Raw genomic sequence first — 115,343 nt, 5'->3', positions numbered from 1 at the left:
TCTTCCACGGCGAGGGCTACCCCACGCCGACGGACGACCGCTACTGCATCAACTCGATCTCGCTCCGGCTCGAACCCAAGGCGTGATCGGGTAACGACGGGGCGTATCGATCGCCCGCGAGGGGTACGAGCACCGCGTGCGCTTTGTCCATCTTCGCCACCGGTGGGTGACGATTGAGACCATCGGGCGGGTGGTCACACAGCGATGCGAGGTGTGCTCGAAGACACGGGTCCGGGTCCGCTGACCCGGGCCCGCGGCTGCCGCCGGTCATCGGGGGTCTGGATATGTGACGCGGCAGCTCCGATCCGAGGGGCCGATGATGTTGGCGAGCACCGGGTTGCCGTTCTGGCCGAACTCCGAGTGCACGAACACCACGGGGTTCTCGACGCCGCGCTCGTGGAGGTAGGCGAGCCCGCGCTCGCACAAGGTGATGGCGGTACGGGAGTTGTCCGCGCTCTCCGGTAGGTCCGTATAAATGCGGAGATATCCGCCCACGGTGCGGATGTCCCTGAGACGCTTCACGGCCTTGTCGTTCGGCCCCCAGTTCGCGCGGAAGTACTCGGCCGCCTGATGATCCGTATGCCGCGAGGGGCCGTCGGCCTTGTAGTCCTTGCCGTCGCCCCCGGTCGGCTCGCTCGCACCGCTCGGCTCGGCGCCGCGCGTGGCCGGGCCTGCGGCCGGCAGGTCGTTCGGGTCGGTCGTGCCGGGCACCAGGCCGGAGTTCGTGCTCGGGGCCGGTTTCGACGGCTCGGGCGGCTCCGGCTTGCGCGCCCCCTTGCTGGTGGCCTGCGCGTTCGCGCCTTTGCCGCCGTCCGCCTCTTTGCCCTCTTTGCCGTCGGTGCCTCCGCCTGCGCCGCTGTCGGCGCTTCTGCCTGCGCTCGCTCCACCCGGCGACGCCGCCGCGGCGGCCGCGGGCCCGCCCCTGGCCCGCCGTCCGTCGCTCGCGTGGTGTTCGGCCGCCTGGCTCGCCGGGGGCGCGACGACCGTGCCGAGCAGCCCGTACGTGACCGGGGTGCCGAACATCCCCTGCATCGCGAGCGCCACGACCGCGCCGCCCACGGTCACCCCAGCGGCGACGGCCACCCGCCCGCGCGCCGCCCGTCCCGCCCGTCGCAGCAGCCCTCGGCGCCGTCTGGCCCTCCCGCCGGAGCCGCCCCGCCGGGACCGCCGAGCCTCCCCCGAAGACCGCCGGACGTCCTCCGAAGACCGCCGGACGTCCTCCGCAGACCGCCCGGCGCGCCCGATCCGCTCCGACCGCCGGACCTCCGCCGGAGACCGCCCGGCGGGTCCGGGACCGTCTCCTTCGGACCGCGCCGATCGGCGTCCTGCCGCGTGCCGCCCCCGACGGCCCCGCCTTCCGGACCTCTCCACCAGCCCTCCAAGCCCGCACACCTGGAACGTGCCACCCCGCTCACACCCTGCGAGGCAGAGATTTCCCCGATTGTGACAAAGCGGATAGAGCGCTGCAGCGAGATCGCCGATTTGGGTCTGGCTCGCGACCGATTCGCCGGGCTGATGCGTCCGGCCGCCCAGGCCGGTGCATCCAGCCGAGAGGGCGGGGCCTGGCCGGGAGAACTACGGCAGGGCGGCGATGAGCTCAGGCAGCGGCTTGCGCGCGCCGGTGTAGAAGGGGATCTCGACGCGGGTGTGCCGGCGTGCCTGGGCGCCCCGCAGCGTACGCATGAGGTCGACGATCCGGTGCAGCTCGTTCGCCTCGAACGCGAGCATCCACTCGTAGTCGTTGAGCGAGAAGCACGCCACCGTGTTGGCCCGCACGTCGGGGTAGTCGCGCGCCATCCTGCCGTGCTCGGCCAGCATCGCCCGACGCTCGGACTCGTCGAGCAGGTACCACTCGTAGGAGCGCACGAACGGGTAGACGCTGACGTAGGCGCGCGGCTCCTCCTCGGCCAGGAAGGCCGGGATGTGCGACTTGTTGAACTCGGCGGGCCGGTGCAGCGCCATCGCCGACCAGACGGGCCTGCTGTGGCGGCCCAGGCGGGTGCGGCGGAACCTGGCGTAGACGTCCTGGAGGTCCTCGGGCGTGGGAGCGTGCCACCAGAACATGAAGTCGGCGTCGGCCCTGAACCCGGCGACGTCGTAGACCCCCCTGGTCACGACGCCCTTGCCGGCCGCCTGGTCGAGCAGCTCCTGCACCTCGGCCGCCAGGCCGTCGCGGTCGCCTGGGCACGGCTCGGTCGCCTGGAAGACCGACCACATCGTGTAACGGATCACCTGATTGAGATCGCGGGCTTTGAGCCGCGGTGCGCCCTCTGTCATGCTGCCTATTCTGCTCTCAGGGAGAGGTGGTCCAGAATCCGGGCGGCGGCCGTGCGGGCGGTGGCGATGCAGGCGGGGATGCCGATGCCGTCGTAGGCGGCCCCGCAGACGGCCAGGCCGGGCTGCACGGCCACCGCCGCGCGCACCCTGGCCACCCGGTCGAGGTGGCCCACGTTGTACTGCGGAAGCCCGCCGCCCCAGCGGGTCACCCGGCTGTCGATGGGCAGGCCGCGCACGCCCATCACGTCGGCCATCTCGGCGGTGGCCAGCGCGACCAGCTCCACGTCGTCGCGCTGCAGCAGGTGCTCCTCGCCGACGCGGCCGATGGAGCAGCGCAGGATCACCAGGTCCTTCGACAGGTGGGGCCACTTCACCGAGCTGAACGTCACCGCCTTGACCGGCCGTCCCTCCACCGGCGGCACCAGGTAGCCGCTGGTGCCGGGCGGCTCGGGGAAGGCGTCGACCGGGTAGGCGAGCGTGACGACGGCCATGCTGGCGTACTGGATGCGGGCCAGCTCGTCGGCCGCCTTGGGGGCCTCGGTCTTGAGCAGGCGGCTCGTCGCCGGGCCCGGCGTGGCCAGGATCACCGCGTCCGCCTCGACGACCTCGGGGCGCGGCACCGGGCCGGTGACCAGCCGCCAGCCGGTCTCAGTGCGGTGCAGCTCGCGGGCGGTGACGCCGGTCCTGATGTCGGCCTCGGACGCCTTCGCGACCGCCTCAGGCAGGCCGCCGAGGCCGCTGCGCAGGGTGGTGAAGACCGGGCCCTGGTTCTTCGGTGTCTCCTCGACCAGGTGGCGGGCGGCGTTGAGCAGTGAACGCTCGGATCGCGCGATCGCGGCCACCCGCGGCATCGTCGCCTCCAGCGACAGCATGTCGGCGCGGCCCGCGTAGACGCCGCCGAGCAGCGGCTCGACCAGCCGGTCCACGACCTCGACGCCCATCCTGGCGCGGATGTAGGCGGCGACGGACACGTCGGTGCGCACGAGCGTCGCGGGCAGCACCTGGTCGAGCGGCACGCGCAGCAGCCCGCCCGGCGAGATGATGCCTGACTTGGCCAGCTCGGCGAGGTCCGCGGGCACGCCCATGACCTGGCCCTTGGGCAGGTAGCGGACGGCGCCGCGGCTGTAGACGGCGGAGCGGGTGGTGCCGGGGAAGACCAGGTCGTCACCGAGCCCGACCGCCTTGGCCAGCTCCTTGCCCTCGGGACGGCGGGCCAGCATCGCCTCGGCGCCCGCGTCGACGCTCACCCCGGCGACCTCCGAGGCATAGAGCTTGCCGCCGATGCGGGGCGAGCCCTCCAGGACCGTCACCTTCACGCGCTCACGCGCGCCCTGGCGGAGATACCACGCCGCGGCGAGTCCGGAGATACCCGCGCCGACGACGACCACGTGCGCCCGATTCCCTTCCACGCCTCCGAACGCTACCGCCTCTCATACGCGCCCATCCCCGCGGGGCAGACCTCCCACAACACACCCCGCCACCGCAGAGCGGCACAAATCGACGCCCCGAACACCACGCCCTACGCACGACGCCCCCGAACACCACGCCCCGCACACCGCGGAAAGGCCACCCAGCCCTATCGGCGGCGGCTCGAACGTCACGCGCCGCGCACCCCTGGACACTGCCCCGGAGACCACCCCAGCCCCGTCGGAGGGCCGGAACGCCACACGCCGCGCACCCTGCGCACTGCTTCGGGGACCCCCCTCAGCGGCGGGCCACCACCGGACGGCGGGCGACCGATGCGTGAACTACGGCGAGCGCAGCGGGTCTCCGACACGCATAACGGCGCCCAGCCCGAGGGGTTTTCCCAAAGAACGCCGAGCACCGAAACGGCGGGAGAGGAGCGAACCGGCGGCCGGCGCGCGCTCGGCGGAGGCCGGCGGCGTGGTCGCGCGCCCGCGCCCCAGAGCGGCGGAAAACGGCCGACCGGCCGCGCACGCACACGAGCACTCGCGCACGGCACGGCGAGGCCGCGTTGGAGCGGCCGGACCGCCCGCGCCCGCACACCGACCCCCCGAGCACGAACCCTCGCGCACGAACAACGGCGAGACCGAGCGGAGGGCCCGGGCCTGAGCGGAGGCACGAGACGCGGAGAAATGAACCCTCGTTCAGCCGAACAACGGCGACGCCAAGCAGAGGGCCAGGTCCGGACCGGAGGCGCGCTCGGATGCGGCGAAAGAGAACCCGTCAGCGGGTGTGCTCGTGGACGAGGTCGGTGAGGCGCTTGAGCTGGTCGGGGTCGGTGTTGGGGAGCACGCCGTGGCCGAGGTTGAACACATGGCCTTCGGCGGCCTCGCCGCGCCGCAGCACCTCGCGGGCCTTGCGCTCGACGACCTCCCAGGGGGCGAGGAGGATGGCGGGGTCGAGGTTGCCCTGGAGCGCCTTGCCGGGGCCGATGCGGCGGGCGGCCTCGTCGAGAGGGACGCGCCAGTCGACGCCGACGACGTCGGCTCCGGCCTCGCCGAGCACGCCGAGCAGTTCGCCGGTGCCGACGCCGAAGTGGATGCGGGGCACGCCGGCGACGCCTTCGAAGATGCGCCGGGTGTGGGGCAGGATGAACTCGCGGTAGTCGTCGGGCGCGACGGCGCCGACCCACGAGTCGAAGAGCTGCACGGCGGAGGCCCCTGCGGCGATCTGGATGCGCAGGTGCTGCAGCACGATGTCGGACAGCTTCTCCATGAGCGCGTGCCACAGCTCGGGCGCGCCGTACATCATGGCCTTGGTGCGGTCGTGGTTCTTCGACGGGCCGCCTTCGATGAGGTAGGAGCCGAGGGTGAAGGGCGCGCCGGCGAAGCCGATGAGCGGGGTGTCGCCGAGCTCGGCGGTGAGCGCCTTGACGGCCTCGGTGATGTAGGGGACGTCGCCGGGCTCGAGGGGACGCAGCGCGTCGAGGCCCTTGGCGTCGCGGATGGGCTCGGCGACGACGGGGCCGACGCCGGGCTTGATGTCGAGGTCGACGCCGATGGCCTTGAGCGGTACGACGATGTCGCTGAAGAAGATGGCCGCGTCGACGCCGTAGCGGCGGACGGGCTGCATGGTGATCTCGACGATGAGGTCGGGCGTCGAGCAGGCGGTCAGCATGGGCACGCCCTCGCGGACCTTCAGGTATTCCGGCAGCGAACGGCCGGCCTGGCGCATGTACCAGACGGGGGTGTGCGGGACGGGCTGGCGGCGGCAGGCGCGCAGGAAGGCTGAGTCGGCGAGGTTCACCTCACCAGGGTGCCATGGGCGGGGCGCGGTCAGGACACGGGTGCGAGGTGTCGGAAAAACATGCATTGGACACCCCAAATCATGATCAGATAGCCAGATGAAGGTTTACCGGTCTGCTCGGCATCGGCGTCCCGCACGGGTCCAACACACCCCATGCCCGCCCAGAGAGCCGGTCTCGACTGGGCCAAAAGTTCCCCAAGCCACCGCGCGGCACCGATTCATCGACCACTTTCGGGACACGCCGAGCGCGTTGCGGGGAATTGTCAGCGGCTCGTGCCAACGTCGGAGCCACGACCCGAAGAAAGGCCCCGGTTCGATGACTCGTGCGATGACCGCGTTGTGGAGTTCCCCAGAGCGCCGCAGTGTGCGCTGCCCGTCCTGCGACGGTGAGCGGCCGTTCGAGCAGCCGCCGTGCGCCGACGGGCACGAGCCGGGCCTGTGCCCCGAGTGGGCCTGTGTCGACTGCGGTCACGCCCTGATGTCCGGCGCCGCCGAGGCCACCCGTCCGGTTCGCCAGCTGGTTACGGCAGCGGCTTGATCACGAAGGATGAGCACCCCCGTGGTCCCCTTTCGTCCGACTTCGGCCTACGCTTCGGCTATGACGCTCGGTGACCAGCCGCCGCCTCCCGCCGCGTTCACGCGGGCCGCGGAGAGCATGCGGCTGACCGAGGTACGGCAGGAGATCGAGCTTGAGGACCTGCCCGCCCCCCAGCGGCTGGCCCCCTACTCGGCCGCCATCGGCGCGTCGGTCTACCGCGGCGACGACGAGCTGGCGGTGGGCCGGCTGATCCTGCTCTATGATCCCGACGGCCAGCGCGGCTGGGAGGGCCCGTTCCGGCTGGTTGCCTACGTCAGGGCCGACATGGAGCCGGAGATCACCTCCGATCCGCTCCTCGGCCCCGTGGCCTGGAGCTGGCTGACCGAGGCCCTCGACGCCCACCAAGCCGACTACTCCGCCGCCGGCGGTACCGTGACAAGAGCCGTGTCGGAGGGGTTCGGCAACAAGGTCGACGATCCGGTCACGACCGAGCTGGAGTTGCGGGCCTCCTGGTCCCCCGCTCAGGAGGATCTGTCCGGCCATGTCGCCGCTTGGTGTGATCTGATGTGCCTGGCCGCGGGCATTCCGCCCCTTCCGCCCGACGTGGCCGCCCTGCCCCGTCGACGTGATGATCCGGAGAGTGACCGAACGAAGTGAGGGCACCAGTCAAGACAGCACCTGCGTCATGAGGTCGGTGAACTCATGACAGAAGAACGCACCGTGGAGCCGCTGCTGGAGCCACGCGAAGGCATCCCTCCCGTCGTCGCCGACGCGGCCGGGCTGGCCGAGGTCGTGGCGAGGTTCGCGGCGGGCAGCGGCCCCGTCGCCGTCGACGCCGAGCGCGCCTCGGGCTACCGCTACGGCAACCGCGCCTACCTCGTGCAGTTGCGCAGGGCGGGCGCGGGCACCGCGCTGATCGACCCGATCGGCTGCCCCGACCTGTCCTCGCTCGACGAGGCCCTGGCCGAGGCCGAGATCGTGCTGCACGCCGCGTCCCAGGACCTGCCGTGCCTGATGGAGATCGGGTTCAAGCCGCGGCAGATGTTCGACACCGAGCTGGCCGGCCGGCTGCTCGGCTACGAGCGGGTGGGCCTGGGCACGATGGTGGAGACCGTGCTCGGCCTGCGCCTGGAGAAAGGTCATTCGGCGGCCGACTGGTCCACCAGGCCGCTGCCGCTGGACTGGCTGCGCTACGCCGCGCTCGACGTGGAGGTCCTGGTCGAGCTGCGCGACGCGCTGTATCAGGAGCTCGCCGATGCCGGGAAGCTGGAGTGGGCGCGCGAGGAGTTCGAGGCCGTGCTCAACACCCCGCCGCCGGCGCCGCGTCCCGACCCGTGGCGGCGCACGTCCGGCATCCACAAGGTACGGAACGTGCGCGCGCTGGCGATCGTGCGGGAGCTGTGGAACATGCGCGACCGCATCGCCCGCGAGGCTGACCTGGCGCCCGGCCGGGTGCTGCCCGACGCGGCGATCGTGACGGCGGCGCTGGAAGGGCCGCGCACCAAGAAGGCATTGACCGAAATTTCGGCATTCACCGGGCGAAGCGCCCGTCGTCACATCAACGACTGGCTCGCCGCCGTCGCCCGCGCCCGCGAGCTGCCCGACAGCCAGCTTCCCCAACCCAGCACCCCCGGCGACGGCCCGCCGCCGCCCAACCGCTGGGCTGACCGCGACCCGGCCGCCGCCAAGCGGCTCGCCGCCGCCAGGGCCGTGGTCGCCGCGCTGGCCGACGAGCACCACATGCCGGCGGAGAACCTGCTGCAGCCCGACGCCGTGCGCAGGCTCACCTGGGAGCCACCCGAGGAGATCACGGACGAGACCGTGACCGCCCGGCTGCGCAAGCTCGGCGCCCGCGAGTGGCAGCTCGCCCTCGCCGCCCACCCCATCGCCAAGGCACTGGCCCGCCTGGAGACACAGGGCGAGTCGTAATGCGGCGGTTCCCGGGTGGCCGTCCACCCGGGAACCGCCCACCCGCCGCCGCCTTGAAGCCGGCTGACCAAGCGAACGCGCAGGCCGGCCGCAACACCCACGGCCCCGCCCCTGACGCCACGGTCCCCGTCCGTGCCCGTGAGCGGGCGACGCCCCGCCACAGTCAGGCGAGCAGCGGGCGGACGTCGAGCCAAAGAACGAGCCCGCCACGACCCGGCCCGTGCGCGAAGCGGGCGATGCCGCTCGTGACGTGAGCCCGCCGTGGCCGCCGTCCGCGCCCTGACTGGATGGCGCTGAGCGCCCGGTCAGGGGCCATTCGCCGCAGGGCGGCCGGAGCCTGGCGGGTGGGACTGAGTGCCGGGTCAGGGGCGCTCGCCGCAGGCCGCGGGCGGGTGGGGCTCTTGACGCCCTTGGCAGGCGGGCCTTACCGTTCGGGAAAGCGCTTTCCACTGGTTGTGCCTGAAGGGATCCTCATGAGCGTGCGCACGATCGGCGTCGTGATGAACGGCGTCACCGGACGGATGGGTTACCGCCAGCACTTGGTCCGTTCCGTTCTGGCCATCAACGAGCAGGGCGGCGTCGCGCTCTCGGACGGCTCCAGGGTGACTCTCAAGCCCGTCCTGGTCGGCCGTAACGCCGACAAGCTTGCAGATATCGCTAAGAAGCACGAAATTTCGGCTTTCACCACCGATCTCGACGCCGCCCTCTCCGACGACGCCAACCTCATCTACTTCGACGCCCAGGTCACCAGCGCCCGGGTCAAGGCCGTGCTGAAGGCCATCGAGGCCGGCAAGCACATCTACGCCGAGAAGCCCACCGCCGAGTCGACCCAGGAGGCGATCGCGCTGGCCGAGGCCGCGGCGGCCAAGGGCGTCAAGAACGGCGTCGTGCAGGACAAGCTGTTCCTGCCGGGCCTGCTCAAGCTGAAGCGGCTGATCGACGGCGGCTTCTTCGGCCGCATCCTGTCGGTGCGGGGCGAGTTCGGCTACTGGGTGTTCGAGGGTGACTGGCAGGAGGCGCAGCGCCCGTCGTGGAACTACCGCGCCGAGGATAGCGGCGGCATCGTGCTCGACATGTTCCCGCACTGGCACTACGTGATGGAGAACCTGTTCGGCCGGGTGCAGTCGGTCTACGCCAAGGCCGTCACGCACATCCCGTCGCGGGTGGACGAGCAGGGCAACACCTACCAGGCGACCGCCGACGACGCCGCGTACGGGATCTTCGAGCTCGAAGGCGGCATCATCGCGCAGATCAACTCCTCCTGGGCGGTCAGGGTGAACCGCGACGAGCTGGTGGAGTTCCAGGTGGACGGCACGCACGGCAGCGCGGTCGCGGGCCTGCGCAAGTGCCGCGTCCAGCACCGTTCGGTGACGCCGAAGCCGGTCTGGAACCCCGACCTGCCCGCCACCGCGCGCTTCCGCGACGACTGGCAGGAGGTGCCGGACAACGCCGAGTTCGACAACGGCTTCAAGGTGCAGTGGGAGAACTTCATCCGGCACGTGCTGGAGGACGCGCCGTTCCCGAACGACTTCGCCTCGGGCGCCAGGGGCGTGCAGCTCGCCGAGCTGGGGCTGCGTTCGAACGCCGAGGGCCGCAGGATCGAGGTGCCGGAGCTGTGAGGATCGAACTGCCCGGATTCGGGTCGTATCCGCTGCGGGAGCCTGCGAGCTGGCCGGTGGAGGCCACGCCGGCGAGCGGGCGCATCGCGTACGCCGCCGCGCACGTCGTCGCCGACCCGCTCGGCGACAACACGCCGGGCTCCCCCGCCGCCGTCGACTGGGACGCGACGCTGCGCTTCCGCCGCCACCTGTGGTCGCACGGGCTGCGGGTGGCCGACGCCATGGACACCGCGCAGCGCAACATGGGCCTCGACTGGGCGGCGACCCAGCAGCTCATCACGCGCAGCGCCGCCGAGGCCCGCGCGTTCGGCGACCCGGCCACGCTGGTCTCCTGCGGTGCGGGCACCGACCACGCGCCGCAGGCCGCCGACCTGGACGCGATCACCGCCGCGTACGCCGAGCAGATCGAGACCGTGCAGTCGGCGGGCGCGGGCGTGATCATCATGGCCTCGCGCCAGCTCGCCGCGGTCGCCACGGGCCCGCAGGACTACCACCGGGTGTACGGGAAGCTGTTCGGCCTGGCCGACCGCCCGGTGATCCTGCACTGGCTGGGCGAGATGTTCGACCCGAACCTGGCGGGCTACTGGGGTTCGCGCGACATCGACGCGGCCACGGAGTCGTTCCTCGAGCTGATCCACGCGCACGCCGCGCAGGTGGACGGCGTGAAGGTGTCGCTGCTTGACGAGGAGCACGAGGTGCGGCTGCGCGCCGCGCTGCCCGAGGGCGTCAAGCTCTACACCGGCGACGACTTCAACTACCCGTCGCTGATCAAGAGCGGCTCCCACGCGCTGCTCGGCATCTTCGACGCGATCGCCCCGGCCGCCGCGGCGGCGCTGCGGGTGCTGGACGCCGCAGAGTCGGCCACCGACGAGGCGGAGCGGGAGCGGCTGCTCACCCGGTACGACGAGATCCTCGCCCCGACGGTCACCCTGTCGCGCAAGATCTTCGAAGCGCCGACGTATCACTACAAGACCGGCATCGTCTTCCTGGCCTGGCTGAACGGCCATCAGGACGCGTTCGCGATGGTGAACGGCGCGCAGTCGGCGCGTTCGCTGCTGCACCTGTCGGAGGTGTTCCGGCTGGCCGACCAGGCCGGTCTGCTCGCGGACCAGGAGCTCGCCGTGCGCAGGATGCAGGCGCTGCTGGCGGTGAACGGTCTGTGAGCGGGGACGGAGGCCGCATGAGCCTGTCGCTGAACCAGTGGACGACCCGGCGCTGGTCGGTGGCCGAGGCGGTGGACGGCTGCGTCCGCCACGGCCTTGAGGCCATCGGGCTGTGGCGGGAGAAGGTCGCCGAGCAGGGCCTCGCGGAGAGCGTCAAGCTGGTGCGCGCGGCCGGGCTGCGCGTGTCGTCGCTGTGCCGGGGCGGTTTCCTGACCGAGGGCGGGCTGCCGGGCGAGGAGGGCCGCAAGGCGTTCGCCCGCGCGCTCGACGACAACCGGCGGGCCATCGACGAGGCCGCCGAGCTGGAGGCGGCCTGCCTGGTGATGGTGGTGGGCGGCCTGCCCGGCGTCAAGCCCGGCGAGGCGCTGCCGGACGACGGCTTCACCCGCGATCTCGCGGGCGCGCGCGAACGCGTGGCCGAGGCGCTGGCCGAGCTGGCCCCGTACGCCGGCGAGCGCGGCGTCAAGCTGGCGCTGGAGCCGCTGCACCCGATCTACTGCCCCGACCGGGCGGTGCTGTCCACGCTCGGCCAGGCGCTGGAGCTGAGCCTGCCCTACCCCGAGGAGCAGGTCGGTGTGGTCGTGGACACCTTCCACGTGTGGTGGGACCCGCGCCTGGCGGAGGACATCGCGCGGGCGGGCAGCAGGATCGCGAGCTACCAGGTGTGCGACTACCTGCACCCGCTGCCCGAGGACGTGCTGCTCGGGCGGGGCATGATGGGCGACGGCGTGATCGACTTCCCGCCGATCACGCGCGCCGTCCAGGCCGCCGGGTACGCGGGCGACGTCGAGGTCGAGATCTTCAACGCCGACATCTGGGCCGCCGATCCCGACGAGGTGGTGGCCACCATGAAGGCCCGCTTCGAGCAGGTCGTGCCGGCCTGAGGGTGAGATCCCCTCGCCTGGCGGCGGTCAGGCGGGGGTGATCGTGCCGGCGGCGCCGTTCACGGTGATCCGCTCGCCGGTGCCGATGCGCTGGGTGGCCTCGGGGACGCCGACGACGGCGGGGATGCCGTACTCCCTGGCCACCACCGCGCCGTGCGACATCGCGCCGCCCATCTCCATCACCAGCCCGCCCGCCGTGAGGAACAGCGGTGTCCAGCCTGGGTCGGTGGACGGGCAGACGAGGATCTCGCCCGGCTCCAGGTGCGCGCCGTGCGGGTCGAGCACGACGCGGGCGACGCCTGTGATCGTGCCGGGCGAGGCGGGCGTGCCGGTGAGCGCGGCCCCGTCCGCGGCTCCTTCGGTGGCTTCCGCCTCGAATGCCGCCTCGGGTTCCGTGCCGTCGGACAGCAGCAGCCTGGGCACGTGCCTGCGGCGCCGCTCCCGCTCGTACGTCGCCCGCCGCCCGGCCACCAGCGCGCGCAGGTCGCCGCCGCGCAGCGCGGCCCTGGCCTCGCGCAGGTCGAGGAAGAAGACGTCGCCGGCGCGGTCGATCACGCCCTGCTCCACAAGGTGCTCCCCCACCACCAGCAGGCTGCGGCGGACCGCCGCGAGCGTCTTGACCAGGTAGAACTTGGGCAGCTCGCGCAGCCCCGCGTACTGCCGGGTGCGTCCCAGCGCCCACCGCACGACGGGGGCCCGCCACCGCGCGCGCCGCCCGGCCCGCGCGGCGAGCTCGCCGATCGTCTTCCCTGCCTGCCGCGCGCTCTTCTCGAACAGCTCGGCCGGAGTGGGCCCGCCGTCCATGCGCAGGTAGTTGGCCAGCACGCCGAGGATGTGGCCGGGCTCCTCCGACCAGCGCGGCACTCCGGCGTCGATCTCGGCCACCCCGCGGTGTCCGTATCTGGCGAGGAACGCGGTGATCTCGCGCTGGGCGACCGGCGGCAGCTCTCCGGCCTGGTAGCGGGCGACCAGCTCGGAGACCGGCAGCTCGCGGAACGGCTCGGGCTCGACGCGGGTGGCGAGGTGCCACAGCTCGATGTCCATCTCGGTGGTCGGGTTGTGCGGGACGCTGCGCAGGACGTCGCTCATCTCGTCGATCGGCACGCCCGACAGCTTCGAGGACAGCGCGTAGAGGGCGTAGCCGGTGATCGCGGTCGGCATGATCCGGATGATCAGCGGGAACGTCCCGGCGAGCACGCGTTCGGCGTGGTCGAGCCGCTGGGCGGGGGTGGCGGACTCGGGCACGCGCAGCCGCCGGTCCAGCTCGGCCCCGAGCCGGACGGTGTGCGCGAGCGCCCTGCGCGGGCTGGTGAGCGCCACGAGCACGCGCTCGGGCACCCGCACGTTGCGGGCGAAGCGCAGCGCGCCGCGCAGGAACGGGCGCAGCGAGCGGGACGCGGGGGCGAGCCGCGGGTCCTCGAACAGGCCGCGTACGAGGGGCACGGCCCTGGCCTCGCCCAACGTCAGCACGCGCGGCAGGAGGGCGCGGCCGGCGCGGTTGCGCACGGCGGCGGTGATGTCGAGCCAGATCCGGTGCCCCGACTCGGCCAGGAACCCCGCGCCGTCGTACGGGTCTGCGGGCGCGTGCCCGGCGAGCCCGGCCCCGCCCGCGCTGATCATCCGGAACGCGGCCACGCCCATGGGCGTCAGCGGCCCCATGACGCCCTGCGCGACGTTGACCGAGAAGTACACCCGCAGACCCGGCCGGGTGGTCTCGGGCAGCGGATAGAGCGTCGTGATGGGCCGTGCCTGGGTGAGCCAGAGCGTTCCGGCGGCGTCGATGGCCCATTCGGTGTCCTGGGGCGCGCCGTAGTGCTCCTCGACGCGGGCGCCGAGGCCGGCCAGGCGGCGTACCTCGTCGTCGGTCAGGCAGAGCCCGTCGTGCGGCTGCTCGACGCGCTCGGTGCCGCCGCCGGGCAGCGGCCTGATCGCCAGCGGCTTGTCCCCGGCGCGGCGCTCGATGACCCGGCCGTCGCGGAAGCGGAACCGGTCGGGGTTGACGGCACCGGAGACCACCGACTCGCCCAGGCCGGGGCTCGCGTCGATGACGATCTCGCGCCGCCTGCCGGTGACGGGGTTGGCGGTGAACATCACGCCCGCCGTGCGGGCGTCCACCATCTCCTGCACGACCACGGCGAGGCGTACGGCGGCGTGGCCGATGCCGTTGGACTCGCGGTAGGCGACCGCGCGATCGGTCCACAGCGAGGCCCAGCAGCGGCGTACGGCCGTTAACACGGCCTCCTCCCCCACCACGTTGAGGAACGTGTCCTGCTGGCCCGCGAAGCTGGCGAACGGCAGGTCCTCGGCGGTGGCCGACGAGCGCACCGCGACCGGCACCCCGTCGCCGAGCCCCCGGTACGCCTCCACGATCGCCTCGCGCACCTCGTCCGGCATCGGCGCGTCGAGCAGGTGCTTCCTGGCCCGCTCCGCCACCTGCGGGCCGCTCGTGTCGAGCCCCGCCGCGACCTGGCGGTACGCCTCCGTGGTGAGCACCCACCCGGGCGGCACCGGCAGGCCCGCCCTGGTCAGCTCACCGAGGTTGGCCGCCTTGCCGCCCACCTCGGCGAGCATCCCCGCATCGATCTCGGCGAAGCTCAGGATGGTCTTCATCGCGTGTTTCCCCTGCCGTTCGGCGTCTCGCCCTCAGTGTGGCGCTTCCCCGGCAAGAATTCAACACACGATGAATCAGATCTCCAGCGGCACCCCGTCCAGGTTCCAGGCCGGGTCCACGGCCACGCCGAGCGCGGCCAGCGCCGTGGGGGCGACGTCCACCAGCCGGGGCGCCTCCAGGGAGCGCCCGCCCAGGTCGTCGCCCAGGCGGTTGAGGATCACGAAGACCGTGCGCTCCTCGTCGGAGACGCCGCCGTGGCCGCCCGCGTCCACGTGGCCGTGGTCGGTGGTGACCAGCACCGTCCAGCTCTCCCGGGAGAAGGAGGGGCGGGCGCGTACGGCGTCGAGCAGGCGGCCGAGCTGGGCGTCCTGGGTGCGCAGCGCGGCGGCGTACTCGGGGCGGTGAGGGCCGAGCGCGTGGGCCACCTCGTCGGTGTCGCCCAGGTAGACGAAGACGGCGTCAGGGCTGTTGCCGGTCACGTAGCTCTCGGCCGCCGCCGTGACCTGGGCGTCGGCGTTCGCCCAGCCGATGGCGTAGCCGTCGAGCACGAAGCGGTGGCCGATGGCGGGGCCGAACGCGCCGTGCTCGGCGAGCGCGGCCCAGGAGAAGAAGGCGGCGGTGTCCAGGCCGGGGTCGGCGGTCGCGGCCCGCGTCAAGAAGTCCGGATATTTCAGGAAACGCGGGTCGGTGAACGCGTTGTCCACGACGCCGTGCTTGTCCGGCCAGACGCCGGTGGCGATCGACGACCAGCCCGGACCCGAGTCCGTACGCGACCTGATCACCCGGTCGCAGTCTCCGGGCTCGGGGCTCTTGGGGACGACCTCGCCGGGCGACCCCGTACGCGGTGTGCCGGCCTCGCCGTACGGCAGCTTGCTGGTGCCGTACGCGCCGGTGGACATCAGGCCGGCCAGGACGGGGGCGTCCAGCGCGACCAGCCGATCGAAGCGGAGCCCGTCCATGCCGACGACGAGCACCTTGTTCTGGGAAGGGGACATGCCCCCAACTCAACACCACCGCCCCGCCGGAGAAATCAGCGGATGTCGGTGAACGCCCTCGCCCGCGCAAGCACACCAGAGAGTCACACAAGACGCGCGAATGAGCCCCGCCCCGAACAGGCCGGCGTCCGGACGGGCCCACACCTCGGACAGGCCGGGCACCCCGGACGAGCCGACACCCCGGACAGGCCGGGCACCCCGGACAGGCCGGCACCCCGAACGGGCCGACACCCCGAACGGGCCGACACCCCGGACAGGCCGGGCACCCCGGACAGGTCGACACTCGGACGATCGGCGCCTCGGCAGGGCAGCGCCCGAACAGGCAAGGCGCACGAACCGGCGGACTACACGGGCGGGCATGACACGCGCGGCCCGCACGAGCGTCCAGCGCACGCGACTCGTCACGCCCCTCGAAGCCGGCAGGCGACACGCGCGACCCGCACGAGCGGCCGGGGCAGGCCCGGCACGCGAGCACGCTCAGCGCGGAAGGAACGCGGAGGGCACCAGACGGCGGCAAAGGCAGCGCCAGGCGGCAGCGCGAGGAGGCCGGCGAGCATCGGACGGCAACGCGAGAAGACCGACGAGCGACGGACGGCAACGCGAGAAGACCGACGAGCATCGGACGGCAACGCCAAGAGACGCGCGAATGCCAGCAGGGCGCGAAGGGACCGCAGACGCCAGAGGGCGGAAGGAGACGTGCCGGGTCAGGCGGAGAGACGTCCGAGGTCAGACGGAGAGGTGCGGGGTCAGGCGGAGAGACGTCCGAGGTCAGACGGAGAGGTGCGGGGTCAGGCGGAGAAGCGGCGGACCCAGCCGGCTGCGCCCGGGAGGATCTCCTCGACCGGCGGCACCTGCGGGTACCAGGTGCGCTCCCACTCCAGCGACACCCACCCGTCGTAGCCGGCCGCGCGCAGCAGTTCGCCCGACTCCTCCAGCGGCACCGTGCCGCTGCCCATGGGCACGGGGGTGGTGTCCTGCGCGGAGACCGCGTCCTTGACCTGAACGTAGCCGAGGTACGGCCGCAGCTCGGCGAGCGTGCGGGCGGGCGGCTCGCCGTGCCGCCACGGGTGCAGCAGGTCCCAGATCGCGCCGGTCGTGCCGGGGCAGTCGGCCTCGGCGAGCAGTGCGGCCACGGCGGCGCCGGTCGCCATCTCGTCGTGCGTCTCGACCAGCACGCGGCGGCCGAGGTCGGCGGCCGTACCGGAGACCGCCTTGAGCCGGCGCGCGCCCACGGACGGGTCGCCGCCGCGCGGGAAGACGCGGACGCCGGGCGCGCCGAGGTCGGCGGCGAGGCGCAGGTCGGCGATGAGCGCCTCGATCACCGGCTCGTCGGGCCCCGGCTCGCAGATGCCGACATATCCGGCAAGGGCGGAGATCTCCAGCCCGGCCGCCTCGATCCGCTCCCGTACAGAGGCCCGCTCCCGCTCGTCCAGCCCGGCGTGCACCCCGGTGTCCGGATGCAGCCGCAGTTCGAGCCCCTGGCACCCGTGACCGGTCGCGATCTCGATCGCCCGGTCCAGGTCCTCGCCGGGCATGCCCAGCGTGCTGACCGCCAGCCTCACGCGATCCTCCTGACGCTCTCGCGGAGCACGACCTCGCCCGCGACCTCCTCGACCACCACCTGGTCGGTCTCGTTCAGCGCGAGCTCGAGCGCGCGCGCTCCCATGTCCTGCAGCGGCAGCCGTACGGTGGTCAGCGCGGGCACGTGATCGCGCAGGGTGACGATGTCGTCGAACCCGGCCACCGACACGTCGTCGGGCACCCGCACACCGCGCTCCCTGTAGGCGGCGAGCGCGCCCACCGCCATCACGTCGTTGACCGCGAACACGCAGGTGGCGTCGCGGACCTGCTGGGCCGCCGCGTATCCGCCGTCGCGGTCGAAGGGCCCGTGGATGATCTGCGGCTCCGGCAGGCCCAGCTCGGCGAGCGCCGCGGCGAAACCGGCGCTGCGGTCGGCGGCGGTCACCAGATGCGGCGGCCCCGCCAGCACCGCGAACCTGGTGTGGCCGAGCTCCGCGAGCGCCTTGGCCAGCGCGGCGGCGCCGCGACGGTTGGCGGGCGCGACGGTGTCGACGCCCAGGAGGTCCTGGCCGACACACGCCGCCCGGCCGCCGCCCGCCTGGTAGCGGGCCAGCTCATCGCGGAGCCTGCCGGTGACGGCGGGGTCGGCGACCCGGGAGCCGACCAGCAGCACCGCGCGCACCCGCTGGGCATTGAGCGTGGAGACGTAGGCGATCTCCTGCTCGGGGTCGCGGTGCGTGGTGCCGACCATGACCAGCAGTCCGTGGGTGGCCGCCGCCCGCATAGCGCCGTCGGCCAGGGCGGCGAAGTAGGGGTCGGTCAGGTCGTGTACGACGATGCCGATGACGTTGCTCGCCCCCCTGGCGAGCGTCTGGGCGGCGATGTTGGCCCGGTAGCCGAGCTCGTCCGCGGCCCGCTCGACGCGTGCCCGGAGTGTCGCGCCCACCTGGCGGGTGCTGCCGTTGAGCACCCGCGAGGCGGTCGCGAGCGAGACGCCCGCCTGCCTGGCGACGTCCTCAAGCGTGACCACGAGACCTCCCGGAAAGCGGTTTCCACAGCTGCCGCCGACGCCTGGACCCGCATCCTGCCATGTCCACGCCCGGCGGCAACAGAATGCCCTACCGGGAACACGATCTACCACACCGGGAGGCCGACCGGCCCCGGCCCCGCGACCGCCGGGAGCCCGCGCCGGTCAGAGCCAGGGGAAGCCGGTCAGAGCCAGGGGAACAGGATGTCGAGGAAGCCGCCGCCCCTGTCCTCCTGGACCGGGGCCTCGGAGGCCGACTCCGCCGGGTTACCGGTGTCCGTCTCCTGCGTGCTCTCCTGCGAGCCGGTGTCGTTCCTGTTCGTGTTGGAGTCGTCGACGTCCTTCGGCTGGTCGTTGTTCGCCTGACGCTCGGTCTCCTGGTCGGAGCGCTCGCTCCGCTCCGGGGTGTTCTGCTCCTGGCGCTGCGGCTGCCGGGTCGACGGCTCGGCCGAGGGCTCGCGGGTCGACCGCTGGCGCGGCTGCTGCTGCACGGGCTCGGCCGGGGTGGTCGCGGTGGGCCGGTTCGGCCGGTTGCCGGTGGTGTCGGTGTTGTTGGTGTTGGTGGTGGCGGTCGAGTCGTCGGCCGTGTCGTCGGTGGCCTCGTCCGCAGGCTCGGCCTCCTCGTCCTCGACCGGCGCCTCCTCCTCTTCCTCGGGAACGGCCTCGTCGGACGGGGAGGACACCTCGCCGGCGCTCGCACACTGGGCGCCCGCGCAGGGGTCGTCGGAGGACGTGCCGGTGAGCATCCAGCCGACACCGACGCCGACCAGCACCACGGCGGCCGCCGCCACGAGCAGCATCCTGGTACGGCGGCGCACCTCGCCCTCGCCGTCGCCGCCGCGCCCGTCGTAGTCGCGCGAGCCGCGGGAGCCGCGGTCGTCACGGTCGTCGTCGCTGTCGTCGGTCCAGCCGGAGCCGAGGAAGCCGCGCTTGGGCCGGTCGTCGTCCAGGTCGTCGTCACGGCTCGGGTCGTAGCCGCGGTCGAGCGGCAGGTACGCGTTGTCGTCCTCGATCGGGTGCGGCCCGCTGTAGTCATCCGTGCGATGCGGCCCGCTGTAGTCATCGATCCGGTGCGGCCCGCTGTAGTCGTCCACCCGATGCGGCCCGCTGTAGTCGTCGAGCGCGTGGGGCCCGCTGTAGTCGTCGGCGGGCAGGTCGTGCGGCCCGTTCGATCCGCCGTACTCGCGCGCGCCGAGCACGTCGTCCACGCCGCGACCGCTCAGGTCGCGCGCGCCGTACTCGCGCGCGTCCTGGTCGTAGCCATGGTCATAGCCCTGGTCGTAGCCGCCCAGCACGTCATGGGACGCGGAGGGCTCGCGCCCGCCGAGCACGTCGTGCGGGTCGTCGAGCACGTCGTGCGGCCGCACGGGGTCGTCGAGCACATCGCGCGGCGGCGCGGGGTCGTCGAGCACGTCACGCCCGCCCCTGTCCGGCATGATGTAGGTCTCGTTGCCGCTGACCTGGATCGCGGGCTGCTCGTCGGTGTCTTCGGTGCTCCACCGCGGAGACAGCACGTCACCCGTCATCAGCTCCGGGTTCAACGACCTACCTTGCCCGTCGTCGTATGGCCTGTCGTTATCGTCGCGCGCCACGGTGGAACCTCTCTAGTGCGTATACGGACCGCGCCCCTTCCTACCACTACTTGTCCGGAAATTTCACTTGTTTCACTGAAACTACCCCCCGTAACTTTCGCCCCAAAGGTGTTTCAGCGTCACACCGCCCGGGTACGACCACCTGATCTCCAGATGCATCCAGCGCCGCTGACCTGGTCAAAGACAGGGATTGGTGCTGGTGTCGACCACCTTGTCCTTGAGCGAGTCGGGGATCGCCGACAGGACCCGCACGCCCGGCCAGTCCTTGCCGATGACGAGCTGGATGATCGGGCCCTTGGGCATCTGGGCGGGCGGGCTCTTCAGCGTGTACGGCTGCGAGACCAGCGCCTTGACCTTGCCCTCGACGGGAGTGCGCTTCTCCTTCGACAGCCGGGCGGCCACCGCGTCGCCGTAGGCGGGGCCGTCCTTGGCGTCCTTCTTGGCGTACCGGATGGTCGTGACGTCGGCGGGGGCGGCGTTGCCGACCTGCGTCACCACGAACCCCTGGGCGGCGAGCGCGTCGGCCACCTGCACGGCCCTGCCCTCCTCGCCGGAGGCGTTGAGCACCTGCAGCCGCACCTGCTCGCGCTTGACCGCGGGCGCGGTGGACTTGCCGGGCGTGGGCGACTTGGTGACCTCGACGTCGTTGCGCACGTTCTCGAAGAAGTCGCGGGCGGCCGGCTGGGCGAACTGCACGCGGTTCTTGTCCGGCGGGTACGGCTCCACCGGCACCGTGATGCCCTTGAGCTCCTTGGCCGTCATGCCGCGCACGCTGTTGGCGATCTCCAGCATGCGTTCGAGCGTGAGCCCCTCGTCCACGGTCACCGACTGGGTGGCGGCGCGCAGGAAGGCGTTGAGCTTGCCGGGGTTGGTCAGCAGGCCGCCGTCGGTGACCTTCTTCATGACCTGGGTGAGGAAGACCTGCTGCCGCTGGATGCGGCCCAGGTCGCTGCCGTCGCCGAGCGCGTAGCGGGTCCGTACGTACCCCAGCGCCTGCTCACCCTTCACCACGTGCTTGCCGGCGCTGAGCACCAGCTTGGCCTTGGGGTCGTTGACCGGCTTGGGAAGGCAGATCTCGATGCCGCCGAGGGCGTCGACGATGCCCTTGAAGCCGGTGAAGTCCACCTTCACGAAGTGGTTGATCTTGATGTTGGTGAGGGACTCGAGCGTCTTGGCCGTGCACTCGATGCCGCCGTCGTTGAAGGCGGAGTTGATCTGCCGGAGCCCTGCGGGCACCACCTGGCCGTTGCGGCCCGTGCACTCCGGGATCGACACCATCGAGTCGCGCGGGAAACTGATCATGGTGGCGTTGTCCCGGTTCGGGGAGATGTGCAGCAGCATGATCGTGTCGGTGCGCTCGCCGAGGTGCTGCGACTTCGGGCCGTACTTCTTGTTGTCGCCCGCCCGCGAGTCGGAGCCCACCAGCAGCACGTTGAGCGCGCCGGTCTCGGGCGGACGGCTCGCGCCCACGTTGAACGGCTGGCGATCGATGCCGCTGTCGAGATAGCGGTAGTAGGCGTAACCGCCGAGCGTGACGCCCACCAGCACGACCGTCAGCCCCACGCTGATCCAGCCGCCCAGCGTGAGGCGGCTCCTGCCGGACCGCGACCCGCCCCTGCCACCGGACCGCGGATGCGGATCGTCACGCGGCTCCTCCCGCGGCCTCTCGCGCGGCCGCTGCGGGGGCGACGGCTCGCGAGACGGTGACCGTGGAGCGACGCGCCGGCCCAGAACCGCTTCGTCGTGCCGTTCCCTCATGCGGTTCACCCCTCGCGCCATGATCGCGAAGCATAGTCATAAACGACGCTCTACGAGGATGACTCCTGTCATCACGTCAAGGTTCGTAAGGAAGCACCGGCCGGAGGGTGCCCTCAGGGGCACTCCTGCCTTACCCGAGCGTGGGCTCCATCCAAAGCGCGCGAACACCGGGCGTGACCACACAGGGTGACGCCATCATGACGTCATGCTTCTGACCGAGATGGCTCCTCCTCCCGGCGCCCAGGAGCTGGCCGGGCTGCGCGCCCAGGCCAGGTCCGCAAGGCGCGGCGCCCTCGTGGCGCTCACCGCCTCGATCGCGCTGCTGACCACCGCGCAGTTGCTCGCCGACAGGGCCGCGACGAGGGAGCAGACGCTCCCGCTCGCGGTGCTGTCGCTGGCGGTCTTCACCGCCGCCCTGCCCGCCATGGCGATCACCCAGTACGTCTGGGGCGCCCGCGCCCGCCGCGTCCGCGACCGTGAGCGCGAGCTGTACGCCACCGCATTCTCCGGCCGCACCCGGGCCCTGGCCAGGCTCGCGGTCGCCGGCTGCTGGGCGGTGACGCTGTTACTCGGCTGGACCGTTCCGCGACTGTTCGGCCAGGCCGCCCAGTACGGCGTGGCCGACACCCTGAACGCCGTCATCGAGGCGACCGCACCGATCGCCGTCGCCGCCGGCGTGCTGTTCCTGCTGTGGTGGGGCCGCGACGTCGCGGTGACCGTGACCCGCGCCCTGCGCTCCGGCGGCGGCGCGCCGGGCGACCCCTGGGACCCCGGCCGCGGGATGCGCAGGCGCGAAAGCGCGCTGCTGTGGACCGGCGCGGCCGTGGCCATCGCCGCCCTGCTCGGCGCCCGCGCCCACCTATGGGAGCCGGCGACCGGCATCGTCTACGGCCTGCTCACCGCCGCCCTCGTCTGCGGAGTAGTTACTGACGAGTAGCATTGGGCACGGAACCTCAGCTGACTACGAGGAGCGAATCCGTGCCTTCCTCTCGTGACGTCGTGTTCGTCGACGGCGTGCGCACACCTTTCGGCAAGTCCGGGCCGAAAGGGCTGTACGCGGAGACCCGCGCGGACGACCTGGTCGTCCGCGTCATCCGCGAACTCATGCGCCGCAACCCCGCCCTGCCGCCCGAGCGCGTCGACGAGGTCGCCATCGCCGCGACCACCCAGACCGGCGACCAGGGCCTGACCATCGGCCGCGCCGCCGCCGTGCTGGCCGGGCTGCCCAAGAGCGTGCCCGGCTACGCGATCGACCGCATGTGCGCGGGCGCGATGACCGCCGTGACCACGGTCGCCGGCGGCATCGCGTTCGGCGCGTACGACGTGGCGATCGCCGGCGGCGTCGAGCACATGGGCCGCCACCCGATGGGCGAGGGCGTCGACCCCAACCCGCGCTTCCTGTCGGAGCGGCTGGTCGACCCGAGCGCGCTGGTCATGGGCATGACCGCGGAGAACCTGCACGACCGCTACCCCTCCATCACCAAGGAGCGCGCCGACGCCTTCGCGGTGCTGTCGCAGGAGCGGGCGGCCAAGGCGTACGCCGACGGCAAGATCCAGCCCGACCTCGTGCCGATGGCGATCAGGACCGCCGAGAAGGGCTGGGGCCTGGCCGTCGAGGACGAGGCGCCCAGGCCGGGCACGACCATGGAGGGCCTGAGCGGGCTCAAGACGCCGTTCAGGCCGCACGGCCGCGTCACGGCGGGCAACTCCTCGGGCATCAACGACGGCGCCACCGGGTGCGTGGTGGCCGCCCGCGAGGTCGCGGAGGAGCTGGGCCTGACCGCGAAGATGCGGCTGGTGTCGTACGCGTTCGCGGGCGTGGACCCCGAGGTCATGGGCGTGGGGCCGATTCCGTCCACGGAGCGGGCGCTGCGCCTGGCCGGGCTCGACATCTCCGACATCGGGCTGTTCGAGATCAACGAGGCGTTCGCCGTGCAGGTGCTGGCCTTCCTGGAGCACTTCGGCATCGCCGACGACGACCCCCGCGTCAACCCGTACGGCGGCGCGATCGCCTACGGACACCCGCTCGCCTCCTCGGGCGTGCGGCTGATGACGCAGCTCGCCCGGCAGTTCGGCGAGCGTCCCGACGTGCGTTACGGCATCACCACCATGTGCGTCGGCATGGGCATGGGCGGCACCGTGATCTGGGAGAACCTGGCATGAGCGAGTTCGAGACCTGGCGGTCGCTGCTGAGCGAGCGCAACACCGACGAAGTGGTCACCAAGGCGCTGGTACGCGACGTGCAGCTGCCGTACGGCGCGGGCACGATGGCGCTCATCACCCTGGACAACGGCTTCGACCACACCAAGCCCAACACCTTCGGCCCGCACGGCCTGTTCGCGCTCAACGGCGCCCTGTCGGAGATCGCCCAGCGCACCGACCTCGCGGCCGTCGGCGTGACCGGCAAGCCGTTCATCTTCGCCGTCGGCGCCGACCTCAAGGGCGCGGCCGCGCTGGCCACCCGCGAGGAGGCGCAGGCCATCGGCGCGCTCGGCCACTACGTGTTCCGCCGGCTCGGCGAGCTGGGCATCCCGTCGTTCGCGTTCGTCAACGGCGCGGCCATGGGCGGCGGCCTGGAGATCGCGCTGCACTGCACGTACCGGACGATCTCCTCCGGGGTGACCGCGGTGGCGCTGCCGGAGTGCTTCCTCGGGCTGGTGCCGGGCTGGGGCGGCACGCAGCTCCTGCCGCGCCTCATCGGGCCGGAGAAGGCGGTCAAGCTCATCATCGAGAACCCGCTCTCCAACAACCGCATGATCAAGGGCAAGGAGGCGTACGAGCTGGGCGTCGCCGACGCCATGTTCGAGCCCGCCGACTTCCTGGAGGAGTCGCTGCGCTGGGCCGCCAGGGTCGTCAAGGGCGAGGTGACGGTGGAGCGGCCGGCCCACGAGGGCTGGGAGAAGGCCGTGGCCGACGCGCGCTTCCTGGTGGACATGAAGCTGCGGGGCGCCTCGCCCGCGCCGTACCGGGCGCTCGACCTGATCGCGCTGGCCGAGACCGCCTCCAGGGACGAAGGCTTCGCCGCCGAGGACGAGGCGCTGGCCGACCTGCTCATGAGCGACGAGCTGCGGGCCGGGCTCTACTCCTTCGACCTGGTGCAGCGCCGCGCCAAGCGGCCCGCGGGCGCGCCCGACCCGTCGCTGGCCCGCAAGGTCACCAAGGTCGGCGTGGTGGGCGCGGGCCTGATGGCCTCGCAGATGGCGCTGCTGTTCGCCCGCCGCCTGGAGGTTCCGGTCGTGCTGACCGACCTCGACCAGGCCCGCCTCGACAAGGGCGTGGGGTACGTGCACGACGAGGTGGACAAGCTGCTCGCCAAGGGCCGTCTCTCGCCCGACCAGGCCAACCGCATCAAGTCGCTGGTCACCGGCTCGCTGACGAAGGACGCCTTCGCCGACGCCGACTTCGTCATCGAGGCCGTCTTCGAGGATCTGGCGGTCAAGAAGCAGGTGTTCGCCGAGGTCGAGGAGGTCGTCTCGGCCGAGTGCGTGCTGGCCACCAACACCTCGTCGCTGTCGCTGACCGCCATGGGCGCCGACCTGAAGCACCCGGAGCGGCTGGTCGGCTTCCACTTCTTCAACCCGGTCGCCGTCATGCCGCTGCTGGAGATCATCAGGGGCGCGGCCACCGACGACGCCACGCTGGCCACCGCGTTCTCCGTGGGCAAGACGCTGAAGAAGTCGTCGGTGCTGGTCAAGGACGCGCCCGCGTTCGTGGTCAACCGGCTGCTCACCCGCTTCATGGGCGAGGTCGTCGCGGCCGTGGACGAGGGCACGCCGCTGGAGACGGCCGAGCACGCGCTCGACGGCCTGGGGCTGCCGATGACGCCGTTCGCGCTGCTGCAGCTCGTCGGCCCCGCCGTGGGCCTGCACGTGGCCGAGACGCTGCACGAGGCGTTCCCCGGCCGCTTCGGCGTCTCGGAGAACCTCGCCAAGCTCGTCGAGTCCGGCAAGCCCGGTGTCTACCGGCCGGACCTCACGCTCGACCCCGAGGCGGTCGCGCTGTTCTCCGGCGGCACCTCGCCCTCCACGGCCGAGCAGGTGCGCGAGCGGGTGCTGAAGGCGCTGGCCGAGGAGATCCGCATCATGCTGGACGAAGGCGTGGTCGCCGCACCGCAGGACATCGACCTGTGCATGATCCTCGGCGCGGGCTGGCCGTTCCACCTCGGCGGGATCACGCCGTACCTCGACAGGACCGGCTTCGCCACGCCGCGCTTCCTGCCGCCCGGCGTGGCCTCCGTGCCGAAACCTCGGCAAGCCTGAGTTTTAACCGTCCTTGAGGAGGTCCGTACGCGGACCTCCTCTCCTCTTCACCCTTTCCGTCGTAGCGTTTGGTGCCGTCCTACGAACGGAGAGTAACCATGATGAGAGCAGCAGGCACCCTCATGCTCTGCGCCGCCCTCCTGGCCACGTCGTCCTCCCCGGTGCTGGCCGCGGCAGCCCCCAAGGCTCGTCTCAAGGTCGTCTACGGGGTCAAGGGCGGCAGCGCCAAGTCGGCCTACCTCAACTGCGCGCCCACCGGCGGCACCCACCCCAACGCTCGGGCCGCCTGCCGCCTGCTCCAGAAGGCCGGCGGCGACCCGAACAAGCTGAACGTCAAGCCCAACCCCACCTGCACGCACGAGGTCCAGCCGCACGCGGCCGTGATCGTCGGCAAGTGGTACGGCAAGGACGTCCGCTGGGGCAAGGTCTTCGTCAACGGCTGCTACATGCGCGCCACCGCCGGAGCGGTCCTCGCGCTCTGACCACTCCCCCGGCCCCCTGGCGGAACCCTCACTCCTCTGACGCCCGCCAGGGGGCCGCGGTCCTGCTGTGCCGGTAGCCGTAGGCGAAGTAGAGCACGATGCCGATGAGCATCCAGACCACGAAGCGCAGCCAGGTCTGCACCGGCAGGTTGAGCATCAGGTAGACGCAGGCCAGCACCGACAGGATCGGCAGCACCGGCACCAGCGGCGTGCGGAAGCCGCGCGGCAGGTCGGGCCGTGTGCGCCGCAGGATGATCACCCCCAGCGACACCACCACGAACGCGAACAGCGTGCCGATGTTCACCAGCTCGGCCAGCTCCCCGAACGAGACGAACCCGGCGAGCGCCATCGTGACCACGCCGATGAGGACGGTCAGCCGCGCCGGGGTGCCGAACGTCGGGTGCACCACGGCCAGCTGGCGCGGCAGCAGCCCGTCGCGGCACATCGCGAACAGCACCCTGGCCTGGCCGAGCAGCAGCACCAGCACCACGGTCGTCAGGCCCGCGATCGCGCCCACGCTGATGATCGTGGCCAGCCACGCCTGGCCGACCGAGATGAACGCGTCCGACAGCGGCGCCGCCTCGCTGAGGCTGCTGTACTTCTGCATGCCGACCACGACGAGCGAGACCGCGACGTACAGCAGCGTGCAGATGGCCAGCGAGCCGATGATGCCGCGCGGCACGTCGCGCTGCGGCTCGATGGTCTCCTCCGCGGCGGTCGCCACGATGTCGAAGCCGATGAAGGCGAAGAACACGATGGCGGCGGCGGAGAAGATGCCGATCACGCCGAAGGCCACCGGCTGGATGCCGAACAGCACCTGCACGAGCGGCGCCTGAAGGCCCTCCACGCGGGGTGTGGAGATGGGGTCGGGGATGAACGGCGTGTAGTTGGCGCCGTTGATGAAGAACAGGCCGGCGAAGATGACCAGCAGCACCACCGCGACCTTGGTGATCACCAGGATGAGGTTGACCCGGGAGGACAGCTTGATCCCGGCCACCAGGACCGCCGTGAGCACGGCCACGATCACCACGGCGGGCACGTTCACCACCGGGTCCTCACCCGCGATCGAGGCGGGCAGCTCAAGGCCGAGCGAGGCCAGCAGCGAGGCGAAGTAGCCCGACCAGCCGACCGACACCACGGCCGCCGCCAGCGCCAGCTCCAGGATCAGGTCCCAGCCGATCACCCAGGCGGGGAACTCACCCAGGGTCGCGAAGGAGAAGGTGTAGGCGGACCCGGCGACCGGAATGGTGGAGGCGAACTCGGCGTAGCACAGCGCGGCGAGCCCGCACACGACGCCGGCGACGATGAACGAGACCGCCACCGCCGGCCCCGCCACGTCCCTGGCGACCTGTCCCGTCAGCACGAAGATCCCGGTGCCGACGATCACGCCGATGCCGAAGACGGTGAGGTCGACGGCGGTCAGGCGCTTACGCAGCTGGTGCTCGGGGGCTTCGGTGTCGCGGATCGACTGTTCCACGCTCTTCGTGCGAAAGATGTCCACTGGGTGATCCTTCCCACACCCACAGTGATCATTCTCTCGTGCGGCGGACCCGTTGGAGCACCTGGTTCGCGGCGGTGATCAGGCATGATCACCGCCGCGAACGGGACGCCAGGCGGGGCTTGTGCAGGGTCAGCGGCGGGCGGGCTCGACCGAGGAGGTGCGCCGCGCGACGGCCTCGGTGATCTGGCGGGCGAGGTCCTGCCCGGTCAGGCCGATCCGGCCGAGGATGGCGGCCCGCTTGGCGTGGTCGAGGAACTGCTGCGGGATGCCGTAGGTGCGGACGGGGACGTCCACGTCGGAGTCGCGCAGCAGCCGCGCCACGGCGTCGCCCACCGCGCCCACGCGGCCGTTGTCCTCCACGACCGCCACCAGCTTGTGCGCGGCCGCGGCCGTGACGAGCGCCTCGTCGAGCGGCTTGACCCAGCGCGGATCGACCACGGTGGTGGCGATGCCCTGCGCGTCGAGCAGCTTCGCGGCGTCGAGACAGACCTGCGCCATCGGGCCCACGCCCACCAGCAGCACGTCGGGCTCGCTCTCGGGGGTGCGCAGCAGGTCCATCTCGCCGAGCTTGCCGACCGCCTCGACGGGCTCGGCCACCGGGCCCTTGGGGAAGCGCAGCACGGTGGGGCCGTCGGAGACCTCCACGGCCTCGCGCAGCAGCTCGGTCAGCCGGTCGCCGTCACGCGGCACCGCGATCTTGAGCCCGGGGACGACCTGGAGGATCGACAGGTCCCACATGCCGTTGTGGCTGGCGCCGTCGTCGCCCGTGACGCCCGCGCGGTCGAGCACCACCGTGACCGGCAGGCGGTGCAGGGCGACGTCCATGAGGAGCTGGTCGAAGGCGCGGTTGAGGAACGTGGCGTAAACGGCGACCACCGGGTGCAGGCCGCCGAGCGCGAGCCCCGCCGCGCTGGTGAGCGCGTGCTGCTCGGCGATGCCGACGTCGTAGATGCGGTCGGGGAACGCCTCGGCGAAGGCGTTGAGCCCCGTCGGGTGGAGCATGGCGGCGGTGATCGCGACCAGATCGTCGCGCTCCTTGCCGAGCCTGACCAGCTCCTCGCTGAAGACGTTGGTCCAGATGCGGCCCTTGGGCTTCTCCGCGCCGGTGGCGCGGTCGAAGGCACCCGGGGAGTGGAACTGGTCCTCGTCGTGGTTCTCCGCCGGGCTGTAGCCGCGGCCCTTCTGCGTGACGGCGTGCACGATGACCGGGCCGCGGAAGTCGCGGGCCTTGCGCAGCGCCGCCTCCATGGCCTGCTCGTCGTGGCCGTCGATGGGGCCGACGTATTTGAGCCCGAGGTCCTCGAACATCACCTGCGGCGCGAGGACGTCCTTCACGCCCTTCTTGAAGCCGTGCAGGGCGTCGTAGAGGACCGGGACGTGGCCCAGCTTGTCCTTGACGTACTCCAGCATGTCCTCGTAGCGGCGGTTGACGCGCAGCGAGGACAGGTGGGAGGCCAGGCCGCCGATCGTCGGCGAGTACGAGCGGCCGTTGTCGTTGACCACGATGACGATCGGCAGGTCCTTGTTGGCCGCGATGTTGTTGAGCGCCTCCCAGGCCATGCCGCCGGTCAGCGCGCCGTCGCCGATGACCGCGACCACCGTGCGGTCGTGGGCGCCGCGCAGCTTGAACGCCTTGGCCATGCCGTCGGCGTACGACAGCGCGGTGGAGGCGTGGGAGTTCTCCACGAAGTCGTGCTCGGACTCGGCCTGGCTCGGGTAGCCCGACAGGCCGCCCTCCTGCTTGAGCGCCTCGAAGCCGGCCGCGCGGCCGGTGAGCAGCTTGTGCACGTACGCCTGGTGGCCGGTGTCCCAGATGATGGGGTCGTGGGGCGAGTCGAAGACGCGGTGGACGGCGATGGTCAGCTCGACCACGCCGAGGTTGGGGCCGAGGTGACCGCCGAACCTGGCGCACGCGTCGACCAGCAGATCACGGATCTCTCCCGCGAGCCCTGACAGCTCCTCGACGGCAAGCCTTTTGACGTCCTGCGGTCCCTTGATCGAGCCCAGCAACCCGCTCACGGAGGCGACTCCCCTCTGCTTTTTTGCGTCGATCCCCCGAGTCTAGTTCGCGAAGCCCTCACTGACTCCATCAAGTCAAATCCACCCACATATGTCCCCTCTTGACCTAGTCTTGCGGTCCATATGAACTCCCTCCCCGCAAGCAGGATCGTCGCGCTCGTCGCGGCAGGCGTGGCGCTCGCCCTGGCCGCGGCCGCGCTGACCGTCGTGCTCGCGGACGTGGCGACGACCTCGGCCGCGCCCGCACACGGGGGGCGGCAGGTCGTCGCGCCGCCGGCCAGCGCGGGCCAGGGTCACAACGGCGGCGCCACGATCGCCGGGCGGGCGACGGCCACCGCCAACCCGCTGTACAAGACCGGCCGGCTCACCGACGTGAAGTGCCGTCCGGGGACGCTGCCCGCGGGCAGCATCTCGGCGTACCGGCGCTTCCTGACCCGCGTGACGGCCTGCCTGAACAAGGCGTGGGCGGCGCAGTTCCGCAAGGCCGGGATGCCGTTCAGCAAGCCGCGGCTGCGCATCATCACCCGCAAGGTCAAGACGCCGTGCGGCACCTGGAACACCGGCGCCGACGGCGTCTACTGCTCGACCGACCGCACGATGTACCTGATGATCGGCAAGGACCAGCTGCGCAACCCTTTCCCGCTGGGCATCACCCGGCTGATCGCCCACGAGTACGGTCACCACGTACAGCAGGTCTCCGGCATCTGGGACTACTACTGGGCGGCGCGCACGGTCGCGGGCAAGGCCAGGAGGCTGCAGCTGTCGCGCAGGTCCGAGCTGCAGGCCGAGTGCTTCTCGGCGGCGTTCATGAGCACGATGAAGGGCACGTCGCTGGTCACCGACGCCGACTGGGCGTACACGGTGGGCTGGTTCAGGAAGAACGGCGCCAAGGGCTGGCCGCAGAACGACCACGGCAAGGGCCCGACGCAGGCCGCGTGGATGACGCGGGGCTTCAACCGCGGCACCCCCGGTGCCTGCAACACCTGGGCGGCCAGCGCCCGGAGCGTCACCTGACGGCGTATTCCTTCGCTACCGGCCCGGATTTTCACTAGGGTGCCGTGCCATGCGTATCCCCCTCTTAGCGCTCATGGCGGGCGCACTGGCCGGCGTGCTGTTCGCCGGCACCGCGCACGCGGCCTCCTCCACTTACCCGTCCGTTCTGACGAAGAACGCGCTCTACAAGGCGGGCAAGCCCGGCGTGCGGACCTGCGAGGAGCCCGAGGTGAGCACCGGCTCCCTGGAGGAGGCGGAGCTGTACTTCGAGACCGTCAAGGACTGCCTCGACCGCGCCTGGGCCCCGGTCGTGCGCAAGGCCGGGCACCGCTTCACCAAGCCCGCTTTCAAGATCATAACGAAGCCGGGCGCGAAGAACACGTGCGGGCGCTTCCCCGGGGGCGCGCAGGCCGTCTACTGCCCGCTCGACCGCTCCATCACCTTCCTGCTCAGCCCGGACATCGTCGAGGAGCCGACCGACCTGGCGCTGATGCAGGTGCTCGCCCACGAGTACGGGCACCACGTCCAGCAGCTCACCGGCATCATGAAGGCCGCCGACCGGATCATCCTCAAGAAGGGGAGTGAGGACCGCTCGCTCGCCGCGCTGCGCCGCCTGGAGCTGCAGGCGCAGTGCATGTCCGGCGTGTTCGTCGGCCGCGTCTGGGACTCGCTGGGACGGCCCGACTCGGACTGGACCATCCTGACCAAGGGCACGCACAACGCCGTCGCGCTCGACGCCATCGGCGTGCGCAGCGGCTCCGACCAGACGCACGGCAGCGACAAGAGCAACGCCTTCTGGCTGCAGCGCGGCTTCACGTCCCAGTCGGCCGGATCCTGCAACACCTGGACGAGCCCGGCGTCCAAGGTGCGGTAGATCCCCCTATGAAGGCTTATGATCCGCGATCATGCGCCTTTCCCTCTTAGCGCCGGCGGCCTTCGCGTTGACGGCGTGCCTGGTCGCGGGGCTCATCACACCGCCGCCCGCGAGCGCCGCCGCCCGGGTCCCGCAGTCCGGGCTGCTCAGCGTGATGGGCGGGGACGTGGTCCGGCAGTCCTGCTCGATCCCGCGCATCAAGCTGGGCAGCGTGGCCTCGCTCACGTCCTTCCACCGGGCGATGGCCGCCTGCGCCGACCGCTTCTGGGCGTCCAGGTTCGCCGCCGCCGGCCTTGCGTACACGCCGCCCGCCGTCACGGTCACCACCGGGCGGGACTCCGTGTGCGGGACGATCACCAGCAGCGGGGCGCAGTACTGCCCCGACCAGAGCACGATCGCGATCCGCATCAGCAAGGCCGACCTGCGCGACCCGTTCAGGATGAACATCGCGCACTCGGTCGCCCACGAGTGGGGGCACCACGTGCAGCACCTCATCGGCGTGCTCGACGCCCACGCCGCCCTGCACGCCCCCGCCTCCGCCAAGGCCCGGCGGCTGCTCAGCCACCGGCTGGAGATGCAGGCCGAATGCTTCGCCGGGGTCTTCTACAGCGCCACGCTCAAGAGCATCAAGCCCGGGATCTCGTGGCGTGACTGGGTGGCGGCCGTACGGATGGCCGACGAGAGCGACATCCACGGCAAGCCACGGAACCTGGCGTGGTGGCAGGATCGCGGGTACCGGGGCGGCGCGACCGGCTTCTGCAACACCTGGACCGCCGCCACCGACCGCGTCACCTGAGCGTCTGGCGACCGCCGCTCTTCCGTCCTTCTCACCCCTCTCCCGGCCGCCTGCCTTCCGTTCTTTCGGCGAAAGAGGGCCGCAGGAGCCGACCCGCCGCCCACCGCTTCCCCGCCGCCGGACTGCCGTCCACCGGGAGGAGAGTGCGCCTCCGGGTTTCTGTCCCCTGAGGGGAGGTGGGGTGGCGAAGGGCCTTCCCGCCGCCGGGCTGCTGTCCCTCGGAGAGGGAGAAGCGCCGCCGGGGCCGCTGTCCTTCCCCAGAGAGGGGCCGGCGGGTCAGCCGTTGGCGCGGGCGAGGACTTCCAAAGGGTCGGACAGGACGTGGGCGAAGGCGAGCTCGGCGGCGCCGACGAGCGGGGCCGAGTCGCCGAGCGCGGACGTGCGCAGGCGGACCCGTTCGCGCTGGTGCGCCATGGCGTGCAAGGCGAGCTGCGAGCGTACCTGCGCGGCCGAGCCGAGGTAGATCTCCCGCAGGATCCCCCCGAAGATCACCAGCTCGGGGTTGAAGATGTTCACCAGGTTCGCGACGCCGAGCCCGAGCCAGTCACCGACCCGGCTGAGCGCCTCCTGGGCCACGATGTCCCCCCGGTCGGCCGCCTCGACGACCTCGCGTACGGCGTCGCGCCCCCGGCGTCCGTCCGCGACCCGCCCGGCCGACTCCAGCAGGGTCCGCTCCCCCACCTCGGCCTCCAGGCAGCCGTGCGAGCCGCAGCCGCAGGCCCGGCCTCCGGGGTTGACCACCATGTGGCCGATCTCGCCGCCGTAGCCGTCGTGCCCGCCGATCAAGTGGCCGCCGGAGATGATGCCGCCGCCGATGCCGACGTCGCCGTGCAGGTAGATGAGGTCGCGTACGGCGACGCCGACCCCGCGGCTGTGCTCGGCGAGCGCGGCCAGGTTGGCGTCGTTGCCCACGCTGACGGGCAGACCGAGGCCGAGCCGCCGCGCCAGCTCCTCCCCGAACGGCACCTCCTCTGCCTGGAGGTTGGGCCCGAAGCTGACGACGCCGTCGGCCTTGCGCACGCCGCCCGACACCGCGGCGGCGGCCCCGACGCAGACGGTGTCGTTCCTGGTCTTGCGGCGCATCTGGCGGGCGAACCCGGCCAGCGTGCCGGTCAGCTCGTCCAGGTCGAAGCGGTCGCGGTCGCGTGCGGCCTCGCGCCGGTCGAGTATCACCCCGCCCAGACCGACGCGGGCCGCGGCGATCCGGTCAGGGCCCACGTCGAAGGCGAAGACGTAGACCCGAGACGACTCCGGCCGCACCACGAGCGAGGGCCGGCCGGCCCGGCCGGTCTCGCGCGGCAGCTCCTCGCGCACCAGCCCAGCGGCGGTGAGGTCGGAGGTCAGCGCCATGATCGTGCTGCGGTTGAGCCCCATCTTCGAGGTCAGCTCGGCCCGCGAGATCGGCCCGCCCAGGTGGACATGGCGCAGCAGGGCGCCGAGGTTGTGGCGCCTGATGTCCTCTTGTGACGGGCCGGCACGCATGGTCTGGGGTTCCTTCAGGGGCTGCGGATCGCTGATCACCTTAAACCAGCGGCCGACGCCCGCTTGCGCGCCAGAGCGTCGACACCCGCCGCGAGCAGCAGGACCGACCCCGTGACCAGGTACTTCACGCTGGAACCGTACCCCATGAGTCCCATGCCGTTTTCGATCACCGCGACCACCGCGCCGCCGAGCACGGCGTCGAGCACCCGGCCCTTGCCGCCGAAGAGGCTGGTGCCGCCGATGACGGCGGCGCCGACCGCGTACAGCAGGACGGAGCTGCCGCCCGTGTTGGGGTCGACGGAGCTGGCGCGCGAGGCGGCCACGATGCCGCCGATGGCGGCCATGGACGAGCAGATCACGAACGCACTGATCTTGATCCGGTCGACGGGGATACCGGCCCTGCGGGCGGCCTCGGCGTTGCCGCCGACCGCGTACAGGTGACGGCCGAACGAGGTGCGGCGCAGCACCACCGTCCAGAAGACCAGCAGCGCGAGGATGATCGGCACCACGATCGGCACGCCGGTGAGCGAGACGAGCGCGGGGTTGCGGCTGCGCTCCAGGTTGAGCGCGGCGACCGCGAGGCCGGCGAACAGCGCCAGCATGCCGACGCGGAAGGCGATCAGCGACAGCGGGTCGGCGGTCAGGCCACGCTTGGTGCGGGTCCTGGCCCTGCGCAGCTGAACGACCGCGAAGACGGCCACGCAGACCGCGTACAGCACCCAGCCGAGCCACGGCGGCAGGTTCTTGTTGGCGATGGCGACGACCACGCTGTCGCGGATGGAGATGTTGGTGCCCTCGTCGACCAGCACCAGGACCAGGCCCTGGAAGGCGAGGAAGGCCGCGAGCGTGACCACGAACGACGGGATGCCGACCTTGGCGACCAGGGTGCCGAGCACGGTGCCGATGACGACGCCGGTGAGGATGGCCGCCAGCATGCAGACGTACCACGGCAGGCCGAGCTCGGTCAGCGTGACGGCGAGCACGGCCGCGCACACGCCGCTCGCGAACCCGGCCGACAGGTCGATCTCGCCGAGCAGCAGCACGAACACCAGGCCCATCGCGATGAGCGTGATGGCCGCTCCCTGGGTGAACAGGTTGGCGAAGTTGATCGCCGTGACGAAGGACGGCCGCGCCACGGCGAAGACCGCGCAGAGCACGACCAGGCCGAGCACGGCGGGCAGCGCGCCCATGTCACCGCCGCGCACCCGCTGCATGTAGGCGAGGAAGCTGTTCTTGATGGACGGAGTCTGCGCCGCCTCGACGATGGCCTCGCCGGGTAGTTCTTTGACCTTGTTCATGAGGTGACCCCGTTCTTGAGGCCCAGATCGCCGCTGCGGCCTGATGTGATCAGTTCGACGACCTGCGCGTGCGTCACGTCGGCGGTCTTGACCTGGGCGGCCATCCTGCCGAGGTAGAGCGCCGCGATCCGGTCGGAGACGGCGAACACGTCGTTCATGTTGTGGGAGATGAGCACGACGGCCAGGCCGGTGTCGGCGAGCCTGCGCACCAGCTCGAGCACCTGCGCCGTCTGGGCCACGCCCAGCGCCGCCGTCGGCTCGTCGAGGATGACGACCTTGCTGTTCCACAGCACGGCCTTGGCGATGGCCACGGTCTGCCGCTGCCCGCCGGACAGGCTGGAGACCTGCTGCCTGATGGACTTGACGGTACGGACGGACAGGTCGCTGAGCGTCCGCTCGGCCAGCTCCTCCATGGTGTCCTCGTCCAGGAGGATGCCGTTCTTGCGCTCGCGGCCGAGGAACATGTTCTGGACGATGTCCAGGTTGTCGCACAGGGCGAGGTCCTGGTAGACGATCTCGATGCCCAGCTCGGCCGCGTCGCGCGGGCTGTTGATCTGCACCTCTTTGCCGTCGAAGAGCATCTGGCCGGCGTCGATGGGGTGGATGCCGCCGATGCACTTGACCAGGGTGGACTTGCCTGCGCCGTTGTCGCCGACGAGGGCTGTGACCTGGCCGGCGTACGCGGCGAACTCGACCTCGTGCAGGACCTTCACCGGGCCGAAGCTCTTGTCGATCCCGCGCACTTCAAGGAGGGGGGTCATGGATCTCCCTAAACGGGGGTACGGCCGGGCCGGTGACGCCGGCCGCACCCCGCCGCGTCATTGAATGCCAGCTTCAGTGCACTTCTCGGCGAACTCGCCGGTGCACAGTTCCTCCTTGGTGACGTAGCCGTCGGCCACCACGTCCTTGACGTTGTCGAAGTAGATGGCCTGCGGCTCCATCAGCTCGGATGGCACGTCCTGGCCCGTCTCCGGGTCCTTGACGCTGCCGCTCGTCGTGGGCTTCTCACCCTTGGCCAGCGCGACCGCGAGCTTGGCGGCGGCGTCGGCCTCCTTCTTGACGGCCTTGTACACGGTCATGCACTGGTCGCCCGCGAGGATGTTCTGCAGGCCCTGGACGGTGGCGTCCTGGCCGGTCACCGGCACCTTGCCGTTGAGGTTGTTCTTCTTCAGCACGGTGATGGCGGCGTTGCCGAGGCCGTCGTTGGCGGCCAGCACGCCGGCGATCTTCGGCTCCTGGGTCAGCATCTGCTCGAAGATCGTCCCGGCCTGGCTGTTGTCCCAGTCGGGCACCGACTGGTCGGGGCCCTTGACGTACTCGCCGGAGTCGAACTTCGGCTTGAGCACGCTGTCGTAGCCCTCCTTGAACAGCGTCGCGTTGTTGTCGGTCGGCGAGCCGTTCAGGTAGGCGACGATGGGCTTGTCCGCCTTCTTGTCGGTCAGGCACTTGACCAGGCCTTCGCCCTGGAGCTTGCCGACCTTGGTGTTGTCGAAGCTGACGTAGTACGCCGCGCCGCCGCCCAGCGTCAGCCGGTCGTAGTCGATCGTGGCCACGCCCTGGGACTTGGCCTTCTCGATGACGGTCTTACCGGTGCCGCTGTCCAGGTTGACGATCATCAAAACGGTGGCGCCGTTCGTGATCATCTGGTCGGCGATGGTCTGGAACTGCGTCTTGTCGTTCTGCGCGTTCTGGATGTCGTACTCGACACCCGCGGCCTTGAACGCCTCTTCGAGGTACTTGCGGTCCGCCGTCTCCCAACGGGCGGAGGACTTGCTGTCCGGCAGGATCACGCCGATCTTGCCCACCGCACCCGAGGCCGAGGCCGATGCCGAGTCCGTTGTCGTGGTCGTGGTCTGACCGCTGTCGCCCCCGCAGGCGGTGAGACCGAGGGCGAGCGCTGCTGCCGAGGCGGTCAGGCTGAGGATCCCCTTGCGCATGGTGCAGGGTCCTTTCTTCCGGAAGGGGCCCGGATGAATGTTGTTTGCGGCAACGTATTCCGGGACGAACCAGTTGTGAAGGGGATTGAAGGCCCGAATTTGTTGTTTCGGGTAACAATCCAGAAACGTCGCCTCAACCTTCCGGACGCCTGCCGGCCGCCCGCTGTGAGGATCGCCTCGGGAGGCGACCACGGAGTGCCGGGTCGGTGGGAGCGCGGTTGTTGGTAGGTTTGGGCCACTTTGTGACGCTTTACGGAAGGTGCGAGAAGGTGCAGCGGTTCGGACGCGTGGCCGGTGGCGTGCTCGCCGGATGCCTGGTGGCGGGCTGCTCCGGCCTGCCGGGACTCGACCCCACGGCGGCGTGGAAGGCGGCGGAGTCCGCGACCGCGTCGCCCAAGGCGTCCGGGACGTCGCAGACACCCAAGCCGTCGCCGTCCGCGACCGAGCAGCCGCTGACGGCCCAGGCGGTGATCGCCGACTACATCGAGCGCAACAACAAGGCCAACAAGACGCTCGACGACAAGCTGCTGGCCACGTACGAGGGCGGCTCCAGCCTCGCCATCGACAAGGCCGGCTACCTGTCGGCGCGCAGGCTGGGCACCAAGGCGGGCGACTACAAGCCGTTCGAGTACGTCAAGGCCACGTTCGTCGCGCCGGCCTCCAAGCGGTGGTTCCTGGCGACGGCGTACTGGAAGCGGGCCAAGGAGACCGCGAAGGACCCCACGTACCTGCTCTTCGCACACCAGGACGGCGCGTGGAAGCAGGTCTATGCCCCCGACATCTCCGAGGCGCTCGACGCCGGCGACCTGCCGAAGATCCAGAAGGACGCCTCCGGCGCGGCTGCCGAGGTGGACCAGGCCGACGGGACCGGCCTGCTCATGTCGCCCGCCCAGTTCGCCAGGAACTACTCGGTGCACCTGACGGGCAAGGGCTCGAACGCCGCCAAGAGCCGCTTCGCCTCCGACGAGCTCACCACCGACGCCGCCAGCAGCCGCGCCAACATGCGGCAGTTCGCCAAGGTGACCGAGCACGTCGCGCCGGCCAAGGAGTATCCGTCGTACGCGCTGCGCACGGCCGACGGGGGCGCGCTCGTCTTCACCACATTCGCGCGCACCCAGGTGTACGACGTGCACCAGGGCCCGCAGCGCTACTACGTCTACCGGAAGAACAGCGGCCTGCTGCGGGGCAAGTACTACAAGTACATAAAGGTGGGCGAGCTGCTGCAGGTGGCGGCGCACATCCCGCCCAAGAGCGCCTCCCCCGCCCAGGTCAAGGTGATCGGCGCCTACACCGGGATGGTCGCCGGCCGCGGCGAGTGACGGCACGCGGGAGCCCGCGGCGCTGAGCGGGCGCCTTCGGGGCTTGCGCCTTGGGGCCCGTGCGGTTTGATACCTGCGCCCCTTGAGGCCCGCGCGTTGAGGGCCCGTGCGTTGAGGGCCTGCGCCCCTTGAGGGCCCGTGCGTTGAGGCTGCGCCCGTTCCGGTCCGCGTCTGGGGCCGGGGCGGGCGCAGAGGGCTCCGCGAAGCTCAGGGCGGAGCTCAGGGCGGAGCTCAGGGCGGAGCTCAGGCGAGGGCCTGGCCGAGCACGTTCTGCACGATCAGGCCGACCGCCGAGGCCGCCGCCACGATGAGGACGGCCGTACGCACCTTGCCGCCGTCGAGGTAACGCCGCAGCGGCCCGGACACGAGGAACCCGAGCAGCATCGGCACGATCAGCGCCCCGCCCACCAGCAGCGCCCCGGACGGCAGCTCGTCCACGATCGCGAGGATGACCAGCGACTGGACGGCGCTCAGGAAGAAGAACATCGCCAGCGTGGCCCGGATCTGCGGCCCCTTGGCGTTCTGGTAGACGAGCGCGATGGGCGGGCCGCCGATGCCGGTCGCGGTGCCGGTGACCCCTGACACGAACCCGGCCGAGGTGACGGTGAGCGCGTTGCGCGGCACGCTCATGGCCCGCGCCGTCAGCGCCACGGCGACGAGCACCATGACCGCGACGAAGATGCTCCGGGCGTGTACGGAAACGTAGACGACGATGATCGCGCCGAGCGCACTGCCCGGCAGTCTCCCGAGCACCGCGAACCCGAGCCCTCGCCAGTCCACCCGCCGCCACTCCACGGCCAGCGTGAACAGCGGCAACGTCATGTTGACGACCTGCACGGCACCGGGCATGAGGTCGGGGGCGAGCAACGTGAGCAGCGGCGCGGCGACCAGTCCGAGCCCGAACCCCACGGCCCCTTGGACGATCGCCCCCACGAAAACCGCCACACTACCGACTATCAGCACCAATGCCAGATTCGCCATGCAGGCGAGTCAACCACTGCTCCTCTCCGTTGCTTTCACCACCACGAGAGAGACCGCACGGTCGCCGCGCTCCTCGCGACCACCGCCCCGCAGCCCGGCTTGCCCGCGGCACGCGAACCCTCTCCCCACCGCCTGCGACACGTGGCCGGCTCCAGCCCGCGAGGTGTCCTGACTCCTCCTGACGACGCGACCGGCCGGACACAGGTGGCACGGCACGCCGGGCGCGGAGAACACAAGAGCCGCCCAGCGGGGATTGTCCCGCAGGGCGGCTCTTGATGTGTTCGGGTGGTTCCCCCGAGACGGGCGCGTGAGGATCGCGCCCAACCCCCGGCACGCCGGCCAAGGGCTCCCGTCCCCCCGCCCAGGCTCATGACCGGAACAGGAACACGGGAAGCTGTCCGTCTCACCGGACGTGCGGTGAGCCCGGCTCGCACAACGCCACGTACGCGCCGCCGCATTCCGCCGGCATCCGTGTCCTTCGTCACGCGCTCCCAAGAACGTCACGGACTCCCACGAAGGAGTGCCACGCGTGCGCGGCCGACGCCAAGGCACGCGTGCCCGGACACGTGGCCCTGACGAAGGCACGCCCGCGAGAGGCCGTGAGCCCCACGGGCGGACACCCCCGCGAGGGCAGCGGCCCGACAAGAGCGGCAGGCGCGTGAGTGCGGCCCGCGGACGCCGGTGGTCACCCGCGACCGCGGCGCTGCGGGCCGCACTCCTACGGCGTCACTTGGCGAGCAGCGAGCGCAGCACGTACTGCATGATGCCGCCGTGCCGGTAGTAGTCGGCCTCACCCGGCGTGTCGATGCGGACGATCGCGTCGAACTCGACGTCGCCGGCCTTGACGTGGACGGTGCGCGGGATGCCGCCCTTGTTGAGCTCCTCGACGCCGGTGATGTCGAAGGTCTCCTCGCCGGTCAGGCCGAGCGACGCGGCCGAGGCGCCCTCCGGGAACTGCAGCGGCAGCACGCCCATGCCGATGAGGTTGGAGCGGTGGATGCGCTCGTACGACTCGGCGATGACGGCGCGGACGCCGAGCAGCGCGGTGCCCTTGGCGGCCCAGTCGCGGGAGGAGCCGGAGCCGTACTCCTTGCCGGCCAGGACGACCAGCGGGATGCCGGCGGCGGCGTAGTTGACCGAGGCGTCGTAGATGAACGTCACGGGCCCGTCGGGCTGGGTGAAGTCGCGGGTGTAGCCGCCTTCGGTGCCGGGCGCGATCTGGTTGCGCAGGCGGATGTTGGCGAACGTGCCGCGGATCATCACCTCGTGGTTGCCACGCCGCGAGCCGTAGGAGTTGAAGTCCTTCACCTCGACGCCATTGGCCTGGAGGTACTGGGCGGCGGGGGTGCCGACCTTGATGGAGCCGGCGGGCGAGATGTGGTCGGTGGTGACGGAGTCGCCGACCTTGACGAGCACGCGGGCGCCGTGGATGTCGCGCACGGGCTCCGGCTTCTCCGGCATGCCGTCGAAGTACGGGGCCTTGCGGACGTAGGTGGAGTCGGGGTCCCACTCGAAGGTGTCGCCGGTCGGGACCGGCAGCGAGCGCCAGTGCTCGTCGCCCTTGAACACGTCGGCGTAGTCACGCTCGAACATGTCGCGGCCGATCGAGGAGTTGACCACGGCGGCGACCTCTTCCGGCGACGGCCAGATGTCGCGCAGGTAGACCGGCTCGCCGTCGTTGCCGATGCCGAGCGGCTCGTTGTTGAGGTCGATGTCCATGGTGCCGGCCAGCGCGTACGCCACGACGAGCGGCGGCGAGGCCAGGTAGTTCATCTTGACGTCGGGGTTGATGCGGCCTTCGAAGTTCCGGTTGCCCGACAGCACGGCGGTGACGGCCAGGTCGTTGGCCTGGATGGCCTCGCTGATCTCGGGGAGCAGCGGCCCGGAGTTGCCGATGCAGGTGGTGCAGCCGTAGCCGACGAGGTTGAAGCCGATCTTGTCGAGGTACGGCTGGAGCCCGGAACGCTCGAAGTAGCCGGTGACGACCTGCGAACCGGGGGCCAGGGAGGTCTTGACCCACGGCTTGCGGGTGAGGCCCTTCTCCACGGCGTTGCGGGCCAGCAGGGCCGCGCCGAGCATGACGTACGGGTTGGAGGTGTTGGTGCAGGAGGTGATCGCGGCGATCGAGACGATGCCGTGGTCGATCTCGCACGACGTGCCGTCGGCGAGCGTCACGGTGACCGGCTTGTGGGGCCGGCCGTTGGCGCTGGCGTTGGAGGCGGGCGAGTCGGAGGCGGGGAAGCTCTCCTCGGAGGCCTCGTCCACATCGTCGGTGACGTAGTTGTGAACGTCGCGGCGCCAGGTCTCCTTGGCGTCCGACAGCTGGATGCGGTCCTGCGGGCGCTTGGGGCCGGCGATGGACGGCACGACGGTGCTCAGGTCGAGCTCGATGTACTCGGAGAAGACCGGCTCGGGCGCCGACGGGTCGAGCCACAGGCCCTGGGCCTTGGCGTACGCCTCGACGAGGGCGATCTGCTCCTCGGAGCGGCCGGTCAGGCGCAGGTAGTCGATGGTCTGGCCGTCGATGGGGAAGATGGCGCAGGTGGAGCCGAACTCGGGGCTCATGTTGCCGATGGTGGCGCGGTCGGCCAGCGGCACCGAGGAGACGCCCTCGCCGTAGAACTCGACGAACTTGCCGACGACGCCGTGCTTGCGCAGGATCTCGGTGATCGTCAGCACGAGGTCGGTGGCGGTGGCGCCGGCGGGCAGCTTGCCGCTGAGCTTGAAGCCGACGACGCGCGGGATGAGCATGGAGATCGGCTGGCCGAGCATGGCGGCCTCGGCCTCGATGCCGCCGACGCCCCAGCCGAGCACGCCGATGCCGTTCTCCATCGTGGTGTGGGAGTCGGTGCCGACGCAGGTGTCGGGGTAGGCCTTGCCGTCGCGGGTCATGACGACGCGCGCGAGGTGCTCGATGTTGACCTGGTGGACGATGCCGGTGCCGGGCGGCACGACCTTGAACTCGTCGAAGGCGGTCTGGCCCCAGCGCAGGAACTGGTAGCGCTCGCGGTTGCGCTCGTACTCGCGCTCGACGTTGCGCTGGAAGGCGTCGGGGTGGCCGAAGTAGTCGACGATGACGGAGTGGTCGATGACCATCTCGGCGGGCGCCAGCGGGTTGATGCGCGACGGGTCGCCGCCGAGGTCGCGCACGGCCTCGCGCATGGTGGCCAGGTCGACGACGCAGGGCACGCCGGTGAAGTCCTGCATGATGACGCGGGCGGGCGTGAACTGGATCTCCACGCTCGGGGTCGCGTGGGGGTCCCAGTTGCTCAGCGCCCGGATGTGGTCGGCGGTGATGTTGGCGCCGTCCTCGGTGCGGAGGAGGTTCTCCAGCAGGATCTTCAGGCTGTACGGGAGACGTGCGGCGCCCTCGACGGCATCCAGCCGGAAGATCTCATATGACGCGTCGCCGACGCGGAGCGTGTCACGGCTGCCGAAGCTGTTCGCGGACACGATGATTCGCCTCCTCCATAGACAGGTGTTCAGACAGAATCCTGCCGCACTGCGGAAGCGGACAGCACGTTAGGTGCGCCTAACTCGCAGGCCGCGGCGGATGTCTCGACATCAAGATATCTACAGAATATCTCGACATCAAGTTAAACGGGCGCAAGCCGCCAGAAGAGCAGGCCGACGATGACGACCGACAGGATCGGCGCGAGGATCTTCTGCTCGAACTTCCTGCCGGTCTTGATGCCGATCTTCCACGGCAGCACGAACTTCACCCCCAGCGGCCAGAGCACCGGGCAGCCCCGTTCGGTCATGCAGTCGCCCACGACGTGGATGAAGCAGCCGACGCCGACGGCCAGGCCGAGCCAGGCGTATCCGACGTTGAGCGAGAGGAAGACCGCGTACAGGCCGGCGGTGAGGCCGATGTTGATCATCGCGGAGCCGAGCTTGTTGCCCGGGATGCCGACGCCGATGGCCCGCAGGGAGAGCCCGATGAGCAGGACGACCATGATGTCGCGCCCGAGCGGATAGGTGTTGGCCAGCCAGTGCGCCCCCAGTCCGAGCCCGACCGCGAACAGCAGGGAGTGGGTGGCCCCTCGGTGCCCGCCGCTGAGCCAGGAGACGAGCTTGCTCAGCGCCCACGTGATCGGCCCGAACGTCTGCGCGATGGTGGCGCTGGGATGGTCGAGGTCGGGCAGCATGGCCGCCCCCGCGCAGATGATGGCGCCGGCGATCAGCTCGGCAGGGGTGAGCGCGGTGGCCATGATGCCGGTCTCGACCCACCGGGTGGACTCGTTCAGCAGCGGGAGCGCGGCGAGCGGCGGCGCCAGCCCCAGCCATGCGATGGCCCCGGTCATCGCGTGAGTGTGCCCCATCATGATCCGGGACTGTACGGCAAAGCGGCTCTTTACGCGCCCGCCGGCGCCGGGCGGGAAGTGGAGTGTGGCGCGCACGCGCACGCTCGAAAACCCTGGAAACCCCTGAAAACGCAGACGAGGTCGTCTCCGCGGCGACAGCACCCCCCAGCCCTGCCGACGCGGAACGACCTCGTCTGCTGGGTTCAACGGTGACTTCCCGGATCCTGTTCCCCGGATTCCGCAACTTTTTCGTGATCTGGCTCACACCCGTCCGTGACTTGTCTGTCGACATGTTCTCGATATATCTTTGACGCATCGAGACTGAGTCACGATATAGGAGGAGATATGACTCACCACATGGCGGCGGGCGGAGCCTGGTTCGGCGCGCACGACTACAAGCGCGCGGCCCGCGAGGCGTTCCAGGCGATGGCCGACGCTTTCGAGCAGATCGGCGGGCGCAGGGGCGGCCCGCACCGCGGTCCCCACCACGGCCCGCACCATGGCGGCCCGCACGAGCACCGGCATCGCGGCAGAGGCGGCCCGTTCCCGTTCGACTTCGGGCGCGGCCCCTGGGGGCCCGGCCCGTGGGGCGGGCGCGGCTGGGGCGGCGGCCGCGGCCGCAAGGCCAAGCGGGGCGACGTGCGCGCCGCGATCCTGGCCCTGCTCGCCGAGGAGCCGCGCAACGGCTACCAGATCATCCAGGAGATCGCCGAGCGCAGCGAGGGCGGCTGGAAGCCCAGCCCCGGCGCCGTCTACCCGGCGCTCCAGCAGCTCACCGACGAGGGCCTGGTGATCTCGGAGGAGAACGAGGGCCGCAAGACCTTCCGGCTCACCCAGGAAGGGCGCGACTACATCGAGGCGCACGCCGACGAGGTCCGCGCGCCGTGGGACGAGATGCGTCCCGACATCGACGACAACACCGCCGATCTCTGGCACATCACCCGGCAGTCGGCATTCGCCATGATGCAGATTCTCCAGACCGGAAACGACGCACAAATCCGCGAAGCGCGTAAGACTCTGGTTGAGACCCGGCGCAAGCTCTACCAGATCCTGGCGGACGACGACCCGGGCGAGGAGTGAGAACGATGGCCGGCGCCGCGCTGGACAGCCGGTACGGAGAGAGCGAGGTAACCGTCATGGACGCCAGAGATCTCCGCATCGGCGACGCCGAACGCGAGCAGACCATGGCCGCTCTGCGCGAGCACTTCGCGCAGGGCCGGCTCACCCACGAGGAGCTCGACGAGCGCCTCGACCGCACGTTGGCCGCCAAGACCGCTCGCGAGCTCGCCGAGGTGACGGCCGACCTGCCGGGCGGGCGGCCGTCACCCCACGGGCCCGCCTACCAGGAGCCGGCGAGCCCGTACGTGATGAGCGACTGGCACGCCGCCATGCACGCGCACCGCCGGCAGATGGAGGCCATGCGCCACGCCCACCGGGACATGCGCCACCACATGCGGGGCTGGCACGGGCACATGCGCCGCCACCGGCGCGGGCCGCACCCGCTGGTGCCGATGCTGACCATGCTGCTGTTCCTCAGCCTGATCTTCGGCGGCTTCGGCGTCTTCAAGGCGCTGCTCGTGCTCTGGCTGGGCGCGCTGGTCTTCAGCCTGGCGCACCGGCGCTTCCACCGCCGCGGCTGACGCGGCCCGCTCAGACCTCGCCGGAGGGGCAGGACGGCAGGGCGGCGCAGGCCACGAAGTGCCCCGGCGCGGCCTCAAGCAGGCCGCCCGTGCCGCCCCGCTCGTGATAGAGGCAGGAGTCGACCGGCACCGCGTCGTCCCACGACTCGTGCAGGCGCGGCACCGCCGACAGCAGCTCGCGCGTGTACGGGTGCAGCGGGTCGCCGAACACCTCGTCGGTCGGCCCCATCTCGGCCACCTTGCCCCTGCGCAGCACCACGGTCCGCTCGGCCAGGTACGTGCCGAGCGACAGGTCGTGGGTGATGTAGAGCACGCCGAGGCCCCTGGTCTTGAGCTCGGCCAGCAGGTTGAGCACGTCGATGCGGGTGGAGGCGTCGAGCATGCTGGTGATCTCGTCGGCGACCAGCAGCTTGATGTCGAGCAGCAGCGCGCGGGCGATGAGCAGCCGCTGCAGCTGCCCGCCGCTGAGCTGGTGCGGGTACTTCCCCAGCACCTGGGCGGGGTTGAGCCGCACGTCGCGCAGCGACGTCTCGACCCGCTCGGCCCACTCGGCGGCGGGCACGCCCGGATAGTACGCCTCCTTGATCATCGCGAACACCCGGTCCGCCTTGAACACCGGGTTGAACGAGCTGAACGGGTCCTGGAAGATCCCCTGCACGTGCCGGTAGTACTCCTTGCCCGCCCGCACCGGCCGCCCGTCGAAGGTGATCGTGCCGCTGGTGACGGGGTGGAGCCCGAGGATCATCCGGCCGATCGTGCTCTTGCCGCTGCCGCTCTCCCCGATCAGGGAGACGACCTCGCCGGGCACGACGTCGAAGCTCACGCCCTTGACGGCCGCGACGGTCTTACCGCCGAACGCGCCGATCTTGTATTCCTTGGTGACCTCGCGCAGTGTCAGCATCAGGCCTTCCAGCAGGCTACGTGGTGGTCGGGGGCGAGCTCGGCCACCGGCGGATCCTCGGCGCACTCCTCGCCCGCGATCGGGCACCGGTCGCGGAACCGGCAGCCGGCGGGCGGGTTGAGCAGCGACGGCGGGGCGCCGGCGATGCCTTCGAGCCGCCGGTCGGCGTAGCGCACGCCGACCTCGGGCAGGGATTCCAGCAGCAGCTTCGTGTACGGGTGCCGCGGCGACTTGATGATCACGTCGGACGGCGCCTTCTCGGCGAGGCGGCCGGCGTACATGACCATGATCGTGTCGGCGAGGTGGTGGGTGAGCGCGAGGTCGTGCGTGACGAAGATCATGCTTTTGACGTAGCCGCTGTCCCTGAAGCCGAGCAGGGCGCGCGTGACGGCTTTCTGCGTGGAGACGTCGAGCGCGGAGGTGACCTCGTCGGCGATCAGCAGGGACGGGTCGAGCAGCGTCGAGATGACCATCACCATGCGCTGCTTCATGCCGCCCGACAGCTCGATCGGATAGCGGTCGAGCACCTCGCGGGGCAGCCCCACCTGGTCCATGCGGCGTTCCAGCTCGGCCAGGTCGAGGGTGGCGCCGCGCGAGGCGAGCAGCTCGGTGACCATCTTGCGGATCTTGCGGGTGGGGTTGAGCGCGCTCATGGCGTACTGCGGGATGAGCGAGACCTCGTGGAAGCGGAACTCGTTCATCTTGCGGTCGTCGTCGATGGGCAGCTCGCGGCCGTCGAGCACGACCGTGCCGCCGACGCGGCGCATGCGGCCGTCCATGCGGATGAGCGACTTGCCGAGCGTGCTCTTGCCGCAGCCGGACTCGCCGACCAGGCCGAGGATCTCGCCGTCGCGCAGTTCGAAGGTCATGCCGTCGAGTGCGCGTACGTCGCCCCTGAGCGTCCTGTAGTACACCTTCAGCTCGCTGACCTGCAGGCTCATGTCTCCCTCAGCTTCGGGTTGAAGACCTCGTCGAGGCCGACGTTGGCCACGTACAGGGCGCCCACGATGGCGGTGATGGCCGCTCCCGGCGGCACGAACCACCACCACATGCCGAGTTGCAGCGCGCTCCATTGATGGGCGTTCTGCAACATCAGCCCGAGCGAGACGCCCTCCGTGGGTCCGAGCCCGATGAAGTCGAGCGAGGAACCGATCAGCACCGAGCCGCCGAACAGCAGGATGAACGTCATGAACAGGTAGGAGCTCATGTTCGGCGCGATCTCCCTGACGATGATCCGCCAGGTGCCCGCGCCGCTCATCCTGGCCAGGTCCACGAACTCCCTGGTACGCAGCGAGAACGTCTGCGCCCTGATCGCCCGCGCCGCCCACGGCCACTGCGTGAGCCCGATGAACAGGCCCTGCACGGCCACGCTGCGGATGCCCAGGTAGGCGTTGATGATGAGCAGCACGGCGAGGGTGGGGATGACCAGCACGACGTTGGTCAGCATGTTGAGGACCTCGTCGATGATGCCGCCGCGGTAGCCGGCCACGAACCCGATGGCCATGCCGATGACCGCGGCGATCCCGCCGCCGATCACCCCCACCACGAAGGTGGCCCGCAGACCGTGCACGAACTGCAGGAACACGTCCTGCCCGAACGTGGTGGTGCCGAGCCAGTGCTCGCCGCTCGGCGGGCTCATCGGCTGCGGGCCGTAGTCGTTGGGATTGCCGCTCACCAGCAGCGGCCCCAGCAGGCCGAGCAGCAGCAGCGCGGCCACGATGCCGAAGCCGGCCATGAGCTTGGCGTTGCGCACCGCGAAGTGCAGCGCCTCGCGCCGCACGCCGGCCGGCTCGTGCGGCGCGACGTCCTGGATCACGCTCATGCCTGGGCACCCGCCATTCCCGCCCTGGTCCGCGGATCGACCACGACGTAGACGATGTCGATGATGAAGTTGGCGATCAGCACGCCGAGCACGATGAACAGGAACGTGCCCTGCAGCAGGAAGAAGTCCTTGTTCTGGATCGCCTTGAGAATGAGGCTGCCGAGCCCCGGATACGCGAAGACGATCTCGGTGACCAGCGCGCCCGCCACCAGCGTGCCGAGCTGCAGGGCCAGGCCGGTGACCTGGGGCAGCACCGCGTTGCGGAAGGCGTAGCGGCGGATGAGCCTGCTGGGCGCGCCGAGCGCCGCCAGGTAGTTGGAGTAGTCGGATTCGAGCTCGTAAATGATCATGTTGCGCATGCCGATGGCCCAGCCGCCCAGCGCCACCAGGAACAGCGACAGGAAGGGCAGCGCCCAGTGGTGCAGCAGGTCGAGCAGGAACGTCCACGACCAGGTGGGCCGCATCGAGAAGCTGTAGCCGCCGGCCACCGGGAACCAGCCGAGCAGCACACCGAGCCCCCAGGCCAGCAGCACCGCCAGCCACATGTAGGGCATGGCGGTCAGCACGTACCCGACGGGGAGCACGGTGTTGTCGAGCAGCTTGCGGCGGGCGGCGTACGCGCCGAACTGGTTGCCCACCACCCAGCTGAGCAGCACCGACGGGACGATCAGCCCCAGCGTGTACGGCACCGCCTGCATGATCACGTCGGCGACCGGGGTGGGGAACAGCCAGATGCTCACCCCGAAGTCGCCGCGCAGCAGCGTGCCCCAGAAGTTGAGGTACTGCTGCCAGAGCGGCTGGTCGAGGCCGAAGAGATTCGTGTAGTAGGCCCGCATGGCCTCGACGGCCTCGGGCTTGGTGACGTTGGCCCGTGCGACCATGCTGGCGACCGGGTCGCCCGGCATGAAGCGCGGGATCATCCAGTTGACCGTGACGGCGACGAAGAAGGTCAGTCCGTAGATGAGCAGTTTCCTGCCGAAGTAACGACGCACAGGTATGTGTCTCCAAAGCGGCCCCTCCGCCTCCTATGAGAGGGGGCGGAGGCGGAGGAGCAGGGGAGGTTCTCTCGGTCAGCTCGTCACGAGCCGGCGGGCTGGAGCTGGGTGAGCGTCTCGAAACCGCCGAGCTCCAGCCAGTTGCGCCAGAGCACGGCGCCGGTCTTGGGCGCGCCCTCGGCCGACGACGGCCAGTTCTTCCACACGGCGTTGCTGTGCTGCGCCCACAGGCCGTTGTACCAGAGCGGGATCACCGGCATGTCGTCCAGATGGATCTGCTGGAGCTGGGAAATGATCTTCTGCATGCCGGGGATGTCGTCGGTCTTCACCTGGTCGAGCTGCTGGACGAGCTCCCAGGCCTTCTTGTTCTCGTACCGGGCGAAGTTGACCGTGTTCTGCTGCTTCCTGATGGGAAGCTGGAAGATGTACTCGTAGTAGGTGTACGGGCTGTTGGACAACCCCCGCTCGTTGTTGATGAGCAGGTCGAAGTCGCCCTTGGCGCGCTGCTCGACCAGCGCGTTGAAGTCGGGGAACTCCGGCGTGATCTGGATGCCCGCGCTCTTGGCGCTGGCGGAGATCGACCGGGCCGCCTCCATCCAGTCGGTCCAGCCGGACGGCACGATGATGGTCAGGTCGATCTTGGAGCCGTCCTTGTTCTCCACGAAGCCGTCGCCGTCGGTGTCCTTGTAACCGGCGTCGGCGAGGAGCTGCTTGGCCTTGCCGGTGTCGAACGTGAAGCCCGACTTCGCCACCACGTCCTTGTCGATGAACTTGTCCCACTGCGGCAGCAGGCCGGTGGGGCTGGCGGCATTGACGAGGTTGCCGTAGACGCTCTCGACGATCTTGCCGACGTCGATGGAGGTGGCCAGCGCCTTGCGGAAGGCGGGATCGTCCATCGGCTTCTTAGTGGTGTTGGGCACCAGCCAGGCGGTGTTGGCCGACAGCATGTACGGCGGCTCGTTGTAGTACGTCGTCAGCCCGAAGTTGCCCTTGACCAGGTTGGCCACGCCGGGCAGGAAGTTGTTGCTGAGGTCGAGGCCCTTCTGCAGCAGCATGCCCATCGCGACCTCGTTGCTGGGGGTGGCGATGTCGACGATGTAGCGCGGCTTGGGCTCCATGTTGAGCGCCGTCTTGCCCCACCAGTCGTCACGCCGCTGCAGCACCACGCGGTCCTGGTCCTTGCTCAGGAACGTGTACGCGCCCGTCGCCACCGGGTTGTCGTTGGTGCCGTCGAGCACCTCCGACTCCGAGCGGTCCTTCCAGATGTGCTCGGGGACCATGGACCGGCTGTAGAGCATGTAGTCCCACTGCTGGTAGTTGGCCTTGGAGAAGGTGAACTTCACGGTCTGGTCGTCCACCGCCTCGGCCGACTTCAGCCAGTCCCAGAGCTGGTGGTAGGGGATCGTCTCCATCTTGCCGAGCTCGAAGGAGAAGACGACGTCCTTGGCGGTGAACGGCTGGCCGTCGGACCACTTGACGCCCTGGCGGACCTTGAGCTCGTACGTGGTGTCGTCGGTCCACGAGCCGCTCTCGGCCAGCCACGGGACGAGCTTGGCGGCGTTGATGTCGTAGTGGAAGAGCGTCTCGTAGACCAGGCCCTTGGTGCCGACCGCGGAGTCCCACTCCCTGATGGGGTTGTAGTTGGCCGGCGGCCCCCACTGCGTGCCCGTGGTGTAGAGGGTCTCGTTGCGCGGGAGCTGGTCGGGGTTGGCGCTGGCCACCGCCCCCTGGCTCTGTGCCTGGGGGGCGGAGGGGGCGGGCGTGCCTCCGCCTCCGGTGCAGGCCGCGGCGAGCAGTCCCGCCGCGACGAGCGGGATCATCATCCGAGCCCGGTTACGCATCGTCTCTCTCCTTACTCCGCGCGGCGGCGCGAAGGTATGCACGTCCTGTCAGAGACCCCGAGTCGCCCGTCAGGAAACGCTGTCTGGGAGCGCTCCCATCCGGGTGCGAAGATCGCTCCCGTCGAACAGCCCGGGAGCGATGCACTCTTCAGTAGAAGCGGCCCCAAAGGGGCTGCTGAACCGGATAAGTACCGCGAACGTAAAATCCGCGTGTCCGCTCCGTCAATAGTCGTGACGCTTTCGAGATGTGCGTCCGGAAACGCGCTCAGGGCCGGGGATGCCGTCCGATCAGGTGGGACAGGGCCGCTTCCGGTTGACCGGTTCAACGGGGTCCGTCCGACCGGTTCCAACGCGCGTGCCAACCACCCGCGCCGCTCCGCCGTCCTCTCTCTGTCGCTTCATCCTGATCAATGACGAGAGGACCTATTGGTGAGAGTCGCCCCCGCTGTCGCCGCGCTCGTCTCCGCCGTCACGCTGGCCGCCGGCACCGCCCTGCCGGCCGCCGCGCGGACCGCTCCGCATCCCGTACGGATCGTGAAGATCTACTACGACTCCCCCGGCGGCGACCGGCGCACCAACGACTCGCTGAACGCCGAGTACATCACGCTGCTCAACACCTCAAGGCGAGCCGTCAACCTCAAGGGGTGGAAGGTGCGCGACAAGAGCGGCTACACCTACAAGTTCGGCAAGGTCGTCTTACGCGCCAAGAAGCGCGTCACCCTGCGCACCGGACAGGGCGACGACGGCGTCGCCGTCGTCTACTGGAACCGCAAGCAGTACGTGTGGAACAACGACGAGGACACCGCCTACCTGCTCGACCGGAAGGGCAGGCAGGTCGACTCCTGCTCGTACAAGGCGAGCAGCAGGTCCGCCTACGTCGACTGCTGAGCCCGCGGCGGCCGCGCCGGGCCTCCCCTCCGGCGCGGCCGGTGTCCTCCGGCAAGCCGTCCCGACGTCCTGTGCGGGAGGCGTTCCGATGTCCTGTGCCGCAGGCGTCAGAGCCAGCCCATGCGCTGGGCGGTGCGGATGGCCTCCAGCCGGTTCTGAGCGTTCAGCTTCGTCATCGCGCTCGACAGGTAGTTGCGCACGGTGCCCTCGGTGAGGTGCAGCTCGGCGGCGATGCGCGCGATCGTGGCGCCGTCGGCCGCCAGCCGCAGCGCGTCGCGCTCCCGCTCGGTCAGCGGGCTGTCGCCGGCGGCCATCGCGGCGGCGGCCAGCTCGGCGTCCAGGTAGCGGCCGCCCGACTGCACCTTGCGGATGGCCATCGCCAGCTCCTCCGCCGAAGCGTCCTTGCCCAGGAAGCCGCTCACCCCTGCGGCCATCGCCCGGCGCAGGTAGCCGGGCCTGCCCAAGCTGGTCAGAATGACGATCTTGCATTGGGAGCTGATCTGCTCGGCCGCGCTGAGTCCGTCCATGCCGGGCATCTCGATGTCGAGCACCGCCACGTCGGGGCGGTGCTCCTCGACCGCCGCCAGCACCTCGTCGCCCCGGCCGACCTGCGCCACCACCTCGATGCCGTCCTCCAGGTCGAGCAGGGCCGCGATGGCGCCGCGGATCAGGTGCTCGTCGTCGGCGAGCAGCACGCGCGTGGTCATGCCGGCACCGCCGCCCGCAGCAGGTAGCGCCCGGACTGGTCGGGCTCGGCCTCCAGGGTGCCGCCCGCCGCGCGCAGCCGCTGCGCCAGCCCGGCCAGGCCGTTCGGCGCATGCTCGCCGATCGGCCCCGTCACCCCGTCGTTGGACATCTCCAGCACCCCATCTTCGATCGTGATCGTGCAACGTTCGGCTTTGCTGTGCTTAAGCACGTTCGTGGCGCCCTCGCGGACGACGGTGGCGAGCAGCGTACGGGCCTCGGGGCTCAGGCTCGCGGTGTCCGCGCGCACGGTGCAGCGCACGTCGGCCGCCTCCAGCACCGCGCGCACGCTGGCCAGCACCTCGTCGAGGTCGACGGCCCGGTAGTTCTGCACGACCGTGCGCACCTCGCGCAGCGAGCGCCTGGCCAGGTCGCGCACCTCGAACATCTCGGCCGCCGCCGCCTCCTTGTCCGTCAGCAGCGTCCGCTGGGCGTGCTCGGTCCTGTGGGCCACGTCGGTGAGGCTCTGCCCGAGCAGGTCGTGAAGGTCGCGGGCGAAGCGCAGCCGCTCCTCCGAGACCGCCAGCCTGGCCATCGCCTCCTGCCCTTCGTAGGCCTCCTGGGTGAGCCGCCACAGCCACAGGTTCGCCCACACCGCGCCCACCGAGATCAACGTGAAGACGCCCAGGACCAGGAGCGCCGGCAGCACGGAGTAGTCGTCGAGCAGCCAGGTCCACCCGGGGACCGCCACCAGCGACGCCCCGACCAGGATGAACAGCGTGCGCCTGCGGACGAACGGCGTCATCAGCGCCAGCCACGTGGGCACCGTCCAGAACTGCGCGAAGCCCAGCACAAGCCCGATCGTGATCACCCCGGTCACCGCCAGGATGACGGTGGGCCGCGGTCCGCCCCTGACGGCGATCCTGAACGGCCGCGGGCTGAGCACGACGAAGACCGTCAGCGCCACGGCGCCGAGCGCGATCGGCGGCCACCCCATTCCTGCCTGCAGGAGCAGGAAGAAAGCGAAGTAGCCGAAGAACGGGAAGATCAGGATGAGGTCGGTGCAGTAGACGATGAGCCAGCGGACCTTGGTCAGCCGGTTCGCGTTCCTGATGCGGTCGATGACGTTCACGCCGGCACCACCGCCCGCAGCACGAACTCACCGTCAGGGGTGGGCCGGGCGGAGAACGAGCCGCCCGCCGCGACCAGCCGCTCCGACAGGCCGCGCAGGCCGCTGCCCGCCTCCGCCGGAGAGGCCGTCACTCCGTCGTTCACCATCTCTAGGACGCCCGCGTCGATCTTGATCGCGCAGCGCGTGGCCGAGCTGTGCTTGAGAATGTTCGTGCCGCCCTCGCGCACGGCCCAGGCCAGCAGCGTCCGCGCGGCCGGCGACAGGCCGTCGGTCTTGGCCTCGATCACGCAGGTGGCGCCGGCCGCCTCCAGCGCCGCCCGTACGCCCGCCAGTTCCTCGTCCAGGTCGAGCGCCTGGTAGCCGTGCACGGCCTGCTGCACCTCGAACAGCGACTCGCCGGCGAGCGCGCGCACCTCCGCCATCTCGGACGCGGCCCTGCCGGGGTCCTTGGTGGCGAGCTTGGCGGCCAGCTCGCTCTTCAGCGTGATGACCGACAGGCTGTGTCCGAGCAGGTCGTGCAGGTCGCGGGCGAAGCGCAGCCGCTCCTCGGCCACCGCGAGCCTGGCCCTGGCCTCCCTGCCCCGGTGGGCGTCTCTGATCACCCACCACAGCCACCGCCACAACAGCATGGTCACGATCACCGCCGCGGCCGACAACGTCGTGCCGAGCAGCACGCCGGGCCACGCCTGGCCGGTGACCAGCACCACGTACACGGTGATCGCCGCGACCACCGCCGCGGCGAGCCAGAACGTGGCGCGCGGCCGCAGATAGAGCGCCGCCAGCGACAGCCAGAGCGTCGCGGTGTCCACCCACATGCCGGCGGACACGCCCGCGTGGGGGATGAGCATGAGCAGCGCGACGCCCAGCAGCCCTGTCACCATCAGCTTGACCGTGGGCTTGCTGGGTCCGTCGTAGCCGTCGCGCAGGACGATGGTGAAGAGCACGAAGTACGGGACCAGCAGCACCAGGCTCGCCACCCCGCGAACGGCGTCGAGCGAGCCGCTCACCATGCCGGCCACCGAGAAGCCCGCGAGAAGCAGGCACATCAGCCCGACGCTGCCGTCCATCCAGTACAGCAGGATCTTCTTCGCGGTCTCGGGACGTGCACCCATCACGCCCCTCCCCTGCTGACCGAAAGTCCCCCGGGAACCTCCCAGGCCAGCGAAATCTTATCTATTGGGCGGGTTATGCCAAAGAATGCGTGCCACGCCCGGTCTTGGGGTGGTTCCGCGCAACGACAGCCAGGCCAGGCGGTGGCGGTTGGCGTACGCGACCAGCCTCCATGCGTCCTGGACGGTGAGATCGTCCGCGCTCGACGGCATCAGCGTGAGCGCGAGCCGCCGGTACGCCGCGTCCGCGCTCGGCAGGTCGTGGATCTGGGCGAGCTGGCCCGCCGCCTTGCGCACACCCACCGCCACCAGGTCCAGCCGGCCGCCCGCCGACGTGGCGCGCGGCTCGATGGGGGTCAGCAGGTTGACCGTGCTCACCTGCGCGCCCGCCTTGCGGGTGGCCCGCAGCATGGCGACGTCCTGCGCCGACAGGCCGTCGCGGCCGAGCGGAAGCGTGAAGCCGACCCGCAGCGGCCGTTCGCGCTGTATGGCCGCGATGGCTCGGGCCCTGCGCAGCACGGCGGCGCGGTCGGCGCTGTCGCGGATCTCGAAGTCGGCGGCGGTCGCGTCGAACGCCCGCACGACACGGCGGTAGGCGGCGGCGAGCGCGCCCGGCCTCGCGCAGGCGGCGGCCAGGTCCTGGCCGCGCGGGCCGCCGAACACCGGCATCGCGTCCCCGCCTGCCGCCCGCAGCCTCCGCACGCGTTCCGTCACGCCGCCCTTCGCCCGCCCCTTGCCTCTACGCCCGTTGCGGCCGTCATTCGGCACGCCGGGCCGGTCGGTCGGAGTCGCCGCCGAGCCGCCGGAGGTCGCACCCGGCTCACCCGTCGGAGTCGCCGCCGAGCCGCCGATGGCCACGCGTGACTCGCCGCTGGAAGCGGGAGCCCAGGTGGGGACGCAGGCACCGGTCGCCGCCACCACGTGGCCGAGCGCGTAAGAGCGGACGCCGGTGCGGCGCGAGTCGGCCGCCAGGTCGAGCGCGGGCGAGCGGGCGGCGTCGGCGAAGGCCACGAACCCGCTGAACGCCTCCCCCTGGGGCTGCTGCTCGACCTGCGTGGCGACCGGCGTGGCGGCCGGCGGGCGGGCGGGACGCGGCTCCGCATCCGCCGGGAGCATGCGGATCGCCGCGGCGGTGCCGGCGGCCAGGGCGATCGCCCCGAGAACGGCGAGCGGGCGCGGGAGCGTGCCCGGCTCCCTCCTGTGCCGAGACATGGGCAACCCCGTGTGGTCGATCGGCTACGATTCGTCGCTGCCGCTGAACGTTAGCAAGCACGTACGGCGTGGCGCGGCCCTTTTCCGGTTCACGTCCGTTGTGTGCGGATAATGTGGTCATGAAGCTGCGGATCTTCACCGAGCCCCAGCAGGGCGCCACCTATGACGACCTGCTCTCCGTGGCCCAGACCAGCGAGCGGCTGGGCTTCGACGCGTTCTTCCGGTCCGACCACTACCAGCGCATCGGTCCCGGCGACCCGGGTCCCGGCTCGACCGACGCCTGGATCACCCTTGCCGGCCTGGCCCGCGAGACCTCCACGATCCGGCTGGGCACGCTGGTCTCGCCGGCCACGTTCCGGCTGCCGGGCCCGCTTGCCATCAGCGTGGCGCAGGTCGACCAGATGAGCGGCGGCCGGGTCGAGCTGGGCTTCGGCACCGGCTGGTACGACCAGGAGCACTCGGCGTACGGCATCCCGTTCCCGCCCGTCAACGAGCGGTTCGGCCGCTTCGAGGAGCAGCTGGAGATCATCACCGGTCTGTGGACGGCGGAGAAGACGTACTCCTTCGAGGGGAGCTACTACCGCCTCGCCGACTCTCCCGCGCTGCCCAAGCCGGCCCAGCGGCCGCGCCCGCCGGTGATCATCGGCGGCACCGGGGCCAAGCGCACGCCGCGGCTGGTGGCCGCGTACGCCGACGAGTACAACGTGCCGTTCCGCCTGCCGGCCGAGACCGGTGAGGCGTTCGACCGCGTACGGAAGGCGTGCGAGGCGACCGGGCGCAACGTGCGGTTGTCCGCGGCGCAGACCACCGTCGTCGGCGCCGACGAGGCCGAGTACGAGCGCCGGTGCGCGGCCATCGGGCAGAACCCCGACGCGCTGCGCGAGAACGGCCTCGGCGGCACCCCCGCCGAGGTGCTGGAGAAGATCGGCAAGTTCGCCGAGCTGGGTGCCGAGCGGCTCTACCTGCAGATTCTCGACCTGCAGGACATGGAGCACCTGGAGCTGATCGCCGCCGAGGTGCTCCCGCACGTCTCGTAACGGCTGACGGCCGTTTTCGCTGGCCGGCGGTCTTCGGCTCCTCACGTGCCCGGCGATCGGCGCCGCTGTAGACGGCGGTCTCCGGGCGTCCGTGAGCGCGCCGCCGGCGCTCGTCATGGTGTGGCGTTCCTCCCGCGCACGTCCCCCAGCGGGTGCGGGAGCCCGCGCGTACCGACCGGGCTGGATCTCGGCGGTCCGAGGTTCGTGGCGGACGCCGGGCGCGGGATGGATGTGAGCGATTCGCTTGCCCCGCGCCCGGCGCCGCTCCTGAAACGCTGCCCGTTTCCCCGCCACCTACGCCCTGCCCGCCACGCCTGCCCTGCGTCCTTCCGCTCTCAGGGCACGCCCGCTCCCGCTTCCACGCGACCGCCCTCCACGCACGCGCGCCCCTGCGCATGTTCGCTCCTGCGGCCCTGCGCGCTCGACGTCGTAGGCCCGTGACGGTCGCGCTTCGAATACGTGGGTGATCAGAGGGTAGTTCGGGACCATTCAGGGGGAAGGACCTGCATGGCTACTCGATACACCCATCATGAGCATTTGGGTCACGTGGTCTTCATCACCGCGGCCGCGGCCATCGGTGGGTTCCTCTTCGGTTACGACAGTTCTGTCATCAACGGCGCTGTGGTCGGCATCCAGCGCCACTTCCAGGTGGGTCCGGTCGAGATCGGCTTCGTGGTGGCCATCGCGCTGCTGGGGTCGGCCGTGGGCGCGTGGGCGGGCGGCGGGCTGGCCGACAGGTGGGGGCGTACGCGCTCCATGCAGGTCGCGGCGGCGCTGTTCGCGGTCAGCTCGATCGGGCAGATGCTGCCGTTCGCGGTGTACGACCTGGCGTTCTGGCGGGTGGTGGCGGGCTTCGCGATCGGCATGGCGTCGGTGCTGGGACCCGCGTACATCGCGGAGGTGGCCCCGCCCGCCTACCGGGGCAGGCTGGGCTCGTTCCAGCAGCTCGCCATCGTGCTCGGCATCGCGGTCTCGCAGCTCGTCAACTACGTGTTCGCGCGGGTGGCGGGCGGCGATGTGAACAACCGCATCTGGCTGCTGGAGGCGTGGCAGTGGATGCTGGGCGCCTGCCTGGTGCCGGCGCTGCTGTTCCTGCTGTTCGCCTCGACCATTCCCGAGTCGCCGCGTTATCTCGTCATGTCGGGACGTACGAGCCGGGCCCGCCAGGTGCTGGCCGAGATCGAGAGCGAGGACACCGACCTCGACGAGCGCATCGCGGAGATCCAGCACGTGCTGCGCACGGAACGCATTCCGGGGCTGAGAGACCTGCGCGGCAAGGCGCTGGGCCTGCTGCCGATCGTCTGGATCGGCATCGTGCTCTCCACCTTCCAGCAGTTCGTCGGCATCAACGTGATCTTCTACTACTCGTCCGTGCTGTGGCAGTCGGTCGGCATCAACCAGAGCGACTCGCTGCTGATCAGCTTCTCCAGCTCGATCATCAACATCATCGGCACGTTCATCGCGATCTCGCTGGTGGACAGGATCGGGCGCAAGCCGCTGCTGCTGATCGGCTCGGCCGGTATGGCGATCTCGCTGGCCACGGCCGCGTGGGCGTTCAGCTTCGCGCAGGGCGAGGGCGAGGCGGTCTCGCTGCCGGATCCGCAGGGCGCGATCGCGCTCATCGCGGCCAACTTCTTCGTGCTGTTCTTCGCGCTGTCGTGGGGTGTCGTGGTCTGGGTGCTGCTCGGCGAGATGTTCCCCAACCGCATCCGCGCCGCCGCCCTGGGCGTCGCCGCCGCGGCCCAGTGGCTCGCCAACTGGGCGATCACGGTGTCGTTCCCGGCGCTGGCCGACTGGAACCTGCCGCTCACGTACGCCATGTACGCGCTGTTCGCGGCCTTGTCGTTCCTCTTCGTCAGCAAGTGGGTCAAAGAGACCAAGGGGCGCAAGCTCGAAGAGATGGGCTGAACCACAGCCTCCGAAGGACGGGCTGCCCGTCACATCGGGCGGGGCTTCGCGTCGCGACGGGCGAGAGTTTCGCGTCGCGACGGGCGAGAGTTTCGCGTCGCGACGGGCGAGAGTTTCGCCTAGTGGCGGGCGAGGGCTCCGCCTCGCGCCGGGCGAGAGCTTCGCGTCTCAACGGACGGGGGCTTCGCGTCGTGGCGGGGAAGGGTACAGGCGCGGCCCCCTTCCCCGCCACGAGCGCCGCCGGCCCTCCTGGCGAGGCCGTGGTCCGGGGGATCAGCGGGCGGCGAAGTCCTGCGTCCAGTAGATCTGGCCCTTGGAGTTCTTGGCCGCGCCGACGCCGATGAGCGTGTACCGGCAGTTCATGATGTTGGCGCGGTGCCCGGAGCTGTTCATCCAGGACTTCATCACCTCGGCGGGCGTGCGCTGGCCCATGGCGATGTTCTCCGCCCAGGCGTTGCCGCCGGTGAAGCCGGCCGCCCTGATGCGGTCCATGAACGAGCGGCCGTCCTTGGAGGTGTGGTCGAAGTAGTTCTTCGCGGCCATGTCGGCGGAGTGGCCGTACGCGGCGGCGTGGAGCTGTGCGTCGTGCTTGAGCGGCTTGCAGCCGCCCTTGGCCCGCTCGGCGTTGACCAGCCGGACGACCTCGTTCTCCTCGGCGGTGCCGACGGTGCCGCTGCCGTTGGCGGGCGGCGGCGTGCTGGGCTTGCTCGTCGGCGGGGTGCCGGGCTTGGTGGGGGCGGGCGTCGGGATGCCGCTACCGGGGGTGCAGGTGAGCTTGACGGCCTTGGACTTCGCGGTGTGCCCGCGGTAGTCGGTGGCGACCGCGTAGTACGTACCCGCCTTGCAGGGCAGCGCGAGCGTGATGCGGCCGTCCCTGGTGGCCCCGCTCTTGACGACCGGGTCGGTGCCGGGAACGGCCCGCTTGATGCGGATGCGCAGGAGCGCGTCGTCGAAGCAGCCCCGGCGGACTGCCCAGGACTGGATCTTCAGTGCGTCGCTGACACGCGGCTTGGCCACGCTCACACGGCACCGAGCCGCCTCCGTGGCCGCGGAAGCCTGCGCCGCGCTGAGTGGCGTGGCGATCGCTGCCAGGCTGACGGCTGCGGCGAGTACCCCAAGGGGTCTACGCATAGGGGGTTTCCTCCAGTTGCGGTAGACGCTGGATGGCACCGCATTCTGTCGGGACCGATACCGATTTGTCATCCGAACGGAGACATTGGGCAGCAAAACCGGTAAACCACCGTGATGGGTGATGCGCCTGTGCAACCCCGTCCGGTCGTACCGAAACCCCTATGGGCACGGACGAATCGACCCCCGCACCCGAAGGCGCGAGGGCCGAAAATCGTGCATTGAGATCTGCGTCACATTGGCGCGGTGAAGATCAGCCTTGCCGCACGAGCAGCGCCACGCATTCCACGTGGTGGGTCATCGGGAACGCGTCGAAGGCCCGCAGGTCGGACAGGGGGTAGCCGTGGTCGCGGAACCAGGCCAGGTCGCGGGCGAGCGTGGCGGGATCGCAGGAGACGTACACGATGCGCGAGGGCTCCAGCGCACTGACCCGCTCGACCACCTCGCGGCCGAGCCCGGCGCGCGGCGGGTCCACCACGACGACGTCGGCCCGCTCGATCTGGAAACGGTCGAGCGCCTCCTCGACCCGCCCGCGCTCCACGCGCGCCTGCGGCAGGTCGCGCAGGTTGGCGCGGGCGTCGCGGACGGCGGCCGCCTCCGACTCCAGCCCGAACACCGCGCCCTCGGGGCCCACGGCCTCGGCCAGCCCGGCGGCGAACAGCCCGACCCCGCAGTAGAGGTCGAGCGCCCACTCCCCCGGCTCCGGCGCGGCGTAGGCGAGCACCGCGTCGAGCAGCGTCTCGGCCGCCCCCGGGTGCACCTGCCAGAAGCCGCTGCCCGCCACCCGGAACTCGCGGTCGCCCACCTGCTCGTGCAGCACCCCCGAGCCGCGTCGCGCGACCGTGCGGCCCCTGCCCTGGTCGAGCAGGATCGAGGCGGGCGCGTCGAGCTCGGGCACGGGCACGCTGCGGCGCGGCCTGGGCGCGACCACGACGGCGCGCTCGCCCCCGGATGAGGCGATGACCTCGACCACGGCGGCGCCGGGCCACCGGTGGTCCTGAGCGCCCACCGCCTCCACCTCGGGGTGGGCGATCAGGCAGGCGTCGATCACCTGGATGTCGTGTGAGCGGTGCTTGCGGAAGCCCAGCTCGCCGGATGGGGTGGCGGCGAACTGCACGCGCGTGCGCCAGCCGAGCCCGTCCTTGGCACCTGGGACCTCCTCGACGACGACCTCGCGCTCGATGCCCGCGAGCCGGCGCAGCTGCTCGGCCACGACCTGGGCCTTGAGCCTGCGCTGCGCATCGAGGGTGGCGTGCTGCCAGTCGCAGCCGCCGCACCGCCCGGGTCCGGCGTAGGGGCAGGGCGGCACCACGCGGTCGGGTGAGGCTTCGAGGATCTCGATCGCGTCGGCCCGCAGGAAGCGGGAGGTCTCCTCGGTGACGGCGGCTATCACCCGCTCGCCCGGCAGCGCGTGCCGTACGAACACGACGCGCCCTTCGTGGCGCGCCACACACCAGCCGCCGTGGGCGACCGGACCTACCGTCAGCTCGAGAGTTGCCTGTTCCACAGCAGACAGCCTATGCCCAGGCCCGCAGCGTCCCAGCCGGGTGCGAGCGCTTACTGTAAGGGGTCATGGACAGAGTGGTACGGCGGAGGCCCGGCTTCGGCGGCACCCTGCTGGCCACGCTGTTCGCCTGCGCCTCGCTGACGCCGTCGTTGCTGCCCAGGCCATGGCTGTACCAAGGTGTGATGGGCGCGGTCACCGCCATACTCGGCTATGCCGTGGGCGCCGCGCTGGGGGCGCTCGGCCGGGCGGTGATCCGCTACCGGCCGCCGGAGCGGGCGCGGCGGATCATCTGGCGGGTCATGCTGGCGGGCTGCGCCGCGCTGTCGGCGGTGACGCTCTGGTACAGCTACGACTGGCAGCGCGACCTGCGGGCCCTCATGGGCATGGACACCCGCATCACCTGGTTCCCGCCGGTGATCCTGGCGCTCACGGTCGTGCTCTTCTTCCTGGCCCTGCTGCTGGCCCGGCTCGTCCGCCTGGCCGGGCGGAAGCTGAACGCCTGGCTCGACCGCTTCGTCCCGCCTTACCTGGGCCACGTCGCGGGGGTGATCGCGATCGGGCTCGCGGTCACCGTGTTCGCCAACGACGTGCTGTTCAACGCGTTCGTGGCGCGGATCAACGACATCTCGTCCGTGGCGAACGAGGGCACCCACCCGGGCGTGCGCAGGCCCACCTCCGCGTACGTCTCCGGCGGCCCCGGTTCGCTCGTCTCGTGGGAGTCGCTGGGCCGCGAGGGACGCCGCTTCACCGCCTCGGCCGCCACCCCGTCGAAGCTGTCGGCCTTCTCGGGCAGGCCCGCCGTCCAGCCGATCAGGGTGTACGTCGGACTGGAGAGCGCCTCGTCACTGACCGCGCAGGCGGACCTTGCGGTGCGCGAGCTGGAGCGCACGGGCGCGTTCGGCCGCCGGGTGCTGGCCGTGCTGGGCACCACCGGCACCGGGTGGGTCGATCCGCGCATCGCAGACGCGCTGGAGTACATGTACAACGGCAGCTCGGCCATGGTCGCGATGCAGTACTCGTACCTGCCGAGCTGGGCGTCGTTCCTGCTCGACAGGGACAGGGCGGCGACCGCGGGGCGGGCGCTGTTCGACGCGGTGCGCGCGCGGTGGGCGCGGCTGCCCGCCGGCAAGCGGCCCAAGCTGCTGCTGTCAGGTGAGAGCCTGGGCTCGTACCAGTTGGAGGAGAGCTTCCGCGACCTGGACGACCTGACGGCGAAGGCGGACGGCGCGATGTTCGTGGGCCCGCCCAACGCCAACCGCATCTGGCACCGCCTGACCAGCGACCGCGAGCCGGGCAGTCCCGTGTGGCGGCCGGTCTACGACGACGGCGAGACGGCGAGGTTCGCCCAGCGGCCGGGCGACCTGTCCACGCCGCCGGCCCCGTGGCGCCACCCGCGCGTGGTCTACCTGCAGAACGCCACCGACCCGGTCGTGTGGTGGTCGCCGGAGCTCATCTACGACCGTCCCGCCTGGCTGGAGGGCAGGCGCGGGCCCGGGGTCAACCCGGAGATGAACTGGTTCCCGCTGGTGACGTTCTGGCAGGTGCTGGTGGACATGACGACCGCGCTCGACGTGCCCGCGGGCCACGGCCACCGCTACGGCGCGAACATCGTGGACGGCTGGGCCGCCGTCGCCCCGCCGCCCGGCTGGGACGCCGGCGACACCCGGCGGCTGCGCGCCCTGCTCAGCTAGGGCTCTTCTCCCGGTGCCCTGGCGTCCGGTGCCCCGGCCGCCGCACCGCGCCCGGCGCGTACGGCTCGGGCCTGCCGATGAGCCGGTTGGAGGAGTGGAGCTGCCAGGGCACGCTGGTCACCATGACGCCGGGCTTGAACAGCAGGCGCGCCTTCAGCCGCAGCGCGCTCTGGTTGTGCAGCAGGTGCTCCCACCAGCGGCCGACGACGTACTCGGGGATGAAGACCGTCACCACGTCGCGCGGCGAGCGCCTGCGCAGCGTCTTGACGTAGTCGAGGACGGGCTGGGTGATCTCCCGGTACGGCGAGTCGAGCATCTTCAGCGGCACTGGGATGCCGCGCCGCTCCCACTCCTCCTGCAGCTTGCGCGCCTCCTCGCCCTCAACGCCGACCGTGACCGCCTCCAGCGTGGACGGCCGGGTGGCGCGGGCGTAGGCGAGGGCGCGCATGGTCGGCTTGTGGATCTTGGAGACGAGCACGATCGCGTGGTTGCGCGCGGGCAGCATGGACGCGTCGTAGTCCTCGGTGAGCTCCAGCTCGGCCGCGACGTTGTCGTAGTGACGCCTGATGCCCTTCATCATGAGGAAGAGCACCGGCATCGCGATCACCACGATCCAGGCCCCGACCAGGAACTTCGTCAGCAGCACGACGATCAGCACGAGGCCGGTCATGACCGCGCCGACGAAGTTGATCATCCGCGAGCGGTGCATCTGGTGGCGGACGCCCGGGTCGGTCTCGGTCTTCAGGTGGCGGGTCCAGTGGACGACCATGCCGGTCTGGCTGAGCGTGAACGAGACGAACACGCCGACGATGTACAGGTTCAGCAGCCGGCTGACGTCGGCCTTGAAGCCCCACAGCAGCAGGCAGGCGGCGAGCGCCAGGATGATGATGCCGTTGGAGAAGGCCAGCCGGTCGCCGCGGGTGTGGAGCTGGCGCGGCAGGAAGCGGTCCTGGGCCAGGATCGAGCCGAGCACGGGGAAGCCGTTGAACGCGGTGTTGGCGGCGAGGAACAGGATCAGCGCCGTCACCGCCGAGATCACCACGAAGGGCAGCGACCCGCCGCCGAACACCGCGTCGGCCACCTGAGAGATGATCGGCTGCTGGTGGTAGCCGGGGCCGACCGGCGTGCCGTCCGGTTTGAGCAGGTCCTCGGCCACGACGGACGGCTCGGCGAACTTGACCCCCGAGGCCAGGCCGAGCGCGACGATGCCGCTGAACATGGTGATCGCGATCAGGCCCATCATCAGCAGCGTGGAGGCCGCGTTCTTGCTCTTGGGCTTGCGGAACGCGGGCACGCCGTTGCTGATCGCCTCGACGCCGGTCAGCGCCGCGCACCCGGTCGAGAACGCGCGCAGCACCAGGAACGCGGCGGCGAAGGCGGTCAGGTTGGTCTGCTCGGGCTCGACCGTGAAGTGCGCGCTCGGGGCCTGGAGCTGCTCGTGCAGCAGCAGCGTGCGGAACCCGCCCCAGACGAGCAGGAGCAGGATCGCGGCCATGAACGCGTATGTGGGGATGGCGAAGGCGGCACCGGACTCGCGGACGCCGCGCAGGTTGACCACGGTGAGCAGGATGACGATGGCGATGGCGACGGCCGGCTTGTGCTGGGCGACGAACGGGAGGGTCGCGCCGACGTAGTCGACGCCGTTGGCGACGGATACCGCGACGGTCAGCACGTAGTCGACCATGAGGGCGCTGGCCACGGTGAGCCCGGCGTTCCTGCCGAGGTTGGTGGTGGCCACCTCGTAGTCGCCGCCGCCGCTGGGGTAGGCGTGGACGTTCTGCCGGTACGACGCCACCACCGTGATCATCACGACCACGACCGCGGCGGCGACCCACGGGCTGTAGGAATAGAACGAGACCCCCGCCAGGGAGAGGATGACGAGGATCTCTTGTGGCGCGTAGGCGACCGACGAGAGCGCGTCGCTCGCGAAGACGGGTAGCGCGATCCGTTTGGGGAGAAGTTGCTCGTGGAGCTGCCCGCTTCGCAGGGCGCGCCCCACGAGCAAGCGTTTGACAAGATCCGTTACCTTCGCCACGTAACGAGATGCTAGTCGCAGGCCGATGCCCGGCCCGAGGTGCTCCCCCCGAGGGCCATACTGGTGTCGAGCAACCGGCCGACCGCGTAGATGCGGGGGGAAATGCATATTGTGATCATGGGGTGTGGCCGGGTCGGATCGACCCTCGCGCACATCCTCGAAGACAGCGGGCATTCCGTGGCCATCATCGATCGCGACCCGCAGGCATTCCGCCGGCTGCGTGCCGGGTTCCGCGGGCGGCGGGTGACCGGCATCGGGTTCGATCGTGGCGTGCTCATCGAGGCCGGCATCGAGTCGGCCGCCGCCTACGTCGCGGTCTCCAGCGGCGACAACTCCAACATCATCTCCGCGCGGGTCGCCCGCGAGACCTTCGGCGTCGACAACGTCGTGGCCCGCATCTACGACCCCCGTCGCGCCGAGGTCTACCAGCGGCTCGGCATCCCGACGGTGGCCACCGTCCGCTGGACGGCCGACCAGATCATGCGCCGCATCCTGCCCGAAGGGGCCGAGCCGCTGTGGCGCGACCCGACCGGCACCGTCGTCCTGGCCGAGGTCGTCGTCAACCCCGCGTGGATCGGCACCCGCGTCACCGACCTGGAGGAGCGCGCCCGCACCCGCGCCGCCTTCATCAACCGCATGGGCGAGGCCGTGACCATCTCCCCCGACACCGTGGTGCAGGAGGGCGACGTGCTGCACGTGATCGCCGCCGAGTCTGACATGGATCGCATCAACAAGGTGCTCGCCGCCGCACCGGAAGGGGATGAGTGATGCGCGTCGCCATCGCCGGAGCCGGCGCCGTGGGCCGCTCCATCGCGGCCGAGCTGCTGGAGAACGGCCACGAGGTGCTGCTCATCGACAGCGACCCCCACGCCATCAAGATCGACAGCGTGCCGCGGGCCGAGTGGCTGCTCGCCGACGCCTGCGAGATCGCCTCGCTCGACGAGGCCGGGCTCAACAACTGCCACGTCGTGGTGGCCGCGTCCGGCGACGACAAGGTCAACCTCGTGGTGTCGCTGCTCGCCAAGACCGAGTACGGCGTGCCGCGCGTGGTCGCCCGCATCAACCACCCCAACAACGAGTGGCTGTTCAACGAGTCGTGGGGCGTCGACGTCGCGGTCTCGACGCCGCGCCTGCTCAGCGCCCTGGTGGAGGAGGCGGTGAGCGTCGGCGACCTGGTGCGGCTGATGACGTTCCGCCAAGGACAGGCCAACCTGGTCGAGCTCACGCTGGCCGACGACGCGCCGGTGGTGGGGCAGCGGGCCGGCTCGGTGCCGTGGCCCGCCGACTCGGCGCTGGTGGCGATCCTGCGCGAGGGCCGCGTGCTGGTGCCGACCGCCGACGACCCGCTGGAGGCCGGAGACGAGTTGCTGTTCGTTGCCAGCCAGGAGGTGGAGCAGGAGCTGGCCCACCTCCTGTCGCAGCACTAGCCGCACGCGGGCCCTCGCTCGGGCCCGCGCTCGGGCCCGCGCGTCAGAACAGGCCGACGTGCTTGTGGTGGTGGTCGTGCTTGCGCTTGAACCACACCGTCGCGCACCCGCCGTCGGTGGTCCAGATCGTGAACGGCTTGAGCCTGAGCACGTCCGTCACACCCGTTCCGCACGGGTGAGCCGCCCCCTGGAAGGTGGCGGCGATCGCGGGCGTGGTGGAGAGGAGCAGCGCCGCGGCGGTCATGGTGACGGCGGCGATAGCGCATCTGTACATGGCGGTCCCCCGATAAGTAAGAGGCGAATGTTCGCCAGGCTTGTACCCCCGAGAGTGGATCGACTGGTTCAGCGTTCCACCCGGAGATCTTTACCTTTGAGCGGGTAGGGCAGGGCCATGCGCTACAACGTGCTGGCCACCGACTACGACGAGACCCTCGCCAGGGGCGGCCAGGCGGACGAGGAGGCCATAGCGGCGCTCGAACGCCTGTCCAAGGCCGGGATCAAGCTGCTGCTGGTCACCGGCCGCGAGCTGGACGACCTGCTGTCGGTCTTCCCGCACCCCGCCCTGTTCGACCTGATCGTGGCCGAGAACGGCGGGCTGCTGTACGACCCGCACCAGCGCACCTGCGACGCCCTGGCCACGCCCCCGCCGCCCGAGCTCGCCGAGCGCCTGCGCGCTGCGGGCGTCACCCCGCTCGGCGTCGGCCAGGTCGTGGTGGCCACCCGCGAACCGCACGACGTGACGGTCCTCGAAGCCATCCGCGAGCTGGGCCTGGAGCTGCAGGTCATCTACAACAAGGGCGCGGTCATGGTGCTGCCGCCCGGTGTCAACAAGGCCAGCGGCCTGGCCGCCGCACTCGACCGGCTCGGCCTGTCACGGCACGGCACGGTCGCGGTCGGCGACGGCGAGAACGACCACGCGTTCCTGAGCGTCGCCGAGTGCGGGGCCGCCGTGGCCAACGCCACGCCCGCGCTCAGGGAGTCCTGCGACCTGGCCCTCGACGGTGCGGCCGGGCAGGGGGTGGCCGAGCTGGCCGGCAAGCTGCTGGCGGGCGACCTCGACGGCCTCGAACTCGCCCGTCACCACGTGCTGCTCGGCCACGACGACGGCGCCGAGGTGCGGCTGCCGACGTACGGGCTGGGCCTGCTGGTCGCCGGGCCCTCCGGCAGCGGCAAGTCCACCGTCACCACCGCGCTGCTCGAACGGCTCGTCGGCGACGGCTACCAGTGCGTCATCGTGGACCCCGAAGGCGACTACGCCGAATATCCGGGCGTGACCGTACTCGGCGACCCCGACCGGGTGCCCGCCATCGACGAGGTCCTGCACACGCTGGAGCACCCCGCCCACAGCGTCGTCATCAACCTCATCGGCCTGCAGCTGCGCGACCGGCCCGCGTACTTCGCCGAGCTGCTGCCCCGCGTCGCCGGCCTGCGCGCCAGGCTCGGGCACCCGCACTGGCTCATCCTCGACGAGGCGCACCACCTCATGCCCGCCGAGGTCCGCCACGTGCCGCTGCAGAGCCCCGGCGACCTCGGCTCGGTACTGATGATCACCGTGCATCCCGACGCGCTCAGCCCGGCCGCGCTGCGCATGGTCAACAGCACCGTCGCGGTCGGCAAGAACCCGGAGAACTCGCTCGCCGCGTTCGCCACCGCGCGCGGGCTCGACGCGCCCCCGGTGACCGGCGCGTCCGGCGACATCGCGCTGTGGCTCGACGGCACCGGCTCCGCCCGGCGGCTCACCCTGGCGCCCGCCCGCGTCGAACGCACCCGGCACCGCCGCAAGTACGCCGCCGGCACCATGTCCAAGGACAAGAGCTTCTACTTCACCGGGCCGGAGCAGCGGCTGCGGCTGCGGGCCAGGAACCTGCACACGTTCGTGGAGCTGAGCGAGGGCGTGGACGACGACACCTGGCTGCACCACCTGCGGCGCGGCGACTACTCGACGTGGATACGCGAGAGTCTCGGCGACGCCGAGCTGGCCGAGGAGGCGGCGGCGCTGGAGGGGGACGAGGCCGCAGACCCAGGCGAGACGCGGCGGCGGATGGCCGACCTGATCGCCGCCCGCTACACGCTGCCCGCCGAGCCCACCGCCTTCGACCCCGAACACGACGACCGCTGACCCGCACGCGTCTGCCGTGGGGCGCGGCAGACGCGTCCCACAGCCGCGGCAGACGCGTCCCGGCTCACCGGGCGCAGCCCCGCACTCCGGCCCCTCCCGGGCGCAGCCCCGCACTCCGGCCCCTCCCGGGCGCAGCCCCGCACTCCGGCCCCTCCCGGGCGCAGCCCCGCGCTCCAGCCTCTCCCGGGCGCAGCCCCCGCCCTACCGGGCACACTCTGCTCACATGGGTGCGGCCCGCACCCCGCCGGTCCTCCACTCGGGCGGGGTACGGGCCGAAGCTCAGGCCAGGTTCGTACGTCTTGTGCCGTCTTGTACTGTCCCGTACCGGCCGAGGCCGGAGGGGTCAGGCGGGGGCGACCGGAGGCTTGACCGGGGTGCGGCCGCGGCCGAGCACCCAGACCATGGCCGCCAGCGCCGCCACCTGCAACGGCCACCCCATGATGATCTTGGCGAAGCCGAGCGCGGCGACCGCCTGGTCACCGCCGCCGAACAGGTAGACCGGCCCCTGCACGGCCACCCGGATCGCGCACGGCAGCATCAGCAGCCAGGTCAGCCGCGTGCACAGCTTCACGATGCCCGGGTCTTTGTGCCAGCCCGTCGGGTCGCCCGTGACCGAGCCGATGAGGAATCCGACGATCGGCCACCGGGTCACGATGGAGATCAGCATCACCACGGCGTAGCCGGCGTTGTAGAGGATGCCGGGCAGGAAGTAGTCTTTCGCGTCGCCCGTACGGCTGGCGAAGAACGCACCGATCGCGATGCCGATCAGACTGTTGATCACGAACTGCGGCGTGGACCTCTGCAGCAGCCGTACGAGCAGCAACAACACCGACAGCGAGATACTGATGATCAGCGACAGCTTCAGATCCTCGCTGAAGATCCACGACAAAGTGAACGCGATCGTCGGCACCGCCGCCTCGATGATGCCCCGGACACCGCCGAGCGCCTTCGCCAGCTGTGCTCGAACCGCCGCTTCCACGGTGTCGTGGGCGACCTCTTCCGCCTCGGCACTCACCTGATCAACTCCCTGGCCGCAGCTCGTAACGCGGATTGAACATCACCTTGCGCCCGTCCTGCATGCTGACCAGGCCCTCGGCCTTGACCGTGCGGCCCGGCTCGATGCCCGCGATCTTGCGGCGGCCGAGCCAGACCAGGTCGATGACGTCGGACCCGTCATAGAGCTCGGCCTCGAGAGCAGGAGCACCGCCTCTCGGACGCAGTGTCACCGTACGTAGCGTACCCGCCACGCAGAAGCGGCGGCGGCCGCCACACGAGACGATCGGAGTGGCGCCGACCTCGTCGGCGTCCTCCCGCAGCTCGCGGGCCTCGATCTCTGACTGGGGGGAGGCCAGCCGGCTGAAGAACCCGCGCAATCCCCCGCGTTTGGGGGGCTCTGCCGTACCCATGATGCCTCAGCCTATGTGATGTCGGCCGCTAGCGAATCTCGCTGATTTCAGGCCCTCGCTTGTACGGGTTGAACCTCGACCGCTCGGCCGTCTCCTGGCGGCTCGGGTCGTTGGGGCGGCGCAGCGGGATCGGCTCCTCCCGCGCCATCGGCTCGTCACCCCTGACGACCACGACGTCCTTGATGAACTCGTGGAACGCCTCGGCCGTCGCGTCATCGACCGCCGCCTTGCCCGAGATGACCGCGAGCAGGAACCAGCGGGGCCCGTCGATGCCGATGTAGCGGGCCGGCCTGCTGCCGCCGTCGACCCGCATCTCGCCGCTCAGCTCCGTGCCGAACGGGCCCTCCTGCTCCTGCAGGTGACCAGCCTGGCCGGCGATCTTCGTTCTGATCTCGTCCCACAGGTCCATGCTGCGCGGCGCGGCCAGCGCCTGCAGCTGCAGCGAGCTCTCGTCGTACAGGACGACCACGCCGACGTGCTGGTCTCCGACGGAGGCCAGCCGCACGTCGAAGTCAGGGTTGTGCGGCAGTCGCAGACCGCCCAGGTCGATGCGGTCGTTGTCCGGATGTGGCTCGTCGGCGTCCCACGGGCCGGACTCACGCATCGGCGGCGCGGGCTCCTGCTCGACCACCGGCTCCGGCTGCTCACGTCGACGACGACGTCGGAACACGTTCCTCACTCTCCCTGTTCATCGGGCCGGCCGGCCCGTTGTACGTCTGACGACCATCTCCGGGCCCCGTCTCGGGCCCCGCACCGGTCAACGCCCTGTGGACCCGAACCCGTTCGCGCCGCGTACGGAACCCGGCAGGCGCTCCACCTCGTAGAAGGCGGCCCGCTCCACGCGCTGCACGACGAGCTGCGCCACGCGGTCGCCCCGGCGCAGCCGGAACGGCTCCTTGGCGTCGGTGTTGATCAACGTCACCTTGATCTCGCCCCGGTAGCCGGCGTCGACCGTGCCGGGCGCGTTGACGAGCGTGACCCCGTGCTTGGCCGCCAGGCCGGACCGCGGATGGACGAACGCCGCGTAGCCGTCGGGCAGCGCGATCGCCACGCCCGTGCCGACCACGGCGCGCTCGCCGGGCTTCAGCTCCACGTCCTCGGCCGCGTAGAGGTCGGCGCCGGCGTCGCCCGCGTGCGCGTACGACGGCATCGGCAGCTCGCTGTCGAGCCGCTGGATGAGGACCTCTACTCTGCTGCTCAAGGATTCACCTCGTAGTCCGGATGTTCGACCTCGATGGCGGCCAGATCGCCGTGCTCGGCGAAGTGCTCCATGTTCACCTCGATGAACAGCGCTGCCGCGCGGACGGCGACCGGTCCGTCTGGAGCGCCGATGCGCCCCTCAGCCTCAAGGTACGCCTTCCTGCCCACGATGCCGTTGCACCAGGCACGCAGGTGGAGTGTCGTGCCCACGGGAACGGGGAGGAGGTAGTCGGTCTCCAGCCGTCCCGTCACATAAGGCTTGCGGAACAGGTAGACGGACATACCGATGACCTCGTCCATCGCGGTCGCCAGCACACCGCCGTGCGCCAGCTTCGGCGCGCCCTGATGCGCCTCCCCCACCGTGAACTCGGCCTCGACGGTCGCACCGTCGGGCGTCCTGGCCTTCAGGTGCAGCCCCGTCGGGTGCTCGCTGCCGCATCCGAAACACCGGCCGTAGTGGGAGCCCAGGACGGTGCCCGGCGCGGGCGCCCCCGGCGGCGCCTCCGGGCGTTCTGCGCCGGGCGGCGGAGTGGTGAGGGAGGAACGCGTCACGGGTGATGAGGTTACTCCGTACCGCCACCACCCGAACCACGCGACCAGCCCACCCGCGCCCTCCCCGCTCCCAGGGAACCCCGCACGCGGCAAACCGCCCTCCACCTGACGGACGGCTTGCACGACCCGGCCAGCGCGCGCCGACCGCCGACGGCCACCGTGCAAACCGCCCTCCGCCCGGCGGACGGCTCACGTGGAAAGCCGCTCGCGCCCGAGACGCCTGAGTCGCCGCTCCCGGGTCACGCCGCTTCGCACCGAACGGCCGCCCGAGGCTACGCACGGGAAGATCCCCGAGGACTATGCACGGGAAGAGGCGACCTCCGCACCAGGGCCGGGGGCACCAGGGCCGGTGACGTCGCTCCCGGCATCGCGGGTGTCGCTTCCCGCATCGCGCCCATCGCGAGACGCACGGCCATCCGCGCCTCGCCACCGCACCGGCCTTAGCACCGACCGCGCGCACAGCACCGCCTGCCTGCACGGCACCGCTCGCCTACACAGCACCGCTGGCGTGCCCAGCGCCGCTCGTCTGCATAGCATCCTCCGCCTGCGCAGCACGGCCGTCCTGTCCTGCGTCGCTGCGGGCGTCGCCGTCGGGCGAGGAGCTGTCGTCTCGTGCGAGGACGGCGTCTCGCCGCTCGCCACCGTCAATACGGCCGCCGTGAGCACCGCCACCACCCCCGCGACGGCCACCACCGCCACCACCGCCGCGACGGCCACGAGTGCCGCCGCCGTCACCACGGCGGTCACGACCAGCGTCGTCACCGTCATCAGGACGGCCCCAGTCGTCGCTGTCATCAGGGCGGCCCCAGTCGTCGCCGTCACCGCCGGAAGGACCCCCACCGTCACCGTGGCGGTCGGGGGTGTCGCCGGGTGGGCGTGAGCCCGGTGGGGCCGTGGAGTCGTCGTGGCCCGGGGGCAGCTCCGGCGGCTTGTGGCGGAGCTCAGGCAGGGCGCGGTAGATGACGGCCGCGACCGGGACCGCCACGGCGGCGCCCGCGATGCCGGCCAGGACGCCGCCCACGGACAGCACGAGGATGATGGCCAGCGGGTGGAAGTGCAGCGCCCGGCCCACGATCAGCGGCTGGAGAACGTGGTTTTCGAGCTGCTGCTCCACGATGAGGATGCCGAGGAAGATCAGCGCGTAGACGAGCCCCTTGGCGCCCAGGGTGACCAGGGTGGCGACGGTGCCGGCGAAGAAGATGCCGACGATGGGGATGAAGCTGGCGAAGAAGATGATCACCGCCAGTGGCGCCCACAGCGGCACGCCCATGCCGGCGAGCACGACGCCCATGATGAGCCCGTGCACGGCGGCCACCGCCACGGTGCCCTGGACGTAGTGCGAGAGCGTGGTCCAGGCGGCCCTCCCGGCGCGGTCGACCCTGGGCGCCACCGAGCCGAACGCCTTCAGGAACCAGACCCAGATGCGATCGCCGTCCTTGAGCAAGAAGAACGTCACGAACAGCAGCAGCACGATGGACGCGAGCACCTCGATGGCGACCGCGCCGGCCGACAGCACGGTGCCGGTGATGGCGGTGCGCTGCTCGTTGACCATGGCGGCGATCTCGTCGACGTAGTCGGTGATCTGCGCCTCTTCGAGGTGGAGCGGCCCGGTGATCAGCCACTCCTGCACGGTCCTCGCGGTCTCCTGGACCTGGCTGACCAGGCCGGGGAACTCCTCGCTCGCCCGCGCCCCGACCAGCCATCCCGTGCCGACGAGCACGGCCAGCGCGACCAGCATGGTGATCCAGGTGGCGTAGATGGGCCGCATGCCGGCGTTGCGCAGGCTCTTGGTGAGCGGGAACAGCAGCGCGGTCAGCAGGAGCGCGATCGCCACGGGCAGCGCCACGAACGCCAGGCGTGCGATGGCCTGGACGATGAAGTAGACGACCACGCCGACGAGGATCAGGCAACCGGACCATGCGGCCATCCTGGCCAGCACGGGCGGCACGAGCTTGGTTGGGCGGTCGGGCAGCACGTGTTCCAGACTGGCATGTCCGGGCCCGTGACGCGCGCGGATATCGCCCCGACCGCTGTGAGCGAAATCGCCCACGAGCCGCGGCCACGGCCCCATGCACGCCCGTGCGACACGCGCCACACGATCAGCGCCTCCCAGCACGTACGCGCGCACGCGATCAACGCGGCCCTCGCATACACGCACGCACACGCTCAGCGCAGCCCCCGCGCGTACGCGCACGCGGCCGGCGCGGCTCCGCACGGCGGCAAGATCGGGTCTGTGCAAGCGGGCGGGGCCGTGTCACCGTCGTGACCATGATGAAGGCTCCGGTGATCCTCGCCATGCTCGCGTCCTGCCTCGTCGCCACCCCGGCCTCCGCCTCTGCCACCGCCTCCGCCGCAGGGCAGGCGTCCGAAGCCGCCCGGCCGGCGCTGGAGGTGCTGTCCAGCCGCCCCGACCAGGTCAGCGGCGGCGACGCCCTCATCAGGGTGCACGGAGACGCGAAGATCAGGGTGCTGCGCAACGGCGAGGACGTCACGGCGGCGTTCACCCGTACCGGCAAGAGCCGTACGGGCCTGGTGACCGGCCTGCGGATCGGGGAGAACACGATCACGGCCGTCGCGGGCCACCACCGCACGAGCATCCGCTTACGCAACCACCCCATCGAGGGCCCGATCTTCTCGGGCCCGCACCAGTACCCGTTCTTATGCAAGACGGAGCGCAGCGGCCTCGGCCCGCCCGTCGCCGACAACCAGGACGGCCAGGGCATGCGGGTCGAGGGCGGCTGGAGCAAGGACTGCTTCGCGCCGACGGTGACCGACCGCCTCTATCGCTCGACGGACGGCACGTTCAAGCCGATGCCCGCCGAGCGGCCCGCCGACATGGCGACGACGACGCTGCCTGACGGCCGCACGGTCGACTTCGTCGTCAAGCGCGAGCGCGGCGTCATCAACCGCTTCCTGTACTCGATCGCGATGCTGGAGGACGGCTGGACCGGCCGGGCGGTCTACCGGTTCGACGGCGGCGTGGCGATCGGCCACGACCAGGGCACGATCGGCGGCGGCGCGCTGGACGCGTACCAGCTCGGCCAGGGCTACGCGATCATGTACTCGTCCGGCACCCGTACGAACACGCACTACAACCTGATCCTGGGCGGCGAGACGGCCCTGATGGTCAAGGAGCGCTTCATCGAGCGGTACGGCCCGCCGCTCTACACGGTGGGCGTGGGCGCGTCGGGCGGCGCGATCCAGCAGTACATCTATGCCCAGAACCACGGCACCCGGATCATCGACGCCGCGATCCCGCAGTACTCGTATCCGGACATGGTCACCCAGACCATCCACGTGGGCGACTGCGAGCTGCTCGAACGCTACATGGACGCCCATCCGCGCTGGGCGAAGTGGGACGACCGCACGGCGCTCATCGGCATGAACGCGAGCGACACGGTCGCGAACCCGTACACCGGAAAGCCCGGCTCCGACGAGTGCGTGAACGGCTGGCGCGGCCTGACCCCGCTGACCATGAACCCGCTGTGGACGTCGAACAACGACCCCGAGTGGGAGCGCATGGACCCGCCGGGCGTCAAGGACACCGTGCAGTGGACGCACTGGGACGACCTGCGCACCGTCTACGGCGTGGACGAGCACGGCTACGCCCGCTCGACGTGGGACAACGTGGGCGTCCAGTACGGCTTCAAGGCGCTCAGGGACGGCGTGCTGACGCCGGAGGAGTTCCTGGACCTCAACGCGCGCGTGGGCTCGTGGAAGGAGGCGAAGGACATGGTGCAGGAGGGCTGCCCGTTCGTGCCCTCGGTCTGTCCCGCCGACTTCGACCCGTGGAGCGCGCGCAACGCCCACCAGGGCGACCCGGCGCCGCGCCGCACCGGCGACCCGGCGGCGATCAGGAACGTGCTGCGCAGCGGCCTGGTGTTCGGCGGCGACATCGACATCCCGGTGATCGACTGGCGCCACTACCTGGAGGAGGAGCTGGACATGCACAACGCGCACCAGTCGTTCGCCGCCAGGAAGCGCATGCTGAACCACGACGGCCAGGCGGGCAACCAGGTCGTCTGGTTCACCGACGCGCGTCCGGACGGGCCCGAGTTCGACCAGACGCCGGAGGCGCTCAAGGTGATCGACCAGTGGATGGCGAACATCCGCAGGCATCCGTCACGCGGCGTGATCGGCAACAAGCCGCCCAAGGCCGTGGACCGCTGCTTCGCCACCGACGGCACCGAGATCGCCGCGGGTCCGCACGTCTGGGACGGCGTGCTCGACCACCGCGCCCCTGGGGCGTGCACCAAGCGCTTCCCCCTGTACGGCACCTCGCGCACGGTGGCGGGCGGCCCGATCGAGGGCGGCGTCTTCAAGTGCCGCCTGCAGCCGGTCGAGCGGGCGATCGCGAAGGGCCTGTACGGCTCCTGGAAGCCCACCGCCGAGCAGCGGGCCCGGCTGAAGCAGATCTTCCCGACGGGGGTGTGCGACTACCGCTAGCGGAATGCCGACTTCATCCAGGTGTGGAGGGATAGGCGGAGAGTCACCCGGTAATAGAGTGACCTGCCATGGCCACCCAACGCCGCCCCGCCACCGAGACGGAGGCCCGCGCACTGGCCTCCGCGACGCGCCTGCGCATTCTGCGGCTCTGCCTGGACGAGGCGCTGACCAACAAGGAGATCGCGGGCCGGCTGGGCGCGAACCCCGCCACGACGCTGCACCATGTGCGCAAGCTCGTGGAGACGGGCTTCCTGGCGGCCGAGCCCCGCCGCCCCGGCCCGCGCGGCTCGACGGAGATCCCCTACCGCACCACCGGCAAGACGTGGGAGATGGACGTCTGCGAGAGCGGCGTGACCGGCGCGAACGCGGCCATGCTCGGCGCGTTCCTGGAGGAGGTGCGGCTGATCGACGTCGCGGAGGGCGAGTTCGCCAGGCTCGGCGTGCGGCTCACCGAGGAGGACCACGCGGAGCTGTGGCGGCGGCTGCGCGAGGTGATCGACGACTTCCGCGACCGCCCGCCACCGGCGGACGGCGCTGCCTACTCGCTCTTCGTCGCCGTCCACAGAGACGTCACCAGGGACGCCGGCCCCGGCCGGCGAGAAGCCGGGCCCGGGGCCGGCGCCTGAGACGGCCTTCGAGTCGGACTCGGGCCGTCAGACGGACTCGGGCCGTCAGGCGGACTCGGGCTGTGCGACGGGCTCGGGCGCCGACAGGTCCACCTCGACCTTGAGCTGCTCGCCGTGATCGAGCACGAACTCCTCGACGTTGCCCGCCGCGCACACGTCGTCCTGGGCCTGCTTGAGCAGCTCGACGTCGGGCGTCCACACCGACAGCCGCGACACCTCGGCGCGCATCGACAGCTTGGCCTCGGACTTGGCCTTGCGCACCTGCGCCAGCACGTCGGAGGCGACGGCCAGCACGGCGGGATCGCCGGTGCCGCGCTCGGCGACCGGCCAGGAGGCGCGGTGGACCGAGCCCTCGCGCCACCACGACCAGACCTCTTCCGTGACGAACGGCAGGAACGGCGCGAACAGCCGCAGCAGCACGTCGAGCGCCCGCCGCAGCGCCGCGTGCGCCGAGGCGGAGGCGGGACCCGACTCGTACGCCCGCGCCTTGACCAGCTCCAGGTAGTCGTCGCAGAACGCCCAGAAGAAGCGCTCGACGACCTCGATGGCCCTGGTGTGGTCGTAGGACTCGAACGCCTCGGTGGCCTCGCGCACGGTGTCGGCCAGCGCCGCCAGCATCGACAGGTCGAGCGGCTCGGTGACCTCGCCGTCGCTCTCGGCCAGGCCGAGCACGAACTTCGAGGCGTTGAGGATCTTGATGGCGAGCCGCCGCCCGATCTTGAGCTGCCCCGGGTCGAAGGCCGTGTCGACACCGTAGCGGCCGTTGGCCGCCCAGTAGCGCACCGCGTCGGAGCCGTGCCTGTCGAGCAGGTCGAGCGGCGTGACGACGTTGCCCTTGGACTTGGACATCTTCTTGCGGTCGGGGTCGAGGATCCACCCCGAGATGGCCACGTCGCTCCAGGGCACCTCGCCGAACTCGTAGTGGGACCTCACCACGGTCGAGAACAGCCAGGTGCGGATGATCTCGTGGGCCTGGGGCCGCAGGTCGGCGGGGAACACCCGCTTGAACAGGTCGTCGTCGGTGCCCCATCGCCCGGCGATCTGCGGGGTGAGCGACGAGGTGGCCCAGGTGTCCATGACGTCGGGGTCGGCCATGAACCCGCCGGGCACGCCGCGCTGCTCCTCGGTGTAGCCGGGCGGCACGTCGGACGACGGGTCGACGGGCAGCATGTCCTCGGTGGGCAGGATCGGCGCGTCGTGGACGGGCTGGCCGTTCTCGTCGATCGGATACCACACCGGGAAGGGCACGCCGAAGAAGCGCTGGCGGGAGATCAGCCAGTCGCTGGTGAGCCCCTCGACCCAGTTGTCGTAGCGGACCCGCATGTGCGGCGGGTGCCAGTTGAGCTCGCGTCCGCGCTCCAGCAGCCGGCGGCGCAGCTCCTCGTCGCGGCCGCCGTTGCGGATGTACCACTGGCGGGTGGTGACGATCTCAAGGGGCTTGTCGCCGCGCTCGTAGAACTTCACCGTGCGCTTGACCGGCCTGGGCTCGCCCACCAGGTCGCCCGACTCGCGCAGCATCTCCACGATGCGCTCGCGGGCGCTGTGGACGGTCTTGCCGGCCAGCTCCTTGTACGGCCCGGGATCGACGCCCTCGGGCGGCTCGGGCAGCAGCCGGCCGTCCCAGCCGATGACCGGCCGGGTGGGCAGGTGCAGCTCGCGCCACCAGGTGACGTCGGTGACGTCGCCGAACGTGCAGATCATCGCGATGCCGGTGCCCTTGTCGGGCTCGGCCAGGCGGTGGGCGAGCACCGGCACCTCGACACCGAAGATCGGGGTCAGCACGGAGGTGCCGAACAGGTCCTTGTAACGCTCGTCATCGGGATGGGCCACCAGCGCCACGCAGGCGGGGATCAGCTCCGGCCTGGTGGTCTCGATGTAGACCGAGCCCTTCTCGCCGTAGAAGGAGATCTTGTGGAACGCGCCCGGCCACTCGCGGTCCTCCAGCTCGGCCTGGGCGACCGCGGTGCGGAACGTGACATCCCACAGCGTCGGGGCCTCGGCGAGGTACGCCTCGCCGCGCAGCAGGTTGCGCAGGAACGCCCGCTGCGAGACCGCCCGCGCCTCGTCGCTGATCGTGGTGTAGAGCAGCGACCAGTCGACCGACAGGCCGATGCGCTTCCACACCTCCTCGAACGCCTGCTCGTCGATGGCGGTCAGCTTGTGGCACAGCTCCACGAAGTTGCGCCGGGAGATGGAGATCTCCCGCTTGCCGGGCTTCTCCGGCGGCACGAAGTCGGGGTCGTAGGGCAGCGACGGGTCGCAGCGCACGCCGTAGACGTTCTGCACCCGGCGCTCGGTCGGCAGGCCGTTGTCGTCCCAGCCGAGCGGGTAGAACACCGACTTGCCGAGCATGCGCTGGTAGCGCGCCATGATGTCGGTGTGGGTGTAGGAGAAGATGTGACCGATGTGCAGCGAGCCCGACACGGTCGGGGGCGGCGTGTCGATGGCATAGATCTGCTCACGCGAGGCGGACCGGTCGAAGCGGTAGGTGCCCTCTTCGTCCCAGCGAGCTACCCATACCTGCTCCAAGCCGTCGAGAGTCGGCTTTTGGGGCATGGAGGGACGGCGTAGTCGCTGTTGAGTCATGCCTCCTTATGGTACGGCTTCGCGGGCCCGGCAAGCGGTAGAGACTAGTGTTCGTTACAAAGGGGAAGGGAGAGCGACATGGCGGAGGAGAAGCCAGATATCGCCTGGCGCGTCATCGGCGGCCTGGTGGGTCTGGTGACGGCGTGGGCGGCCCGCAAGATCCTGGGTTTCGCCTGGACGAAGGCGACCGGCAAGGAGCCGCCCGTCGACACCGAATCACCCGAGGTCAGCCTCGGCGAGGCGATCGGCTACGCCGTCGTCATGGGGGTGGGCATGTCGGTGGCGCAGATCGTGGTCAACCGGACCGCCAAGAAGCGCTACGACGCGTGGAAGTCGCTGAAGCAGGTGACTCCAGGGCAGTGAGGAATTCGTTCGCCCAGCGGTCCACGTCGTAGGTGGCGACCCGGCGGCGCATCGTCCGCATCCGCCGGGCCAGCTCGTGCGGCGTGGCCCGCATGGCGTTCAGCAACTGCCGCTTGATGTCCTCCACGTCGTACGGGTTGACGAGGTACGACTGCCGCAGCTCGTCGGCCGCCCCGGTGAACTCGCTCAGCACCAGCGCGCCCTGCAGGTCGTGGTGGCAGGAGATGTACTCCTTGGCGACGAGGTTCATGCCGTCGCGCAAGGGCGTGACGACCATGACGTCGGCGGCGAGGTAGAGCGCGGCCAGCTCCTCCTGGTTGTAGGACTGGTGGAAGTACCAGATGGGCTGGTAGCCGAGCTGGGCGTGCTCGCCGTTGATCCGCCCGACCTGCAGCTCGATGTCGTCGCGGAGCTTGCGGTACTCGTCCACGCGCTCCCTGCTGGGCGTGGCGATCTGTACGAACACCGCCTCGCCCGGCCGCAGCCGCCCGTCCTTCAGCAGCTCGCCGAAGCCTTCGAGGCGCTGCCCGATGCCCTTGGTGTAGTCGAGGCGGTCCACGCCGAGCAGCACGTGCTCGGGCTCGCCCAGCTCGATCCTGATCTCCTTGGCCCTGGCCACGATGTGCGGCTCGCGTACGAGCGCGTCGAGGTGCGCGAAGTCCACCGAGATCGGGAACGCCTGCGTGGTGACAATGCGGTCGTCAAGGAAGATCTCGTTCCCCTTGTACGGCAGCCCGAGCAGCCGGCGGCACAGCCGGCGGAAGTTCGACGCGCCGCCGGGCAGCTGGAAGCCCACCAGGTCGGCGCCGAGCAGGCCTTCGACGATGTCCTTGCGCCAGGGCAGCCGCCAGAACAGCTCGGTGGGCGGGAAGGGGATGTGCAAGAAGAACCCGATGCGCAGGTCGGGCCGCAAACGGCGCAGCATGGCGGGCACGAGCTGGAGCTGGTAGTCCTGCACCCAGACGACGGCGCCCTCCTCGGCCGCCTCCGCGGCGGCCTCGGCGAAGCGCTGGTTGACGGACTGGTACGCCTCCCACATCTGCCTGTCGAAGACAGGCGTCGCCACGACGTCGTGGTAGAGCGGCCACAGAGTGGCGTTCGAGAAGCCCTCGTAGTACAGCTCCACCTCGCGGGCGGACAGCGGGATGGGGATGAGGTTCATCCCGTCCTGCTGGAAGGGTTCGAGCTTCTCGTCTGGTGCACCGTGCCAGCCGGCCCAGGCTCCGTGGCGGCGCTGCATCACCGGGGCGATCGCGGTGACGAGCCCGCCAGGACTCCTGCGCCACGAGGCCGTTCCGTCGGGTTCGATCGTGCGGTCCACCGGCAATCGGTTCGCGACGATCAAGAACGAGCTACGGCCAGTCACGCAGTCCTCCTATGGGGTCATATGTCAGGAAAGCCGCCGAGCGCGCGGCTAACAGCGGCCGCTACCTGCTCCGGGCCCGCCTGGGGGAGGATCGCGGCGATGTGGGAGTCGGGCCTGATGATCCATGCTTCATCCGGCCCGGCACCGAGCCTCTCAGCGAGCGAGCCAGTCCCATCGATCTCCGCGAGCCCGCGAACGGCGAGCGGCGCCGTAATGACCTTGCCCAAGACCTGCGCAAACAAACTCGAATTGCACATATCACCCAATAGCACGAGAAATCCGTCTCGGGTGATCTCGCGTAGTCTGCCGCCCGGCAGCGCCATATCCGGCAGGATCACGCCGGGTGACGGCGGGCACGACCTGCCTTTGGGCGGCCTGCCCGCGAACGGGCGTGAGGGCTCGGGCGTGGTCAGCGGTGAGTCGACGTACCAGAAGGGCTCGGCGAAACGGCCGGAGTCGATCTCCTCCGCGCGCCCGCCCTCCAGCGCGGCCCGCCGCCGCATGCGCTCCTCCACGGTCCGCGGCACCAGGAAGCGCATGGTGGCGCCGGTGACCTCGAGGTTCTCCCGCGCGGCGGCGTGCCGCTCCACGTGGTACGACTCCAGCAGCTCATCCCCCGCCCAGCCGTTGAGCACGAAGGCGAGCTTCCATGCGGCGTTCTCGGCGTCCGGCACCCCGGAGTTGAGCCCGCGCGCCCCGAACGGTGCCACCAGGTGCGCGCAGTCGCCGGCCAGCAGCACCCTGCCGACCCGCATCCGGGAGGCCAGGCGCGAGTGGAAGCGGTAGGTGCTGTGCCACAGCAGCTCGTAGGGGCGGTCGCCGATGATCTGCCGGATCTTTCGCGCGATGTCGGCGTCGGTGGGGACGAAGTCGGGCGCGATCTGCCAGTCGATCCGGTACGTGCCCCCGGGACACGGGTGGATGAGCACCTGCCGCCCCGGGTTCCACACCGGGTCGAAGTAGAAGCGGCGCTCGTTCTCCCAGCCCGGCAGGTCGGCCTTGATGTCGCAGATCAGGAACTGGTCGTCGAACGTCTCACCGGTGAACTCCACGCCGAGCGCCGCGCGTACCGCCTGGCCCCGCGCGCCCGCGCAGGCCAGCACGTACGGCGCGCGCAGCCGCCGCTGCCCGCAGTGGACGGTGACGCCGGTCGCGTCCTGGGTCAGCCCGGTCACCTCGTGCTGCCAGCGCACCTCGATGAGCGGCTGGGCGGCGATGGCGGCGTCGAGGATCTGCTCGGTGCGGGTCTGGGAGATGTTCACGCACGGCGGCAGCGGCCCCTCGCGCTCGAACGTCCAGGAGAACAGCTCGCGGCCGCGGTAGTAGGTGCGGGCGGTGGTCCAGGCCAGCCCCTCCTCGGCGACCTGCCCGGCGCCCGCGGCGGCCCAGATGTCGAGCACGTCGCGCTGCTGGCAGATCGACTTCGAGCCGCCGCTCCCCCGTTCCGGCCGCTGATCGAGCACCAGCACCTGAACGCCCCAGCGGGCCAGCAGCAGCGCGGCGGTCTGCCCGACCGGCCCCGCGCCGATCACGATGACCTGCGGCTCGGCGGTCATGACTGGAGTTCGTCCCAGACCTGCCGGTCGCGCTCGGCGGTCCAGATGCGGGGCCGTTCGACGCCGTGCAGCTCGTCCCACAGCCGCGAGACGTTGAACGGCAGGCAGTGCTCGAAGATCGGCCAGGAGCCGTAGCGGGGTGCGAGCGCCTTGTGCGTGCGCTCGAACGCCTCCTTCACCGATCCGGCCGCGCTCACCTCGCGCATCATGACGGTCAGGAAGTCGCGGGTCTGCCCGATGGCCGCCGCGACGGCGTCCTTGCCGCGCGCCACCGCTCCCCTCCCGCCGACCAGCGTCTCGGCCCCGAACGAGGCCACCCGGTCGAGCGTCGTGGAGGCCCAGTCGCGGTGGAAGGCGTCGCCGGTGTAGAGGGCGGCCTGCGACTCGACCAGGTCGCCGGCGAACAGCACGCGCTGCTCGGGCAGCCAGGCCACCAGGTCGCCCTCGGTGTGGCCGCGCCCGCAGTACTGCAGGACCAGGTCGCCGCGCCCGCCGCCCAGGTCGATGGTGAAGCGGTCGCTGAAGGTCGCCGTCGGCCAGGTCAGGCCGGGGATCGAGCCGGGCTCTTCGAACAGGCGGGGCATCCTCGCGTACTCGCTGGCCCAGTCCTGCTCGCCGCGCTCGGCGATCAGCTCGTGGGTCTTCTCGTGCGTGACGATCACATCGGCCCCGAACGCGGACGCGCCCAGCACCCTGACCGCGTGGTAGTGGGAGAGCACGAGGTACCTGATCGGCTTGTCGGTGTGCTCGCGCAGCCGGGTCAGCCAGCGGCGGGCGGCCACCGGCGTGGCCATGGCCTCGAAGCAGACGAGGAAGTCCTCGCCCTCGATGGCTCCGACGTTGGGGTCGCCTTCGGCGGTGAGCGCGTACACGCCGTCCGCCAGGATCTCCAGGGACTGCCGCTTCTCGCCGAGGTCCGCCGACGAGGCGAACGGCTTGGCCATCGCTGTCTCCTCCCGCTCAAGGCACTGCCGCTCCCGGCCGGTCGGTCCGGGGCGGCGTGCACGCTCCTAGGAGTCTCTTCCCGCTCACGCCCCGGCTGTCCCCGGTGCGCGTGGTGGCTCTTGACAGGCGTGTTCCGCTGGTGATTGGTTTACCGAACATTCGGTCAGTTGACAAGGGAGACCGTTGTGGATAGTGCGCGCCGCATGATGGAGGCCGACACCGCATCAGCCGCCCTGGGCATCGTGCCGGAGGAGCTGGGCGAGGGCCGGGCGGTGTGCCGGATGACGGTGACCGGGCAGATGGTCAACGGGCACGGCATCTGCCACGGCGGCTACGTCTTCCTGCTGGCCGACACCGCGTTCGCGTGCGCGTGCAACAGTCATGGGCCGGTCACGGTTGCGGCGGGGGCGGAGATCACCTTCGTCTCCCCGGCTCACGCGGGCGACGTGCTGATCGCCGAGGCGGAGGAGCGCACGCGCTACGGCCGCAGCGGCATCTACGACGTCACCGTGCGCAGGCCCGACGGTCAGGTGGTCGCGGAGTTCCGCGGCCGGAGCCGGGAGCTGAAGTGAGACGGTCGAAATGAGACTGGGACGACCCCCCGCACCCCACGAGCTCGACCCCATCGAGCGCGTATCCCGCGACGAGCTGATGGCGCTCCAGCTCGAGCGCCTGCGGCACACCCTCGACCACGCCTATCGCAACGTCCCCCTCTACCGGGAGAAGTTCGACAAGGCGGGCGTGCACCCGAACGACTGCAAGGAGCTCTCCGACCTGGCCAAGTTCCCCTTCACCACGAAGGAGGACCTGCGGCAGAGCTACCCGTTCGGCATGTTCGCGGTGCCCCGCGAGCAGGTGGCGAGGATCCACGCCTCCAGCGGTACCACGGGACGGGCCACCGTGGTCGGCTACACCAAGCACGACCTGGACGTGTGGGCCGAGGTGATGGCCCGTTCGATCCGCGCGTCCGGCGGCAGGCCCGGCGACATCGTGCACGTGGCCTACGGCTACGGCCTGTTCACCGGCGGGCTCGGCGCCCACTACGGCGCCGAGCGGCTGGGCTGCACGGTGGTGCCGGTCTCCGGCGGCATGACGCCGCGGCAGGTGCGGCTCATCGAGGACTTCAAGCCCGACGTCATCATGGTGACGCCGTCGTACATGCTGGCCCTGCTCGACGAGTTCGCGAACCAGGGCCTCGACCCGCGCGCCACGTCGCTGCGGGTCGGCATCTTCGGCGCGGAGCCGTGGACGGAGAAGATGCGCGCCGAGATCGAGGACGCCTTCGACCTGGACGCGGTGGACGTCTACGGCCTGTCGGAGGTGATCGGCCCCGGCGTGGCCAACGAGTGCGTCGAGACCAAGGACGGGCTGCACGTCTGGGAGGACCACTTCTACCCCGAGATCATCGACCCGTTCACCGGCGAGCCGGTGGAGCCGGGCGAGAAGGGCGAGCTGGTCTTCACCACCCTCACCAAGGAGGCCATGCCGGTCATCCGCTACCGCACCCGCGACCTGACCCGGTTGCTGCCCGGCACCGCGCGGCCCGCGTTCCGCCGCATGGAGAAGGTGACCGGCCGCACCGACGACATGATCATCCTGCGCGGCGTGAACGTCTTCCCCACCCAGATCGAGGAGATCGTGCTCGGGATCGAGGGCCTGTCGCCGCACTTCCAGCTCAGGCTCACCCGTCCCGGACGGCTCGACGTGATGACGGTCAGGGTCGAGGCGCGGCCCGGGTTCGTGGAGGGGCGCGAGGCGGCGGCGCAGGCGCTGCGCACCGCCGTCAAGGAGACCGTGGGCGTGAGCGTCGAGGTCGAGGTGGTGGACCCCGAGACGCTGGAGCGTTCGGTGGGCAAGCTCAAACGCGTCATCGACCAGCGCCGTGCCTGAGACCGCCTCTCAGGCTTCCTCCAGTGCCGCCTCTGGGGCCGCTCGCCCGCCCGCGCGCAGGCGCGGGCGGGGCCTCGATCCCGAGTCGGTGCTGTCGATCGCGGTCGGTGTCTTCAACGAGCGCGGCTACGACGGCACCAGCATGGAGGACCTCGCTAAGGCGCTCGGCGTGACCAAGTCGGCCATCTACTACCACGTGCCGGGCAAGGAGGAGCTGCTCGCCAGGGCATTGGACCGGGCGCTTGACGGGTTGTTCGCGATGGTGGCCGACGAGCGCGCCGCGTCGGGCTCGGCCATCGACCGGCTTGAGTGGGTCGTCAGGCAGAGCGTGCGCATCCTTGTGGAGCGGCTGCCGTATGTGACGCTGCTGCTGCGGGTGCGCGGCAACAGCGGCACCGAGCAGGCGGCGCTGGAGCGGCGCAGGGAGTTCGACCGGTTCGTCAGCGGGCTGGTCGGCGAGGCGGTGGCGGAGGGCGCCATCAGGGCCGACGTCGATCCCGGCCTGGTGACGCGGCTGCTGTTCGGCACCGTCAACTCGATCACCGAGTGGTACCGGCCGGGGCGTGGCGCATCGGCGGACGATCTGGCCGACGCGCTGCTCAGCATGACCTTCGACGGTCTGCGGCCGCACCCGGCCTGACGGCCGGGAGGGCCCGGCTAGCCCTCCAGCTCGCCGCGCGCCCCGCCGCGCACCGGCTTCGGCGCGGGGGCCTCGGGCAGCGGGGCCTTGATGCGCAGATCGGCGCGGATGGCCTCGCCGAGCTTTTTCGTGGCCATGCGGTTGAGCGCCCCGCCGGCGATGGCGCCGGTCAGGAACGGCCCGAACGTGCTGAGATGGCGGCCGAGCGTGCGCATGAGGCGATTGCGCAGGGCCGTCTTGGTGGCCGCACCGAGCGCCAGGGAGACGGACGCGGGGGCGAGGGGGTCGATGCCGCGTTGCCTGGCCCAGGCGGCGGTGAAGGCGATGGCGCGCTGGGCGCCCGAGCCCTGGACGTGGACGCCGTAGACCTCGTGCAACTCGGCCAGCAGCTTGACCTCGATGGCCGCGACGACGATGGTCTCGGCGACGAGCTGCGCGGGGGCGGAGAGCAGGAGGGGCGGCGCGGCGAACTCGGCCGCGGCCAGTGCTCCGCCGATGGCGCCTACCGTCATCGTGGCCTTCTGGGCGGTGCGCACCAGGTCGTCGGCGAGCTCTTCGCCGGTCAGGCCGTGATGGTGCTCGGAAAGGGTGTGCAGGTCCCTGATCGGGATGCGCGGCGCGATGTTGAGGAAGACGTCCGCAAGCCAGCGGCCGCGGCCGGCGCCGGTCGCCCGTGCCCGCTTCGCTCCTTCGGACAGCCTCTGCGCGAGTCGGCCGAGCAGCCTGCGCCGCTCGGCCGGCTCGAGCTCACCCGGAGCGGTGAGCCTGCCGACGAGCTCGCCGACCTCGCGGTCGGGGCCGGCGACCTCATCGTCCGGTTGGCGGTCTTTCTCCGGTTCGGCCACGCGTTGCCTCCGTAACTGATGTCGCGATCGCTCGGGTTCGTGGGCTGTCGTGGTCCTCTGTCCCCTTACCCGGAGCTCGGTCGCTCCAGTGGTCAGGCGGCGCACTCCCGGCAGACCTGCTGGCCGTTCTTCTCGGAGGCCAGCTGGCTGCGGTGATGCACCAGGAAGCAGCGTGAGCAGGTGAACTCGTCCGCCTGGCGGGGGATCACCCGCAGGGAGAGCTCTTCGTTCGACAGGTCGGCACCGGGCAGTTCGAGCGACTCCGCCAGGTCGGTCTCATCGATGTCGATGCTGCCGGACGACTTGTCGGTGCGCCGCGCCTGAAGCTCCTGGAGGCTGTCTTCACCCAGGTCGTCGTCTGTCTTGCGCGGGCTGTCGTAGTCGGTAGCCATTGTGCTTACTCCATCCCCCTCATCTATATGTCTTCGCGCTCATCGCGCGTCTTCTAACGTCCGGGAAGCCCATCTTGTGCCCGTTCCGTCGGGGAGATTTCCCATCGGTACCCCGAGGAAACGGACGACGAACCTCCCAACACGTCAGGGCCTGCTGCCGTCGGCAATGGTTAGCCAAATATGGCGAAACCCACAGCCTTGGCGTCATGCACCACCGTGTTCGACGGCACATCCAACCACATGTGCGGCGAGAACGAGACGCCCCCTTGCGACAACACGCGGACGAACGCGCCAGGAACGCCTCCGCGTCAGCGCGCCGGTAGCCGAATGGTCACCACAAGCCCTCCGCCATCGCGCGGCACGGCGGAGACATTCCCGCCGTGGGCCTGCACGACCGCGCGCACGATGGACAACCCGAGACCGGCGCCCTTGGCCGAATCCACCCGATCCGCATGGAGCCTCCTGAACGGCTCGAACAGGCTGTTCACCTCGTACGCGGGGACGTGCTGCCCCGTGTTGGCCACCTGAACAACCAAGGCCCCGTCCACCATTCCCGTACGGATCCAGACTTTTCCGCTTTCGGGAATGTTGTACTTCACCGCGTTCTCGAGCAGGTTGCTCACCGACCGCTCCAGGAGCACGGGATCGCCCACGGTAGGCGCGCTGACCAGATCGGTGACCACGCTCACACCGTGTTCCTCGGCGAACGGCGTGACCTGTTCGACCGCCGACTGAGCGACCTCCTTGACGTCCAGCGGTTTGCGCACCGCGAGTTCGCGTTCGCTCCTGGCGAGCAGCAGCAGCCCCTCGATGAGCTTCTCGTTACGCGCGTTGACCTCAAGGAGGGTACGGCCGAGCGCTTTGAGATCCTCGGACGCCTGCGGATCGGAAAGCGCGATCTCCAGGACCGTCCTGTTGATGGTGAGCGGCGTGCGCAATTCGTGTGAGGCGTTGGCCACGAATCTTCGCTGGGTGTCGAAGGCGACGTTGAGCCGGGTCAGCATGGCGTCGAAGGTGTCGGCCAGCTCCTTCAGCTCGTCGTTGGGGCCTTCGAGCGCGATGCGCTGGTGGGCCAGCGTGCTCTCCGACAGCTTCCGCGCCGTCGCGGTCATCTGCGCGACGGGCTTCAGCGTGCGGTCGGCCACGAAGTAGCCGATGATGAGCGCGAGGATGCCCACGCCCGCCAGCGCCATGACGGAGCTGTACAGCAGCGCGTCGCGGGCCTTGTCGATGGCCATCTGCTGGAACTGCTGCCAGCGCTGCTGCAGCCGCGCGTCGGAGAAGGGGTCCAGCCCGAGGTCGATGGTCGGCCAGGCTTCACTGATGGCGTTGCCGATGATGGCGTACATCGACAGCAGCAGCGCCACGGCGGCGGCGAACACCAGGGCGCCATAGGTGAGGGTCAGGCGCCACCGGATGCTGACCTTGCCGGGAAGCTCCTTCACACGTTCCATGGTGGAGCGTTGGTGGAGCGCCTGCGCGGGCGGAGGGGGGCCGTCCCACACCGGCGGACCCGTCGGTGGCGGCGGCGTCTCCTGTACGCGCGTCGCCTTTCGCTCGGAATGCGGGCTGATCATGGGGTGCGTCGGACCCGCTTCACGCTCTGGCCTGTCCGTCACAACTTGTACCCAACCCCGGGTACGGTCTCGATCACCTGCGGCTCGCCCAGCTTTTTACGCAGCGTCATCATGGTCACCCGGACCACGTTCGTGAAGGGATCGATGTTCTCGTCCCATGCCTTGTCCAGCAGGTCCTCCTGGCTGACCACGGCGCCCTCGGCCCGCATCAGCTCTTCGAGCACCGCGAACTCCTTCTTGGTGAGCACGACCTCCCTGCCGTCGCGCTCCACCAGCCGCTTGCCGGGGTCGAGCCGGATGCCGGCGCGCTCAAGCACGGGCGGCAGCGCGGGGGCGGAGCGGCGGCCGAGCGCGCGCACCCTGGCCACCAGCTCGATGAACACGAACGGCTTGGCCAGGTAGTCGTCGGCGCCCAGGCCGAGGCCCTCCACCTTGTCGTCCACGTCGCCCGAAGCGGTCAGCATGAGAATGCGCGAGGCCGTGCGCTGCTCCACCAGCCTGCGGCACACCTCGTCACCGTGCACGACCGGCAGGTCGCGATCCAGCACGATCACGTCGTAGTCGATGTAGGAGGTACGCTCCAACGCCCCGCCGCCGTCGTAGGCGACGTCGACCGCCATGGCCTCGCGCCGCAACCCCGTCGCGATCGCGTCGGCCAGCACCTTCTCGTCCTCAACCACCAGCACGCGCACGCTCGGTACACCTCTCTCCCATTCCGGTCACTCATTCTGGCCACAGCTTCGATAAGCGCACGGTAAGGCATGTTCCGGCCGCTCCGGACCACGCCGAGGGGCGCCGCAGGGCCGCTGCGAGGCGGCCTTACGGAAGCTTGGTGAAATTCATGTTTCAGAAGGCGAGGACCTGGGGTATGCCAGCGGGACACCCATTGCCCGGGCATCAGCCCACGATGGCAATACTTCGCCCTTGCACGGAACGGACCCCCGGAGAGTAGGTGAGATGGGCGAGTTCACCACCACGATCGAACACCGCCTCGACCAGGCTTACAAGAACCTGCGGGAGGCCCGCAGCGCCGGCGACGACTACCTCGCCGACACCCTCACCGCCGAGATCGAGGACCTGCGGCGCCTGGCCGACGATCACGGCATCCCGCTGCCCCGTTAGCCGACGCGAAACGGCCGGAGCCGTGTGGCCCCGGCCGTTTGGCGCTCATCTCCCGCGGCTCAGGCGCCGCGCAGCGGGTCCAGCGACGCCAGCAGGTCGTGCAGCTCCTCGAACAGGCCGGGAGCGGCGCACAGCGCGAACTCCGGGCCGATCGGCCTGCCGTGCAGCCCGCCGATCCGGGCGCCCGACTCGGTCGCCACGAGAGCGGCGGCCGCGAAGTCCCACTTGTTGACGCCGCGCTCGTAGTAGCCGTCCAGCCGGCCCGCGGCCACCGAGCAGATGTCGATGGCGCACGAGCCGCCGCGCCGGATGTCGCGGACGCGCGGCAGCACCTTGGCCACCACCTCGCCCTGCACCTCGCGGCGGGCCTTGGCGTAGCCGAAGCCGGTGCCGATCAGCGCCTGCGGCAGCGGCACCCCGGTGTTGCAGTGCAGCCGCTCACCGCCGAGCCAGGCGCCCTCGCCGCGCGCGGCGGTGTAGACCTCGCCGCGCGCCGGCACGTTCACCACGCCGGCCACGACCTCGCCCGCCACCTCGACGGCGATCGACACCGCCCAGTCGGGCAGGCCGTACAGGAAGTTGACGGTGCCGTCGATCGGGTCGACGATCCAGCGCACGTCGGACTCGCCGGGCGCCTCCCCCTGCTCCTCGCCGAGGATGCGGTCGCCGGGCCGCGCGGCCGTGATGCGCTCGCGGATGAGCGCCTCCGACGCCTTGTCCAGGGCGGTGACCACGTCGGTGGGGCTTGACTTGGTCTCGATCTCGCGGGACATCGTGGGCCGCTTGGCGAGCAGCATCTCGCCGGCCTCGCGGGCGATCTCCTCGGCGAGCCTCAGGAAGTCCGTCATCAGGCCACCGACTCCGGTCGCTTCCACTCCTGGCCGAGCACGTGGTGGCCGAGGAAGGCGAGCACGGTCTCGTACCAGGCGACGATGTTGCCCGGCTTGAGAATCCAGTGGTTCTCGTCGGGGAAGTACAGGAACTTCGCGTCCACCTCGGTGCGGCAAAGGTCCCACCACAGCCGCAGCGCCTCGCCGATCGGCACCCGGTAGTCCTTGTCGCCGTGGATGACGAGCATCGGGGTGGTGATGCGGTCGAGCGAGTTGTGCGGCGACAGCAGCTGGTAGCGCTCGCCGCCGGGATCGCCGAACTCCCGCCGCCAGTACGTGGCGAAGTCGGTGGTGCCGGAGAACTGGTCGAGGTTCCACAGCGAGGCGTGGGTGACGATGGCCTTGTAGCGGTCGGTGTGACCGGCGAGCCAGTTGGCCATGTAGCCGCCGTACGAGCCGCCCATCGCGGCGGTGCGCTCGGCGTCGATGTCGTCCCTGGCGATGGCGGCGTCCACGATCGCGTCGAGGTCGGCCTGGGTGCGCGGGCCCCAGTTGCCCCAGCCCCTGTCGATCATCGCCTGGCCGTAGCCGGTGGACATGCAGGGGTCGGGCAGGAGGACGGCGTAGCCCTGCTGGGCGAGGATCCACGCCTGCCAGCGCCACTGCCAGTCGTTCCAGGAGCCGAGCGGGCCGCCGTGGATGAACACCACGAGCGGGGCCGGGTCGGCGGCGGAAGCGGACTCGGGCAGGGCGAGCCAGCCGCGGATGGTCGCGCCGTCGTCGGCGGTGGCGGTGACCTCGGTGAGCGTGCCGGGCACCTCGGGGCGCGGCGCGGGCGAGGGCAGGTCGGCGACCTCGCCGGTGGCGGCGTCGATCCTGGCCGGGCCTGGGGCGAGCGCGATGCCGCTGTGCAGGGCGTAGACGAAGCGCCCGTCGGGCGACGGGTTGACGTGCAGGTACGCGGCGTCGTCGCCGGTGAGCCTGGTGACCTCGCCGTCGAGCGGCACGCGGAAGACGGGGCGGCGGCCCTGGTGGTCGGCGACGAGGTAGACGGCCGACGAGTCGGGGGCCCAGGCGACGTCCATGGGGAACAGGTCGGGGGCGTACGCGCGGCCCTGCCCGGTGGTGAGGTCGGCGATCCACAGCTCGGAGCGCGCCGAGACGTCGTAGCCGGTCTTGCGGTCGCGGGTGCAGGCGACCTTGGTGCCGTCGGGCGAGACGGCGAGCGGGCCCTGGAAGTCGGCGTCGTCGTCGCTGAGCAGCACGCGGCGCTCGCCGGTGGCCACGTTGATGACCACCAGCTCCGTACGCGACTCGCCCTTGGGCAGGTAGAGCCGCCAGGTCGCGACGACGGAGGCGCCGTCGGGGGTCAGCTCGAAGTCGCCCTGGCGCAGCGCGTCGCCCGCGTCGGGGGTCAGGTCGCGGACGTCTTCGAGACGGTCGGCGCCGAGCCGGCCGGCGAACAGCCGGGGCCGGCCGGGGCCGAGGTCGTGGTCCCAGTAACGGACCGGGTACTTCTCGTGCAGGATGGCGCTGATCCCGGCGTCCTTGCGGGCCTTGCGCTTGCCGGCGTCGGCCGACTCCTCACCGTCGAGCACGTCGGAGACGAAGACGACCACGTCGCCCGCGGTGCGCACGGCGCTGATGCCGCCGGCCCTGCTCGCCACCTGACGGGCCTCGCCGCCGGCGCGGGGCAGCAGCCACAGGGCGGGCACCTCGTCGGTGGAGTCCTTCTCGGTGGGGTCGGGGCGGGCGGAGGTGAACAGCACGTCTCCGCCCGTGGTGAAGACGGCGGCCGACTCGCCCTTGGCCGACCGGGTCAGCCGGTACGGCTCTCCGTCCACGGGGATCGCCCAGAGCGCGGTGCCGAACGACTTGCCGTCGGGGTTCAGGGACTGGACGGTGGAGACCAGCCGCGACCCGTCGGGCGAGAGCTTGAGCGAGAGAACTCGGGGGATGGCCACATAGTCGCGTATGTCGTTGAATGCGCTCACCCGTCCGAACCTACCTCGCGGCAGGGACCGCCGACACACCCGCATAGTGTTGTCACGTGGGAATTTACGACGCCTTGCTGGTCCTGTCGTTCGGCGGCCCCGAGGGTCCCGACGACGTGATGCCGTTCCTGGAGAACGTCGTGCGCGGCCGCGGCGTGCCGCGCGAGCGCCTGCTCGAAGTGGCCGAGCACTACCAGAGCTTCGGCGGGGTCAGCCCGATCAACCAGCAGAACCGCGACCTGGTCGAGGCGCTGCGCCAGGTCGTGGACGTGCCGGTCTACTGGGGCAACCGCAACTGGCATCCGTTCGGCGAGGACACCGTGCGGCAGATGAAGGCCGACGGCGTGCGCAAGGCCGCGGTGTTCGCCACGTCGGCGTTCGCCGGCTATTCGAGCTGCCGCCAGTACTACGAGGACATCAAGCGGATCTCCATCGAGGGCGGCCCCGAGCTGGTCAAGATGCGCCACTACGGCGACCACCCCGGGTTCGTGGCGGCGATGGCCGACCACACCAGGGCCGCGCTCGAGCGGCTCGGCCGTGACGACGCCAGGCTGGTCTTCACCGCCCACAGCATCCCCGTCTCCATGGCCGAGACCGCCGGCCCCGAAGGCGGCCTGTACGAGGCGCAGCTGCGCAGGAGCGCCGAGCTGGTCAACCAGGCACTGGGCCGCACCGAGCCGTGGGACCTGGTGTGGCAGTCACGCAGCGGCCCGCCGCAGGTGCCGTGGCTGGAGCCGGACGTCTGCGACTACCTGCGCAAGACCGACGCCCGCTCGGTGGTGCTGGTGCCGATCGGCTTCGTCTCCGACCACATGGAGGTCGTCTACGACCTCGACACCGAGGCCAGGCAGGTGGCCGCCGAGCTGGAGCTGCCCATGGAGCGGGCGGCGACGGCCGGCACGCACCCGCGCTTCGTCCAGATGGTGCGCGAGCTGATGGAGGAACCGGAGCCGGTGCCCTGCCCGCTGACCTGCTGCCCGCCGCCGCGCAGGCGTCCCCAGGCTTCCTGAGTCAGGCGTGGCGCGTCAGGCATACGCCTTGGCGTAGGCGTCGGCGATCGCCAGGACCTTGTTCACGTAGTCCCACGAGTGGTTGTAGAACCAGATCGCCTTGCGCAGCCGCTCGCCGCCCTGCCCCGCCTTGTTGGCGCACAGGTAGTCGGCGGCGGCGGGCACGGCGTCGTACGGGCTCCAGATGTCCTTCTTGCCGTCGCCGTCGCCGTCCACGCCGTAGTGCTTCCAGGTGGCGGGCATGAACTGCATCGGCCCGAGCGCGCCCGCGCTGGACGGCCCGTTGTTGCGTCCGTGCCCGCTCTCCACCTGGCCGATGGCGGCGAGCACCGTCCATGACAGGCCGGGGCAGCGGGTGGCGGCGGCCTTGTACAGCTCCAGGTAGCTGCGCGGGCGGCCGACGGTGACCTGCTGCTCGGCGGGCTGCCGCCGCTGCTGCTGTCGTTTGGGCGTACGGGCGGCGGCGTCGAGCAGGACGACCTGGCTGCCCTTGCCGAGCAGCTTCTTCACGCCCGCCTGGCTGATCTTGCCCTCCTTGCCGTGCAGCAGCACGGCCACGCCCTGGGCGAACCCCAGCGACCTGCCGAGGTCGGCGCTGATGATCCCGTCGACGCCGTGCAGGCCGAGGCTCGCCGAGGCGGCCACGCGCAGCCTTGGGCCGCCGTCCACCTGGTAGTAGGCGCCGAGGATCATGCCGTACTTCCTCATCGCCGCCGCGTCGGCCACCAGCTCGCCCCTGGTCAGCGCGCTCCACACGGCGGGCTGGTCGGCGACCGGCTGCGGGGTCCACGAGCGGAACTCGGCGGGGTTCACGGCCAGCAGGTTCAGCGGCGTGCCCGACACCTTGACGGCGCCGGCGTCCACCACGATCACCTTCTGCACGTGGGCCAGCTCGCCCAGCCGGAACCTGGTCTGCTTGGGCACGGTCCCGGCGGCGACGGCGAGCACCCGCGGCGGCGTCACGGTGACGCTGGGACCGCCCTCGCCGAAGTCCTTGACCGGCTCGGCGGTGGGCACCATCTGGTCGAGGCGGGGCGCCGGGGTCTGCGCCTGCTGCTGGGGGCGGGGCCTGCGCACGGGCTCCTGGGCGGTCCCCCGGGTGGTGCCGACCAGATCCTGATCCAGGACGATCACGACGCCCGCGGCCGCGGCGGTGACCACGAGCACGGCGGCGACCATGAGCATGACCGCACGGAAGCTGGGAAGACCGGACACTCGGGACACGTTAACTCACCCCGCCGCTAAATCACTTGCCATCCGGACATACGGTGCGCAATGGTTAGCCTGCACAAGTAAGGGGGAAACGGCGTGGTCGGGCCTTACCGGGGATTGTTCGAAAGGCCCGGGGTCAAAGCGTTCGTCCTGGCCGGGCTCATCGGCCGGATGCCGATGTCGATGCTCGGCATCGGCGTCATCCTGTTGATCTCCACGCTCACCCAGTCGTACGCCACGGCAGGCGCGGTCGCCGCCACGACCAATCTCGCCTTCGCCGTGGCCGCTCCCCTGTCCGGGCGGCTGGTCGACCGGTTCGGCCAGGGCCGGGTGATCCCGCCGTTCGCGGTGCTGAACGCGCTCGCGCTGTCCGCGCTCATGATCTTCGCCGGCTGGGGGCTGCCCGACTGGACCTACTACCTGTCCGGCCTGGTCGTGGGCGCCACGTCGCTGTCGATCGGCTCGATGGTGCGGGCCCGCTGGTCGGTCATCTACGGCGGTTCCGGGCGCCTGCACACCGCGTTCGCGTTCGAGTCGGTGGCCGACGAGGTGGTCTTCGTCACCGGGCCCGCGCTGGTCACGGTGCTCGCGACCGCCGTGAACCCGTACGCGGGGCTGATCGTGGCCATGCTGTGCATGCTGGGCGGCTGCCTGGCGCTGGCCGCGCAGCGCGGCACGCAGCCGCCCGTGCAGGAGCTCAAGTCGGGGTCGGGGACGCCGATCCTGATCCCCGGGGTGACCGTGCTGGCGGCCGTCGCGCTGGCGCTCGGCGCGATCTTCGGCTCGGTCGACCTGATCACGGTGGCCTTCGCCGAGGAGCACGGGGTCAAGGGCGTGGCGGGCTTCCTGCTGGCGGCGTTCGCCGGCGGTTCGATGGTGTCGGGGCTGTGGTTCGGCTCGCGCCGCTGGCGGATCTCGCTGCGGGCCCGGTTCGTCAGGGCGCTGGCGCTGTTCGCGATCGGCCTGGTGCCGATCATGTTCGTCGGCCATCCCTGGATCATGGCCGGCGCCCTCTTTCTGGCCGGTTTCGCCATCTCGCCCACGCTCATCACGTGCTTCTCGCTCACCGAGCGGCTGGTGCCGCAGTCGCTGCTCACCGAGGGCATGGCCTGGATCTCGACGGCCATCGGGTTCGGCGTGTCGGCGGGCTCGTGGGCGGGCGGGCGGCTCACCGAGGCGTACGGCGCCTCCGCCGCGTACGGCTTCTCCGTGGCCGCGGCCGTCGTGGCGGTGACCATCGGGATCGGTGGTTCGGGTTTGCTGAGAGTTCCCGGGGCCGCTTCACCCGCCGAGAGCTGATCCGCTACGGTCGGGAGATCCCTCGCAACACCCAACAATCTGGAAGCACTAGTCATGTCCCGACAATTGAGTTCACTTCTAGCAATCGCGGCTGTTTGCGCAACTCTCGCCCCGGCGCCGGCCATCGCCGAGGCGACCCCCGCCCCCGCCCAGGGAGCCAAGTCCACTGCCGCCAAGAAGACGGCGAAGGCGAAGAAGCCGGTCAACTGCTCCCAGGTCAAGTGCCTCGCGCTGACCTTCGACGACGGGCCCGGAAAGTACGCGGGCAAGCTGCTCGACACGCTGAAGAAGTACGACGCCAAGGCGACGTTCTTCCTTGAGGGCCAGTACGTGAAGGCCCGCCCGCAGTTCGTCAAGCGCATGGTCGCCGAGGGGCACGAGCTGGGCAACCACAGCTACAGCCACCCCGACTTCACCAAGAGCGACGGCGCGAAGATCCGCGACGAGATCAAGAAGACGCAGGACGCGGTGAAGAAGGCCGCGGGCGTCGAGCCCAAGCTGCTGCGCCCGCCGTACGGCCTCACCGACCTGCAGGTCTCGGACATCGCCACCGAGTTCGGCATGCCGATCATCCTGTGGACGGCCGGTTCGAAGGACTGGAGCTCCAAGAACGTCAAGGCCATCCAGAAGCAGACGCTGGCGGTCGCCGAGCAGAACGGCATCATCCTCATGCACGACTGGGTCAAGCAGACCGTCGACGGCATGCCGGCGCTCATCAAGACCCTGAAGAACAAGGGCTACCACCTGGTCACGGTCTCCGAGGTGATCAAGGACCAGAAGCTCGAGCCCGGTGACGCCTTCCCGCTTCCCGAGGGCTGGGAGCAGTGAGTATCGTTCGCGTCTGACCGGACGATTCTTCTGCTGGAGGGTGCTCGTGGCCTTCGTCAATTGGGCGCGCAACCAGACGGGCACCCCGGCGGAGACCCGCGTGCCGGCCTCCGCGGAGGAGGTCGCCCGCGCCGTACGCGACGCCGCAGGCTCCGGCCGCCGCGTCCGCATGGTGGGAACGGGCCACTCCTTCACCGGGGTGGCCCTCACCGACGGCATCATGCTCCGCCCCGACGCGCTCACCGGCATCGAATCCGTCGCGGGCGACCGGGTGACCGTACGCGCCGGCACCCCCTTACGCGTGCTGAACGAACTGCTCGCCGAACGCGGCCTGGCCCTGGCCAACATGGGCGACATCGCCGAGCAGACGGTGGCGGGAGCCGTACAGACCGGCACCCATGGCACGGGACGCGACAGCGGCGGGCTCGCCGACCAGATCGCCGAGCTGGAGATGGTGCTCGCCGACGGCACGCTCACCACCGTCTCCCCCGGCGACGACCTCTTCGACGCCGCCCGCGTCGGCCTCGGCGCGCTCGGCGTACTCACCAGCGTCACCTTCCGCGTCGAACCGGCCTTCCTGCTGCACAACCGGCGGCGCAAGCTCGCGCTCAGCGACATGCTCGGCTCGCTCGACGAGCTGACCTCGGAAAACGAGCACCTCGACTTCTTCTGGCTGCCGCACACCGACGCCTGCCTGGTCAAGACCAACAACCGCAGCCCTGGCCCGCCCAGGCCGCCCGGCGCGTTCCGCCGCTGGCTGGACAACGTCTTCCTGGAGAACACCCTCTTCGGCGCCGCCTGCGCGCTCGGCGCCCGGCTGCCCGGCCTCATCCCCCGCATCAACGCCGTCAGCGCGGCGGCGCTCGGCGACTCCTCGTCGGTGGACGCCTCGTACAAGCAGTTCACGGCGCGGCGCGACGTGCGCTTCCTGGAGATGGAGTACGCCATCCCGCGCGAGCGGCTGGCCCAGGCGCTGCGCGAACTCCGCGACCTGATCGAGCGGATGGACTGGAAGATCGGCTTCCCGGTGGAGGTGCGGGTGACGCCGCCCAGCGACGCGTGGCTGTCCACCGCGTACGGGCGCCCGACCGCGTACGTCGCCTGCCACGTCTACCGGCCGACCCCCAACTCCGCCTACTTCGCGGGCGTCGAGGAGATCATGACCCGGCTCGACGGGCGGCCGCACTGGGGCAAGCTGCACACGCGGGACGCCGCGTACCTGGCGGGGGCGTACCCGAAGTTCGCCGACTTCGTGGCGCTGCGCGACCGCCTGGACCCCGACCGGCTCTTCACCAACGCCTACCTGGACACCGTCCTCGGCCCCTAGCCGCGGCCTTCGTGACGCGTATCCGAGGGGCGACTCTCAGAGGGAGGACGGTCGCGTTCCGGCGTCCCGAGCCGGATCAGGAGAGCGGCTGCGCGCGGTCCTGACCGGCCGGTTCGTCCTCCTGCCCCTGCGGGGACGACGGCGCGGCCGGGTCCTGCGGCTCCTCGGCCCCCGGCGGGCGCCCGCCGTCGCGGGACGGCGTGCTCGGCGCTTCCGACGGGTGCACCGCGCCGGACTCGCTCCCGGACGGAGCCGGCTTGGGAGTCGGCCTGACGCTCGGCTTCGTGGACGGCTGCTCCTTCGTGCCGTCCGGCGTGGGCGTGGCGGACGGCGTCGGGGCCGGGGCGTGCCCGGGCGTGCGCGTGGTGACGTACGCGGGCGGCGAGTACCCGGTGTCCCGGTGCCGCTGCTCACGGCGCGGCTCCTGGCGTGCCTGCTGGGCCTGGGCCGGCTTCTTGCCGGTGACCTGCTCGTGCACCGTCCGGTGGGTGAGCGCCTGGTAGACGAGGATGCCGCCCATGCTCACCCCGAACACGACCGACGCCGCGGCCGCCACCTTCACCCACGGCAGCCTGCGACGGGCGCGCGGCTCCTCGGCGTCCTCGCGTTCCTTGCCCTCCTTGGCGGCCTGCGTGCGCTGCTTGACCCGCTCCCCCGTGCGCTTGAGGTAGTGGGTGTAGATCGCCGTGGCCACCGTGCTCGACACGCTCACGACAGCGGCCCCGATCACCGTGCCTGCCACACCGAGGTACGACGCGGCCACGGCGGCCGTCACCGCCGCCAGGGCGCTGCCGAGGATCTGCGGCAGGCTCAGCTCGAACTTCGGCCGCTCGCCGCTCATCCCCCGGATCAGTCCTCTCTCGCCATGCGTCAGGTAAAGAGCTGTCTCGTGAATAGACGCGACTGCGTGTCCTGATGTTCCTGTGAGCTGCGTGACAGGCACCCTTGTAAATCGTGCCCCGACGACTCGGCCTGCCCTCCGTGTACCTCGCCGCGGCCGTGGCAACGGCAGCCACGACCGCCGTCCCCTTGGCCATGACGCCCGCCTCCGGACTCGCCCTGCGCGAAATGCCGCCAGAGCCCGCCCGCCCCTACGTCGTCACGGCCCGCGACCGCGCGGCCGCGCGCGACCTCGTCGGCGAGGTGCGCTGGCGAGTACGCCGTTACTACACCTCGGCGCTGCCCGGCCTCGCCACCTTCCTGACGCCATCGGAGCTCGCCGAGCTGCGCGCCGACCCGCGCGTGCAGACGATCGAGCCCGATCGCGAGATCCACGCCCTGGCCACCCGCGGACCCGCCCGGCGCGTCCCCGTCAGGAGCGGCGGCGACGGCACCACCGTGTACGTCGTGGACAGCGGCGTCAAGGTCCGCCGCGCCCGGTTCGACGATCGGGCCTGGCGGGCGTTCGACGCCACCGGCGGCACCGGGCGCGACTGCCGGGGCCACGGCACCCGCGTCGCCGCCCGCGCCCACCGCGCCGCGCCCGAAGCCGGCATCGCCTCCGTGCGCGTGCTCGGCTGTGCCGGCACCGGCACCCTGTCCGACCTGCTCGCCGGGCTGGACTGGATACACCGGCACGCCCGCGGCCCCTCCGTCACCGCCCTGTCCATCGACGGTGCCGACTCCCCTGCCCTGAGCAGGGCCGCGCGGTCGCTGTCCCGCTCCGGCATGTTCGTCATAGGAGCCTCCGACACCGGTGCCTGCCAGGTCACCGCCGACGGGCTCGCGTACTCCGCCCGCGCCCCGTACCTGGCCGGAGTCGCCGCCCGCCACCTGGCACTTCATCCCAATTCAGGACCGGCCGCCCTGGCCGACAAGCTCGGCTGCACGAACGCCCGGGGCGCGATTCGCCAGAACCCTTCGCGGCCGCATAACCTCCTCATGCGCGATGGCGGGCTCTAGAGGAATGGACTCCACAAATGTGATCGGCGTCACATCGCCCTTGGGCTATCCCAGGAAGGCGATGTTCGGACATGCCGGGTACGGTGCTGGCAGGCAACCGGCACACGCGAGAGACTCAAGGGTCCGGGGGAAGAATGGCGACGCTGACGAAGGGACTCGCATGCAGGAGCTCCGACTCGTCGCGGTGAGTGAGGACGGCACTTACCTCGTCCTGGCTACTGCCGGGAGAGGGACACGCTTCACGCTCCCCGTGGACGACCGGCTCCGAGCTGCCGTCCGCGGCAACTTCTCCCGTCTCGGCCAGTACGAGATCGAAGTGGAGAGCCCGTTGCGTCCCAAGGAGATCCAGGCCCGCATCCGCGCCGGAGAGACGGCGGAGGAGATAGCCGCGACCGCCGGGATCCCGGTCGAGCGTGTCCGCTGGTTCGAGGGGCCGGTGCTCCAAGAGCGGGAATACGTCGCCCAGCAGGCGCAGCGGGTCGCCGTACGCATGCCGGGAGAGTCCGCGCCCGGGCCCACGCTCGGTGACCTCGTGGCCGAGCGCCTCACCCGGCGCGGCGTGCCCACCGACGAGATCGACTGGGACAGCGCCAAGCGCGACGACGGCCTGTGGCGGGTCAAGCTCGGCTACGTCTGGAACGGCCACACCCGGCACGCCGAGTGGCTCTTCGACCCGCGCAAGCGTCACGTCACTCCCCACGACGACGAGGCCCTCCGCCTGTCCTCCGCCGACTTCGACCCCGAGCCGCCCGTGGTCGAGGACACCACGGTCACGCCGTTCACGCCGCGCGTAGCCAAGCTGCAGCCGGTGCCGCCGCTGTCGTCCGAGACGCTGCCGTTCCCGTTGCGGCGCGAGCCCGCCGAAGAGCCCGCCGTGGGCTACGACCTGCCCGGACGGCCGGGCGACCGCGACGCGTCCCGCCAGGACCACGCCGAGAGCGGCGCCCGCGACGCCGAGCCCTTCGAGCCGGCCGCCCGCGACACCCCGGGCTCCGACACCCCGGGCTCCGACACCCCGGGCTCCGACACCGCCACCCGCGACACCTCGCGCCCCGGGCCCTTCGATCCGGCCGACTTCGACCCCGCTCGGGACACCTCGCGTCCCAGGCCGCTCGACCCTGCCCGCGAGACACCGCGTCCCGGGCCTTTCGACCCGCTGACCCGCGACTCCTCGCGTCACGAGCCGGGCGCCCGCGAGCCGTTCCACCCGCCCACGCGCGACCCGGCACGTCCCGAGTCCGCCCGCGAGACCGGCCACGCCCGCCCCGGCGAGAGCTCGACCCGCCGCGGCGGGTCTTCGCCGTGGCTGCCCGACTTCAGCTCGGGCCGCGACACCGGGCCCTCCATCTACGCCCCGGCCGACCGCGCACCCGGCACAGAGCCCGTCACGCCGCAGCCCTCGCCCGCCGCCGCGTCATCCGGCTCCCCCGCCACCAGCGCACCCGCTCGGCAGGCCACCCCGTCCCAGACTCCCGCCACCACCGCCGAGGGCACCACAGGACAGGCGTCCCAGCCGAGCACCGGCCACACGGCCGTACCGCAGCCCGCCGCCGAGGCGAAGACCACGTCCGAGCCCGAGGCGTCCGCAGCCGTGCCGCAGACCGGCGCTCCTACGGCCGCCACATCGCCGGCGACCACCTCCCCGGCCGCCGCCGAGCGGTCGGGCACGTCTTCGGCGACCGCCGGACAGGACTCTCCTGCGGCGACCACCGCCCAGGCGACCGCACCCGCGTCCGAGGCCCCTGCCGCCGCTTCGGCCACCGAGCAGCCGGCCGCCGGCGCCGAGGGAACGGCCACCGTACCCGAGACGGGCGCGACGACGACCGTGGCCGAGACGGGTGCGACGGCCGAGGCCACCACCGTCGCCGCCGGGTCCGCCGGCGACGTCCAGGCCGGTGCCGAGGTCAAGGCGGAGACCACCGCCGACGTCCAGGCCGGTGCCGAGGTCAAGGCCGAGGCCACCGCCGATGTCCAGACCGGCGCCGAGGCCGCGAGCGCCGTCTCTCAGCCTGAAGCCGCCGCTCAACCCGAAGCCACGGCCGCCACCGGCACCGCCGAGCCCGCGACCGCCGAGCCCGCGACCGCCGAGACCGCGACCGCCGAGGCCGCGACCGCCGAGGCCGGGGACGGGGACGGCGCGGAGACGGACAAGGCCCAGGACGCGGCCGCCGACGCCGCTGCGGCGAAGGCCGAGCCCGCCCCCGCCGAAGCGGACATGGCCACAGCGGCCGAGCCCGCGAAGGCCGAGCAGGAGCAGCCCTCTTCCGCGGAGGAGCCGGCCGCGTCCGGCGAGGCGGCGGTCCCCGTGCCCGCACCGGCTCAGGAGCAGCCGGCGGCCGCCGCCGAGCAGGCCGAAGCCGGCCGCGAGGAGAAGGCGCCCGAGCCTGCCCCGGAGCCGAAGCCGCGTCCCGCGCCCAAGCCGAAGCCCGCCCCTCCGGCGGTCCCTGCGGCCCGGACGGGCAAGGACGACGGCAAGGAGGCGCCGGCCGTCCCGGTGCCGGCACCCACGCCCGCGCCCGCGCCGAAGCCCGCTGGGCGTCGCAAGTCGCGTGGCCGCCGCGCGTCCGTGCCGACGTGGGACGAGATCATGTTCGGCGCCCGCCGCCAGGACTGACCCACCGGAGCCCACCGCCCCGCTCGTCGCCGGGAAGCGTTCATCAGGCAAGGGGAAACCCTCCCGCTACGGCCTGCGCACGCTTCCGCCGGCGAACGCCGCCATCGCCACGGCCCTTGGCCTTGCGTGCCCACACCCGGCAGACCACCCACTGAGCACGCAGCGCGCACACCGAGCCCGCACCGGTGCGCCGAAGGCCACCCCTAGCGCCGCATGCGGCGAGGTGCGCTTCTCACCAGCGCCTGCCGCACTGCCACCGCAACCGCCCCAGTCAGTGGTCAGGTCGGGGCCGCTGCGTCCGTCGGGACCTCCAGGGCAGCGTCCGTCGAGACCTCCGGGGCAGCGCCGAAGCCAGCGCGGCCCTTGAGAGCCCGTACGCGGCAGCCCAGATCGCGTCGCCGCCCCGGAACCGGCCGCGTTCACCCCCTCGTACGGCCACGCGCACCTGCCGTCAGCGGTTCCGGTCGAGGAAGGGGGCGAGCCATTCCGGGGTGACCTCGCCGGCGAAGCCGACCGCCTGATCCATCGACACGTCCACGGCCGAATAGCCGCCCTTTCCCGCCCCGGCGCCGGCGATCAGCGTGAGCACCCCGGCGCGGCGCTGGAACCAGGTCTGGCGCAGCCGCCAGCCCACCACCGCGCGGCGTTCGACCACCGCCTGGGCGCGGCGCAGCGACCCGGATCGCACGGAGAGCCGCCGGCCGTCGTAGCCGTGCCCGAGCGAGGCGTACCTGTCGAGGCCGAGCGGGACACCGGCGACGGCGAGCAGGGCGGTCAGGACGAGGAGGATCCACCAGATCATCGCCCCGGTGAACCAGACGCCGGCCGCGCTCGCCAGGGCCGCCACCGCCCACGGGGCGATCGCGCGGAACAGGCGGCGCTGCCGCGCCACCGGCGGATGTTCCCGCAGGTCGCCTCGGTAGGGGCCGATGGCGTCTCCGGTGACCTGGAAGGCGACATCGCGCGGCACGTCGGGCAGGAGCTGTCCGCGCGTCTCCGAGTCGCCGAGCCCGGTCACGATGGCCCAGACGCGTACGACGTCCGCCCAGCGTTCGGCCAGGCCGTCCACGATCTCGTAGCCGCGTACGCGCTGGAACTCCAGCGACACGCTGCGCCGGTTGACCAGCCCGCGCTCGGCCACCAGGTAGCCGTCGCGGCGCTTGAGGCGGAAGTCCCAGTTGAAGACGGCGTACATGAGGCCGCCCGCGAACGGCATCGCCAGCACGAGCAGCACCGCGACGGCGAGCAGCAGGTACGGGTGCTCCCACAGCCACTGCCCCACGCTCCAGGCGGCGTCCCGGCCGAAGCCCAGCTCGTCGCCCCATTGGAACGCCAGCCCCACGACACCGCCCGCGAAGGCGAACGGGGTCAGCAGGTACGCGCCGGACAGCGGCCCGTACAGCAGCCACTTGCGGGGCACGCTGATGATCGTACGTTCGGCGGGCGGTGCGGGCTCGTGCGCCTGAGCCTGGACGCCGCCGGGGACGGGCGCGGCCGTGTGGCGCAGGAGCACGGCCTTCAGGCGTTCCGCCTCTTCGAGGGTGACGCCGGCGAGCTTGGCCTCCTCCTCGTCGCCGCTCGCCCCCGTGTCGATCTTGACTACGGCCAGGCCGAGCAGCCGGTGCATGGGCGGAGTGCTGACGTCGACGCCGCGGATGCGTTCCAGGGGGATGGTGCGGATGGAGCGGCTGATCAGGGAGCGCTTGGTCTCCAGGCGGTCGCCGACGATCTCGTACGTGAACGTGGCCCACTTGACGACCGAGAACACCACGGCCGCGATGACGCCCGTCGCCGCGAAGGCGTACGACCTGGCCGAGAAGCCGCCGACGAACAGCACGCCCACCAGCGGGAGGAGGAGGGAGGGGAGCGTGCGTACGGGGTCGATGAGCAGCACCTTGGGGCTGAGCCGCTGCGCCACCCGCACCGGCCCCTCCCACGGCCCCCGCCCATGGCCCTGCCCCGGATACGGCCCGCCGCCTTGCCCCGGATACGGCCCACCGCCCGCGCTCGGATACGGCCCGCCCGGCCCATGCGGTGGCGGCGGCACACCGGGATGACCTCCGGCTCCAGAAGGTGGTGGCGGCACACCGGGACGACCTCCGGCTCCAGGAGGCGGCGGGGGCGGCACGGCGGGCCGGCCGCCGGCGCCGGGAGGCGGAGGCGGCGGCCCGACCGGGTGGCTCGGGGCACCGGGGTGCGGTGGCGGCGGTCCCGCGGGACGGCTCTCGGCATCAGGTGCCGGCGGTTCCGTGCCGTCCCTCGGGTCGTCGTCCGGGGCGGGGTGGGGGCCGGTCATGTGGCGTCGTCCCGGAGTTGTTCGGCCCGGTGCGCGAGCTGTTCGGCGAGCCGGGCCGCCACGTGGAAGTCGAGGCCCTGGATGGTGGACGAGCCGGCGTGTGAGGCCGTGCGGATCTCCAGGGTCGCCAGCCCGAGCATGCGCTCGAACCATCCTTGCCCCTTGTCGACCGTCTGGATGCGGCTCACGGGCACGAACACCCACTCCCTGGTCAGGAACCCCGACCTGGCGTAGACGACGTCGCCTGACAGCTCCCAGCGGTGCACGGCGTACCGTACGAACGGCTCGGCCGCCAGGAACGGCAGGACGACGACCGCCACCGCGAGCGGCGGCAGCCACGGCGAGGCGGCGAGCCAGTCGGGCACCCACGGCCACCCGCTCCCGCCGACCCACGTCGACACCAGCAGCGCGCCGCCCACGAAGAAGACCAAGGCGACCAGGGATTCGAGCAGCCACAGCCGGATGGCCTTGGGCGAGACGCGGTTCGCCGGATCCCGCAGCGGGCCTGTTGACGTCACAAGCCCAGCTTAGGGTGCGAACCGGGCAGGAGATCGGCTCGCATGCCCGTTGTCCACCGGCCTCCCCGCCCGGGCTCGGCGTGTCGGTTCGGCGGGCGGCCGGGGCGATGCCATGCTCGGTGGCGGCCGGCCGCAGGCTGTCGAGCCTGGCCACGTCGGCGGCGGCCACGTTCGTGCCAGCCAGGCCCGGCAAGCGCGTGACCGCACCACTGCGCGATCGCCTCACGCAACGTGGCCAGCCGCCGTCCGGAAACCCCGATGATCGCGCAGCGAAGCGGCTCCGTTACCCTTACGTACGAGCTGGCACACCTGGTTTTTCGGCCGTTATCCACCCCGACACCAATGTCGCCTTTACGGTGGTCAACGGGCTATCTTCCGGTCATCCGACGAAAAGGCGAATGCGCAGGTAAGAGGGCTTTCGTCACTCCAACCCCCGCATTCCCAGGAGGCCTCTCGTACCCCTCTCATGTGGCCAACTTCACTACCCGGATGCCGTCAATACGGCCGTTTTCGGATCCTTTACCGAGCACGGACCATCGAGAAACGGTCTGCGCACCGCCGCAAGCCGCGTAGCATCGTCCGGCATGGGGCTGTGTACCACGGCATCACGCGTGCGACGCGTCGCCGCCATCGTGACGGCGATGGGTGTCGCGTTCGCCTCGGCAGGTTGCGGCAGCCTCGGCTTCATCGGCAGATCCCAGGCGAAGGACATCGCGGAGATCAACGTCACGAGTCCTGAGCTGCGCGAGGGCAAGCCGCTGCCTCGCGAATACTCCTGCAAGGGCGACCAGGGCAGCCCGCCGCTGCGCTGGTCGAGCCAGCCGCTGTCCGAGGCGAGGTCGATCGCGATCGTGGTCGACAGCCACACCGGGTCAGACTCGGCCGTGCACTGGGTGATCTACAACATCCCGGCGACCACGACCGAGCTGGGCCCCAACGCCGCAGCCGACCCGCCGGAAGGCTCCGGCCAGGCGAAGGTGACCAGCGGTCGCGAGGGCTACGAGCCGCCCTGCGAAGAGAAGGCCGGCTACCGGTTCACCGTCTACACGCTGAACGACAGGGTCGAGCTCGACGAGGGCCCGGAGCTTCCGCAGATCCTGAAAGAGATCGCCGGCAAGACCATCGCCCGCGGACGACTGACGGCGGTGGGCATCGAGTGAGACCCCGAACACGACATGTAGTGCCGGTGTACCAATTCTTCACGTAGGGTGTGACAACTCTCATACCGGTCCGACACAATCAGATCCAATCGTTAGGCACTGGTGATCAAAGGGGGCAGATCGCGTCGATGGCCGCGCGATCTCACCGGTGCCAGAGAGAGGCCATGGCTTTGAGGGTGGTGCAATGATCGCGGTCGTAGTGAGCTTGGTCGCTGTCGTGCTCCTCGTGCTCGTCGTCGTGGCACTGGGCATGCGTTCGATGAACCGCAGGGAGAGCTCGCTTCCCCCCGAACGGCTGAAGGAGATGGCCGAGAAGGAGGAGAAGACCAAGACGCGCTCCACGGACGAGTTCGCCAAGCACGAACCGCGCATGGCCAACTTCAGCCCTGATTTCAGCCCGATCGACGCGCCGAAGCAGAAGCCGGTGCGCACCGGGCAGCGTGGCCGTCGTGGCGTCGACGAGTGGGGCAACCCGGTCAACGACGACGATGACGAGGAGTTTTGGGCCAGCATCCGCAGTGAGGCGGAAGAAGGCGGTTTCGGTGCAGGGGGCACCGTCGCCGCCAGGAAGGCATCCTCCTCCTCTCGTTCCGCCGACCGCCACTCAGAGCGCACCTCCGAGCGTCACTCCGAGCGCGAGCAGCGCCCCGCCGCCCAGGCCGACAGGCCCGCGCGCCCCTCCGGACGACCCGGCGAGCGCCCCGCCAAGCGTTCCTCGCGCTCGGCCAGGCCGCAGCCCGCCACCGCCTCCGCCGACCCCGACGCGACCACCGTTCAGGCCCCCCTCCCCCAGCGCCAGCCCTCTTCTCAGCGCCAGTCCTCCTCTCAGCGCCAGCCCGCCGCCGGCCTCGCCGACCTCGTCGAGCCGCAAAAGCGCGTCCCCAGCAAGGCCGAGCTCGCCGAGCAGCGCACCGTGACGTTCGCCGCGCCGACCTCCGACGTCATGAGCATCCTCGGCCCGGGCGCCCAGCCGGTGCCCGCCCCCACGCCCCCTGAGCCCCCCACCAGGCCGGCGCCGGTCGCCTCCAGCGGCGTCTCGTCGAGCCAGTCCGCCACCGGCGGCTCCTACGGCGCGAGCAGCACGACCAGTGGCTCCTACCCCGCCACCCCGGCGGCGACGGGCAGCGGCTCGTTCCCGGCGGTCAGCCCCACCTCCAGCGGCAGCTTCCCCGCCACGCCCGCCGCGCCCGCCGCGCCCGTCCACGGCGCGCCGACGAGCGACCCGTTCCCCGCGTACGGCGGCACGCCCGACCCGCTCGACACCGGCTACGGCAGCACCTCCAGGCCGGCGGCGAGCACCACGTCCGGCTCGTGGCCCGCCTCACCCTCGCCCGACATCCTCGACGACCCCGCGCCGAGCAGCGGCACGTCCTACGGCGGTGCCACCTCCTGGCCGGGGTTCGAGCAGCCCGCGGCCCGCTCGTCCTACCCCGCCACGTACGAGGTGAGTTCCGGCTACGCCGTGGCCGACGACTCCGACCCGCTGACCGGTCCCTCCCCCGCCACCGGCACCCCGACCGTGCCCGGCCGGGCGGTCTCCAACTACGACGTGCTCTCCGCGCCGACGCCGCCTCCCGCGCAGCCTGCGTCGCCGTTCGCGATGGGCGCGTACGAGACGGGCGACATCACCACCAGCCCCGCCTCCGCCTCATGGCCCGAGCCTCCGGCCCCGGAGAGCGGCCGCTCCTCCTACAGCAGGGGGCGCAGGAGCGGCAGCCACCGCAGGGCGGCCCCTGACCAGGATCTTCCCCACGATTACTATCGGTGATCTTTCGTACCCATTAATCCGTAAAACCAGCGTGACGCCCCCCTAAAGCAGGGGAGACGGAGCAATAGGGTTTGCTCCATGTTCCGCGACACGAAGAGTAGCTGGCTGAGGACCCTCCGACATGACGTGCCGGCCTCGCTCGTGGTTTTCCTCGTCGCGGTGCCCCTGTCCCTGGGCATCGCGATGGCCTCGGGGGCGCCTCTCGTCGCCGGTCTGATCGCCGCGGTGGTCGGCGGCATCGTTGCGGGCGCTCTGGGCGGATCCGCGGTACAGGTGAGCGGCCCGGCCGCGGGCCTGTCGCTGGTGGTCGTGGATCTCGTGCACACCTACGGCTGGCGGGCCACCTGCATGATCACCCTGCTGGCGGGGGTCGTGCAGCTCGTGCTGGGGGTGTTCAAGGCGGCCAGGGCGGCGCTGGTGGTCTCGCCCGCGGTCATCCACGGCATGCTGGCCGCCGTCGGCGTGATCATCGCGCTCGCGCAGCTGCACATCGTGCTCGGCGGCAGCTCCCAGCGTTCGGCCGTGGCCAACCTGGTGGAGCTGCCCGGCCAGATCGCGAACCTGCACGGACACAAGGCCGCGGTCGGCGTGCTCACGATCCTGGTGCTGGCCCTGTGGACGCGGCTGCCCAGACGGATCCAGGTGGTGCCCGCGCCGCTGGCGGCGCTGTTCGCGGCGGCGGTCACGGCGTGGGCGTTCGGCTGGGACGTGACACGGGTCGATCTGTCCGACAGCGTGGCGGAGTGGGCGTTCCCGGTGCTGCCGCAGGGCGACTGGCACCTGGTGGTGGGCGCGGTGCTGCTGGTGGCGCTGCTCGCGGGCTGCGAGTCGCTGCTGTGCTGCGTGGCCGTGGACGGCATGCACACCGGCCGCAGGGCCGACCTCGACCAGGAGCTGACCGGTCAGGGCGTGGCCAACATGGTCACCGGCGCGCTCGGCGGGCTGCCGGTCGCCGGGGTGATCGTGCGCAGCAGCGCGAACGTGCAGGCGGGCGGGCGCACCCGGTGGTCGGCGATCCTGCACGGGGTGTGGGTGCTGGTGTTCGCGTTCGGCTTCGGCTGGACGATCACGCTGATCCCGCTGGAGGCGCTCGCGGCGCTGCTGGTCTTCATCGGCGTCCAGATGGTGAACCTCGGCCACGTCAAGAAGGTGCACGGGCACGGCGAGGTGCCGGTGTACGTGGTGACGATGGTCACGGTCATCCTGCTCGGGCTGGCCGAGGGCGTGCTGGCGGGGCTGGCGCTGGCCGCGCTGCTGGCGCTGCGCCGCCTCACCATGCTGACGGTGCTCAAGCGTGAGGACCGCGACGGGCGACTGCGGGTGACGATCTCGGGGTCGCTGACGTTCCTCGGCGTGCCGAGGCTGACGCACGAGCTGCGGGCCATCCCCGCGGGCTCCCATGTGGACCTCGATCTGAACATCGACTTCATGGACAACGCCGCCTTCGAGGCCCTGCACTCCTGGCGCCTCGACCACGAGCGCATGGGCGGCACCGTGGACATCGACGAGCTCCACGACGAGTGGTACACGCTGGCCGCGAGCGGCGGCCGCACGCTGCCGAAGAAGTCGCCGCTGAAGGCGCCCGACCGGTCGTGGCTGCCGTGGGCGCACCGGCGCCGCACCACCGCCACGCCGCCCGACAGCACTGGTGCCGAGTGCCAGCTCACCGCGGGGGCGCGCGAGTTCCACCGGCGTACGGCGCCGCTCGTCCGCCCGATCTTCACCGAGCTGGCGCGCAAGCAGCAGCCCTCGCACCTGTTCATCACCTGCGCCGACTCCAGGATCGTGCCCAGCCTGATCACCGCGAGCGGGCCCGGCGACCTGTTCACCGTGCGCAACATCGGCAACCTCGTCCCGCGCAGGGGCGCGGAGCCGCACGACGACTCGGTGGTGGCCGCCATCGAGTACGCCACGCAGGTGCTCAACGTCCGCACCATCACCGTCTGCGGGCACTCGGGCTGCGGGGCGATGGCGGGGCTCCTGAGCGCCGGCGTGCAGGCGGGCAGCCTGCCGGGGCTGCGCCGGTGGCTGCGGCACGGATACCACAGCCTGGCCACGTTCATCGAGCGCGAGGGCGACCGGCTGCACAGCGGGGCACTGGACGTGCTGTGCCGGGTGAACGTGCAGCAGCAGCTCGAGAACCTGCGCACGTACCGGAAGGTCGACGAGCAGGTCAGGGCGGGCAAGCTGGAGCTGGTCGGGCTGTACTTCGATATCAGCTCGGCGCGCGTCCACATGGTGCCGCCGCTGCGGCCCGCCACGCCGTACGTGGGCGGGCCCGCCCGCGAGATCGTGACCGCCGAGCACGCGACGAGCCGCGTTCTAGGTAATTCTCCACAGACCGGGCACGCCGGGCGGGGTTAGGGTCGCGGTGCCGGCGAGGCCCGCCCCGTTGCCCACGGCGTTCCTCGCGACGCCGGTCCCGGCTCCCAGGGGCCGGAGGGGCTGAGGCGGCCGCTGTTGGGTGGCAGGGCGGCCGCCTCCGCCCCAGTAGGGCGACCGTCCCCGCTCCGGCAGAGCGACCGTCACCACACCGGCAGGGCGGCCGTCACCACACCGGCAGGGCGGCCGCCTCCGCCCCAGTAGGGCGACCGTCTCCACACCGGCAGGGCGACCGTCCCCGCCCCACCTCGGCGCGTACGAGGCATGCTGTACATATGGTCAACACGTCTCGTGCCGAGTTCCAGCATCCCCGCTTCGCGCAGGCTTACATCCGGGCGTCCGAGCTGGCCGACCGGCGCGGCGCGTACGAGCACCGCCGCCGCCTGCTTGCCGGCCTCCAGGGGCGGGTGATCGAGATCGGCGCGGGCAACGGCCGCAACTTCCCCCACTACCCGCCCGCCGTCACGGAGGTGGTGGCGGTGGAGCCGGACGACACGTTGCGCGCCCACGCGGCCGAGCAGGCGCGCTCGGCACCGGTGCCGGTGTCCGTGGTGCCCGGCCACGCGGGCGCGCTCCCGGCCGGTGACGGCACGATGGACGCCGCCGTCGTCTCGCTCGTCCTGTGCTCGGTGCCGGAGCAGCGGAGCGCGCTGGCGGAGATCGTCCGGGTGCTCGCCCCCGGCGGCCGCCTCCACTTCTACGAGCACGTACGCTCCCCGCGCCGCCCGATCGCCCTGCTTCAGGATCTGATCACCCCCGCCTGGCACCGCGCGGCCGGCGGCTGCCACCCCAACCGCGACACGCTGGCGGAGATCGAGCGCGCCGGCTTCGAGGTGGCGTGGATCGACCGCTTCCCCTTCGCGCCGAACCCTCCGGTGCCGCCGCTCACCCACATCCTCGGCGCCGCTGTACTGAAGCGCTGACGCTGTTCAGCGCACCTTGCGGAAGAACCGCCGCATGTCGTCCATGAGGAGGTCGGGGGCTTCATGCGCGGCGAAGGGGCTGCCCCGGTCGTAGACGTTGAGACGATCTTCTTGTGGTCGCGCTCGGCGAACGTCCTTATCGACTGGTAGTCCCAGGCGAAGCCGGCCAATTCGAGCGGCACGGTGGTCGGCTCAGGCACGCGGGTCCCCCGGCCGTTGGTCTTCAGCCGGGCGGGTGACGTCGCCGCGTCCTCATAGTAGAGCCGAGCGGCCGAGGCCGCGGTGTTGGTCGGCGAGCGGGTGCGCGAGGCTCTGCAGCTCGGTGGGCTGGAACTTGTCGTACGCGCCCCGGTTCTCGGTGAACCACTTGGCGAAGTCGAGCTTGCCGCGCTCCTCCTCGGTGAGCCGGTCCATCTGCCCTGGGGTGCCAGAGGGGAACGAGAAGACCTGCGTCACGTGCATGTCGGCGACTTGCTCGAGGTCGGCGCGGCCCACCTTGGGGGCGAGACCAGAGAGCCCACGTCGTTGCCCGCCGCGCCGTAACGGTCGTAGCACCGAGCCTGCGCATCAGCTCGGCCCAGGCGCAGCGATGCGGTGCCTGTCCCAGCCGTGTTCGCGGGTGGGGCCTGAGAGGGAGAAGCCCGGCAGCGACGGGATGACCAGGCGGAAGGCATCCACCAGGTCGCCGCCGTGGGCGCGGAGACGCAGAGCGTCCTCGCCGCCGCTTGCCGCGACCACGAGCACCTGCGCTTCGACTACTGCAGCCACGACGGCTCGGCGAGCCGGCGGGAGGTGTAGCCGTACCGGCTGGTCACCTGGGGGCGGCGGTGATACCTCGTGTGGCCTACGACGTCGAACGGGCCGCCTGACGGACGTTCCGCGTCGACCGCCTCCACCCGCGCACCCCGTCCCCCGCGAGCTGCCGAGGAGGCCGTGGACCAGGTGCGCGGGGCTTGTCATCGGCCGCCTGGCGCTATCGTGCCGCGTGGTCGTGCACGCACCGACCGAGCAGATCGCCGAACGCATCACCGCCGCCATCGGCACGGTCACCCCTCTGGACGCCGACCGCTGTGTGCTGGAGACGGGCGCGGACACCCTGAGTCGCTCGCCGTCCACCTCGGCTTGCTCGGCGCCGACTTCACCGTCACGGAACCCGCGGACCTGGTCGCGTACATACACACCATGACCGCCCGCTACGCCCACGCCACGACGCCGACCGGGTAGGCCCTGCACCCGGCCGATCACCGTGACCGACCTCAAGGGTTTCGGCGTGGAGAGCGCTGAGGATCAATGCAGCGTTCAAGGAAGCGACGTCATCATGAACGCTCGACACAGACTGCACCGCACCGACCTGCAGGGGCCACTTCGATGGCACACGCACCGTTCGCCTATTCTTTGACAGCTTCGGCGCATTATCCCTGGACATCTCATACCTGAGATCGATGATCGGATAGGTATGGCAGGGTCTACGAGCGGACCGAACCGCCCGTGTGAAAGGCTATGGAGCGTGAGCATCAACGAACGGAGCGGAGTCATCGGCCTCGGGTATGAAGGGCGTGATATCGATGCCTTCGTCCGTGAGGTGGTCGAGATTGGCTTGGCATACTTGGTTGACGTTCGCCTCAATCCCATCTCGCGCAAACCGGGCTTCAGCAAGAGACGTCTGTCTGAAGCACTGTCCGAGTGCGACATCAGCTATATCCACATGCCACAGCTCGGCAATCCGAAGTGGAATCGAGCAGGATTTGGTGTAGGGGGCGCAGAGCTTGCTCACGCGATAGCCGCATACGCCGAGGAAATCAACTCGCCAGAGGCGAATGACGCTATCGATGACATCGTGACGATGGCGCAGAAGGGCCTGACGGGCGTGCTGTGCTTCGAGGCCAGTCAAGGCAGATGCCATCGGCAGGTGGTACTTGACCACGTGAACGCTCGGCTAGGCGCTCTTCCAGCCTCGTTCTAGCGGCGGGGATAGAAGGCCCCTAGAACACTGAACACATGCTGCCGTTTCGCTTGATTGCCTACGAAGAAGACGGTGTCGCGGTCTGTAGCGCAAATTTTCTCAAGCCAGCGCTTTCGCAGCTCCTGCTTGGCAGCGGTGTCGTCAAGCGCGCCGAGACGGCGCTGGTGGGCGACGAACTCCCAGTCGAGTACGCCTTGGCGGTGGCCCTTACAACTCCGAGTGTGACACCGGTAGCGATACCACGCCTTGAAGCGGGGAGCCTCAAGGGCTGTACGAGGACCGCTGTCGAAGAGCGACTCCTGCCGAAGGTAGGCATCGATTTTCGCCTGTTCCTCCGGCGTCCAGCCAGGATGCGGCTCAATGTCCAGGCCGTCTATCTGGCGGGGATGTATGGCCGCTAGCGAGCGCGCGGGCGGGTTGGAGCGGACTGCGTCGAGAAGGTCGCACATGGAACCCTCCACATGGTCAGCCACCCAGGGAAGGCGCTTTGCCCAACCGCCAAGGTGGCCTACCTTCTGGAGCGTCGGCATGATGGGCCGCCAACTCTCGTAGCGAGGATCTGCCAGCGCAGGCTTGGCATCGACAGTCACTATGTCGTACTTCTGGAATGCGTTTGGATCCTCAAGAGCACGAAAGTTGATCGGATACAGCCGCACCCATTGATTTTTCTCAAGATCCAGGCGCAATGCGGCAACACAGACAGTTTCGCCGTAAGCCTGCGATGGATTCGGCGCCGCCTTGACCACAATCAAGAGCTTCAACCGTTCCGGACGGTTGCCTTGTGGCTTGCGGGTAGGGGCATCAGGATCCGGTGCAAAAAGTGACTGCTGTGTCACGCATTACCTCCTCATGCACTGGCCTGCCCGCACAGTTTGGACCGTTACAGAAGCACTCCGTTACATGCATAAGTCAACAGCCGGCCGATGTCACTAGGCCAGTTACGACCGCCTTTTGCATGCGAACTCATGGTCGGTAATGGCAGCGCGCAGTCGGGCGTCTAGTCGGTTCGACATCAGACCAGGATGTCTCTCGCTTGTGGCGCGAAGATCCTTGACCGTCGATGCCGCATCTCCTGCGAAGATACGCAGAAGCGCCGCTCCCTCCACGGCACCAGCGCCTCACAAGTCCGGGCAGAGGACGTCAAACGGCGAACGCTTCAAACGCGTTGTCGCGAACGCCGTGAGGCAAGTTCATCTGATGCGGCTACTGCAATGCCGACGTTCTCAAGCCTGCGGTCCCGCGGCGAAGCACGGGAGGCAAATGTCACTGATACGGCAGCCGTAGATCGTGATCTTCACGGTGTTGCCGCTGGTCGTGTGGCGTGACGCGAAGAGCCGCCGCGATCATGTCGAGTTGTGAC

97 protein-coding genes (1 of these 97 running past the window's edge) are annotated in these 115,343 nt (G+C 70.9%); 41 read left to right on the top strand and 56 right to left on the bottom strand.

Features of this window, described 5'->3' with window-relative positions; translation table 11 throughout:
• Positions 1–86 carry the end of a peptide-methionine (R)-S-oxide reductase MsrB gene (gene msrB, locus AB0K67_RS30955; protein WP_364067383.1) on the top strand. The gene continues 316 nt to the left of window position 1, outside the view, so 86 of the gene's 402 nt are visible here — the last part of the coding sequence; its start codon lies beyond the left edge, outside the window; its stop codon occupies positions 84–86.
• 181 nt (positions 87–267) lie between these two features.
• Here msrB and AB0K67_RS30950 read toward each other — a convergent pair whose 3' ends face one another.
• The 4 genes from AB0K67_RS30950 to hemE all read right to left on the bottom strand — a co-directional run bounded on the left by AB0K67_RS30950 (position 268) and on the right by hemE (position 5,487).
• A complete protein-coding gene (locus AB0K67_RS30950; RefSeq protein WP_364067381.1) occupies positions 268–1,083 on the bottom strand; it encodes a hypothetical protein in 816 nt (271 codons plus the stop codon).
• Between the two features lie 492 nt (positions 1,084–1,575).
• A complete protein-coding gene (hemQ, locus tag AB0K67_RS30945) occupies positions 1,576–2,277 on the bottom strand; it encodes a hydrogen peroxide-dependent heme synthase (RefSeq protein ID WP_364067379.1) in 702 nt (233 codons plus the stop codon).
• Positions 2,278–2,282: 5 nt separating this feature from the next.
• Positions 2,283–3,686: a protoporphyrinogen oxidase gene (hemG, locus tag AB0K67_RS30940; protein ID WP_364067377.1), complete on the bottom strand. Its 1,404-nt coding sequence runs from the start codon at positions 3,684–3,686 to the stop codon at positions 2,283–2,285.
• Positions 3,687–4,464: 778 nt separating this feature from the next.
• Complete coding sequence (gene hemE / locus AB0K67_RS30935) at positions 4,465–5,487, bottom strand: uroporphyrinogen decarboxylase (protein WP_364067375.1); 1,023 nt, start codon at positions 5,485–5,487, stop codon at positions 4,465–4,467.
• 598 nt (positions 5,488–6,085) lie between these two features.
• Between hemE and AB0K67_RS30930 the strand changes: the two genes are divergently transcribed.
• From AB0K67_RS30930 to AB0K67_RS30910, 5 genes are all read left to right on the top strand, one after another.
• On the top strand, positions 6,086–6,682 hold the full coding sequence (locus AB0K67_RS30930; RefSeq protein WP_364067373.1) for a DUF3000 domain-containing protein: 597 nt from the start codon (positions 6,086–6,088) through the stop codon (positions 6,680–6,682).
• A 45-nt stretch (positions 6,683–6,727) separates the two neighbouring features.
• The gene (locus AB0K67_RS30925) at positions 6,728–7,954 is read left to right on the top strand and encodes an HRDC domain-containing protein (protein ID WP_364067371.1); all 1,227 of its coding nucleotides are present in this window, start codon (positions 6,728–6,730) and stop codon (positions 7,952–7,954) included.
• A 473-nt stretch (positions 7,955–8,427) separates the two neighbouring features.
• The gene (locus AB0K67_RS30920) at positions 8,428–9,573 is read left to right on the top strand and encodes a Gfo/Idh/MocA family oxidoreductase (RefSeq protein WP_364067369.1); all 1,146 of its coding nucleotides are present in this window, start codon (positions 8,428–8,430) and stop codon (positions 9,571–9,573) included.
• Positions 9,570–10,736 carry a dihydrodipicolinate synthase family protein gene (locus AB0K67_RS30915; protein WP_364067367.1) on the top strand — a complete coding sequence of 389 codons (1,167 nt, stop codon included), beginning with the start codon at positions 9,570–9,572 and terminating at the stop codon, positions 10,734–10,736. Before AB0K67_RS30920 ends, AB0K67_RS30915 begins: the two co-directional genes overlap by 4 nt.
• Positions 10,737–10,753: 17 nt before the next feature.
• A complete protein-coding gene (locus tag AB0K67_RS30910; protein ID WP_364067365.1) occupies positions 10,754–11,620 on the top strand; it encodes a sugar phosphate isomerase/epimerase in 867 nt (288 codons plus the stop codon).
• A 27-nt stretch (positions 11,621–11,647) separates the two neighbouring features.
• On the opposite strand, the gene AB0K67_RS30905 is transcribed toward AB0K67_RS30910, so the two are convergent.
• The 6 genes from AB0K67_RS30905 to AB0K67_RS30880 all read right to left on the bottom strand — a co-directional run bounded on the left by AB0K67_RS30905 (position 11,648) and on the right by AB0K67_RS30880 (position 20,929).
• A complete protein-coding gene (locus AB0K67_RS30905; protein WP_364067363.1) occupies positions 11,648–14,230 on the bottom strand; it encodes a PEP/pyruvate-binding domain-containing protein in 2,583 nt (860 codons plus the stop codon).
• A 75-nt stretch (positions 14,231–14,305) separates the two neighbouring features.
• The gene (locus tag AB0K67_RS30900; RefSeq protein ID WP_364067361.1) at positions 14,306–15,226 is read right to left on the bottom strand and encodes an alkaline phosphatase family protein; all 921 of its coding nucleotides are present in this window, start codon (positions 15,224–15,226) and stop codon (positions 14,306–14,308) included.
• Positions 15,227–16,014: 788 nt separating this feature from the next.
• Entirely contained in the window at positions 16,015–16,788 is a 774-nt protein-coding gene (locus tag AB0K67_RS30895; RefSeq protein WP_364067359.1) for a sugar phosphate isomerase/epimerase family protein, read from the bottom strand.
• Entirely contained in the window at positions 16,785–17,777 is a 993-nt protein-coding gene (locus AB0K67_RS30890) for a LacI family DNA-binding transcriptional regulator (protein ID WP_364067357.1), read from the bottom strand. The genes AB0K67_RS30895 and AB0K67_RS30890 overlap by 4 nt, the downstream gene beginning before the upstream one ends.
• Before the next feature lie 182 nt (positions 17,778–17,959).
• Complete coding sequence (locus tag AB0K67_RS30885; protein ID WP_364067355.1) at positions 17,960–19,315, bottom strand: hypothetical protein; 1,356 nt, start codon at positions 19,313–19,315, stop codon at positions 17,960–17,962.
• Between the two features lie 228 nt (positions 19,316–19,543).
• Positions 19,544–20,929, bottom strand: coding sequence for an LCP family protein (locus tag AB0K67_RS30880; protein WP_364067353.1), 1,386 nt, complete (start codon positions 20,927–20,929; stop codon positions 19,544–19,546).
• Between the two features lie 400 nt (positions 20,930–21,329).
• Between AB0K67_RS30880 and AB0K67_RS30875 the strand changes: the two genes are divergently transcribed.
• The 4 genes from AB0K67_RS30875 (at position 21,330) to AB0K67_RS30860 (ending at position 25,865) form a co-directional block, all read left to right on the top strand.
• A complete protein-coding gene (locus tag AB0K67_RS30875) occupies positions 21,330–22,061 on the top strand; it encodes a hypothetical protein (RefSeq protein WP_364067351.1) in 732 nt (243 codons plus the stop codon).
• Positions 22,062–22,123: 62 nt separating this feature from the next.
• The gene (locus AB0K67_RS30870) at positions 22,124–23,287 is read left to right on the top strand and encodes a thiolase family protein (protein ID WP_364067694.1); all 1,164 of its coding nucleotides are present in this window, start codon (positions 22,124–22,126) and stop codon (positions 23,285–23,287) included.
• The gene (locus tag AB0K67_RS30865) at positions 23,284–25,383 is read left to right on the top strand and encodes a 3-hydroxyacyl-CoA dehydrogenase NAD-binding domain-containing protein (RefSeq protein ID WP_364067350.1); all 2,100 of its coding nucleotides are present in this window, start codon (positions 23,284–23,286) and stop codon (positions 25,381–25,383) included. The genes AB0K67_RS30870 and AB0K67_RS30865 overlap by 4 nt, the downstream gene beginning before the upstream one ends.
• Before the next feature lie 98 nt (positions 25,384–25,481).
• The gene (locus tag AB0K67_RS30860) at positions 25,482–25,865 is read left to right on the top strand and encodes an SSI family serine proteinase inhibitor (protein WP_364067349.1); all 384 of its coding nucleotides are present in this window, start codon (positions 25,482–25,484) and stop codon (positions 25,863–25,865) included.
• Between the two features lie 28 nt (positions 25,866–25,893).
• Here the strand turns inward: AB0K67_RS30860 and AB0K67_RS30855 are convergent, their stop codons facing one another.
• Complete coding sequence (locus tag AB0K67_RS30855; protein WP_364067347.1) at positions 25,894–27,366, bottom strand: amino acid permease; 1,473 nt, start codon at positions 27,364–27,366, stop codon at positions 25,894–25,896.
• A 129-nt stretch (positions 27,367–27,495) separates the two neighbouring features.
• A complete protein-coding gene (gene dxs / locus AB0K67_RS30850) occupies positions 27,496–29,376 on the bottom strand; it encodes a 1-deoxy-D-xylulose-5-phosphate synthase (RefSeq protein WP_364067692.1) in 1,881 nt (626 codons plus the stop codon).
• A gap of 132 nt (positions 29,377–29,508) precedes the next feature.
• On the opposite strand from dxs, the gene AB0K67_RS30845 reads away from it, so the two are divergent.
• Genes AB0K67_RS30845 through AB0K67_RS30835 form a run of 3 tightly spaced genes read left to right on the top strand, consistent with a single transcriptional unit; the run spans position 29,509 to position 32,048 of the window.
• Entirely contained in the window at positions 29,509–30,399 is an 891-nt protein-coding gene (locus AB0K67_RS30845; protein ID WP_364067345.1) for a neutral zinc metallopeptidase, read from the top strand.
• A 49-nt stretch (positions 30,400–30,448) separates the two neighbouring features.
• Entirely contained in the window at positions 30,449–31,252 is an 804-nt protein-coding gene (locus AB0K67_RS30840) for a neutral zinc metallopeptidase (protein ID WP_364067344.1), read from the top strand.
• 31 nt (positions 31,253–31,283) lie between these two features.
• On the top strand, positions 31,284–32,048 hold the full coding sequence (locus tag AB0K67_RS30835) for a neutral zinc metallopeptidase (protein WP_364067342.1): 765 nt from the start codon (positions 31,284–31,286) through the stop codon (positions 32,046–32,048).
• Positions 32,049–32,324: 276 nt separating this feature from the next.
• Here the strand turns inward: AB0K67_RS30835 and AB0K67_RS30830 are convergent, their stop codons facing one another.
• From AB0K67_RS30830 to AB0K67_RS30815, 4 genes are read right to left on the bottom strand one after another with little or no spacing between them, the layout of a single operon-like run.
• Positions 32,325–33,530, bottom strand: a complete 1,206-nt coding sequence (locus tag AB0K67_RS30830; protein WP_364067340.1) for an ROK family transcriptional regulator — start codon at positions 33,528–33,530, stop codon at positions 32,325–32,327.
• Between the two features lie 35 nt (positions 33,531–33,565).
• Entirely contained in the window at positions 33,566–34,828 is a 1,263-nt protein-coding gene (locus tag AB0K67_RS30825) for an ABC transporter permease (RefSeq protein ID WP_364067338.1), read from the bottom strand.
• Positions 34,825–35,589, bottom strand: coding sequence for an ATP-binding cassette domain-containing protein (locus AB0K67_RS30820; protein ID WP_364067337.1), 765 nt, complete (start codon positions 35,587–35,589; stop codon positions 34,825–34,827). The genes AB0K67_RS30825 and AB0K67_RS30820 overlap by 4 nt, the downstream gene beginning before the upstream one ends.
• 57 nt (positions 35,590–35,646) lie before the next feature.
• On the bottom strand, positions 35,647–36,765 hold the full coding sequence (locus AB0K67_RS30815) for a substrate-binding domain-containing protein (protein ID WP_364067335.1): 1,119 nt from the start codon (positions 36,763–36,765) through the stop codon (positions 35,647–35,649).
• Positions 36,766–37,034: 269 nt separating this feature from the next.
• Here AB0K67_RS30815 and AB0K67_RS30810 point away from each other — a divergent pair, with 269 nt between their 5' ends.
• Entirely contained in the window at positions 37,035–38,084 is a 1,050-nt protein-coding gene (locus AB0K67_RS30810) for a hypothetical protein (protein ID WP_364067333.1), read from the top strand.
• Positions 38,085–38,327: 243 nt separating this feature from the next.
• Here AB0K67_RS30810 and AB0K67_RS30805 read toward each other — a convergent pair whose 3' ends face one another.
• From AB0K67_RS30805 to AB0K67_RS30795, 3 genes are all read right to left on the bottom strand, one after another.
• On the bottom strand, positions 38,328–39,029 hold the full coding sequence (locus AB0K67_RS30805; protein WP_364067331.1) for a sulfite exporter TauE/SafE family protein: 702 nt from the start codon (positions 39,027–39,029) through the stop codon (positions 38,328–38,330).
• Positions 39,030–39,791: 762 nt separating this feature from the next.
• The gene (gene acnA, locus AB0K67_RS30800) at positions 39,792–42,524 is read right to left on the bottom strand and encodes an aconitate hydratase AcnA (RefSeq protein WP_364067690.1); all 2,733 of its coding nucleotides are present in this window, start codon (positions 42,522–42,524) and stop codon (positions 39,792–39,794) included.
• A gap of 137 nt (positions 42,525–42,661) precedes the next feature.
• The gene (locus tag AB0K67_RS30795; RefSeq protein ID WP_364067688.1) at positions 42,662–43,387 is read right to left on the bottom strand and encodes a metal-dependent hydrolase; all 726 of its coding nucleotides are present in this window, start codon (positions 43,385–43,387) and stop codon (positions 42,662–42,664) included.
• Between the two features lie 327 nt (positions 43,388–43,714).
• Between AB0K67_RS30795 and AB0K67_RS30790 the strand changes: the two genes are divergently transcribed.
• Both AB0K67_RS30790 and AB0K67_RS30785 read left to right on the top strand, forming a co-directional pair.
• Positions 43,715–44,449 (top strand): PadR family transcriptional regulator, encoded by a 735-nt coding sequence (locus tag AB0K67_RS30790; RefSeq protein WP_364067329.1) that lies wholly within the window; start codon positions 43,715–43,717, stop codon positions 44,447–44,449.
• A gap of 5 nt (positions 44,450–44,454) precedes the next feature.
• Positions 44,455–45,009: a DUF1707 domain-containing protein gene (locus tag AB0K67_RS30785; RefSeq protein ID WP_364067327.1), complete on the top strand. Its 555-nt coding sequence runs from the start codon at positions 44,455–44,457 to the stop codon at positions 45,007–45,009.
• A 10-nt stretch (positions 45,010–45,019) separates the two neighbouring features.
• On the opposite strand, the gene AB0K67_RS30780 is transcribed toward AB0K67_RS30785, so the two are convergent.
• From AB0K67_RS30780 to AB0K67_RS30760, 5 genes are all read right to left on the bottom strand, one after another.
• The gene (locus tag AB0K67_RS30780; protein WP_364067325.1) at positions 45,020–45,910 is read right to left on the bottom strand and encodes an ATP-binding cassette domain-containing protein; all 891 of its coding nucleotides are present in this window, start codon (positions 45,908–45,910) and stop codon (positions 45,020–45,022) included.
• Positions 45,910–46,851 (bottom strand): ABC transporter ATP-binding protein, encoded by a 942-nt coding sequence (locus AB0K67_RS30775; protein WP_364067323.1) that lies wholly within the window; start codon positions 46,849–46,851, stop codon positions 45,910–45,912. Before AB0K67_RS30775 ends, AB0K67_RS30780 begins: the two co-directional genes overlap by 1 nt.
• Positions 46,848–47,732: an ABC transporter permease gene (locus AB0K67_RS30770; protein ID WP_364067321.1), complete on the bottom strand. Its 885-nt coding sequence runs from the start codon at positions 47,730–47,732 to the stop codon at positions 46,848–46,850. The genes AB0K67_RS30775 and AB0K67_RS30770 overlap by 4 nt, the downstream gene beginning before the upstream one ends.
• On the bottom strand, positions 47,729–48,724 hold the full coding sequence (locus tag AB0K67_RS30765) for an ABC transporter permease (RefSeq protein WP_364067319.1): 996 nt from the start codon (positions 48,722–48,724) through the stop codon (positions 47,729–47,731). The genes AB0K67_RS30770 and AB0K67_RS30765 overlap by 4 nt, the downstream gene beginning before the upstream one ends.
• Before the next feature lie 86 nt (positions 48,725–48,810).
• A complete protein-coding gene (locus tag AB0K67_RS30760) occupies positions 48,811–50,568 on the bottom strand; it encodes an ABC transporter substrate-binding protein (RefSeq protein WP_364067317.1) in 1,758 nt (585 codons plus the stop codon).
• Between the two features lie 429 nt (positions 50,569–50,997).
• Here AB0K67_RS30760 and AB0K67_RS30755 point away from each other — a divergent pair, with 429 nt between their 5' ends.
• A complete protein-coding gene (locus AB0K67_RS30755) occupies positions 50,998–51,456 on the top strand; it encodes a lamin tail domain-containing protein (RefSeq protein WP_364067315.1) in 459 nt (152 codons plus the stop codon).
• 107 nt (positions 51,457–51,563) lie between these two features.
• On the opposite strand, the gene AB0K67_RS30750 is transcribed toward AB0K67_RS30755, so the two are convergent.
• Genes AB0K67_RS30750 through AB0K67_RS30735 form a run of 4 tightly spaced genes read right to left on the bottom strand, consistent with a single transcriptional unit; the run spans position 51,564 to position 55,593 of the window.
• Complete coding sequence (locus AB0K67_RS30750; protein ID WP_364067313.1) at positions 51,564–52,163, bottom strand: response regulator transcription factor; 600 nt, start codon at positions 52,161–52,163, stop codon at positions 51,564–51,566.
• A complete protein-coding gene (locus AB0K67_RS30745; RefSeq protein ID WP_364067311.1) occupies positions 52,160–53,272 on the bottom strand; it encodes a histidine kinase in 1,113 nt (370 codons plus the stop codon). Before AB0K67_RS30745 ends, AB0K67_RS30750 begins: the two co-directional genes overlap by 4 nt.
• The gene (locus tag AB0K67_RS30740) at positions 53,269–54,384 is read right to left on the bottom strand and encodes a histidine kinase (protein ID WP_364067309.1); all 1,116 of its coding nucleotides are present in this window, start codon (positions 54,382–54,384) and stop codon (positions 53,269–53,271) included. Before AB0K67_RS30740 ends, AB0K67_RS30745 begins: the two co-directional genes overlap by 4 nt.
• 57 nt (positions 54,385–54,441) lie before the next feature.
• A complete protein-coding gene (locus AB0K67_RS30735; protein ID WP_364067307.1) occupies positions 54,442–55,593 on the bottom strand; it encodes a hypothetical protein in 1,152 nt (383 codons plus the stop codon).
• 119 nt (positions 55,594–55,712) lie between these two features.
• On the opposite strand from AB0K67_RS30735, the gene AB0K67_RS30730 reads away from it, so the two are divergent.
• Both AB0K67_RS30730 and AB0K67_RS30725 read left to right on the top strand, forming a co-directional pair.
• Positions 55,713–56,630 (top strand): LLM class F420-dependent oxidoreductase, encoded by a 918-nt coding sequence (locus AB0K67_RS30730; RefSeq protein ID WP_364067305.1) that lies wholly within the window; start codon positions 55,713–55,715, stop codon positions 56,628–56,630.
• Positions 56,631–57,137: 507 nt separating this feature from the next.
• Positions 57,138–58,538 carry a sugar porter family MFS transporter gene (locus AB0K67_RS30725; RefSeq protein WP_364067304.1) on the top strand — a complete coding sequence of 467 codons (1,401 nt, stop codon included), beginning with the start codon at positions 57,138–57,140 and terminating at the stop codon, positions 58,536–58,538.
• A gap of 273 nt (positions 58,539–58,811) precedes the next feature.
• Here the strand turns inward: AB0K67_RS30725 and AB0K67_RS30720 are convergent, their stop codons facing one another.
• Positions 58,812–59,555 (bottom strand): CAP domain-containing protein, encoded by a 744-nt coding sequence (locus tag AB0K67_RS30720; RefSeq protein ID WP_364067302.1) that lies wholly within the window; start codon positions 59,553–59,555, stop codon positions 58,812–58,814.
• A 364-nt stretch (positions 59,556–59,919) separates the two neighbouring features.
• Positions 59,920–61,173, bottom strand: a complete 1,254-nt coding sequence (locus AB0K67_RS30715; protein ID WP_364067300.1) for a class I SAM-dependent RNA methyltransferase — start codon at positions 61,171–61,173, stop codon at positions 59,920–59,922.
• Between the two features lie 65 nt (positions 61,174–61,238).
• Between AB0K67_RS30715 and AB0K67_RS30710 the strand changes: the two genes are divergently transcribed.
• Positions 61,239–62,864: an alpha/beta-hydrolase family protein gene (locus AB0K67_RS30710; RefSeq protein WP_364067298.1), complete on the top strand. Its 1,626-nt coding sequence runs from the start codon at positions 61,239–61,241 to the stop codon at positions 62,862–62,864.
• Here AB0K67_RS30710 and AB0K67_RS30705 read toward each other — a convergent pair.
• The gene (locus AB0K67_RS30705; protein WP_364067296.1) at positions 62,857–64,899 is read right to left on the bottom strand and encodes an APC family permease; all 2,043 of its coding nucleotides are present in this window, start codon (positions 64,897–64,899) and stop codon (positions 62,857–62,859) included. The two genes, AB0K67_RS30710 and AB0K67_RS30705, sit on opposite strands and share 8 nt — an antisense overlap.
• Before the next feature lie 102 nt (positions 64,900–65,001).
• On the opposite strand from AB0K67_RS30705, the gene AB0K67_RS30700 reads away from it, so the two are divergent.
• Positions 65,002–65,667 (top strand): TrkA family potassium uptake protein, encoded by a 666-nt coding sequence (locus AB0K67_RS30700; protein WP_364067294.1) that lies wholly within the window; start codon positions 65,002–65,004, stop codon positions 65,665–65,667.
• Entirely contained in the window at positions 65,667–66,326 is a 660-nt protein-coding gene (locus tag AB0K67_RS30695; protein ID WP_364067292.1) for a TrkA family potassium uptake protein, read from the top strand. Before AB0K67_RS30700 ends, AB0K67_RS30695 begins: the two co-directional genes overlap by 1 nt.
• Before the next feature lie 43 nt (positions 66,327–66,369).
• Here the strand turns inward: AB0K67_RS30695 and AB0K67_RS30690 are convergent, their stop codons facing one another.
• Positions 66,370–66,600, bottom strand: a complete 231-nt coding sequence (locus AB0K67_RS30690) for a hypothetical protein (RefSeq protein WP_364067290.1) — start codon at positions 66,598–66,600, stop codon at positions 66,370–66,372.
• A 117-nt stretch (positions 66,601–66,717) separates the two neighbouring features.
• Between AB0K67_RS30690 and AB0K67_RS30685 the strand changes: the two genes are divergently transcribed.
• The gene (locus AB0K67_RS30685) at positions 66,718–68,445 is read left to right on the top strand and encodes an HAD-IIB family hydrolase (RefSeq protein WP_364067288.1); all 1,728 of its coding nucleotides are present in this window, start codon (positions 66,718–66,720) and stop codon (positions 68,443–68,445) included.
• A gap of 343 nt (positions 68,446–68,788) precedes the next feature.
• Here AB0K67_RS30685 and AB0K67_RS30680 read toward each other — a convergent pair whose 3' ends face one another.
• The 6 genes from AB0K67_RS30680 to AB0K67_RS30655 form a co-directional block, all read right to left on the bottom strand.
• Entirely contained in the window at positions 68,789–69,460 is a 672-nt protein-coding gene (locus tag AB0K67_RS30680) for a DUF3159 domain-containing protein (RefSeq protein ID WP_364067286.1), read from the bottom strand.
• Between the two features lie 4 nt (positions 69,461–69,464).
• Entirely contained in the window at positions 69,465–69,851 is a 387-nt protein-coding gene (locus AB0K67_RS30675; protein ID WP_364067284.1) for an OB-fold nucleic acid binding domain-containing protein, read from the bottom strand.
• 28 nt (positions 69,852–69,879) lie between these two features.
• Complete coding sequence (locus AB0K67_RS30670) at positions 69,880–70,521, bottom strand: DUF3710 domain-containing protein (protein WP_364067282.1); 642 nt, start codon at positions 70,519–70,521, stop codon at positions 69,880–69,882.
• Between the two features lie 87 nt (positions 70,522–70,608).
• The gene (gene dut / locus AB0K67_RS30665) at positions 70,609–71,052 is read right to left on the bottom strand and encodes a dUTP diphosphatase (protein WP_364067280.1); all 444 of its coding nucleotides are present in this window, start codon (positions 71,050–71,052) and stop codon (positions 70,609–70,611) included.
• The gene (locus AB0K67_RS30660; protein ID WP_364067278.1) at positions 71,049–71,603 is read right to left on the bottom strand and encodes a PaaI family thioesterase; all 555 of its coding nucleotides are present in this window, start codon (positions 71,601–71,603) and stop codon (positions 71,049–71,051) included. The genes dut and AB0K67_RS30660 overlap by 4 nt, the downstream gene beginning before the upstream one ends.
• Positions 71,604–72,093: 490 nt before the next feature.
• Entirely contained in the window at positions 72,094–73,578 is a 1,485-nt protein-coding gene (locus AB0K67_RS30655) for an AI-2E family transporter (RefSeq protein ID WP_364067276.1), read from the bottom strand.
• A 293-nt stretch (positions 73,579–73,871) separates the two neighbouring features.
• On the opposite strand from AB0K67_RS30655, the gene AB0K67_RS30650 reads away from it, so the two are divergent.
• Together AB0K67_RS30650 and AB0K67_RS30645 are read left to right on the top strand one after the other, a co-directional pair.
• Positions 73,872–76,049: a DUF6351 family protein gene (locus AB0K67_RS30650; protein WP_364067274.1), complete on the top strand. Its 2,178-nt coding sequence runs from the start codon at positions 73,872–73,874 to the stop codon at positions 76,047–76,049.
• Between the two features lie 68 nt (positions 76,050–76,117).
• Entirely contained in the window at positions 76,118–76,675 is a 558-nt protein-coding gene (locus tag AB0K67_RS30645; RefSeq protein ID WP_364067272.1) for a winged helix-turn-helix domain-containing protein, read from the top strand.
• Between the two features lie 45 nt (positions 76,676–76,720).
• Here the strand turns inward: AB0K67_RS30645 and valS are convergent, their stop codons facing one another.
• On the bottom strand, positions 76,721–79,231 hold the full coding sequence (gene valS / locus AB0K67_RS30640) for a valine--tRNA ligase (protein ID WP_364067686.1): 2,511 nt from the start codon (positions 79,229–79,231) through the stop codon (positions 76,721–76,723).
• A gap of 108 nt (positions 79,232–79,339) precedes the next feature.
• On the opposite strand from valS, the gene AB0K67_RS30635 reads away from it, so the two are divergent.
• The gene (locus AB0K67_RS30635; protein WP_364067270.1) at positions 79,340–79,624 is read left to right on the top strand and encodes a DUF4235 domain-containing protein; all 285 of its coding nucleotides are present in this window, start codon (positions 79,340–79,342) and stop codon (positions 79,622–79,624) included.
• Here AB0K67_RS30635 and AB0K67_RS30630 read toward each other — a convergent pair.
• The 3 genes from AB0K67_RS30630 to AB0K67_RS30620 are packed head-to-tail and all read right to left on the bottom strand — an operon-like array spanning position 79,557 to position 83,490.
• The gene (locus tag AB0K67_RS30630; protein WP_364067268.1) at positions 79,557–80,990 is read right to left on the bottom strand and encodes a trehalose-6-phosphate synthase; all 1,434 of its coding nucleotides are present in this window, start codon (positions 80,988–80,990) and stop codon (positions 79,557–79,559) included. The two genes, AB0K67_RS30635 and AB0K67_RS30630, sit on opposite strands and share 68 nt — an antisense overlap.
• Before the next feature lie 17 nt (positions 80,991–81,007).
• Positions 81,008–82,546, bottom strand: a complete 1,539-nt coding sequence (locus tag AB0K67_RS30625; protein ID WP_364067266.1) for an FAD-dependent monooxygenase — start codon at positions 82,544–82,546, stop codon at positions 81,008–81,010.
• Entirely contained in the window at positions 82,543–83,490 is a 948-nt protein-coding gene (locus AB0K67_RS30620) for an MBL fold metallo-hydrolase (protein WP_364067264.1), read from the bottom strand. The genes AB0K67_RS30625 and AB0K67_RS30620 overlap by 4 nt, the downstream gene beginning before the upstream one ends.
• A 204-nt stretch (positions 83,491–83,694) precedes the next feature.
• Between AB0K67_RS30620 and paaI the strand changes: the two genes are divergently transcribed.
• The 3 genes from paaI (at position 83,695) to AB0K67_RS30605 (ending at position 86,021) form a co-directional block, all read left to right on the top strand.
• Positions 83,695–84,063, top strand: a complete 369-nt coding sequence (gene paaI, locus AB0K67_RS30615) for a hydroxyphenylacetyl-CoA thioesterase PaaI (RefSeq protein WP_364067684.1) — start codon at positions 83,695–83,697, stop codon at positions 84,061–84,063.
• Positions 84,064–84,073: 10 nt separating this feature from the next.
• On the top strand, positions 84,074–85,381 hold the full coding sequence (paaK, locus tag AB0K67_RS30610; protein WP_364067262.1) for a phenylacetate--CoA ligase PaaK: 1,308 nt from the start codon (positions 84,074–84,076) through the stop codon (positions 85,379–85,381).
• An 88-nt stretch (positions 85,382–85,469) separates the two neighbouring features.
• Positions 85,470–86,021 carry a TetR/AcrR family transcriptional regulator gene (locus tag AB0K67_RS30605; protein WP_364067260.1) on the top strand — a complete coding sequence of 184 codons (552 nt, stop codon included), beginning with the start codon at positions 85,470–85,472 and terminating at the stop codon, positions 86,019–86,021.
• Between the two features lie 17 nt (positions 86,022–86,038).
• Here the strand turns inward: AB0K67_RS30605 and AB0K67_RS30600 are convergent, their stop codons facing one another.
• From AB0K67_RS30600 to AB0K67_RS30585, 4 genes are all read right to left on the bottom strand, one after another.
• Positions 86,039–86,866 (bottom strand): hypothetical protein, encoded by an 828-nt coding sequence (locus tag AB0K67_RS30600; protein ID WP_364067258.1) that lies wholly within the window; start codon positions 86,864–86,866, stop codon positions 86,039–86,041.
• 92 nt (positions 86,867–86,958) lie between these two features.
• Positions 86,959–87,258 (bottom strand): DUF4193 domain-containing protein, encoded by a 300-nt coding sequence (locus tag AB0K67_RS30595; RefSeq protein WP_020542847.1) that lies wholly within the window; start codon positions 87,256–87,258, stop codon positions 86,959–86,961.
• 308 nt (positions 87,259–87,566) lie between these two features.
• Positions 87,567–88,712, bottom strand: a complete 1,146-nt coding sequence (locus tag AB0K67_RS30590) for a HAMP domain-containing sensor histidine kinase (RefSeq protein ID WP_364067256.1) — start codon at positions 88,710–88,712, stop codon at positions 87,567–87,569.
• 161 nt (positions 88,713–88,873) lie between these two features.
• A complete protein-coding gene (locus tag AB0K67_RS30585) occupies positions 88,874–89,527 on the bottom strand; it encodes a response regulator transcription factor (protein ID WP_364067254.1) in 654 nt (217 codons plus the stop codon).
• 265 nt (positions 89,528–89,792) lie between these two features.
• Between AB0K67_RS30585 and AB0K67_RS30580 the strand changes: the two genes are divergently transcribed.
• On the top strand, positions 89,793–89,957 hold the full coding sequence (locus AB0K67_RS30580) for a hypothetical protein (RefSeq protein WP_364067252.1): 165 nt from the start codon (positions 89,793–89,795) through the stop codon (positions 89,955–89,957).
• Positions 89,958–90,016: 59 nt separating this feature from the next.
• On the opposite strand, the gene AB0K67_RS30575 is transcribed toward AB0K67_RS30580, so the two are convergent.
• Together AB0K67_RS30575 and AB0K67_RS30570 are read right to left on the bottom strand one after the other, a co-directional pair.
• Entirely contained in the window at positions 90,017–90,805 is a 789-nt protein-coding gene (locus tag AB0K67_RS30575; protein WP_364067250.1) for an inositol monophosphatase family protein, read from the bottom strand.
• Positions 90,805–92,826 (bottom strand): S9 family peptidase, encoded by a 2,022-nt coding sequence (locus tag AB0K67_RS30570; RefSeq protein WP_364067248.1) that lies wholly within the window; start codon positions 92,824–92,826, stop codon positions 90,805–90,807. Before AB0K67_RS30570 ends, AB0K67_RS30575 begins: the two co-directional genes overlap by 1 nt.
• 11 nt (positions 92,827–92,837) lie before the next feature.
• Here AB0K67_RS30570 and AB0K67_RS30565 point away from each other — a divergent pair, with 11 nt between their 5' ends.
• Entirely contained in the window at positions 92,838–93,791 is a 954-nt protein-coding gene (locus AB0K67_RS30565; protein WP_364067246.1) for a ferrochelatase, read from the top strand.
• A gap of 15 nt (positions 93,792–93,806) precedes the next feature.
• Here the strand turns inward: AB0K67_RS30565 and AB0K67_RS30560 are convergent, their stop codons facing one another.
• Positions 93,807–95,006: a lytic murein transglycosylase gene (locus AB0K67_RS30560; protein WP_364067244.1), complete on the bottom strand. Its 1,200-nt coding sequence runs from the start codon at positions 95,004–95,006 to the stop codon at positions 93,807–93,809.
• A gap of 93 nt (positions 95,007–95,099) precedes the next feature.
• On the opposite strand from AB0K67_RS30560, the gene AB0K67_RS30555 reads away from it, so the two are divergent.
• From AB0K67_RS30555 to AB0K67_RS30545, 3 genes are read left to right on the top strand one after another with little or no spacing between them, the layout of a single operon-like run.
• Positions 95,100–96,302 (top strand): MFS transporter, encoded by a 1,203-nt coding sequence (locus AB0K67_RS30555; RefSeq protein ID WP_364067242.1) that lies wholly within the window; start codon positions 95,100–95,102, stop codon positions 96,300–96,302.
• Between the two features lie 54 nt (positions 96,303–96,356).
• A complete protein-coding gene (locus AB0K67_RS30550; protein ID WP_364067240.1) occupies positions 96,357–97,130 on the top strand; it encodes a polysaccharide deacetylase family protein in 774 nt (257 codons plus the stop codon).
• A gap of 46 nt (positions 97,131–97,176) precedes the next feature.
• A complete protein-coding gene (locus AB0K67_RS30545) occupies positions 97,177–98,457 on the top strand; it encodes a D-arabinono-1,4-lactone oxidase (protein ID WP_364067238.1) in 1,281 nt (426 codons plus the stop codon).
• Between the two features lie 76 nt (positions 98,458–98,533).
• Here the strand turns inward: AB0K67_RS30545 and AB0K67_RS30540 are convergent, their stop codons facing one another.
• On the bottom strand, positions 98,534–99,298 hold the full coding sequence (locus tag AB0K67_RS30540) for a hypothetical protein (protein WP_364067236.1): 765 nt from the start codon (positions 99,296–99,298) through the stop codon (positions 98,534–98,536).
• Positions 99,299–99,411: 113 nt separating this feature from the next.
• On the opposite strand from AB0K67_RS30540, the gene AB0K67_RS30535 reads away from it, so the two are divergent.
• Together AB0K67_RS30535 and sepH are read left to right on the top strand one after the other, a co-directional pair.
• Positions 99,412–100,359 (top strand): protease inhibitor I9 family protein, encoded by a 948-nt coding sequence (locus tag AB0K67_RS30535; RefSeq protein WP_364067234.1) that lies wholly within the window; start codon positions 99,412–99,414, stop codon positions 100,357–100,359.
• 160 nt (positions 100,360–100,519) lie between these two features.
• Positions 100,520–102,973 carry a septation protein SepH gene (gene sepH / locus AB0K67_RS30530; RefSeq protein ID WP_364067232.1) on the top strand — a complete coding sequence of 818 codons (2,454 nt, stop codon included), beginning with the start codon at positions 100,520–100,522 and terminating at the stop codon, positions 102,971–102,973.
• A 451-nt stretch (positions 102,974–103,424) separates the two neighbouring features.
• Here the strand turns inward: sepH and AB0K67_RS30525 are convergent, their stop codons facing one another.
• Positions 103,425–104,897, bottom strand: a complete 1,473-nt coding sequence (locus AB0K67_RS30525) for a PH domain-containing protein (RefSeq protein ID WP_364067230.1) — start codon at positions 104,895–104,897, stop codon at positions 103,425–103,427.
• A 368-nt stretch (positions 104,898–105,265) separates the two neighbouring features.
• Positions 105,266–105,787, bottom strand: coding sequence for a PH domain-containing protein (locus AB0K67_RS30520; RefSeq protein WP_364067228.1), 522 nt, complete (start codon positions 105,785–105,787; stop codon positions 105,266–105,268).
• Positions 105,788–106,398: 611 nt separating this feature from the next.
• On the opposite strand from AB0K67_RS30520, the gene AB0K67_RS30515 reads away from it, so the two are divergent.
• The 4 genes from AB0K67_RS30515 (at position 106,399) to AB0K67_RS30500 (ending at position 112,020) form a co-directional block, all read left to right on the top strand.
• On the top strand, positions 106,399–106,947 hold the full coding sequence (locus AB0K67_RS30515) for a YbhB/YbcL family Raf kinase inhibitor-like protein (RefSeq protein WP_364067226.1): 549 nt from the start codon (positions 106,399–106,401) through the stop codon (positions 106,945–106,947).
• A gap of 184 nt (positions 106,948–107,131) precedes the next feature.
• Complete coding sequence (locus AB0K67_RS30510; protein WP_364067224.1) at positions 107,132–108,715, top strand: hypothetical protein; 1,584 nt, start codon at positions 107,132–107,134, stop codon at positions 108,713–108,715.
• Positions 108,716–108,793: 78 nt separating this feature from the next.
• Positions 108,794–111,079, top strand: a complete 2,286-nt coding sequence (locus tag AB0K67_RS30505) for a bifunctional SulP family inorganic anion transporter/carbonic anhydrase (protein WP_364067222.1) — start codon at positions 108,794–108,796, stop codon at positions 111,077–111,079.
• Between the two features lie 293 nt (positions 111,080–111,372).
• On the top strand, positions 111,373–112,020 hold the full coding sequence (locus AB0K67_RS30500) for a class I SAM-dependent methyltransferase (RefSeq protein ID WP_364067220.1): 648 nt from the start codon (positions 111,373–111,375) through the stop codon (positions 112,018–112,020).
• 252 nt (positions 112,021–112,272) lie between these two features.
• On the opposite strand, the gene AB0K67_RS30495 is transcribed toward AB0K67_RS30500, so the two are convergent.
• From AB0K67_RS30495 to AB0K67_RS30485, 3 genes are all read right to left on the bottom strand, one after another.
• Positions 112,273–112,482: a hypothetical protein gene (locus tag AB0K67_RS30495; RefSeq protein WP_364067218.1), complete on the bottom strand. Its 210-nt coding sequence runs from the start codon at positions 112,480–112,482 to the stop codon at positions 112,273–112,275.
• 105 nt (positions 112,483–112,587) lie between these two features.
• A complete protein-coding gene (locus tag AB0K67_RS30490; protein ID WP_364067217.1) occupies positions 112,588–112,788 on the bottom strand; it encodes a hypothetical protein in 201 nt (66 codons plus the stop codon).
• Complete coding sequence (locus tag AB0K67_RS30485; RefSeq protein ID WP_364067215.1) at positions 112,776–112,916, bottom strand: hypothetical protein; 141 nt, start codon at positions 112,914–112,916, stop codon at positions 112,776–112,778. The genes AB0K67_RS30490 and AB0K67_RS30485 overlap by 13 nt, the downstream gene beginning before the upstream one ends.
• 611 nt (positions 112,917–113,527) lie before the next feature.
• Here AB0K67_RS30485 and AB0K67_RS30480 point away from each other — a divergent pair.
• Positions 113,528–113,983, top strand: coding sequence for a DUF488 domain-containing protein (locus AB0K67_RS30480; RefSeq protein ID WP_364067213.1), 456 nt, complete (start codon positions 113,528–113,530; stop codon positions 113,981–113,983).
• Here AB0K67_RS30480 and AB0K67_RS30475 read toward each other — a convergent pair.
• Positions 113,980–114,819 carry a hypothetical protein gene (locus AB0K67_RS30475; RefSeq protein ID WP_364067211.1) on the bottom strand — a complete coding sequence of 280 codons (840 nt, stop codon included), beginning with the start codon at positions 114,817–114,819 and terminating at the stop codon, positions 113,980–113,982. The two genes, AB0K67_RS30480 and AB0K67_RS30475, sit on opposite strands and share 4 nt — an antisense overlap.
• Positions 114,820–115,343: the final 524 nt, after the last annotated feature.

The organism is Nonomuraea sp. NPDC052634, from assembly GCF_040678535.1.
Classification (GTDB): Bacteria; Actinomycetota; Actinomycetes; order Streptosporangiales; family Streptosporangiaceae; genus Nonomuraea; species Nonomuraea fastidiosa.
The sequence above is the reverse complement of the archived record's forward strand: the minus strand, read 5'-3'. Positions and strand labels throughout refer to the sequence as shown.

Bases quoted from the DNA above. Each gene is read 5' to 3' on its own strand.
- hemQ (WP_364067379.1), bottom strand. From the start codon at position 2,277: ATGACAGAGGGCGCACCGCGGCTCAAAGCCCGCGATCTCAATCAGGTG.
- AB0K67_RS30930 (WP_364067373.1), top strand. From the start codon at position 6,086: ATGACGCTCGGTGACCAGCCGCCGCCTCCCGCCGCGTTCACGCGGGCC.
- AB0K67_RS30925 (WP_364067371.1), top strand. From the start codon at position 6,728: ATGACAGAAGAACGCACCGTGGAGCCGCTGCTGGAGCCACGCGAAGGC.
- AB0K67_RS30920 (WP_364067369.1), top strand. From the start codon at position 8,428: ATGAGCGTGCGCACGATCGGCGTCGTGATGAACGGCGTCACCGGACGG.
- AB0K67_RS30910 (WP_364067365.1), top strand. From the start codon at position 10,754: ATGAGCCTGTCGCTGAACCAGTGGACGACCCGGCGCTGGTCGGTGGCC.
- AB0K67_RS30905 (WP_364067363.1), bottom strand. From the start codon at position 14,230: ATGAAGACCATCCTGAGCTTCGCCGAGATCGATGCGGGGATGCTCGCC.
- AB0K67_RS30900 (WP_364067361.1), bottom strand. From the start codon at position 15,226: ATGTCCCCTTCCCAGAACAAGGTGCTCGTCGTCGGCATGGACGGGCTC.
- AB0K67_RS30875 (WP_364067351.1), top strand. From the start codon at position 21,330: ATGCTTCTGACCGAGATGGCTCCTCCTCCCGGCGCCCAGGAGCTGGCC.
- AB0K67_RS30865 (WP_364067350.1), top strand. From the start codon at position 23,284: ATGAGCGAGTTCGAGACCTGGCGGTCGCTGCTGAGCGAGCGCAACACC.
- AB0K67_RS30860 (WP_364067349.1), top strand. From the start codon at position 25,482: ATGATGAGAGCAGCAGGCACCCTCATGCTCTGCGCCGCCCTCCTGGCC.
- AB0K67_RS30845 (WP_364067345.1), top strand. From the start codon at position 29,509: ATGAACTCCCTCCCCGCAAGCAGGATCGTCGCGCTCGTCGCGGCAGGC.
- AB0K67_RS30840 (WP_364067344.1), top strand. From the start codon at position 30,449: ATGCGTATCCCCCTCTTAGCGCTCATGGCGGGCGCACTGGCCGGCGTG.
- AB0K67_RS30835 (WP_364067342.1), top strand. From the start codon at position 31,284: ATGCGCCTTTCCCTCTTAGCGCCGGCGGCCTTCGCGTTGACGGCGTGC.
- AB0K67_RS30830 (WP_364067340.1), bottom strand. From the start codon at position 33,530: ATGCGTGCCGGCCCGTCACAAGAGGACATCAGGCGCCACAACCTCGGC.
- AB0K67_RS30825 (WP_364067338.1), bottom strand. From the start codon at position 34,828: ATGAACAAGGTCAAAGAACTACCCGGCGAGGCCATCGTCGAGGCGGCG.
- AB0K67_RS30820 (WP_364067337.1), bottom strand. From the start codon at position 35,589: ATGACCCCCCTCCTTGAAGTGCGCGGGATCGACAAGAGCTTCGGCCCG.
- AB0K67_RS30815 (WP_364067335.1), bottom strand. From the start codon at position 36,765: ATGCGCAAGGGGATCCTCAGCCTGACCGCCTCGGCAGCAGCGCTCGCC.
- AB0K67_RS30795 (WP_364067688.1), bottom strand. From the start codon at position 43,387: ATGGGGCACACTCACGCGATGACCGGGGCCATCGCATGGCTGGGGCTG.
- AB0K67_RS30790 (WP_364067329.1), top strand. From the start codon at position 43,715: ATGACTCACCACATGGCGGCGGGCGGAGCCTGGTTCGGCGCGCACGAC.
- AB0K67_RS30785 (WP_364067327.1), top strand. From the start codon at position 44,455: ATGGCCGGCGCCGCGCTGGACAGCCGGTACGGAGAGAGCGAGGTAACC.
- AB0K67_RS30780 (WP_364067325.1), bottom strand. From the start codon at position 45,910: ATGCTGACACTGCGCGAGGTCACCAAGGAATACAAGATCGGCGCGTTC.
- AB0K67_RS30775 (WP_364067323.1), bottom strand. From the start codon at position 46,851: ATGAGCCTGCAGGTCAGCGAGCTGAAGGTGTACTACAGGACGCTCAGG.
- AB0K67_RS30770 (WP_364067321.1), bottom strand. From the start codon at position 47,732: ATGAGCGTGATCCAGGACGTCGCGCCGCACGAGCCGGCCGGCGTGCGG.
- AB0K67_RS30760 (WP_364067317.1), bottom strand. From the start codon at position 50,568: ATGCGTAACCGGGCTCGGATGATGATCCCGCTCGTCGCGGCGGGACTG.
- AB0K67_RS30750 (WP_364067313.1), bottom strand. From the start codon at position 52,163: ATGACCACGCGCGTGCTGCTCGCCGACGACGAGCACCTGATCCGCGGC.
- AB0K67_RS30740 (WP_364067309.1), bottom strand. From the start codon at position 54,384: ATGGGTGCACGTCCCGAGACCGCGAAGAAGATCCTGCTGTACTGGATG.
- AB0K67_RS30735 (WP_364067307.1), bottom strand. From the start codon at position 55,593: ATGTCTCGGCACAGGAGGGAGCCGGGCACGCTCCCGCGCCCGCTCGCC.
- AB0K67_RS30730 (WP_364067305.1), top strand. From the start codon at position 55,713: ATGAAGCTGCGGATCTTCACCGAGCCCCAGCAGGGCGCCACCTATGAC.
- AB0K67_RS30725 (WP_364067304.1), top strand. From the start codon at position 57,138: ATGGCTACTCGATACACCCATCATGAGCATTTGGGTCACGTGGTCTTC.
- AB0K67_RS30710 (WP_364067298.1), top strand. From the start codon at position 61,239: ATGGACAGAGTGGTACGGCGGAGGCCCGGCTTCGGCGGCACCCTGCTG.
- AB0K67_RS30700 (WP_364067294.1), top strand. From the start codon at position 65,002: ATGCATATTGTGATCATGGGGTGTGGCCGGGTCGGATCGACCCTCGCG.
- AB0K67_RS30695 (WP_364067292.1), top strand. From the start codon at position 65,667: ATGCGCGTCGCCATCGCCGGAGCCGGCGCCGTGGGCCGCTCCATCGCG.
- AB0K67_RS30690 (WP_364067290.1), bottom strand. From the start codon at position 66,600: ATGTACAGATGCGCTATCGCCGCCGTCACCATGACCGCCGCGGCGCTG.
- AB0K67_RS30685 (WP_364067288.1), top strand. From the start codon at position 66,718: ATGCGCTACAACGTGCTGGCCACCGACTACGACGAGACCCTCGCCAGG.
- AB0K67_RS30675 (WP_364067284.1), bottom strand. From the start codon at position 69,851: ATGGGTACGGCAGAGCCCCCCAAACGCGGGGGATTGCGCGGGTTCTTC.
- AB0K67_RS30650 (WP_364067274.1), top strand. From the start codon at position 73,872: ATGATGAAGGCTCCGGTGATCCTCGCCATGCTCGCGTCCTGCCTCGTC.
- AB0K67_RS30645 (WP_364067272.1), top strand. From the start codon at position 76,118: ATGGCCACCCAACGCCGCCCCGCCACCGAGACGGAGGCCCGCGCACTG.
- valS (WP_364067686.1), bottom strand. From the start codon at position 79,231: ATGCCCCAAAAGCCGACTCTCGACGGCTTGGAGCAGGTATGGGTAGCT.
- AB0K67_RS30635 (WP_364067270.1), top strand. From the start codon at position 79,340: ATGGCGGAGGAGAAGCCAGATATCGCCTGGCGCGTCATCGGCGGCCTG.
- AB0K67_RS30625 (WP_364067266.1), bottom strand. From the start codon at position 82,546: ATGACCGCCGAGCCGCAGGTCATCGTGATCGGCGCGGGGCCGGTCGGG.
- AB0K67_RS30620 (WP_364067264.1), bottom strand. From the start codon at position 83,490: ATGGCCAAGCCGTTCGCCTCGTCGGCGGACCTCGGCGAGAAGCGGCAG.
- paaI (WP_364067684.1), top strand. From the start codon at position 83,695: ATGATGGAGGCCGACACCGCATCAGCCGCCCTGGGCATCGTGCCGGAG.
- paaK (WP_364067262.1), top strand. From the start codon at position 84,074: ATGAGACTGGGACGACCCCCCGCACCCCACGAGCTCGACCCCATCGAG.
- AB0K67_RS30595 (WP_020542847.1), bottom strand. From the start codon at position 87,258: ATGGCTACCGACTACGACAGCCCGCGCAAGACAGACGACGACCTGGGT.
- AB0K67_RS30590 (WP_364067256.1), bottom strand. From the start codon at position 88,712: ATGGAACGTGTGAAGGAGCTTCCCGGCAAGGTCAGCATCCGGTGGCGC.
- AB0K67_RS30580 (WP_364067252.1), top strand. From the start codon at position 89,793: ATGGGCGAGTTCACCACCACGATCGAACACCGCCTCGACCAGGCTTAC.
- AB0K67_RS30575 (WP_364067250.1), bottom strand. From the start codon at position 90,805: ATGACGGACTTCCTGAGGCTCGCCGAGGAGATCGCCCGCGAGGCCGGC.
- AB0K67_RS30570 (WP_364067248.1), bottom strand. From the start codon at position 92,826: ATGCGGGTGTGTCGGCGGTCCCTGCCGCGAGGTAGGTTCGGACGGGTG.
- AB0K67_RS30550 (WP_364067240.1), top strand. From the start codon at position 96,357: ATGTCCCGACAATTGAGTTCACTTCTAGCAATCGCGGCTGTTTGCGCA.
- AB0K67_RS30540 (WP_364067236.1), bottom strand. From the start codon at position 99,298: ATGAGCGGCGAGCGGCCGAAGTTCGAGCTGAGCCTGCCGCAGATCCTC.
- sepH (WP_364067232.1), top strand. From the start codon at position 100,520: ATGCAGGAGCTCCGACTCGTCGCGGTGAGTGAGGACGGCACTTACCTC.
- AB0K67_RS30510 (WP_364067224.1), top strand. From the start codon at position 107,132: ATGATCGCGGTCGTAGTGAGCTTGGTCGCTGTCGTGCTCCTCGTGCTC.
- AB0K67_RS30505 (WP_364067222.1), top strand. From the start codon at position 108,794: ATGTTCCGCGACACGAAGAGTAGCTGGCTGAGGACCCTCCGACATGAC.
- AB0K67_RS30500 (WP_364067220.1), top strand. From the start codon at position 111,373: ATGGTCAACACGTCTCGTGCCGAGTTCCAGCATCCCCGCTTCGCGCAG.
- AB0K67_RS30495 (WP_364067218.1), bottom strand. From the start codon at position 112,482: ATGCACGTGACGCAGGTCTTCTCGTTCCCCTCTGGCACCCCAGGGCAG.